The organism is Roseateles depolymerans, assembly GCF_003387155.1.
Taxonomy (GTDB): Bacteria; Pseudomonadota; Gammaproteobacteria; order Burkholderiales; family Burkholderiaceae_C; genus Roseateles; species Roseateles depolymerans.
Map to the genome: position 1 here is coordinate 287,030 of NZ_QUMT01000003.1, position 113,891 is coordinate 400,920.

Consider the following 113,891-nt stretch of genomic DNA (forward strand, 5'->3'; position numbering starts at 1 on the left):
GGGGCACCACCGGGGGAGATTCGTCGATGTCCCCGCTGGATTCCCAGTTCAGCGAAGAGACGGATCACGACATTGCCGGCGTGGTGGTCGACGCGCCGCGTCACATGCGGCGCTAAGCTAGCAGCTTCTGCCCACCGGACCGACGGCGCGAAAGCGCCGTTTTGTTTTGCTGATGACCTCATCCCCGGCCGGTTTCGGCCATCTCACCCCGGAACGCATGCTGGACGCGATGGAGCATGCCGGTCTGCGTCCGGACGGCCGGTTGCTGCAGCTCAATTCCTACGAAAACCGCGTGCTGCAGGCCTATCTGGAGGACGGCAGCGCGGTGGTGGCCAAGTTCTACCGCTCGGGCCGCTGGAGCGACGCGCAGATCCTGGAAGAGCATGCATTCGCCCGCGAGCTGGTCGAGGCGGAAGTGCCGGTGGTGGCCCCGATGATGCTGGAGGTGGACGGCCAGGCCACCACGCTGGCCCATGTGCTGGGGGACCGTTTTGCGGTGTCACCGCGTCAGGGCGGACGCGCCCCTGAACTGGAAGATCCGGAGGTGCTGCGCTGGATCGGTCGCTTCCTGGCCCGGCTCCACGAAGTGGGCCAGCGCCACCCGTTTGAACATCGGGTGTCGTGGAACACCGCCCAGCCCGCGCGGGAGGCCCGCGACTGGCTTCGGGACCATGACATCCTGGCGCCGGACGTTGCCCCGCAATGGCACGACGCGGCCGAGCGCTGCATCACCGCCATCCAGGCGGCCTTCGACCAGCAGCCCCAGCTGCGCAGCCTGCGCCTGCACGGCGACTGCCATCCCGGCAACCTGCTCTGGACACCGGACCGGGGTCCGCATTTCGTGGATCTGGATGATGCGATGCAGGGCCCCGCGGTGCAGGACCTGTGGATGATGCTCTCCGGAGACCCGGAGGCGGCCCGCCGGCAACTGGATGCGCTGCTGGACGGATATGAAAGCGTGCGCGAATTCGACTGGCGCGAATTGCGGCTGATCGAAGCCTTGCGCACCCAGCGCATGATCCATCACAGCGCCTGGCTGGCGCGGCGCTGGGAAGACCCGGCGTTTCCGCTGGCCTTCCCCTGGTTCGGCACGCCCAATTACTGGAGCGACCAGGTCGTCAAGCTGCGCGAGCAACTGGACGCCATGCAGATCGAGGCCGAAAAGGCCTCGGGGCTGCCCAGCTGGGACTGAGCCCCAGCCGGGCGCCTCGCAGATCAGGCCAGCAGCAGCGCGTTGACGCGCTTCACATAGGCCGACGGATCTTCCAGCGTGCCGCCCTCAGCCAGCAGGGCCTGGTCGAACAGCACCAGGGCCAGGTCCTTGAAGCGGGCTTCGTCGCCGTCCTGCTGGCTGATGTCGCCGAGCTTGCGCACCAGCGCATGGTCCGGGTTCACTTCCAGCGTGGGCTGGGACACCGGCGCCGTCTGACCCGCCTGCTTCAGCATGCGCGCCAGGTGACCGCTGATGTCGCCCTCTTCCACCACGATGCAGGCCGGTGAGTCCACCAGGCGGGTGGTCACGCGCACGTCCTTGGCCTTGCCTTCCAGCGCGGCCTTGAGCTTTTCCAGCATCGGCTTGAAGGCCTCGGCGGCTTCCTCGGCCTTCTTCTTCTCTTCCTCGTCCTGCAGCTGGCCCAGGTCCACCGACCCCTTGGCCACCGACTGCAGCGACTTGCCTTCGAACTCGAAGAGGTGAGAGAGCATCCACTCGTCCACACGGTCCACCAGCAGCAGCACCTCGATGCCCTTCTTGCGGAAGACCTCCAGCTGCGGGCTGTTCTTGGCCGCGGCCAGGCTGTCGGCGGTGATGTAGTAGATGGCCTCCTGGCCTTCCTTCATGCGGCTGACGTAGTCCTGGAAGCTCACGCCTTCGTCGGCATGGGTGGACGCGAAACGCAGCAGCTTGACCAGCCGCTCCTGGTTGGCGTGGTCTTCCCCCACCCCTTCCTTGAGCACCTGGCCGAAGTCCTTCCAGAAGCGGGCGTACTTGTCCTTGTCGGACACGTCCTCGCTGTTGGCCAGCGCCTCCAGCATCGACAGCACCCGCTTGGTCGAGCCTTCCCGGATGGCCTTCACATCGCGGCTTTCCTGCAGCAGCTCGCGGCTGACATTCAGCGGCAGGTCGGCCGAGTCGATCACGCCCTTGACGAAGCGCAGGTAGACCGGCATCAGGGCTTCGGCGTCGTCCATGATGAAGACACGCTTCACATAGAGCTTCACGCCGCCGCGCTTGTCGCGGTTCCACAGGTCGAACGGCGCCTTGGCCGGGATGTAGAGCAGCTGGGTGTATTCGCTGCGGCCTTCCACCCGGTTGTGGGTGAAGGCCAGCGGCGCTTCGGTGTCGTAGCTGATCTGCTTGTAGAAGCTGTCGTACTCGTCCTGGGTGATGTCGCTCTTGCTGCGGGTCCACAGGGCCGAGGCCTTGTTGACCGGCTCCCACTCGTCCTTGAGCACCTGCTCGGCCTTGTCGGCATCCCACTCTTCCCGGCGCATGAGAATCGGCAGGGAGATGTGGTCGGAGTACTTGCTGATGACCGACTTCAGACGCCAGGTCTTGAGGAATTCATCTTCGCCCTCCCGCAGATGCAGGATGACGTCGGTGCCGCGGACCGGCTTGGTGATGGTCTCGACCTCGAAGTCCCCGGTGCCCTCGGAGGTCCACCGCACGCCCTGCTCGGCCGGCAGGCCGGCGCGGCGGGACTCGACGGTGATGCGGTCCGCCACGATGAAGCCGGAATAAAAGCCCACCCCGAACTGGCCGATCAGGTTGGCGTCCTTCTTCTGGTCGCCTTCCAGCTTCGCCATGAATTCGCGGGTGCCGCTCTTGGCGATGGTGCCCAGGTGGGCAATGGCCTCTTCCGCCGACAGGCCGATGCCGTTGTCGCTAATGGTGACGGTGCGCGCGGCGGCGTCAAACGACACCCGGATTTCCAGATTGGGCTGGTCCTCGAACAGGGCATTGTTGTCCAGGGCCTCGAAACGCAGCTTGTCGCAGGCGTCGGAGGCATTGCTCACCAGCTCCCGCAGGAAGATTTCCTTGTTGGAGTAGAGCGAGTGGGTCACCAGATGCAGGATCTGCTTGACCTCGGCTTGGAAGGAATGGGTTTGCTTGTCCATCTCTTGTTGAATTGCCGTGCAGGATTGTTGGGAGGACTCGGGCAGGCGTGACCGGCCCGGTTGCGTCCGCATGTGGGGCGCAGCCCGGCGATTTCAAGAGGGGCTTGTGGAGGCTTGTAGCGGCTTGTGGCGGCGTGTAGCGGCTTTTCACGGTGCCCCCCCGGAGAAGCATCCGGGAGGGTTGGGGCGGCGGGCAGCCAGGCCCGCCGAACGCCCCCCGGGCGATGTCAGCGCTGGCGGGCAGCAGCCACTGCCTGGCTCAGCACCTCCAGTGCTTCCAGGGAGTCATCCCACGCCAGGCAGGCGTCGGTGATGCTCTTGCCGTACTCCAGCTGGGACGGATCGTCCTTGCCGGGGCTGAACTTCTGCGCGCCACCCTGCAGATGGCTTTCCACCATGACCCCAAAGATCTGGCGGCTGCCCTCGCGGATCTGGCCGGCGATGTCCCGGGCCACATCCAGCTGGCGCTGATGCTGCTTGCTGCTGTTGGCGTGGGAGCAGTCCACCATCAGGCGTGTGGGCAACTGGGCTGCCGCCAGATCGGCACAGGCCGCGCCGACGCTCTGGGCGTCGTAGTTGGGGGTCTTGCCGCCGCGCAGGATGACATGGCAGTCCGGATTGCCGCCCGTCTCCACAATCGCCACCTGGCCGTTCTTGTGCACCGACAGGAAGTGGTGGGGGCGTGCAGCCGCCTGGATCGCATCGGTAGCGATCTTGATGTTGCCGTCGGTGCCGTTCTTGAAGCCGATTGGCGCCGACAGGCCGGAGGCCAGCTCGCGGTGCACCTGGCTCTCCGTCGTGCGGGCGCCGATGGCGCCCCAGGAGATCAGGTCCCCGATGTACTGGGGCGAGATCACATCCAGGAACTCCGAGCCGGCCGGCATGCCCAGGCGGTTGATGTCCAGCAGCAACTGTCGCGCGATGCGCAGGCCTTCATCGATGCGGTAGCTCTCGTCCAGGTAGGGGTCGTTGATCAGGCCCTTCCAGCCGACGGTGGTGCGCGGCTTCTCGAAGTAGACCCGCATCACGATCTCCAGCGTGTCGGCATAGCGGTCGCGCTGGCCGACGAGGCGGCGGGCATATTCCAGCGCCGCGGCGGGGTCGTGAATGGAGCAGGGGCCGATGATCACCAGCAGCCGGTCATCCTGCCCGTCGATGATGCGCCGGATCCGCTGCCGGGTGCCGACCACCAGTTGCTCCATGGCGGTGCCGCGGATGGGGAAGAAACGGATGAGGTGTTCGGGAGGCGGCAAGGGGGTGATGTCCAGAATGCGTTCGTCGTCGGTTTGGCTCGTCTTGTCCTGCGGCGAATACCAGCGCTCCGCCTCCTGAGCGCTTCCGTAAGGGTGTTGGGACTTGGCATTCATGGGTCAGGGTTCCTGTCTGAGGGATCGGGGGGGGATCGACATCGATCCGCGATGAGCGCAAAAAAAACCGCCGGGTGGTGAGACCCGGCGGTTTTCTGAGGATGCTTGGCGCTTGCTTATGCGTTCGCCTCTCCTCCGCCGGGGCGGTGCGAGAACCAAAAGAAAGCAAAATAAAACTTGCTGACGAAACGCATGAGGTTGATGTTGCCTTGGACGCTCAGGGCCCGTCAAGGCCCTTGAAGACGCTGGCGGACGGACGGTGTGACTGTCGCACCACGCTCAGCACAACGCTGAGCTCCACGTTCAGCACGACGCTCAGGCCGTGCCGCCCACGGTGATGCCGTCGATGCGCAGCGTCGGCTGGCCCACGCCCACGGGCACGCTTTGGCCTTCCTTGCCACAGACGCCCACGCCGGTGTCCAGCTTCATGTCATTGCCGATCATCGACACGCGGTTCATCGCATCCGGACCGTTGCCGATCAGGGTGGCACCCTTGACCGGATACAGCAGCTTGCCCTTTTCCACCCACCAGGCTTCGCTGGCAGAGAACACGAACTTGCCGGATGTGATATCCACCTGACCGCCGCCGAAGTTGGTGGCGTACAAGCCCTTGTCGATGCTGGCGATGATCTCTTCCGGCGTCTTGTCGCCGCCCAGCATGTAGGTGTTGGTCATGCGCGGCATGGGCAGATGGGCGTAGCTTTCCCGACGTCCGTTGCCGGTAGGCGCCACCTTCATCAGGCGCGCATTCATCGCGTCCTGGATGTAGCCCTTGAGAATGCCGTCTTCGATCAGCACATTGCGCTGCGAGGCGCAGCCTTCATCGTCCACGTTCAGCGAGCCGCGGCGGTCGGGCAGCGTGCCGTCGTCCAGCACGGTCACGCCCTTGGCAGCCACCCGCTGGCCGATGCGGCCGGCGAAGGTGCTCGAGCCCTTGCGGTTGAAGTCACCTTCCAGGCCGTGGCCCACGGCTTCGTGCAGCAGCACGCCGGGCCAGCCCGGGCCGAGCACCACCGTCATTTCGCCGGCCGGGGCCGGGCGGGACTCGAGATTCGTCAGGGCAGCGGTGACGGCCTGGTCCACGTACGAGGCGATCATCTCGTCGGTGAAATAAGCCAGGCCGAACCGGCCGCCGCCGCCGCCGGACCCCACTTCCCGGCGACCGTTGCTTTCCGCAATCACCGTCACCGACAGGCGCACCAGCGGGCGCACGTCAGCAGCCAGGGTGCCATCGGCCCGCGCAATCAGCACAACTTCGTGTTCAGCAGCCAGGCCCGCCATGACCTGCGCGATGCGCGGGTCCTTGGCACGGGCCAGGCGCTCGGTGCGCTCGAGCAGGGCCACCTTCTCGGTGCTGTCCAGGCTGGCGATGGGGTCGGCGTCGCCGTAAAGCGCGCGGCTGGGGGCCACGACCGGCTCGGTGGGCACCTTCACCCGCTTGCTCTGGCCGGCGCTGGCAATGGCCCGCACGGTGCGGGCGGCATCCAGCAGCGCGGCTTCGGAAATGTCGTCGGAGTACGCGAATGCGGTTTTCTCACCCGCCACCGCGCGCACGCCCACGCCCTGGTCGATGGAGAAGCTGCCGCTCTTGACGATGCCTTCTTCCAGGCTCCAGCCCTCGGCTCGGGTGGTCTGGAAATAAAGGTCGGCGTCGTCAACGCGATGCTCGGTGATCAGGCGCAGCGCCTGGGACAGCGAGGCATCGGTCAGGCCGAAGGGTTCCAACAACTGGGCACGGGCAGTGACCAGACGGGCCAGGGTGGGTTCGCGCGAAATCATGGGCTGATTGTAGGCAGGCGGGGCGGCCAGCGCATCGCCCCCGCTTCGCCCCTTCTGGGCGGAGGGCGACCCCCATCGGTCGGGCGTGTGCAGCAGGCGCGGGTGCGGTGGCGCTTTAGGTGGCGCTTAAGGTGGCGCGTGTGCAGTGGTGGGTGTTTGGTGGTGCGGCCAACGACGCGGCCTCAGTCGTCGCCGCTGTCGCCATCCCCCTCGTCGCGATCATCGCCATCCGCCTCGGATTTCCACGCCAGTGCCTGCTGATACAGCGCGTTGCGCGGTGAACCGCTCAATTCCGCGGCCAGACTCACCGCCTGCTTGAGCGGCAGCTCCCGCATCAGCACCCGCAATTGCCGCAGCGCGTCCGTGGGCAGGTCTCCGTCCTGCTCCAGGGCCGGTGCGGCATGCAGCACCAGCACGAACTCGCCTCGCTCGCGCTGCGGATCGGCCTGCATCCAGGCCGGCAGGTCAGCGCAGCGGGCGGTATGCACGGTCTCGAACTGCTTGGTGAGTTCACGACACACCGTCAGGGTCTGCGCAGGGGCCAGCTCGGCCAGCAGTTGCAGCAGCTCACGGATGCGATGCGGCGCCTCGAACAGCACGATGCTGTGCGGCTGCCCAACCAGGGTACTGGCCACCGTCCGCCGCTCCGCAGCCTTAGTGGGCAGAAAGCCCGCGAAGCGAAAGCCCTGGGCCTGCGTGTCGCCGGCCACGCTCACGGCCGTCACCGTGCTGCTGGCACCGGGCAGCGGCAGCACGCGGATGCCGGCCTGCCGCGCGGCCGCCACCAGCACCGCACCGGGGTCGGACACGGCAGGCGTGCCGGCATCACTCACGTAGGCAATGCGTTCGCCACTGCGCAGCCGGTCGATCAGGCCCTGGGCGGCGGACTGTTCATTGTGCTGATGCAGGGCCACCAGCGGTTTGTGCAGGCCCATCCAGCGCAGCAGTTGCGCACTCACGCGGGTGTCCTCGCAGGCGACCGCATCAACCAGGGACAGCAGATGGATGGCACGCAGCGTGATGTCGGACAGGTTGCCGATCGGGGTGGCGACCAGGTAGAGCGTCCCCGCCGGGTATTGCTGCTGACCGGCGGCAGCGGCAGCGGCCTCGCTCATCTGGCGGGCCAGGGATGCCGGGGGAGATGACGGGATGTTCAAGAAGCTCTCCACAAAGGCGCGGGGCGACGATGCCGAGACCCGCGCCCTGGAATTTCTGTTGCGCCGCAATCTGCGGCTGGAAGCGCGCAATTATCGAGTGGCGCGCGGTCCCACCGGTCGAGGCGGCGAGATCGACCTCATCATGCGCGCCCCGGACGGCACGCTGGTGTTTGTCGAAGTCCGCACGCGGGCGGCGCAGGCCCATGGCGGCGCTGCGGCCAGCGTCACCCGCACCAAGCAGCGGCGGCTGGTCTACGCCGCCTCCCACTACCTCTCTCGACTGAGAACGGCGCCGCCGTGCCGATTCGATGTGGTGGCCATCGACGGCGATCACATCGAATGGTTACCGGCCGCCTTTGACGCGAGCGGCTGGTGAGCGGGGCCCCGTTATCATCCGCGGCATGTTGGAACAACGCATACAACAACAATTCTTCGAAAGCGCCGACCTGCTCTACCAGGTGGCCGAGAACCTCGCACGGCCCCTGGCCGTGGCGGCGCAGATGATGGTGGATGCCCTCACCGCGGGCGGCCGCGTCTGGTGCGCGGGCCTGGGCCTGTCGGCGGCGGACGCGTCCTATGCCGCCGCGCTGCTGGCTGGCCGCTTCGAGCAGGAACGCCCCGGCCTGGCCGTGATGGCGCTGGATGCGCAGGCGCAAGGCTATCCCGACCCCGCCTCTGCCCTGATGCGCCAGATCCAGACCCTCGGACACCCCGGCGACCTGCTGCTGCTCTTCGAATGCCAGGGCAGCGGCGCCGCCGGTGCGTTGCTGCAGGTGGCTCATTCGCAGGAGATGAGTGTCATCGCCCTGAGCGGCACCCAGGATGACGACTGGAAGTCGACGCTTCTGGATACAGACGTGCAACTGCGCGTGCCGCACAGTCGCTTCGCGCGCGTGGCGGAGGCACACCGCTTGCTGTCGCATTGCCTGGCTGACGCCATCGACGTGCAGTTGCTGGGGGCCGCCGAATAGCCGTCGGCGCCGGCAGCCGGGTAAACCGCCGCATCCCCACTGACGTTGTTTTGTCCAGTCTCTTTTGATCCCAGTGCCTTCGAGCCATTCCCAAGGACCCCGCATGATCACCAAAACCCGCGCCCTGATCCTGGCTGGCGCCGTTGCCGCCAGCCTGCTGCAGACCGCCTGCGTGCCGCTGGTGCTGGCCGGCGCCGCAGGCAGCGCCCTGGTCGTGACCGACCGCCGCACCTCCGGCACCCAGCTGGAAGACCAGGGCATCGAGCTCAAGACCGCCAACCGCATCCGCGAGCAACTGGGCGACCGGGTGCATATCAATGTCAACAGCTACAACCGCATGGTGCTGCTGACCGGCGAGACCCGCAATGACGAGGACCGCGCCGCCGTCGAGGCCATCGCCCGCGGCGTGGAGAACGTCGGCACGGTGCTCAATGAAGTGGGCGTGGGCATGCTCAGCTCGCTGTCCAGCCGGGCCAATGACGTGGCCATCAACACCAAGGTCAAGGCAAGCCTGGTGGATGCGAAGGACCTGGTCTCCAATGCCTTCTATGTCGTGGTGGAGCGCGGCAATGTCTACATCATGGGCCGCGTGACCGAGCGCGAAGCCAGCCGCGCGACCGACATCGCCCGCGGTGTGAATGGCGTGAAGAAGGTGGTCCGCGCGATGGAGATCATCAGCGAGGCGGAGCTGGCCAACCTGCGTCCGTCGGCCCCGAAGCAATAAGGGCCCGACATTCGCGGGACGTTCGCGGCAGGCTCGAAAGAGGTTCGCCAGACCGGGCCCTCCCGGGCCAGGTCCCGCGTTGCGGCGTCTTACTTCAATCGCTTGATCAGGCTGGACGTGTCCATCCGCCCCCCGCCCATCTGCTGCACGTCGGCATAGAACTGGTCCACCAGCGCCGTCAGCGGCAGACGGGCACCGTTGCGGCGGGCCTCGTCCAGCACCAGGCCCAGGTCCTTGCGCATCCAGTCCACCGCGAAGCCGAAGTCGAACTTGTCGGCCACCATGGTCTTGCCGCGGTTGTCCATCTGCCAGCTCTGCGCGGCGCCCTTGCCGATGACGTCCAGCACCAGCTCCATCGGCAGGCCGCTGCGCTGACCGAAAGCGATGGCCTCCGACAGGCCCTGCACGATGCCGGCAATGCAGATCTGGTTGACCATCTTGGCCAGTTGACCAGCGCCAGCCTCACCCACCCGTGTGACGGCCTTGCCCATGTGCAGGGCCAGCGGCTGGATGGCCTCGAAGGGTGCGGCATCGCCGCCGCACATGATGGTCAGGGCGCCATTGACGGCACCCGCCTGACCGCCGGAGACCGGCGCATCCACGAAATGCAGACCGCGCGACAGCGCCTGCGCATGCAGTTCGCGGGCCACTTCGGCCGACGCGGTGGTGTGGTCAACGAAGATGGCGCCGGGCTTCATGCCGGCAAAGGCGCCGTCCTCGCCCAGCACCACCGAGCGAAGGTCGGCGTCATTGCCGACGCAGGCAAACACCACATCGGCCCCTTGCGCCGCTTCACGCGGCGTGGGGGCGCTGGCGCCGCCAAACTCGGCCACCCAGGCCTGGGCCTTGGCGGGTGAGCGGTTATAGACGGTGACCTGCTGCCCCGCCTTGGCCAGATGGCCGGCCATGGGGAAGCCCATGACGCCCAGCCCGAGGAAGGCGACGCGTTGGGAAGACGTGGAGGTGTAGCTGCGCTGACCGATGCTGCTCATGGGTAGGGTCCGTCCTGGCGGGGAAAGAAGGGATCCCCGATTGTGACCCGAGCTTCGGATTCAACGAAAGATCAGACGATCGACAGATGCTCCGTGCCGGAGGACAGGTCGCCGCTGCGCGCCCGTTCGCTGTTGAGCTTGATCTGCAGGCGCAGGTCGTTCACCGAGTCGGCATTGCGCAGGGCGTCCTCGTAGGTCACGCGGCCCCATTCGTACAGGTCGAACAGCGCTTGGTCGAAGGTCTGCATGCCCAGCTCGCGCGAGCGCTTCATGATTTCCTTGATCTCGCCCACCTCGCCCTTGAAGATGAGGTCGGAGATCAGCGGCGTGTTCAGCAGGATCTCCACGGCAGCCACCCGGCCCTTGCCCTCCTGGCGCGGCAGCAGGCGCTGCGACACGATGGCCTTGAGGTTCAGCGACAAGTCCATCAGCAGTTGGGCGCGGCGCTCTTCGGGGAAGAAGTTGATGATCCGGTCCAGCGCCTGGTTGGCACTGTTGGCGTGCAGGGTTGCCATGCACAGGTGACCGGTTTCAGCGAAGGCCACCGCATGTTCCATGGTTTCGCGGTCGCGGATTTCGCCCATCAGGATGACGTCCGGCGCCTGGCGCAGCGTGTTCTTCAGGGCGGATTCCCAGCCCTCGGTGTCCAGGCCGACTTCCCGCTGGCTGATGATGCAGTTCTTGTGCGGGTGCACGAATTCCACCGGGTCTTCAATCGTGATGATGTGGCCGTAGGTGGTTTCGTTGCGATGGTCGATCATCGCGGCCAGCGAGGTGCTCTTGCCCGAGCCGGTGGCGCCCACCAGGATGACCAGGCCGCGCTTGGTCTGCACCACGTCCTTGAGGATGGCGGGCAGCTCCAGCGACTCAATGGTGGGCAACGTAGCCGGAATGGTCCGCAGCACCAGGGCGACCGCGCCCTGCTGGATGTAGGCATTCACCCGGAAGCGACCAATGCCTTGCGGGGAAATGGCGAAGTTGCATTCCTTGGTGCGTTCGAAGTCGGCCGCCTGCTTGTCGTTCATGATCGAACGCGCCAGCTGCAGCGTGTGCTGGGCCGTCAGCGGCTGCGGGGACACCTTGGTCACCTTGCCGTCCACCTTGATGGCGGGCGGGAACTCGGCGGTCAGGAACAGGTCGGAGCCCTTGCGCGACACCATCAGGCGCAGCAGGTCGTTGATGAACTTTGTAGCCTGGTCGCGTTCCATAAAAGCGGTCCTGTCGGCCCCTGGCCGAAGCGAGATGAGTCAGTAAGGATAGGCGCCTGAGGCCTTCCGGTCTATCGAGCCTCGACATTTTCCGTGCTGCGGCGCGCGTTCTTCACGCGCGGGCCGAAGCAACGGTAACGAAGGGTAGGACCGGGCTGGATCAGCCGGGGAAGTTCTCGGGGAACTTGGCCTTGGCGCGGGCCTCGGCCGGCGAGATGACATTGCGGCGCACCAATTCGGTCAGGTTCTGGTCCAGCGTCTGCATGCCCAGGCTGTTGCCGGTCTGGATGGCCGAATACATCTGGGCGACCTTGTTCTCACGGATCAGGTTGCGGATGGCCGAGGTGCCCAGCATGATCTCGTGGGCGGCGACACGGCCGCTGCCGTCCTTGGTCTTGCACAGGGTCTGGGAGATCACCGCCACCAGCGATTCCGACAGCATCGCGCGGACCATGTCTTTTTCTGCGGCGGGGAACACGTCCACGATCCGGTCAACCGTCTTGGCGGCCGAGGAGGTGTGCAGCGTGCCGAACACCAGGTGGCCCGTTTCGGCGGCGGTCAGGGCCAGGCGGATGGTTTCCAGGTCCCGCATTTCACCGACCAGGATCGCGTCCGGGTCTTCGCGCAGCGCAGAGCGCAGGGCGTTGGAGAAGCTCATGGTCTGCGGACCGACTTCCCGCTGGTTGACCAGGCACTTCTTGGATTCATGCACGAATTCGATCGGGTCCTCAATGGTGAGGATGTGGCCGTATTCGTTTTCATTGAGGTGGTTCACCATGCCGGCCAGCGTCGTGCTCTTGCCGGAGCCCGTCGGGCCAGTCACCAGCACCATGCCACGCGGCTTGAGGGCCAGCTCAGCGAACACCTTGGGCGCGTTCAGGTTCTCCAGCGTCAGGATCTTGGACGGAATGGTCCGGAAGACCGCGCCGGCACCGCGGTTCTGGTTGAACGCGTTGACGCGAAAGCGGGCCAGGCCCTGGATCTCGAAGGAGAAGTCGCATTCCAGCGTCTCTTCATAGGCCTTGCGCTGTGCATCGCTCATGATGTCGTACACCATGTCGTGCACCTGACGGTGCTCGAGCGGCTCGACATTGATGCGGCGCACATCTCCATGCACCCGGATCATGGGCGGCAGTCCGGCCGAGAGGTGGAGGTCAGAGGCCTTGTTCTTGACCGAGAATGCCAGCAGTTGAGTGATGTCCATGGAATAAGCAAAAGCCTGGTCGATTATGGCGACGATCTCCGAGAACATACAACAGCTGCGGGCCCGTATGGGGCTTGCATGTGAGCAGGCGTCGCGACCTGTGCACAGCGTCACGCTGCTGGTGGTAACAAAAACTTTTCCGGCCGAAGATGTGCGAGCTGCCTTCCTGGCCGGGGAAACCCGCTTCGGCGAAAACTATGTGCAGGAAGGTCTGGACAAGATCGCCGCGCTGGCGGATCTGCGCTCGCAGATCGAGTGGCACATGATTGGTCCGCTGCAGAGCAACAAGACACGGCCGGTGGCCGAGCAGTTCGACTGGGTGCACAGCGTGGACCGGCTCAAGATCGCGCAGCGGCTGTCCGACCAGCGGCCGGCGCATCTGCCCCCGTTGCAGTTGTGCCTGCAGGTCAACATCAGCGGCGAGTCGACCAAGAGCGGCCTGATGCCCGACGAAGTGCTCGAGGTGGCCCGCGCCGTGGCGGCCCTGCCCCGGGTGCAACTGCGCGGACTGATGGCCATTCCGGAGCCGGCAGAGTCGCTCGCGTCGCAGCGTGAACCCCACCATGCGCTGGCACGACTGCTGCAGCAGTTGCAGGGGCAAGGCCTGGCCCTGGACACGCTGAGCATGGGCATGAGCGGCGACTTGGAAGCCGCCATTTTGGAAGGGTCCACCATCGTGCGGGTGGGGTCGGCCATCTTCGGGCAGCGGCAACGCCCGGCCCCGTCCGCCAGCGGCGACAGCGCGCCCTCCTTGAGCTGAATCAGCCCACCTGAATCAGCGCACCTGAATCAGCAGACCACCGGCGGCGTGCATGCCAGCCCGCGTACGCGGTACGCCTCATCCGGCGTGGCCGGATGTGGGTGTTTCGCATCGAACCGGTGGCAACCCTAATAGGGTGAACCCGATAAGCACGGACACCGCTTTTTCAATCAGTTGCAAGTGACGCGTCAGAATTCACGGCCCTCCCAAAGCGCCATGGCAAGCAGGGTTCAAGCCCGCCGATGATCTCGTCGAAGTCGACGTGCCAGGTGAATACATCAGCTGTCTCCAAGCGGCTTCACCGGACTTCCAGAACTTATTCCATGCGAGGGAATCGATGTCGTTTCTGTCCCGCCTGCGGATCGGGCAACGCCTGACGCTGAGCTACGCCCTGCTCATCCTGCTGCTGATCGTGATTGGTGCCTACGGCGCCCACAACTCAAGCCGCCTCTCTCACGACCTGGACCAGACCGCCAATTCCAGCCTGGTGAAGATTGCCGCCGCCAATGCGCTGGAGGGCAATGTCAACGTCATCGCCCGCGCTGCGCGGGACCTTCTGCTGCTGGACGAAGCCCGCCAGATCAAGAAGCAAAAGGCCGCCATTGCCGAGGCCGTGTCCGACAGCGAAAAGCAGCTGGCCGACCTGGAAAGCAAGGTGTCCGATGCCAAGGACAAGGAACTGGTCGGCCATGTGCACGACAACCAGTCCAAGTTCGCCGCCGCCGTCTCCAAGTTCCTGAAGATCCAGCAGGACGGCAGCCCGGACGAAGCCCGTGAGAGCCTGATCACCGACGTGCGTCCGGCGCAGCAGGCTTATCAGGAGAACATCAAGGGTCTGGTGGACCTGCAGTTCGCCAATGCGCGCACGCTGGCGGAAAACGGCGCCAAGCTGGCCAACCAGTCGATCCTCGTCACCGGCGCCCTCGTGGTGGTGGCCGTGCTGATCGGCGGTGTGGGCGGCCTGACGATTGCCCGCTCCATCGTCGTGCCGGCCCGCAAGGCCAAGGACGCCGCGCAGGCCATCAGCTCGGGCGACCTGTCGCAGAACATCGAAGTGAACGGCAGCGACGAGCTGGCCCAGATGCTGCACGCCATGCGTGACATGCAGCAGGCGCTGTCCGGCGTGGTGGCCAGCGTGAGCGCCGCTGCCACGGAAGTGGCCCAGAACTCCAACGAGATCGCCGGCAACAACGTCGACCTGTCGGACCGCACGGCCCGCTCGGCGGCCAGCCTGCAGAACACCGCGTCGTCGGTGGAGCAGATCGCCTCCAACCTCAATGGCGCCAGCGAACTGACCCGCAAGGCTTCGACCATCGCTTCGAAGGCGCGCCAATCGGCGTCGGCCGGCGGCAATGTGGTGAGCCAGGTCGTCTCGACGATGGAAGAGATCAGCGCCAGCTCGCGCAAGATCGGCGACATCATCGGCGTGATCGACGGCATCGCCTTCCAGACCAACATCCTGGCGCTGAATGCGGCGGTGGAAGCCGCACGTGCCGGCGAACATGGCAAGGGCTTCGCGGTGGTGGCCTCCGAAGTGCGGGCCCTGGCCTCGCGCAGCGCTCAGGCCGCCAAGGAAATCAAGGTGCTGATCCAGGAATCGTCCGTCAAGGTCGAGAACGGAACGGCCCTGGTCAACAACGCGGGCGCCACCATCCGCTCGGTGGTGGACGAGGTGAACAACATGGGCCAGCTGATCGAGGAAATCTCGCACTCGGCCCAGGAACAGGCCGCAGGCGTGGGCGTGGTGAACAACGCCATGAACGAACTGGACCGCACCACGCAGCAGAACACCACGCTGGTGGAGGCCCTGTCCCGCTCGACGGACTCGCTGCGCGACAGCTCGGCCCGTCTGGTGAGCGCGGTCGGTTTCTTCCGCGCCTGACCGAACCCCAATGAACAAGGGGCTTATCTGCCCCATTTGAATCAGCTCCAAGACGTACGAGGTCCCCGATGAGCACATTCCTGAATCCGAAGTCCCTGTCCCGCGGCCTGGTCGGCCTGGCAGCCGCGCTGCTGCTGGCCGCTGGCGCACACGCCACGCCCAAGATCATCAAGAAGGTGCCGCCGGAGTTCCCGGCCGAAGCAGCGCGTCAGTCGATCAGCGCCGGCTCGGTCCGCGCCAAGATGACGATCGATCCGGATGGCAAGGTCTCTGGCGTGGAAATCCTGGAAGCGGAACCCCGCAAGGTCTTCGACAAGGCCGTGACCCGCGCGCTGATGGACTGGCGCTTCGAGCCCAGCGGCGAAAAGCAGACGCATGAAGTGAAGCTGGTCTTCAAGAACGAAGACTGACAACAAAAAAGCCGGTGCATGCACCGGCTTTTTGTTTGGCCCCGCGACACGTGCCTGAGCCTTACGCGATGGGCGGTCGCTGCGGTCTGTAGAGCGGCACGGCCCTTCAGGCGGAGATCGCGGAGATCACCCTCAGCTGTGCAAGCAGCTCTGGCCTGGGCATCGTCAAGACGTCGTCCTGTACCACGCACACCATCGATTTCACGAGATCGGTGGTGTTCATTGCAGTCTGGCGTTCGAGGCTCTGCACCTCCTTGAGCAAGGAGGCGGACACCTTCATCGACAGCCGACGCCGCGCGGTGCCTCGGCGGGTGGGATAACGCTCATCGGCGACCAGGCGCATGCCCCTGAGCCTCTCGACTGCGTTGGTGTCGTGCGCCGCCCGGTGCATGAAGAACGTCAATACGGTCTTGCGAAATTCTGTCGATGCTCGGCTGTCGATTGCAAAGGCTGCGTAGTCGAGGACATCCACAAAGACAGCGGGAAGATTGACCTCGATTGACCCGGTGGACTCTTTGCGGGCTTTGCTGATCGCAGGTGTGGACTGTGCGGGGATGGACACGGTCAATCCGCAGGTGTCGCAGGTCCCCACCAGGATGTTCTTCGCAAGGCCCTTGCCATCGCTGAACGGGACGTCTCGCCGAACGAAAGTCGTTCCCACTGTGTTGGCGCAATGGCTGCAAAACGCCTTGCTCTTGTCACCTTCCTGGAAGATTTTCATAAACACTCACTGGTGAACACTGATGAAGACGGTCATCGGATCCACAAAGTAGAACTTCACGTACCACCCACAGGAACGGATGAGATGGCAATCAAGCTTGCTGTCTTGATGAAGCGGTGAGCAGACATAGTTCACCCCGCTGCTGCGCTTGATGATCTCGATGACATCGTTCGCACTGATGTCGCCAGTTGCCAGCAGATTTTTGACTTCAATGGATCCCCGCGCCTCATGCTGGTATTGACCTGACTCAAGAGCAGCGATGACCGCCAACTTGACCGCCCGGTAACCTTTCAATTGACTCAAACCGCTCACGGCCTTCTCCAAGTATACGAAACCTTTCGTACGAATGGCGCTTCACATCGCGGAAGCTTGAGTCTTCACCGACGCTGGATGCGTTCATGAGGCTGGCGGCTTGAGCGGACTCGGTGATCTACACTTCAACCGTCATGCGACCGCCCCTGTTCTCCGCCTCGCGCCGGCTCCCCTGGAGTCGGTGGCTGGTGCTCGCCTTGATGGCGCTGTGCCTGCCGCTGCAGGGCGCCCTGGCGGTGACCATGCAGATGGGCATGGCGCTCGGCGGGACGGGCGGTGCCGTCGTCCCTGGCGCGCCGGCGGGTGTGCATGGCATGCATTCGATGTCGCTGACACCTGCACCGACGCCGGCGTCTGGCGCAGACATTCACCCCTGCCACCCGGCGTCCACGACGGCCTCCCCCCACGGCGACCACCCGGCTGCGCACGAGCATGACGCTCACGCTCACGCTCATGTGAGTGCTCCCGCGAACGCTCATGGCCAGCCAGGCGACCATGGTGCCCACGCCCACCGCCTCGATGACGGCGCCGCGACCCACTGCGCCGTAACGGTCGATCACCCCACCGACTGCAACGCAGCCGGCGCCTCCCCCACCCCCACCGGCGACACCCACCACGGCTGCAGCTTCTGCGCGCAGTGCTGCATCGGCGTCGCCCTCCTGGCCACGCCGTTGACCGTCGCGTCCTCTCCGTTGGCCGACATGCCTGCTGCGGCCGCTCCTGCTGCGCTGCTGGACCACCAGCCGCAGACGCCAGACCGACCGCCCAAGCCGTCCCTCGCCTGAAGCTGGACACGAGCCGCCCCACACCGGGCGACCGTGACTGTGTTGGCGCGCTCACCATGGCGCGCCCTTGCTGACGAGGACGTCATGTCTCCATCCCGATCCCGTTCCCTTTCCCCAGCGGTCCAGGGGACCTGCTGCGCCGCCGTGCTGCTGGCGCTGGCCGGCTGCGCAAGCCTGCAGCCCGACCAGGCGGTCGCGCCTGTCCAGGCCCTCACCCGCGAACACATGCAGGCCGACCTGCCCTGGCAGCAGACCCAGCAGGCCCGCCAGGCCGCCCAGGCGCGCACCCAGGCGCTGCTGGCGCAGCCGCTGGACGCGCAGGCCTCCGTGCAACTGGCCCTGCTCAATCACCGCGGCCTGCAGGCCACGCTCTACGGCCTGGGCATGGCCGACGCCGACCGCGTCCAGGCCCTGCTCTGGCCCAATCCCGTGCTCAGCCTGGGTCGGCTGGTGCGCGGCGAAGAAACCGAGATCGAGCGCGGTCTCTCGTTCAACCTGACCGCCCTGCTGGCCCGCGGCGCCCGCCAGGCGGCTGCCCAGCAAAGCCTGGAGCGTCTGCAACTGGACGCCGCGCAACAGGTGCTGGCGGTCGCGGGTGACGCCCGCCGGTCGTGGATCCAGGCAGTCGCGTCCCAGGCCCAGCTGCGCCATGCCCAGATCGTGCTGGACGCCGCCGAGGCCGGTGCCGAGCTGGCCCTGCGCATGCACAAGGCCGGCAACATCAGCGCCTACCGGCTGGCGCGCGAACAGGCGGTGCAGGCCGATGCGCGGCTCTGGGTGGACCAGACCCGGCTGCAGGCCGCCCGCGACCGCTCCGCGCTGCTGCGTGCGCTGGGTCTGGACGCCTCCACCGGCGCGGCCCTGCGCTTGCCGGACCAGTTGCCGCCGCTGCCGGATGAACGCCGCAGCCCGGCAGCGCTGGAACAGCAGGCCCTGGACCAGCGCCTGGACATCCAGGCCGCCCGTCGCCAGACCGGCCAGTTGGCCGCGTCGCTCGGACTGACCCGCCAGACCCGTCTCGTCAACGTGCTGCAGCTCGGCTACGAGAACAACCGCAGCAACACCGAGCCCACCCAGCACGGCCCCAGCCTGAGTCTGGAGCTGCCGCTGTTCGACTGGGGCCAGGCCCGCACCGCCCGGGCGCGTCAGGCCTATGAGCAGTCACTCGAGCAGACCGCGCAGGTGGCCCTGGAGGCCCATGCCGAGGTCCGGGATGCCCAGCTGCGTGCCGACCAGGCCTGGCGCACCGCCCGCCGCTACCAGCAGGAGGTGCTGCCACTGGCCCGCCAGATCTCCGACGAGACGCTGCTGCGCTACAACGGCATGCTGCTGGGCGTGAACGACCTGCTGGCCGATGCCCGCGAGCAGGCGCGCCTGATGGCGGCCAGCCTGATGGCCGAGCGCGACTACTGGCTGGCCGAGGCCGACCTGTCCCAGTCCCTGCTGGGGCCGCTGGACAGCGGCGGTCCGTCCCGGTCTTCGACCGCCGCAGCCCCCTCTGCAACGCCCGGCCCGCGCAGCGGCGCCGCCGGCCACTGATGCTCTGGCGAGGACCGCTGCGACGCTGCGCTCCCCGCCGCAAGGAACCTTCATGATCTCAAGACGACATCTGTTTGCCGGCATGGCCGCCGTGAGCGCCACCGGCGTGGCACGAGCCGCCCTGGCCGCACTGCCCGAGCCGGTGATCCGCACGACCGCGGACACGGCCGCCCCGCTGCTGCCGCCGGACGGACGCCCTTACCAACCGGTGGTCACCCTCAACGGCTGGACCCTGCCTTGGCGCATGCGCGGCGGCGTCAAGGAATTCCATCTGGTGGCCGAGCCGGTCGAGCGCGAAATCGCCCCCGACTGCACCGCCCGCCTGTGGGGCTACAACGGCCAGTCCCCGGGCCCCACCATCGAAGTGGTGGAAGGCGACCGCGTCCGCATCTACGTCACCAACCGACTGCCGGAACACACCAGCGTCCACTGGCACGGCCAGCGGCTGCCCAATGGCATGGACGGCGTGTCCGGCCTGACGCAACCGGCCATCAAGCCGGGCGAGACCTTTGTGTACGAATTCGAAGCCCGCCGACCCGGCACCTTCATGTACCACCCGCATGCCGACGAAATGACGCAGATGGCCATGGGCATGATGGGTCTGTGGATCACCCATCCGAAAGGACGTCATCCTCACATCGCGCAGGTGCAGCGGGACTTCTGCTTCCTCCTGGCGAGCTACGACATCGAGCCCGGCAGCTACACGCCGCGCATCATGACGATGACCGACTTCAACCTCTGGACCTGGAACAGCCGGGCCTTCCCCGGGATCGACTCGCTCAACGTCCGGCAAGGCGACCGCGTGCGCATCCGCGTGGGCAACCTGACGATGACCAATCATCCGATCCACATCCATGGACACGAATTCCAGGTGACCGGCACCGATGGCGGACCGGTGCCGCCGTCGGCACGCTGGCCCGAGGTGACCACGGACGTGGCCGTGGGCCAGATGCGCCAGATCGAGTTCATCGCCGATGAACCGGGGGACTGGGCCATTCATTGCCACAAGAGCCACCACACGATGAATGCGATGGGACACAACGTCGACACGCTGATCGGGGTGGACCACCGCGGACTGGCCGCCCGCATCAACCGCATCATTCCCGACTACATGACGATGGGCGACAAGGGCATGGCCGACATGGGGTCCATGGCCATGCCGCTGCCGGAGAACACCGCGCCGATGATGACCGGCACCGGGCCGCACGGGCCGCTGGAAATGGGTGGCATGTTCAGCGTGCTGAAGGTGCGGCCGGACCAGAAGCCCGGGGACTACAGCGATCCGGGCTGGTTCCGGGCGCCGGCCGGGACGGTGGCGCGCCGGGTGTCGATCGCGGAAGCGGCCCAAGTGCCGCAGGCCGCCACAGCGGGCCCAGCCCACGCACCGGTTGGCTCACCCGGCAGCCCGCCATCCGGCAACGCACCGCTTCAAGTGCGCAAGCCGGGCGGACACGGCGGTCATGAGCATTGACCTCGGTGCTCAAGGCTTTCGTGCCTCCCATGTCCTGAACCTTCTCTCCACTGTCCTCTTCATCTTTCGCCCAATCTTTGTCTTGAAGAACGCCACCATGAACAAGCTCACCTACTCTCCCGCCAACGCCGCTAACGTCGCCAACGCCGCTCGACACACCACCTCCCGCGGCGCCGCCACCCTCCTGCTGTGGACCAGCCTCGGTCTGCTGGCCCCGATGCACGCAGCCCTGGCACAGACGACCCGCGCCGCGGGATCCGACGCCACCACCGCAGTGCCGCAGACCTGGGTGGCCGGCGAGGTGCGCCGCGTGGATGTCCCGCAGAGCCGGCTCACGATTCGTCACGGCGACATTCCCCATCTGGACATGGGCGCGATGACGATGGTGTTCCGCCTCAAGCCGGGCCTGCTCAGCGCAGACCAGCTCAAGGCGATGAAGCCCGGTGACCGGGTGGAATTCCAGGCGGAGGCGCCGCAGGGCCAACTGACCATCACGGCGCTGCGCCGTCCGATGGTGCAGCCGATGGACGGCCAGGCGTCGGACGCCAAGCCCGCCGAGACGAAGGCTTCCGAGGGCGCCGCGTCGGCCGCCGGAGAACATCACCACCATTGAGCCTGGCGATGGAGCGCCGCGATCGCGGACAATCGCTCCATGGCTATCCAATGGTTTCCCGGGCACATGCACAAGACCCGGGGCGCAATCCGTGAGCGCATGAAAAGCGGGATCGACGTGGTGATTGAGCTGCTGGACGCCCGCGTGCCGGCCAGCAGCGCCAATCCACTGCTGGCGCAGCTCACCGCGGGCCGCGCGGCCCTCAAGCTGCTGAACAAGCAGGACCTGGCCGACCCCGCCCGCACCGAAGCCTGGCTGGCGCACTACCGCGCCCAGCCGGACACCCGTGCCATTGCCATCCATCAGGGCATGCCCGGCCTGGCGCGGGCGCTGGCGCAGGAGTGCAGAGCGTCGGCGCCGAACCGGGGTGGCATGAACAAGCCGCTTCGGGTGCTGGTGTGCGGCATTCCCAACGTCGGCAAGTCCACGCTCATCAACACGCTGGTGGGCAAGCGCATGGCCAAGACCGGGGACGAGCCCGGCATCACCAAGACCGAGCAGAAGATCGTCCTGGAGAAGGACGTTTATCTGTTCGACACGCCCGGCATGCTCTGGCCGAAGATCGAAGTGCCGCAGGCCGGCATCAACCTGGCGGCCACTGGCGCGGTAGGGCGCAATGCCTTCGAGGAAGAAATCGTGGCGCTGGACCTGCTGGCCTACCTGCGTCGCCACTATCCGCAAGCGCTGCTGGCCCGTTATCAACTGACGGTGCGGGATGAACTGAGCGAGACCGAATTGCTCGAGGCCATCGGCAAGCGCCGTGGTGCGGTGCTGGGGGGCGGCCGGATCAACATGCAGAAGGCGGCCGAAGTGCTGCTGTATGACTTGCGCCAGGGACAGCTCGGTCGCATCACGCTGGAGACGCCGGAAGAATTCGCGGCGTGGACGGCGCAGGCGGAGGCCGCGCTGGAAGCCAAGCGTGCGGAAAAGGAAGCGCAGAAGGCGCTGGAGAAGCGCGGCACGCGGGATGCGGAGCGGGAGCGCGCAGCGCAGTGGGACGAAGAGGAAGAGGAAGAGGAAGAGGAAGAGGAAGACTCAGACGAAGCCGAAAGCGGCGAGCTGGATCCGCAGACGGATGAAGAAAACGGGGACGGGCAGCCTCGTTAAAACGAGTCTGCCACGGATCAAAAACGCCCGAAAACATCCCACTGACCCAAGGTCAGGGCGCCTCGCTCGTTGCGTGCAGCTTGCGCGCGATGATTCTTCTCAACGTTCCGAAGTCATGGGACGCTTCAGCCTCCTGCAAGCCCGCCGGCTCGGTAGCCGCTTGCTGCAACGGCACTGACCGGGCCGGCACGGCCGCCGGCCTCGGGCCCCCTACTGGAGGGCGTTCGGGGATCGCGGGTGCCTGCCTCTTCGGGGCGGAGAATGTGGACAGGAACGGCCTCATGGGCAAGGTCGTCGCGCCGTTTGCAGGCATCTGGCCCGGTGTCGTGGGTTCATCGCGCCGCTGGGCGGAGGACACTTGCCCCCGCTGGAGGATCACCACCTTGGCGGGCTCCTCCGCGATGAATGTGCCGGGAGACGGCGGCGCCACTTCCATTGCTTCGGAGATGGGAAGGGCCGCGGGAAGATCCGCAGGAAGAGCCGCGGGAAGGGACGCGGAAGCGGTCACGGGAACAGACATCGGCTTCGGGCCGGGCGTGGCCTTGCGCGAGAGCAGATGGGGCGCCGTGTCCACTCGATGGTGCGGCGACAGCCCCATGGCCGCTTTGGCCCCGCCACTCCAGGCGAAACTCCTGGCGGATCTGGTACTCGTGGTCGACGCGGTTTCCCAGTCACTGACGCTGCCTTCGGTGTCTGACTCAAAACCCGCGCTGCGCGTCTCGGTGGCATCGCTGCTGTCATCGACAGGAGCCGCCGAGCGGTGAGCCCCCCCACGCAAACTGTGTTGCTCGAACATACTCGTCAGGCTCATCACGGACCCCGACCGACCGCTGGACTTCGAGGCCTGCAGCCCAGGGGCTTTCTCCGTGGGGCTGAGCGGACCGAGTGGGCTGGAAGGGCTGAGCGGACTGGAGCGGCTGCTCGATGGGGACGTGAGAACACGCGGCGGCGGCGCCAAGGGCATGGTGAGGAAGCGGGGGCCAGTGGTCGTATCCAGGTTGGATTGCACCAGGGGCGGCCGACGAGCGGATGCGGATGCGGATGCCGTGTTCACCGTCGAAGCCCTGGGCGGCTGTGACGGACGGGCCGGCTGCTGGCGCGCAGCTTCAGCGGCTGCGTGCAGTGCAGTCTGGGTCAACTTCAGATGCGTCTCCGGCGACCTCGACTGGACCCGGGCGGCGCGGTAAGCATTTGCGCAGCGGTGCATCACCTCGTCGCTTCGCGCAGCGCCGTTCAGGATCGGGATCAGTGCGTCTGCCACCCACTTCTGCCGGTAAGGGGCCATGGTCCGGGCCAGCTTCAATAGCTCGGCAGCGTCCGGTTGGCTGGCCTTGTGCCGGATGGCCATGCGAGTGCCCACCACCATGCCCTCCCAGGCGTCCACCGCAGCGTCCAGCAGCGCCAGCCCGTCGGGCCGGTCGCGACGGATGTACTGCCACCCGTCCCCCTTGCCGGCAGTCCAGGCGTCGGAGAGGGCGTCGGCGCTGGCCCGCTCCGGCAGCAGAATTTCGGCCAGGTTGGGGAGCTCGTCACTGGCGCGTCGCAGCAGATCGCTTGCGTCGACATCCGCGGCGAACGCTCCCTTCCATGGCCGAAGGTCCAGCGTGCGCAGGTTGGCGGGGTGCTGATCGATCACCCAGGCCAGCGTCTTGGCGTCCCCCAGGCGCCAGGTGCGAAGTGGGAGCGCGGCCAGCGAATACTCCAGACGCTGCGTCCTGTCGATGCCGCCGCCCAGGCTCACATGGGCCAGGGTGCTGGCATCCATCAGCGCATGCAGCGTATTCACGTCGGGCAGGTCTGGTGTTTCCGTGTCGCTGCCGAAATGAATGTCGCTGATCAGGCCGCGGGATTGCAACAGAACCTGCCGCCCCACCTCACAACGCTTGGGCAGTTGGGCCACGCTGCCGCTCTGCATCCAGTTCGCCAGCTCACGCAGGACCCTGCGATCCTCGGCTTCAAGCGGCACCCAGTCCCCGCACTCCAGCTTGCTGCTGGTCACGATCGTCTCCTGCAGCAGTCCCGCCAGGGTCTCCAGGTCGGCATGCTGCACCCGCAGGTTCTGGCCCCCACCGAGCCTGGCGCCGCGAATGGCGTCGTTCAGGATTTGCAGCCACGGGTGCAGGCTCTCCCGACGGTCTGGCGGCAACATTGTGAGATCGGCCTGCGCCAGGGCGCGCTGGAGCAGCTCCAGTTCGTCGGCCACCAGGACGAAGTCTGCGCCCTCCTGGAACGTCCCTTGGAGTTGCTGGGACAGGCGCGCCACCTGCGCCAAGCGTTGAGGCAACTCTGCGCCGCGCTCTTCACGGGTGATGGCGTGGGCGCCCAGCGAGTCGATGTCTTCGCAGCGCGCGTCGTGGGACTGCGAGGCGCTGAAGTCGGCCGTGGCCGCTGTGACCGCGGAGGCAGGATCCGACCGCGGAACGAAAGGGGACGAGTACATGGTGAAGTCGCCTCTGAGGGAGGATGGGCACAGAGGACCGACCCCTCGACCCGTTCAGGTCGGCGCGCCGGTCACGAGCCCCTCAGTGGCGTCAGGCAGGCCCAGGTGTTCGACCTTTGGGCCCGCGTCCCTCCAGCGGCACATCGGCGACGCTTCAGGCGGTCACGTTCAGCAGTTGTCCCATGCCACCTCGCTCCACCTGGTTCCACAGGACCGGCCCGAGCGTGACGGTGACGCTGATGTCATGGCCGCTCACCGGCGTGTAGGTGGCGCGGCTGTAGGCGGGCGTGTGGACGGCGGACACCGGCTCGGCCGGCGCGGCAATGGGATGGTCGCCGCTGGTCACCTCGGCCCATTGGCGGGCGGTGTAGTCCTGCTGCGGCGTGCTGCCGGTGTAGGGGCTCAGTCGAAGCACCACCGAGGGGGTGGGGCCGTCCAGCATGGCTTGCTGTTGCTGCGCCTGGTACTGCCGCAGCGGGCTCACATCAAACGGTGACGTCCGCAAGGGCGTGGCGATGATCTCCGTCAGCGTCAATCCAATCCCCGGCGGCGCCCATGCGCCAGCCGTCTCCCTCTCAAGAATCCCGGCCGAATGCCGAAAACGCGATTGTCCGGGGCCGGGTCTTGCCCCCTGGGCAACACGCGCCCAAGTCGGGCGGTTTTCGCCCGGCGCCCGGTCAGATGTCGCAGCGACCGGCGGCAGGGTGTAACGTGGGCCGTTACCTTGGCGCGGCGGATGCGACTCTTGAAATCACCGCCCGTGCCTTGCATGTCTGGAGCAGGCGCCCTGGCCAGTTCCCTTCATGTCGAAGGGACGCCGCCGCGCTGGTCGAGGGCCGAATCATGAGGCGCATGTCATGGGGCTGATGCTGCTGGTGCTGGGAGCGCTGCTGCTGTGCGGCTGGTGGGCCAGCCAGCCCTGGCGGGTGATCTGGCGCCGTTCGCGGATCCGGGCCCGTGCGTTCCCGGCGCCCTGGCGCGCCATCCTGCGCCGCAATGTGCCGCAGGTGGCCCGGCTGCCGACCGACATGCAATTGCGGCTGAAACGGCAGATGCAGGTGTTCCTGGCCGAAAAGCAGTTCATTGGCTGCGCCGGCCAGGCCATCACCGACGAAGTACGCGTGACGATTGCGGCGCTGGCGTGTTTGCCGCTGCTGGGTCGCTCGCGGGGGTACTACCCGAAGCTGCACAGCGTGCTGGTGTATCCGGGTGCGTTCATCGTGGACCGGGTGCGGCAGCAGGGGCCGCTGCAGATGCAGCAGCGGCAGGTGCTCAGTGGCGAGAGCTGGGGCGAGGGGCAGGTGGTGCTGTCCTGGGACCATGTCCAGCGGGAAGCAGCGTCCCCGGAGGCGGGACACAACGTGGTGGTGCATGAGTTCGCCCACCAGCTCGATCAGGACAAGGGATTTGCCAACGGCGCGCCGTGGCTGGGCGACCCGGGACGCCAGGCCCGCTGGGCGCAGGTGATGCAGCAGAGCTTTGCCGTGCTGCGGGCGCGTCTGGAAGCGGGAGAACCGGACCCGCTGGGCGACTATGCCTCCACCGAACCTGCCGAATTCTTCGCCGTGGCGAGCGAGCGCTTTTTCTGCCAACCCGGCGCCCTGGCCCAGGCTCACCCGGCGGTCTACGCCGAGCTGAGCCGCTTCTACCAGCTCGATCCTCTTCTCTGGACCTGAGCGCTGCCTTAGAAGCCCATTTCGGCCAGCAGCGCGTCGACGTCGTCCTGCTGCAAGGCCTTGTCCGGGGTCTGCACGCCGGCCAGTTGCTCTTCCACGGTCGGCTCGGCCGCCTCAAACTGCGCCAGCAGCTCCTGCAGCGGCGCTTCCGCCGGCCGCAGCATGCCCAGCACCTTGTTGATCACCTGGCCGGACAAGTCCTGGAAGTCCTGCGCCATCATGATTTCGGTCTGCAGGCCCTTGACCCGTTCGGCAAACCCGGCCGCGCTGGCGGCGTAGGCCGCGCACAGCCGCATCATGGCGCGCGCCCGCTCCACGCTCAGGTCCGGCGCCACTGCGAGCCGCTGCAGCGACTCCGACAGCTCGCTGCCCTGTCGTCGCACCGCGTCCGCATCGTCCTGCGCGGAATCCACCAGCGTCAGCACCTTGCTGGCGGCCTGGTCGGTCATGCGCTTGACGTAGTCCAGACGCTCGCAGGCATCCGGCAGTTCCTGCGACAGCTTGTGCAGGGCCTGGTGAGCGCCCGCGACTGAAGGGGAAGATTCGGCTTGGGACATGGTGACGCACCAAAGAAATGCGGTTCTGGAGCGGCAAAATCTTAATTCTGCAAGCGGTGTAACCAACGGCAAGCGAGGGGGCGCTCCGTGCATTTTTGGGGATCGACCCCGCATTTAAGTGATTGCCAAGGCCGGTCGCCTAGTAGGCTTGGACAGTTCGTTCGACACCTACCGCGATGCGGATGTCGATCCCGCCCCACCGGCGCGTTCCGACCTCCCGACCGATAGATGAACATGGCTTACAACCGCGCTTCCACCCGCTCTTCTCCCGGTTATTCCCGCTCGCCCACCCGCTCCACGCCCGCCGCCGGAACGGTGGAAGCGGTGAGCTTTGCTTCGGGCCAGCGTTTCTCGCCGACCACGGTCAAGCCGCCGTCGGCGATGCGCGATGTGATGGACATCGTGGGCGGGGTGGTGCTGCTGATGGGCCTGCTGATCGGTCTGGCGAGCCTGGCGCTCTTCACCCGCGACAGCATGGCGGTGGGCAAGGCCCTGTCGGAACAGTCCAGCGCCCAGAGCAGCATGATCTGCAAGGACGGACGCATGGCGCATGGCGATGGCTCGCTGCCCGACATCGTCTTCGAGGATGGCGTCTTCATTTGCACCGACTGGCGCACCCAGCAGGCGCTGGAGCTGGAAGCCGCGCAGAAGTACAACCGGCGTTATTGAGGCCTCGGGGCGCCGATCAGGGCACCGATCAAGGCGCCGATCAAGGCGCCGATCAGGACCACAGGTCCAGCGGCGGCTCGTGCGTCAATGCTCGCAGCAGATCGCTGCGGGAGACAAACGCCAGCGCATGGCCGGTCTCGTCCACCACCGGCAGGCCGGGCAGTCCCAGGTCCATCATCAGTTGCGCCGCTTCCCGCACCGGAGTGTCTTCCTGGGCGGCCGGAACCGGCGTCCACATCACCTCATCCACCGGCTGGTCCAGCCGCAAGGCCACTTCGCCGATCTGGCTCAGGTCGTCCGACAGCCCCCGCAGCAGGTCGGCCCGGGTGATCAGGCCCATCACCGCCCCTTGCGGCCCCAGCACCGGCGCCTGCCCCACGCCCGCGCGGGCCAGCACGCCCCAGGCGCGCCGCAGCGTCACTCCGGACCCCACACTCACCAGCCGGCGGCTCATCAACTGCCGCACCAGGGACAGCGGCTGGCGGGCACTGGCCGGCGCGCCGTAGGCAGCCAGCGCTTCGTGCGCGGCGTAGGTCTGCTGCGGCCGTGGCGGACCGGTGAAGGCCCCGGCACCACCGCCCTGCCCCTGGCCCAGCCGCACCGCCACGGAGGACGGCTCATCCGACTCCTGCTGCGCTACCGGCGCGACGGCCCGCGTGCGGGCCACCGCCTGCACCGGCGCAAGATCCCGCACCTGCTCCAGGGGGCCGGTGTAGATCTTTCCGGAAGTGCCGTAGACGGTGAACATGCGGCGAGCATGACACAGCCTGTGGCCTCGGCCAATGCGGAGTTACGGCCCTGGCCAATGCGGAGTGACGGCCCCGGCCCATGCGGCATCACGGCACCGGCAGCGCGGTTTCGTACTTCACCTCGCGCAACACCACATTGCTGCGCACGCTGTGCACGCCGGCCACCTTGAAGATCTTGGTCTGGAGGAACTGGTCGTAGGCCTTCATGTCGGGCGCCACCACCTTGATCACGTAGTCGGCTTCGCCGGTGATGGCCTGGCACTCCACGATTTCCGGGCTGGCCGCCACCATCGCCTCGAAGGCCTCCACCGCCCCTTCGCTGTGTCGCACCAGGCTCACATTGGCCAGCACGCAGATGGACAGCCCCAGCTGTTCCCGGTCCACCAGCACCACCTGCCGGCGGATCACGCCCCGCTCTTCCAGCTCACGCACCCGGCGCCAGACCGGCGTGGCGGACAGGCCCACCCGGTCCGCCAGCTGCTGGGTGCTCAGGCTGGCATCCTGCTGCAGGGCCTCCAGAATGAGGCGGGTGGCCCGATCGAAGGTCGAATCAGAAGATTCCTTTGCCATTCACGCCACTCTTGAGTTTTTTGTGCTCAAGATCGTAGGCTCCCTGAGTGATCCAGGCAAGTTTGACGCCAACCCGTCATCAAGAATGCCCTTCTCCCCATCAGAGGGCCCCACGGCTCGGAGACAGGCCATGACCACTTCAAAAGACGTCGCCCCGGCGCTGCGGCCCTACAAACTCTCGGACAACCTCGCCGCCACCAGCGGACAGGTGTTCCTGACCGGCACCCAGGCCCTGGTGCGGCTCTTGATCATGCAAAAGCGCATGGACGAGCGGCAGGGTCTGAAGACCGCCGGATTTGTCTCCGGCTACCGCGGCAGCCCGCTGGGCATGGTCGACCAGCAACTCTGGAAGGCCAAGAAATTCCTCGATGAGGCCCGGGTCAACTTCCTGCCCGCGATCAACGAAGACCTGGCCGCCACCGCCTGCCTGGGCGTGCAGCGCGTGGCCCTGGACCCCAAGCGCACCGTCGATGGCGTGTTTGCCATGTGGTACGGCAAAGGCCCGGGCGTGGACCGCTCTGGCGACGCCCTCAAGCACGGCAACGTCTACGGCACCTCGACGCAAGGCGGCGTGCTGGTGGTGTGCGGGGACGACCACGGCTGCGTGTCGTCCAGCACGCCGCATCAGAGCGACCTGGCGCTGCAGGCCTGGTCGATGCCGCTGGTGCATCCGGCCAATGTGGCGGAATACCTGGAGTTCGGCCTCTATGGCTGGGCGCTGTCGCGTTTCTCCGGCGCCTGGGTCGGCTTCAAGGCGATCTCCGAGGTGGTCGAGTCCGGCATGACGGTGGACCTCGATGCCGTGCCGCTGGACTTCCAGCAACCGGTCCCGCATACGCCGCCGACCTCCCTGCACATCCGTCCGGTGGACCTGCCGTCGCTGGAGCTGGAATCCCGCCTGGCCCACAAGCTCGACGCCGTACTGGCCTTTGCCCGCGTCAATTCGATCGACAAGCATGTGGTGGTGAGCCCGCGTGCCACGCTGGGCATCGTCACCGTCGGCAAGGCGCATTACGACTTCATGGAAGTGCTGCGCCGCCTGGACCTGGACCCCAATGCCCTGGCCGCGGCCGGCGTGCGCGTCTACAAGGTGGGTCTGGTCTTCCCGCTGGAGCCGACCCGGCTGCGCGCGTTCGCCCAGGGCCTGACCGACATGCTGGTCATCGAGGAAAAGGCCCCGGTGGTCGAGCGGCAGATCAAGGAACTGCTGTTCCATCTGCCGGACAGCCAGCGCCCGCGCGTGGTGGGCAAAACCGATGAAGAGGGCCGCCCGGTGCTGAGCGCGCTGGGAGAGCTGCGCCCGTCCCGCATCATGCCCACGGTGGCTGACTGGCTGGCCCGGCTGAATCCGGCGCTGGACCGGCGTCACCTGGTGGTGGACTTCCTCACCCCCTGCCTGCTGTCCAACAGCGCCGATGGGGTGCGTCGCCAGCCCTACTTCTGCTCGGGCTGCCCGCACAACACCTCCACCAAGTTGCCGGAGGGCTCACGCGCCCTGGCCGGCATCGGCTGCCACTTCATGGCCAGCTGGATGGAACGCGGCACCTCGGGCCTGATCCAGATGGGCGCCGAAGGCGTGGACTGGGCCGCCCACTCCCGCTTCACCACCGAACGCCACGTCTTCCAGAACCTGGGCGACGGCACCTACTACCACTCCGGTTATCTGGCCATCCGCCAGGCCATCGCGGCGCGGGCCAACATCACCTACAAGATCCTCTACAACGATGCGGTCGCCATGACCGGCGGCCAGCCGGTGGACGGCCAGACCAGCGTGCCGCAGATTGCACGGCAGGTGGAGGCCGAGGGCGTCAAGCGCCTGGTGGTGGTGTCCGACGACATCGGCAAGTACCAGGGCCATGAAGGCCTGTTCCCGGCCGGCACCACCTTCCATGACCGCTCGCAGCTCGACCAGGTGCAGCGCGAGTTGCGTGAGATCGAGGGCGTCACCGTCCTGATCTACGACCAGACCTGCGCAGCCGAGAAGCGCCGCCGCCGCAAGAAGGGTGAGTTCCCCGACCCGCCGCGCCGCATCTTCATCAACGAAGCCGTCTGCGAAGGGTGCGGCGATTGCGGCCAGGCCAGCAACTGCCTGTCGGTGGTGCCGGTGGAGACCGACTGGGGCCGCAAGCGCGCCATCGAGCAGACCAGCTGCAACAAGGACTTCAGCTGCGTCAATGGCTTTTGCCCGAGCTTCGTCTCGGTGCACGGCGCCAAGCTGAAGAAGCGGGCCGGCGCTGGCTTTGGCGCGGAGGATCTCGCCCGCGAAATCGCCGCGCTGCCCGCGCCCGCCCCCTGGCCCTGGACCGGCCCATTCGACATGCTGGTCACCGGCGTGGGAGGCACCGGCGTGGTGACCGTTGGCGCGCTGGTGACGATGGCGGCGCATCTGGAAGGCAAGCAGGGGTCGGTGCTGGACTTCATGGGCTTTGCGCAGAAGGGCGGCGCCGTGCTGTCCTTCGTGCGCGTGGCCCCCACCCAGGACCTGCTCAATCAGGTCCGCATCGACACCCAGCAGGCCGACGTGCTGCTGGCCTGCGACATGGTGGTTGGCGCCAGTGCCGATGCGCTGGCCACGGTCAAGCCGGGCCGCACCGTCATCCTGGCCAACACGCATGAATTGCCGACGGCCGCGTTTGTCCGCCAGCCCGATGCCTCGCTGCAGCCGGACGCGCTGCTGGCCAAGATGCAGCATGCGGTGGGCGGGCAGACCGAGCTCATCAGCAGCATCGATGCGCAGGACATTGCCCAGCGCCTGATGGGCGACACCATGCCCAGCAACATCATCATGCTGGGCGCCTGCTGGCAGCGCGGCCTGGTGCCGCTGAGCCTGGAAGCACTGATGCGCGCCATCGAGCTCAACGGCGTGGCGGTGGAGAACAACAAGACTGCCTTTGCACTGGGCCGCCTGGCCATCGGTGCGCCGCAGGCGCTGGAGCGGCTGGCCGGCAGCACCGCTACCCCGGTGCAGTGGTTCAACTTCGACCAGCTCGACGGCGAAGGCGGTTTGATCGCTCGCCGCAAGGCCTTCCTGACCGACTATCAGGACGCGGCTTACGCGCAGCGCTACGACGCGCTGGTGCAGCGTGTGCGTGCGGCAGAAACCGCCCTCGGCGACGCGGGCAAGGGCCTGCGCCTGACCCGCGCCGTCGCCCGCTATTACGCCAAGCTGCTGGCCATCAAGGACGAATACGAAGTTGCTCGCCTCTACACCGACGGCCGCTTCGAGCAGGCCCTGCGCAACCAGTTCGAGGACTGGGACCAGCTGAGCTTCCACCTGGCCCCGCCGCTGCTGGCCCGCCCGGGTCCGGATGGCCGTGTGAAGAAGGTGACCCTGGGCGGTTGGACCTTCCAGGCGATGAAGGTGCTGGCCCGCTTCAAGGGTCTGCGGGGAACGGCCCTGGATGTGTTTGGCAAGACCGGCGAGCGCCGCATGGAGCGCCAGCTGGTGCGGGACTACGAAGCGCTGGTGGACGACCTGCTCGCCCACCTGAGCGCGGACCGGCTGGACGTCGCGGTGCGCCTGGCGCGACTGCCCGAAGGCATCCGCGGCTACGGCCATGTGAAGCTGGCCAACGTGGCCACGGTGCGGGCGCAATGGAAGGATCTGCTGGACCGTTTCCATGGCCGCGTGGTGGAAGCGCCGGTCGTGGTCATGGCCGCGCCGACGGCTCGCGTGAAGGGGGTGGCGGAGCTCTGAGTCCGCAGGCTGCCGCACGAAGTCACGCGGCAACGACCTGTTGCGAGGTGAATTAACGCAAAGGCCGTGGACAGGCGGCGGGTGGGCGCGGCATGCTGTCGCCATGATGTCAAACCTGACACTCTCCCGCCGCCGCTCCCTGCGGTGGCTCACCGGGCTGACGGGTGCGGCGGCACTGCCGACGGGCACCGGGCTTGGTGCCGGTCTTGGATTGGGCGTCGGTCTGGGAGGCAGCCTGCTGGTCTCCGGCTGCGCCACCGGCCCCGCCTCGCAACCGCTGGACGCGCAGCAGCGCCAGCGCGCTGCCGATCGCATCGGCTGGGGCGCCACCCAGGCCCAGCTCGCCCGCATCGAGCAGACGGGCTGGCCGCGGTATGTGGAGCAGCAGCTCAAGGCCGACCCTGCAGCGCCCTTGCCCGCCCCCTATCAGGCCGGCATCGATGCGCTGCAGATCAGCCGCACCGATCCGCTGCAGCGGGTCCGCGACGCCGAAGCGCTGCGACGCAGCAGCGAGAAATCCGCCGATGAAGCCGAGCGGGTGTCACTGCGCCAGTCCTATCAGGCCCTCCGGCAGCAGACGGTGCGCGAAGCGGGTGAACGTCAGTTGATCCGCCAGCTCTACACCGAGCAGCAACTGCTGGAACAGATGGCCTGGTTCTGGTTCAACCACTTCAACGTGCATCAGGGCAAGCGCGAAGTCGCGCTGCTGCTGCCCGACTATGAGGACCGGGCGCTGCGTCCACAGACGCTGGGGTCCTTCCGCCGCATGCTGGGCGCGGTCGCACGCCACCCGGCCATGCTGCGCTACCTGGACAACGACCAGAACGCCGCCCGCGCCATCAACGAAAACTACGCCCGTGAGCTGATGGAGCTGCACACCCTGGGCGTGAACGGCGGCTATTCGCAGCGGGACGTGCAGGAGCTGGCGCGGGTGCTCACCGGCTTCGGGGTGCGGCTGGAGGAAGACGCCCCGCGGATGAATCCGAAGCTCGCGCCGCTGTACAAGCGGGACGGCTTCTACGAGTTCCATCCGGGCCGCCACGACTTCGGTGACAAGGTCGTGCTGGGCCGCACCATCAAGGGCCGCGGCGCCGAGGAACTGGACGAGGTGCTGGACCTGCTGGTGGCCCATCCCTCCACGGCGCAGCACATCAGCCGCAAGCTGGCGGTGTTCTTCCTCAGCGACCAGCCGCCGCCGGGGCTGGTGGAAGACATGGCCCGCGCCTTCCAGCGCACCCGCGGCGACATTCCCGCCACCTTGCGGCCGCTGCTGCTGTCCCCCGCCTTCACCGCTGCCGGCACGCCGCCGAAGTTCAAGGACCCGCAGCACTACCTGCTCTCCAGCCTGCGCGCCGGCTTCGAGTCGCGGCAGGTGGTCAACAGCCAGCCGCTGCAGAACTGGCTCAAGCGGCTGGGCCAGGGGCTCTACGACAAGCAGACGCCGGACGGTTACCCGCTGACCGATGACGCCTGGAACAGCCCAGGCCAGATGACCACACGCTTCGAGCTGGCACGCCAGATCGGCGGCGGCGCTGCGCCGCTGTTCCGGCCGGACGGCAGCAACACACCGGTGCCCATGCCCGACCTGTCCGCGCTGCGGAGCCGGACACAAAACCTGCTGGCCCCCAACACCCGGGAGGCGCTGGCCCAGGCTGGCTCGCCGCAGCAGTGGCTGAGCCTGTTCCTGTCCAGCCCCGACTTCATGTACCGATGATCCGCAGGAGCTGTTCATGAGCGTCATGCATCGCCGTCAACTGCTGCAGACCGTTGCGGCTGGCGCCCTCGGGCTGTCCGGTGGACGGCTCTTCGCCGCCGGGCAGGACCGGCCCCGCTTCCTGCTGGTGTTCCTGCGCGGCGGCTACGACGCCACCCACCTGCTGGTGCCGGTCTCCAGCAGCTTCTACTACGAGCAGCGCCCGCGCATCGCCATTGCGCGGCCAGGCCCGGGCCCGGACACCGCGCTGCCGGTGAATGCCGACTGGGGCCTGCATCCGGCCTTGCGCAACAGCATTTATCCGCTGATGCAGGCCGGCCAGGCCCGCTTCATTCCCTTCGCCGGGACCGACGACCTCACCCGCAGCCATTTCGAGACGCAGGACAGCATCGAGATGGGCCAGCCCCTGACCGGCTCGCGCGACTACAACTCCGGCTTCCTCAACCGCCTGGCCGCTGAACTCGATGCCCAGCAGGCGCTGTCCTTCACCGACCAATTGCCCATCGCCTTCCGCGGACCGGCCCGCATTGCCAATGCCGCCCTGCGCAACACCGCCAAGCCGGCGGTGGACCCGCGCAGCCGCGACCTGATCAGCCGCATGTACCAGGGCCAGGCGTTATCGGGCAATGTGGAAGAGGGCCTGACGCTGCGCGAGGAACTGGCGCGCGACCTCAGCCCCGAGCGGCTGAAGCAGGAGATGGACGCGGCCGGGCGCAATGCCATTCCGGCCAAGGGGTTCGAGCTGGAAGCACGGCGAATTGCCACGCTGATGCGGGGGCGCTTCAGCCTCGGGTTCATCGATGTGGGCGGCTGGGACACCCACGTGAACCAGGGCGGCGCCACCGGCGCACTGGCCACCCGCTTCGAGGAACTCGGACGCGGGCTGGCGGCGATCGCCGATGAACTGGGCCCGACCCTGTGGCGTCAGACCACCGTGATGGTGATCAGCGAATTCGGCCGCACCTTCCGCGAAAACGGCAACCGCGGCACCGACCATGGCCACGGCAGTGTCTACTGGCTGCTGGGCGGTGGGCTGGCCCAGGGCGGCCCGATGGCGGGGGAGCAGATCGCCCTGACCGCCACCACGCTGTTCCAGAACCGGGACTATCCGGTGCTCAACGACTACCGCGCCGTGCTGGGCGGGCTGTGGCAGCGCCAGTTCGGCTTGTCCAACGCGGCCCTCGCCCGCGTCTTCCCCGGCGCGGCCCCGCGGGATCTGGCATTGATCTGAACGGACAGCGCACGGCTCCCGCGCCCAGGGTATGCCCCCGTGTGCAGGCGCGCCGCCTGCCCAGCAAGGGGGCAGCCCCACCCGGCGGTGCTTCCCGCTGCCAGCGTCCCGCCAGCTTCCTGTCCGTTTTTGCCACCGGTGGTCCGGGGCTGCAGTCGCAGGAGTCGCCATGTCGTCGATGCCCGTCCCCGCCACGCCACTCTTCCGTTCGGGAGGGTTCCCGACCCGTCCTCGGGCGGATGACCCGCACGGCAATACCGCCGACCATCCCGGTGTGGAGTGCCTGCGCTGGCTGGGACTGAAGATCGCCTGCGGCCTGACCCCGGACGATCCGGTCCTGCTGCGGCAGCATCAGCTGGCCACCGAGCAGTTGATCGGCTGCGGCGTGCTGGCCGCAGTCCCGGCGCAGGAACAGGCCTTGTGCCTGCTGTGGAGCGCCGCCCACAACCCGCTCCTCCCCTGGCACTGGCGCATGGCCTGCCTCGACCAGCTCCAGCGGCCCCTGGCCGCGCTGGCGACGCTGGCCCGCACCGATGACGCACTGGCAGCCCGTGTGCAGCGCTTCCAGTGGTGCCTCAGTCAAAGTCCCTTGAAGGAACCCTGATGAAGTCCGCCACCCGCATCGAACGTGACAGCATGGGCGAGATCGACGTGCCCGTGGACGCCCTGTATGGCGCCCAGACACAGCGAGCGGTCAACAATTTCGCCATCAGCCGCCAGCCGATGCCCGAGCGCTTCGTGCGCGCCCTGCTGCAGCAAAAGGCCGCCGCGGCCCGGGCCAACCTGAGCCTGGGGCAGTTGCCCGAAGACATCGCGCATGCCATCGACCGGGCGAGCGCGCAGTTGCTGCAGGCGCCCGACCTGATGAGCCACTTCCCGGTGGAAGTGTTCCAGACCGGCTCGGGCACCAGCAGCAACATGAATGCCAACGAGGTGCTGGCCACCCTGGCGACCCGCCTGCTGGGCAACAACACGACCGTCAGCCCCAATGACCATGTGAATGCGGGCCAGAGCAGCAACGACAGCATCCCTACGGTGCTGCACATCAGCGCGGCGCAGACCCTGCAAGGCGAGCTGCTGCCCGCGCTGGACCATCTGGTGCAAGTGCTCAAGGACAAGATCGCCAGCGACGGCCACCATGTGAAGACCGGCCGCACCCACCTGATGGATGCGATGCCGCTGCGCCTGGGCCAGGAGCTGGGCGGCTGGATGGCGCAGGTCGACGCGCGCCGCACCCAGTTGCGCGCCCTGCTGCCCACGGTCTGTGAGCTGGCCCAGGGCGGCACCGCGGTGGGCACCGGCATCAATGCCCATCCCGAATTCGCGCAGCGCTTCTGCGAGGAACTGTCCGGACTGACCGGCCTGACCTTCCGCCCAGCGCCGGACTTCTTCGCCGCACTGTCGGCGCAGGACACGGCCGTGGCGCTGTCGGGTGCGCTCAAGGGCGTGGCGGTGACGCTGATGAAGATCGCCAACGACCTGCGCTGGATGAATTCGGGTCCGCTGGCGGGCCTCGCGGAAATCGAGCTGCATGCGCTGCAACCCGGCTCCAGCATCATGCCGGGCAAGGTCAACCCGGTGATCCCGGAGGCCGTGACCATGGTGTGCGCCCAGGTCATGGGCCACGACGCGGCCATCACCGTGGCGGGGCAGTCGGGCAACTTCCAGCTGAATGTGATGCTGCCGCTGATTGCCCACAACCTGCTGGACAGCCTGGCCTTGCTGGCCACTGCGTCGCGGGCGCTGGCGGATCAGGCCATCCAGGATTTCCGGGTGAACACCAGCCGCCTGCAGGAGGCACTGTCGCGCAACCCGATCCTGGTGACGGCGCTGAACCGGGAGATCGGTTACCTGAAGGCGGCGGCCATTGCCAAGCGCGCCTATGCCGAGAACCGTCCGATCCTGGACGTGGCAGCGGAGATGACCGAGATCGACCGCAGCACACTTCAGCAGATGCTGGATCCTTCCAAGCTCACCGATGGCGGACTCTGACCGCATTGCACCGTCCGCGACCGGCCTGACCTGGCGCGGCCTGGACAGGCCTGAAGCGTTCAGGCCGACAAGTGCGCCAGGTCCACGATGTGGCCCGTTGCCATCGAGCATCGCGCCTGTGACGGGATGCACACTTCGTCGCAGGGATGCGATCGATGCCCGACTCAGGCGCGTGATGCACTTCGTCGCGGCGCGGATCACTTCACAGTGCGGCCCGCCTTGTCGCACTCGCCGGTGTGCACAGTCGCGTCTCGCGCTTCACCATCAAGGCTCGCACCACGCAATCAGGTCGAGCCGCGATGAAGACTGTCCATCTCCCCACGCTCAAGACTGCCCGGGGGCAGCCCTCCAGAACGCAGCCCCTGCGGCGACGTGCCGGCGCCCTGGCCGCCGTGGCCCTGCAGGGGCTGCTGGTGGCCGGCGCACTGTGGTGGTCCGCCTCGAGCCACGCCGCGGACCTGACGCCGCTGGAGCAGCGATGGGTGGACGGCATGAGTCCCGTCATCCGCGAGGCACGCAGCAGCGGCCTGCCTCTGGATGTGGCGGTGCGGCCGCAAGCCTCACCCGACGATTCCCCCGTGGCACTCGGCTTCGTGAAGGGCCGGTGCAAGCTGGTGCTGAGCCTGCGCGGCAATCCCGAAGGCCAGGCCGTGCTGGACCGCATGCCGCAAGGACTGGAGCAGCCGGCGCTGGAGCTGATGGCGGCCCATGAGCTGGGCCATTGCCGTCGATATCTGGACGGCGCCTGGTTTGGCCTGCCGGCCGGCTTCAGTCCGGGTCAGATGCCGGATGGTCTCAGTCCCGAGTTGCAGGAAGCCTACCGCTCGATGAAATCGACGCGGCGGGAAGAAGGCTATGGCGATCTCGTGGCACTGGCCTGGATCCGTCAGCAGCATGGCGAGCGGTATGCGCAGTTGCATGCATGGCTGGTGTCGGAGCGTCGCCGCGACTATGTGCCCGGGGATCATCACGACACCTTGGCCTGGCTGCAATTGGCGCGGGACCCTGCCGCGCTCGGACAGGGGTCGATCTTTGAAGCAGCTCGGCCGATCTGGGAGCGGGCGCTGCAATCGGACGAGTGAAGCGCCGCGCGATGGCGTCAGTGCGGTCGCGCTAACGTTCCAGAGGGCAAGTCTTCAGGGCGTACATTCAAGAACGCTTGGCGCGTGCCTGCAACACCCCCGCACCCGCGTCGCGATGCAGACGACGGAACTGCAGGACGGCCAGTGCATTGAATACCGCGACGACGAGGAAGGCTGCCGAGAAGTCCGCCACTGCCGGATGCTCACGCCCCTGCAGATGCGCGCTGACGGCCAGCACCAGCGCCCCCACCGCCACGCCCATGGCGCCCGCCACCTGGCTGGAGATGGCGGCCAGCGTCGAACTGGCCCCCAGCTGATGCTGCGGCAGCTCCGCCACCGCCAGCGTGTTGATGGCCGTCATCGACATGGACCGTGACGCGCCACTGACGATCAGCAGCGCGATGAGAAGGACCCACGGCGTCTGCGCATCCACCCACGCAAACGCGGCAATGCTCACGGCACTGATCAAGCCAGCGCCCAACAGCACCGGCCGAAAACCAAAGCGCTGCAGGATGGGCGTGGTGACTGTCTTCATGCCGAGATTGGCGGCGAAATACGGCAGCAGCATCGCGCCCGCACTCACGGCATCCCGGCCCATGCCCAGCTGGAACAGCAGCGGCAGCAGGAAGGGCGTGGACTGGATGGCCGTGGAGGCCAAGGTGCCGCCGGTGGTGGCCACCGCAAAGCTGGCGTGCTGGAACGGGCTCAGGCTGACCACGGGATGCTTCGCCCGGCCCAGGTGACGCACGGTCCAGGCCAGCAGGGCCAGCCCCGCCGCCACGCACATGAAGGGCTGCAAGCGCCCCTGCGCAGCGCCCATGTCGTGGGACACCCACTCCACCCCGCCGATGAACAGCGTCAGGCCGCCAGCGGCGCCGAGCAAGCCCGGCACATCCAGGGGTCGCGGCGTCCCTGCGTCGTCCCTTGGGACCCAGCGGGCCAGCAGCGTCATGGCCATCAGGCCGACGGGCACGTTCAGCAGGAAGTTCCATCGCCACGAGGCATAGGTGCTGAGCAGCCCGCCCAGGGGCGGGCCCAGCACCGGCCCGAACAGCGCCGGCCAGACGAGCAGCGCCTGGATGCCGACGATGTCCTCCTTGCGGGCGCCGCGCAGCGCGATGGTCCGGCCGATGGGCAACAGCAGGCCGCCGCCGATCCCTTGCACCACCCGCATCAGCACGAGCTGCCCCGGCGTCTGGGCCAGCCCGCACAACAAGGAGGCGAGCGTGAACACCCCCACACCCGTCAGGAACATGCGTCGCATGCCGTAGCGCTCTCCCAGCCAGGCGGACAGGGGCAAAACCGCGGAGGCGGCCAGCAGATAGGCCGTCACTACCGCACTGAGCGCCAGTGCGGGCACGCCCTGCGACGCCGCGATCGCGGGCAGCGAGGTGTTCAGGATGGAGCCGTCGAGCACCAGCATGAACATCACCGCCGCGATGGCGAGGGTCACACGGCGGCTTTGGGGGGCAAGCGACATGAAGGAAGGTGTCCGTCTGCGCGGTGGGCGCTGGCACGTCCGCAGGCGCGGGTCCAGCCGCGGCGTGGCAGGCGTCAGGGGCTCAACAATGAGGCCACCAGCTTACGGGCACACCGTTGACAATGTCAATCAATTGACGACCATGCCATGTCGCGGATCGCCCCTATGAGACACACGGTGGTCAATGCCTTGCCCCCTTCATCAAGCCCTTCACCGCCGCTTGGCCACTCTTCAGCCGTTCCCTTGGCTACCTCCCCGGCTACTGCCCTGGCCACTTCCCTGGCGCGTCTGCCGGGCCGGCGTGGCCTGCAGAATGTTGCAGAACAGGGCGCCCTGCTCGATGGCGTCGTCCAGGGCCACATGGGTGTGGGGCAACCGGTCGAACCAGCTCTTGGGCATGTGGCGTTTGGTGGTGGCGCGGTAGTCCGTGCCCAGCACCGCCATGGCGTAGCTCTTGATGTCCAGCGCGGAAAAGCTGAACGGGCTGCTGCCGACGAATCGGATGAGGTACCAGTAGACGAACAGGAAATCGAAGCCAGCGGGGTAGCCGACGAAGACCGGCTTGCCCGGCAACGTGCCGATCCAGTCCACATAGCGGCGCATGGCGGCTTCGGGCTTCTCAAGATTCGTGCGGCAGGCCAGCCATGCTTCGGGCTGGGTGGCCCACCACGCCGCAGTCTCCGGATGCGGCGTCGCTCCGGGCAGCGTCTCCAGATTGGCGGAGAAGGTGGCGATCAGCCGTTTGTCCGCCGTGTAGGCGGCCGTTCCGAAGCTGAGCATCGAATGCGGGCCGGGAATCGGCCCGTCGGTTTCGATGTCCGTGCTGAGATAGATCTCGTTCATCGCAGAAGTATCGGCGCGCATCACCCCTGCAGCCTGAATTGCGCCACCACCTGTTTAAGACTGCCCGCCTGTTCCCGCAAAGACTCGGACGCAGCGCTGGACTCTTCGACCAATGCGGCGTTCTGCTGCGTCACCTCATCCAGCCGCTGCACCGCCTGTCCGACCTCGACCAGGCTGGTGCTCTGTTCCTGCGTGGCGCTGGAGATCTCCTGGATGATGTCGGTGACCCGCTGGACGGCGGTCACGATTTCGCGCATGGTCTCGCCGGCATCGGCCACCAGCCGCGCCCCGGTTTCCACCCGGTCCACCGACGTGCCGATCAGCCCCTTGATCTCCCGCGCCGCCTCGGCGCTGCGCTGCGCGAGCGACCGCACTTCCCCGGCGACCACGGCAAAGCCCCGGCCCTGCTCCCCGGCTCTCGCGGCCTCCACCGCCGCATTCAGCGCCAGGATGTTGGTCTGGAAGGCAATGCCGTCGATGGTGCCGATGATGTCCGAAATGCGGCGGGACGAGGCATTGATCTCCTCCATGGTGTTGACCACCTGTGACACCACCGCGCCGCCGCGTCCTGCCACCTCGCTGGCACTGAGCGCCAGCTGGCTGGCCTGGCGGGTGGCCTCCGCGTTCTGGCGCACGGTGTCGGTCAAGGCCTGCATGGTGGCGGAGGTTTCCTCCAGGCTGGACGCCATCTGCTCGGTGCGGGCGGACAGGTCGCTGCTGCCCGCGGCCACCTCGCCACTGGACATGGCAATGCTCTCCGCGCTGGTGCGCACGGTGCTGAGGGACTGGTTCAGCGAGTCCCGCATCTCGGCCAGCGCCTTGGCCAGCTGACCCAGTTCATCCCGGCGCGACACGTCCACCTGCACAGCGAGGTTGCCTTCCGCCACCCGCTGCGCCACCGACACCATCTGGTTGAGCGGTTGCACCGTGCTGCGGGTGAGATACCAGGACAGCAGGGCACCAGCGGCCAGGGCCAGCACGATCAGCACCACCATGGTCGTAAGGACGGTGGAGTACACCCGTTGCGACGACAGATAGCTCTCCTGCGCCCCCTGGGTGTTGATGTCCACCAGCTTCTGGACGTTGTCGGCCACCGCCCTGAAGCCTTCGAGCGAGGGCCCCATGGCCAGCGCCACCGCGGCGGACCGGTCCCCGGACTTGCGGGCGGCAATCAGCCGGTCCTGCTGGGCAAGAAAGGACGCGAGCTTGGCCTTGGTGTCGTCCCAGACCGCCTGCTCCTGCGGCACGGAAATCAGCGCCTCGTATTTCTTGGCCAGGTCGGGCAGCGTGGTCTCCCGCAGCGTGCGGATGCGGGTGAGTTCCTGCTCCAGGCCGCTGTCGCTTTCCTGCAGGACGGCGGCCATCTCGGCGCGTCGCAGGTCATTCGCCTTGACCAGATAGGCGTTGATGGCGTTGATGGAGGGGATCCAGTCATTGGCCATGTCGGAGACATTGGACTGGATCAATTGCAGACGCGTGATGGCCACAATGCCGATCACCAGGGTGGCCAGCAGCACGGCGGCAAACCCCAAGGTGATGCGCAGACCCACGCGAAGATCCGAGAACCGCATACGACGTCCTTGTGTCTGGTGTGAGCGGGTCCATGCTATGCCACTTCGTGCATCTTGTGGACAGGTCTCACCCCTCGGCACCCGTGCGGGGGACGGAGCTTCTCTCGCAAGGGGGTCGCGCCCCCTCGCCGCGCTGGCGTCAATCGGCGGCCGTGCGCCGCAGGCGGAACTCGGCCGCCTGCGCATGAGCCTGCAAACCTTCCCCGTACGCGAGCGTCGCCGCGATCGGACCGAGCACCTGCGCCCCCGCTTCGCTGACCTCGATCAGGCTGGAGCGCTTCTGGAAGTCGTACACCCCCAGCGGCGACGAGAACCGGGCCGTACCGGAGGTCGGCAACACATGGTTGGGCCCCGCGCAGTAGTCGCCCAGCGATTCACTGGTGAAGGCTCCCAGGAAAATGGCGCCGGCGTGACGCAGCAAGGGCTCCCAGCGATGCGGATCGCGGCTGGACACTTCCAGGTGTTCCGGCGCGATGCGGTTGCTGATCTCGCAGGCCTCTTCCATCGAGCGGGTGTGGATCAGCGCGCCACGGCCTTCCAGCGACGCACGGATCACCGCCTGGCGCGGCATGCCCGGCAGCAGCCGTTCGATGGCCTCGCGCACCTTCCCGATGTAGTCCAGGTCCGGGCACAGCAGGATGCTCTGGGCCAGCTCGTCGTGTTCCGCCTGGCTGAACAGGTCCATCGCCACCCAGTCGGGCGGCGTGGTGCCGTCGGCCAGCACCAGGATCTCGCTGGGGCCGGCAATCATGTCGATGCCGACCTGGCCGAACACATGCTTCTTGGCACTGGCCACATAGGCATTGCCCGGTCCGGTGATCTTGTCCACGCGGGGGATGGTGTCCGTGCCGTAGGCCAGGGCCGCCACCGCCTGCGCGCCGCCGATGGTGAAAGCGCGATGCACGCCCGCGACATAGGCCGCGGCCAGCACCAGCGGATTCTTCTCGCCGCGCGGCGTCGGCACCACCATGATGATTTCCGGGACGCCCGCCACCTGCGCGGGAATCGCGTTCATCAGCACGCTGGAGGGATAGGCCGCCTTGCCGCCGGGCACGTAGATGCCCACCCGGTCCAGCGGCGTGACCTTCTGGCCCAGCAGCGTGCCGTCCTCGTCGCGGTAGCTCCAGCTTTCGCCGCAGGCCTTCTTCTGCCGCTCGTGGTAGCTGCGCACCCGGGCCGCGGCCTGGTTCAAGGCCTGTGCCTGTTCCGGCGGCAGGCCGTCGAAGGCGGCCTTGAGTTCGTCGCGGGTCAGCTCGAGCGCGGCCACCGAGGCCACCTGCAGGTGATCAAAGCGCGCGGTGAATTCCAGCACCGCAGCGTCGCCGCGTTGACGCACCGCAGCCAGGATGTCGGCCACCCGGCCTTCGATCTCGGCATCGGTGTCGGCCGACCAGTGCAGCACCTGACGGAAGGCGGTTTCGAAGTCGCTGTCGGTGGTGTGCAGGGTGCGAAGGTTCAGCATGGCGGGCTCTCCGGAACTCAGGCGGTACGGGCGGTGGGTTGGCCGACGGCCGCGGCGATGGCGTCGATCAGGGGCTTCAAGGCTTCGCGCTTGAGCTTGAGCGCGGCCTGGTTCACCACCAGGCGCGACGAGATGTCCATGATGCGCTCCACTTCCACCAGCCGGTTGGCCTTGAGGGTGCTGCCGGTGGAGACCAGGTCGACGATGGCATCCGCAAGCCCGGTCAGCGGGGCCAGCTCCATGGAGCCATACAGCTTGATGAGGTCAACGTGCACGCCCTTCTCGGCGAAATGCTGCCGGGCGATGCTGGTGTATTTGGTGGCCACGCGAAGGCGCGAGCCTTGCTGCACCACGCCCTGGTAGTCGAAGTCGTCGCGCACGGCCACGCTCATGCGGCAGCGGGCGATCTGCAGGTCCAGGGGTTGATAGAGGCCCGCGCCGCCATGCTCGATCAGCACGTCACGCCCGGCCACGCCGATGTCGGCGCCGCCATAGGCGACATAGGTGGGCACGTCGGTGGCGCGCACCAGCACCACGCGCACGTCGGGCTGGTTGGTCGGCAGGATGAGCTTGCGAGAGCTCTCGGGATCCTCGAGCACCTCGATGCCGGCGGCCGCCAGCAGCGGCAGGGTCTCTTCGAAGATGCGGCCCTTGGAAAGCGCCAGGGTGATCATGCTGTGTCCTCGTTGAACGTTCGGTTCAGCGGGACGGCAGCGGGATCACCGGACGGCGCCACACCGCCACCCGCTGTTCAAAGCTGGGTGGCTGTCAGGGATGATGATGCAGGGCGGTGCCCTGCTGGGCCCACTCGGCGGGCGTGAGGGTCTTCATGGACAGGGCGTGGATCTGCTCGCGCATGCGGTCGCCCAGCGCCTGATACACCCGCTGATGGCGGCGCACCCGGCTCAGACCTTCGAACTCGGCCGACACGATGGTGGCAAAGAAATGGCGCCCATCGCCTTCCACCTGCAGTTCGGTGCAGGGAAGGCCCTGGGCGATATAGCTTTGCACTTCGGTGGGGGTCGGATCAGCCATGGCGCGAGTTTACCCTCAGCCGCGAATCTTGTAGCCGCGGCGCAGCAGCTCCAGCGCCGTGCCGGCCACCACGCAGAAGCTCAGGCCGACCACGGCCAGGCTGGTCCAGGGGGACACGTCGCTGACGCCGAAGAAGCCGTGGCGGAATCCGTCGATCATGTAGAAGAACGGATTCAGATGGCTCACGCCCTGCCAGAACGGCGGCAGCGAATGCACCGAATAGAACACGCCGGAGAGGAAGGTCATCGGCATGATGATGAAGTTCTGGAAGGCGGCCATCTGGTCGAATTTTTCCGCCCAGAGCCCGGCGATGAGACCCAGCGACCCCAACATGCCGGCGCCCAGCACCGCAAACACCAGGATCCACACCGGCTGCGCCAGCCCCGGCGGCGCGAACCAGCAGGTGACCAGGAACACGCCCAGGCCCACCATCAGGCCCCGCACCACCGACGCGCCCGCATAGGCCAGGTACCAGGCCCAGTGGGACAGCGGCGTCACCAGCAGGAACACCAGGTTGCCGGTGATCTTGCTCTGGATGAGCGAAGACGAGCTGTTGGCAAAGGCGTTCTGCAGCACGCTCATCATCACCAGGCCCGGAATCAGGAAGCTGGTGTAGCCCACCGTGCCGTACACCTTCACATGGTCTTCCAGCACATGGCCGAAGATCAGCAGGTAGAGCACGGCCGTCAGGACCGGGGCGCCGACGGTCTGGAAACCGACCTTCCAGAAACGCAGCACTTCCTTGTAGAACAGGGTGCGGGCGCCGGACAGGCGCATGCCGCTGAAGAGACCGCCGCTCATGCGTGTGCTCCTTGCATGATTTCGAGGAACACGTCTTCCAGGTCGGCGCGGCCGATCTCCAGATCTTCCACCGGGCAGGCCGCTTCGCGCAGCGTGGCCAGGATGTGCTCCACCTCGGTCGCGTCGTGGGCCTTGATCTGCACGATCCGGCCAGTGATGCGGGACTGGTCCCGCAGCGACACCGGCAGGGCCGCGTCGGTCTTGAACTGAAGCATGGTCGAGGCACGTCCGGCCAGCAGCTCGGAGGTGCGGTCCAGCGCCACGATGCGGCCCTGCTTGAGCATGGCGATGCGGTGGCACAGGGCCTCCGCTTCTTCCAGGTAGTGGGTGGTCAGCAGCACGGTGTGACCTTCGCGGTTCAGCCGGGCAATGAACTGCCACAGCGTCTGACGCAGCTCCACGTCCACACCGGCGGTGGGCTCGTCCAGCACGATGACCGGCGGCCGGTGCACCAGCGCCTGGGCCACCAGCACCCGGCGCTTCATGCCGCCGGAGAGCTGGCGCATGTTGAAGTGGGCCTTGTCCGCCAGGCCCAGGTTCAGCAGCAGCTCGTCGATCCAGTCGTCGTTGTTGCGAACCCCGAAATAGCCGCTCTGGATGCGCAGCGTCTCGCGCACGCTGAAGAAGGGGTCGAACACCAGCTCCTGCGGGACGATGCCCAGCCGCTTGCGGGCCTCGGCGTAATCGTCCACCACGTCATGGCCCAGCACCGACACCGACCCGCCGCTGGCGCGGGACAACCCGGCCAGGATGCTGATCAGGCTGGTCTTGCCGGCCCCGTTGGGACCGAGCAGGCCGAAGAATTCGCCGGGCTGGATGTCGAAGCTGACCTGGTCCAGGGCCTTGACCTGGCCGGAACGGTAGGTTTTGCTGACAGTGTCGAAACGCAGGGCGGGCGGACCGCCGGCCGGCGGCGACAGCGGCGCCGGCGTGGGAGGGGAGCTAACGGGCATGGGCGTGGATTGTAGGGAGGCGGCCAGGAACCCGCTGATTTGGGGAATTGCCCCACGAAGTAGGGCCTGCGTAGCGCACGGACCCGTCAGCTTGATGACAGAATCGCCGCAAATCCGTATGTATCCCCCATGGCCACCAAGAAGCCGCGCCGCACCGCCGAACGCATCCTCGAAGTCACGCTGGACCTGTTCAACCGCTTCGGGGAACCGAATGTGTCGACCACGCTGATCTCGGCGGAGCTCGGCATTTCACCGGGCAACCTCTACTACCACTATCCGGCCAAGGACGAGCTCATCAATGCCTTGTTTGGCAAGTATGAGCGGGCCCTGTCGGAGCTGCTGACCGCCACCGAGACCGTGCGCAATGTGGAGGACGCCTGGCTGTTCTTCCACATGCTGTTCGAGCTGATCTGGCAGCACCGGTTTTTGTACCGGGACCTGAACGACCTGCTGTCCAAGAACCGCAAGCTGGAGACGCATTTCCAGAATGTACTGAGCCAGAAGAACCAGGCCATGGTCAGCATCCTGACCGGCTTGCAGCAGGGCGGCGCGCTGAGCATGCAGGTGCGCGAGGCCGTGCCGACGGCCAATGCCATGGTGGTGCTGCTGAGCTACTGGCTGAGCTATGAATATGTGCGGGACCCGCGCAATGCGCTGGAGCCGGAGCGGGCGGGCGAGGCGCTGATGCGGGGCGCCTTCCATGTGCTGGGGCTGCTGCTGCCGTATCTGGAGCCGGCCTCGCGGGAGCATCTGTTCCAGTTGGCGGGGCAGTATCAGTCCACGCCGGGCGCTGCGTCCGGTGGGGGGCGGCCGTCGTCGGGCTCCACCTCGGGCGCTGCTTCGGGCGAGTCGGGCGGCCAGGGTTAACGCACGGCGTATCGCAGACATCCCAAGCGCTGTATCCCATGCGATGCATCGCACGCGTTGCATCGCGAGCAGTTCACGGGCGCGTTGCCTGACGCACGCTCGAAGGCGCTAGCAGCACGTGGCGGTCGATTCCTCGGAAAAAACCCTGAATCAGGGAGCGCCCACACCCCCTGGATATGGTTGGCGCCGAAAAAAGCAACCCTATAAGCTAGGGATACGTTGCACTGCTTCCTCTGCCGGTCACGCTGCGCGTCAGTGTGCTGGTTCACCGAGTGATGCAGCGGCCATCCTGACATCCGACTGATTCCCTGGAGTGCATTCCATGAACCGCCTGCTGACCACCGCCGCCGTTCTGTCCCTGAGCCTGGCCTCGATGGCCCAAGCCGCCACGGCCGAGTCGGCCGAAGCCAAGTCCCTGCGCGCGGAATGCGCTGCCCAGAAGCAGGTCAAGTTCGACGCGCCCGCTGCCGACAACGAATTCCGCTTCGTCTACAGCAAGGGCCAATACCGCGGCGAAGCCAAGGACGGCCAACCGCTGGACTGCGCGGCCAAGCAATACAGCCAGTTCCTGGCCAGTGCCGACCCGGTGCGGGTGATGGAGGCCTATCCGACCGCCGCCGGCCGAGCCAAGGTGGGTGCCAAGGCAGCGAGCAAATAAGCGCGAGGACGGTCTTTCGCCTCCCTACACAGAAACAAAGCCCAGCAAGGCTGGGCGCTCGGTGCCTTCGAGACTGAGGGGGCTGCTCAAAGACCGGCTTGGCGCTCGGTCATCTCGGCGACATGGCCGTGCAGCACCCGCTGCCGACGCTCTTCCTCCGTTAAACGAGCGGAGAGCTGCATCTCGTCAAGATTCACGATGCGCTGCGAGCGACCTGGAGTGCACACCCGGGCTGCAGCCGAGTCGCGCCGGGCTGCTTGGAAAATTTCACGGATGAATGAAAGGGCGGTCATCGCAAAAGCTTCCTCTGTCTGAGGTAAGTGGAAAGAGTATGCCACGAGCGACTTCCAGGCTTGAGGTCGAACACCATGGGTCCACCAGCTCCATGATGTTTCCACCAGTCGGCGCTCCATTCAATGAGATCAAGTAAGCGCGTAGCTGTTTGATCAAAGGAAGTCTCCTTCAGACGCTCGCGCGTGGATGGCGTGATCTCGGCATCAAAACCGAAGCGGGGCCAAGAGTAGTACCCGTTGTACTCCCTCCACCATCCTCCTTCGATACCCATTTTGTAGCCTGCCCCTCCTACTGCATCCAGCACTACTCGCGTCAGGCCCATCGCCTTTGCCGCTTGCGCGGCCCGAAAAAAGGCAACTGCCCCAAACCCGGCTGGAGCGTCTTCGGCTAACAGCACTGAGTCATAGTGCAGGAAGAAGCCCTCTTCGTCTCGCTTGATGAAGCTCCGAACTGACTGATTCCGTTCGATGAATCTGGAGCGTCTGACTTCCAGACCAAACTGCTGTTCGTCCTCGTCAAACCAGGTCTCCAAGGCGCCATCGGACGGCGCCATGGCGATCGATTGAAGCTGGAAGTCATCGACCAACCGATTGTTCAGCACGGGTCTAGCGAAGACCTGCATCACCGGCAGTTTCATCAACTCACAGTCGTACCTACAACGGTTGCCGGGCAGTCGCCAAGCCAGTTCCCTGCGCATCTGGCTTTTGAAGCCATGCAGCTTGCTTGTCACCAGTTCAATCATCACGCACGGATGCCTGACTGGGCTGGGGGAATCTGGCGCACGATGTGGCGCAGCCGAAGGCAAGCCAGTCGGCAGCAAGGGGACATTCGCCGGTGTTCGCAGGTCATGGCACGCAGTGTCCCGTGCCTCTGCGCTGTCCTCAATTGCCTAGATGCGTTAACTGCGACCTGTCGCAGTCCCACCTGCTTGGGTAGTTCGCGACTCGCTTGCCGGTCACCCCTCGCGGAAAAACTTCAGCGGTGCCAGGTCCGGGAACACCGCAGGGCGTTTGGCCTGCGCCGCGGCAAACGCCTCCATCAGGTTGGCGTTCTGCCAGATGGCCGCCTGCAGCCAGCCCATCTGCTGCAGGCTGTCCTTCACGCCATGGTCGCGGGCGTAATGCATCGCCTGCTTGCTGCCCCACACTGCCACCGGCGGCTTCTGCGCAATTTCCCGCGCGCAGGCCAGCGCCGCTTCCACGCAGGCCGCTTGCGTGTCCAGCACCTCGTTGACCAGCCCCACTGCCAGTGCGCGCGATGCCGGCATGCGACGTCCGGTGTACGCCAGCTCCTTGACCACGCCCAGCGGCATCAACTTGGGCAGCCGCTGCAGCGTGCCCAGGTCCGCCGTCATGCCGATGTTGATCTCCTGGATGCAGAAGAAGGCGTCGCTGCTGGCCAGGCGGATGTCGCAGGCGGCCACCAGGTCCACCGCGCCGCCAATGCAGCCGCCGTGGATGGCCGCCACCGTCGGCACGCGCAGGTCGTCCAGCCGGTTGAAGGCCTGCTGCATGTCGGCCAGCAGGTCCACGATGGACGCTCGGCCTTCGGCCGTCCTGTCGTCCAGTTGCACCCCGCCGTTCTTGAAGACGTCCAGCGACATGCCCGCACTGAAATGCCGGCCGGTGGAGGAGATCACCAGCGCCCGCACCGTGGTACTGCGGTGCATCTGATCCAGCAGCGTCTCCAGCTCCCGCCACATCTGCGGCGACATGGTGTTCATCTCGGCCGGCCGGTTCATCACCAGATGGGCAACGCCCGCGTCTTCCGTGAGGCTGAAACAGTCCATGCGCGTCTCCATGAGTGAGGTCTGAGAGCGCCTGATCCTAGCCAAAGCCCGCGCAGGTCCACGTCCGGTTGGCGACGCCTGCACAATGGGCACCCGACCTTTCATCGCCCCAGACGCTGGAGCCCTGCATGACCGACCAATGGGATTTTTATGTCCTTCACCTGGACGACGCGCCCGCTTCCCTTTTCGTGGACTTTGGCATCGAGGACGAAGCGCCCAGGCTCGACCTTCCCCACCTGGCGATGCTGCGCTTGACGATGAACCAGCCGCGTGACGACGGGCTCTCCAGCGCCGAAGAATTCGACCGGCTCTGCGCGCTGGAAGATGAACTCAACGCCGAGGTGGCGTCCGCAGACATCGGCTTCGTGGGCCGCATCACCACGCGCGGCTATCGCGACTTCCATTACTACGTGGCCGACCCCGCAGCCTGGGAGGCGCGGGTGGCACAGGTGATGGCCCGCCACCCCGACTATCGCTACAAGTTCGGCACCCACGAAGACCCGCAGTGGACGACCTACTTCAACGACCTGCTGCCCGGCCCCGAAGACCGGCAGCGCCTGGAAAACCGCCAGGTGTGCAGCCGGCTCGAGGCCTTGGGCGATGCCTTGACCGAGCCGCGTCTGCTGGATCACTTCGCTTACTTTGCCGACGAAGCTTCGGCACAGGCCTACATCACGGAAGCCGTGCAGCAGGGCTTCACCTGTGTCGAAGGGCCGGTGAGGACGTCGGATGAAGATCCCTTCAGCGTCCAGCTGGCGCGCATCGACATTCCCGCCTTCGACACCATCGACGACCTCACGCTGCCGCTGTGGGAAGCCGCCCGCCGTCACGGCGGCGAATACGACGGCTGGGGCTGTGAGGTCCAGGAGTCTGAGCAGAACGCCTGAGCGCAAGGACCGCCCGGAGGACCGGGCCAGCGGCCCGAGCATGCGGCCTCCGAGGCCTGCCCCGCTGCCCGCCTGCCCGCCCACCTCGGGCCAGGCCATAAAAAACGCCGCATCACCCGGGAAGGCGATGCGGCGGTCAAACACGAACTCAGAGACTCAGTCACTGAACCGGCCGAAGCCGGGTTGCAGGCGCCCCGCCGCGAGGGGGAGCGGGACGCGCATGCCGGGTGATCAGGCCTTGAAGAAGGCCAGCAGGTCCGGGTTGATCACTTCCGGATGGGTGGAGCACATGCCGTGCGGCAGGCCCGGATAGACCTTCAGCGTCGAGCCCTTGACCAGCTTGGCCGACAGCAGCGCCGAGTTGGCGATCGGCACGATCTGGTCGTCATCCCCGTGCAGGATCAGCGTGGGCACGTCGATCTTCTTCAGGTCTTCGGTGAAGTCGGTTTCGGAGAAGGCCTTCACGCCTTCGTAATGCGCCACGATGGAGCCGGCCATGCCCTGCAGCCACCAGTGGTCACGGATGGCTTCGGAGACCTTGGCGCCCGGACGGTTGTAGCCGTAGAAGGGAATGGTCAGGTCCTTGTAGAACTGCGAGCGGTTGGCCGCGATGCCGGCGCGAATGCCGTCGAACACGTCCTTCGGCAGGCCGCCGGGGTAGGCCGCGGTCTTGAGCATGATGGGGGGCACGGCGCCGATCAGCACAGCCTTGGCCACGCGCTTGCTGCCATGACGGGCGATGTAGTGCGTCACTTCGCCGCCGCCGGTGGAGTGGCCCACGTGGATGGCGCGCTTGAGGTCCAGGTGCTCGGTCACGGCGGCCAGGTCGTCGGCGTAGTGGTCCATGTCGTGGCCGGTGGCCACCTGGCTGGAGCGGCCATGACCGCGGCGGTCATGGGCGATGACGCGGTAGCCTTTCTGGAGGAAGTACAGCATCTGGGTGTCCCAGTCGTCCGAGCTCAGCGGCCAGCCGTGGGAGAAGACCACCGGCTGGGCCGACTTGTCGCCCCAGTCCTTGTAGTAGATCTGGACGCCGTCCTTGGTGGTGACGAAGCTGCTGCTCATGGATTGCTCTCCTTGCGGATGATGGGATGGGGAGGATGGGGACGCGGCGGCAAGTGCTGCGCCCGGCAACGCCAGGGACGCCGCCAGGCCTGCGCCACTCAACAAAAGGTCGCGACGCGAAAGCTCCGCGGCGCTCAACGGGGAAGGTGTGGACACCTGAGGACTCCTTGAGTTGCCTGTTTGTCGGAAATACCGGCCAACCTCGGGGGGTAGGCGGTTCAAGGATTATTCGAAGACAGCCGGCCTTGCGCGTCCCGCGCTCGCCAGTCGGGCCCCTACTCCTTAAGGGCCATGGGCGCTTGCCCTATTTGCGCTTCAGGCCCCGGCTTCCCAGGGCAGCATCAGGGCCAGGGTCAGCAGTTGCTGGAACTCCGGCTCGAAGGCATCCACGATGGCTTGCGGGTCCGGGCACAGGCCCGCATCGGTGAGCAGGCCGAACTGCACCTGACCGGCGTAGGTCAGCAGGCTCACGCCGACACCGACATCGCCGGACTGCGGCACCCAGAACATCACCCGCTCCACCTGCGCGCCGCAGAACTGCAGCGGGGCCGACGGTCCCGGCACATTGGTCATCACCGCGGTGGCCTTGCGCTGGAAGTCGTTGAGCAGGCGCTGCTGCTCGGGCCGCAGCAAACCGGCCGCAGCCATCAGGCCGAAGGCCAGCACCGGCTGCAGACTGGACTTGAGGGCCTTCATGCGGCTGTGCACCGCATACAGCCGCTGCACCGGATTGCTCAGGCCGATGGGCAGCACCAGCGGCACCACGCCGAAGCGATTGCCGAGCTGCCAGGCGTCCTCCATCGGGCGCAGGTTGACCGGCACCATGGCGCGGATCTCCTGGCCGCGGGTGTCGTCGCCGTGCGCCCGCAGATAGGCACCGATGGCGCCGGCCACACAACTCATCAGCACATCATTGACCGACACGCCGAGCGACTTGCCCACCGCCTGCACGGCGTCCAGCGGCACGCCGTGGCCCCAGGCCACGCGTTTGGTCCGCCCAGGGCGGCCTTTGAGGCGGGTGGGGGAGTCGTCTTCGACGATGGCCAGCGCAGCGATGTCGCTGGCCATCTGCGCGCTCAGAAACTCGGCGGCGGCTGCGGACCCGTCATCCCCGGCCGGCGGGGCGCCTTTGCTGCCCTTGCTGGCTTTGCCGTCTTTGCTGGCTTTGCCGTCTTTGCTGCCTTTGCCACCCTGCGGCTGGCCGGCCCTGGACGCCCGGTCCTGCAACGCGCGCACCGTCCAGTCACTGATCGGCTTGAGAAATGCATCCGTCCAGCCCTCGCCTTCAGCGCCGCCCGGAGGGACGCGCGCCGCCGACACGGGCAAGGCGCCGCCATCCGTGATCGAGAGGATGACCGCAATCAGCGCCAGTCCGTCGGCGATGCAGTGATGCACCCGCACGATCAGCGCGCTGCCCCCGTCATACGCTTCCACCAGATGCATGGCCCACAGCGGATGGGCCGGATCCAGCGGCTCGGCGGCCAGGTCCGCCACCCGGGCCTTCAGCGCCGCCTCCAGGCTCTGCGCCCGCCGGCGCGGCAAGGTCTCCGCCTGCACATGACGGCCCAGGTCGAAGGCCGGATCTTCTTCCCAGCGCGGGCCCGGTGCCTCGTCCACCACCCTCTGCCGGAACCGGTCATGGCGCAGCAGCCGCGCCTCCACCTGCGCCCGCAGCGCCGCCAGCGTGATGGACGGCCTGAGCATCAGCAGGCTCACGATCACCATCCGGCTCGTGGGCGTGTCCAGGCGCAGCCAGGCGGCGTCCATGGCGGCCATCGGCTCACCGGGAGGCAGCGGCGGGGGCGGCAGCAGTGGCGGCACCGGCGGATCGGCGATGTCGGGAGCCCGGCGGTTCTTCATGAAGTAGAGAGCACGCCCCAGTCGGGGACAGGGGGCGGGGTGGTTAACATTGACTTCAGGCGCCTCATTGTCTTGAATGGGGCGATCCTCCATATTCTGGGAGACACCATGAGCCTGAAAGACCAGTTCGACGCTGCCGTGGCGGCGTCCAAGCAGTTGCCGGAACGCCCGGACAACATGACGCTGCTGAAGATGTATGCCCTCTTCAAGCAGGCCAGCGCCGGCGATGTCGAAGGCGACCGCCCCGGCTTCACCGACATGGTCAACCGCGCCAAGTACGACGCCTGGAAGGGCCTGGAAGGCACCAGCCAGGAAGAGGCCATGCAGCAATACATCGACCTGGTCGAGAGCCTGCAGTAAGCCGGGCCATGGCTGACATTCATGTCCACCGCGCCCACGCCTTCGGGCTGACCCGCGCCCGCGCCATCGCCCTGTCGTGGGCCGAGGAACTGGAAGAGCGGTATGCGATGGACTGCACCATCCACGAAGGCGACGACAGCGACACCGTCACCTTCGTGCGCGACGGCGTGAATGGCAGCCTGGAAGTCCGCGGCGACAGCTTCGAGCTGCAGGCCCGGCTCGGTTTTCTGCTCAGCGCTTTCCGCAAGCAGATCGAGAACGAGGTGGGACGGGTGCTGGACGCCCTGCTGGCCAAGGAGGCCGGCGTCGCCACCAAGTCCAAGGTCAAGACCACCAGCAAGCTGGAAGCGCTGGCGGGCAAGTCCCTCAAGACGGGCAAGGCGGGCAAGGCAGGCAAGACCGGCAAACCTGCCAAGCGCTAGGAAAGCCATCACCCCCGTCATCCGCCTGCCGCGAGCTGCACCCGCCGTTCATCCTTGGGCAGCCGCGCCAGCCGCTTCACTTCCGCATAGAAGCGGTGCCAGTCCCGTCCCTGGCGGTCAAACAGCCGCAGGAAGTCGGGCACCAGGTCGGTGTAGCTGCCCTGAATGGCCAGCGCCGGTGTGTTGAGCGACAGGAACCAGCGGTCAAACCGGTCGTCGCCGTTCCACTGATCGCGCTTGAGCGCTTCATAGTCCTGCCGCATGCGGGCGAAGATCTCGGCCTTGCCCGCCCGCTTGTCGTCGTCGCTCACAGCGCTCTGGAACAGCGTGCGCAGCCGGTCGCGGCCGGCACGCAGCAGGGCCTGCACCTGGTCCTGCCGCTGACGCGAGACTTCGTCCGCCTTGAGCGCCTCCGGTCGCGCCTGCATCCAGCGTGACACGCCCAGTTGCTCCACGGCCGTGGCGAAGCTTTCGTTGAAGGCGGTGTCGTCGTCGGCATAGGCCACCTGATGGGCCAGCTCATGGAAGATCATCCGGGCCAGCTGACCCTCCGGATACTGGATGAAGGTGTTGAGCAGCGGGTCGCCCCCGATCCAGTTGCTCCAGCCCAGCGACGAATACGCCGGCACACCGTAGACATACGGCTCCAGGCCTTCGGCCTTGAGCTGGGCCGCCTGCGCCAGGGCATCGTCCCGCTTGAAATACCCGCGATAGCCCGCGCAGCCCATGATGGGATAACACCAGGTCTTGAGCTGCAGGCTCAGCGGCGGCGTGGCCACCACGTTCCAGACGGCCGATCCGCGATGCAGGTCCGCATAACGCCGGTAGCTGCTGTTGTCGGGCAGGTGCAGTTCGGTGATGGCGTAGTCCCGCAGGGTCTGGGAGAGCACCAGTTGCTGGCGCAGCGTCGGGTCCAGGCCTGGCTCGGCCAGGACCTCGGGGACCGGTCTGGCCGCCCGCACGAGCGACAGATGGCCCGAGATCGACTGGCTGTAATAGCCCCATTGGGCGCAGCCCCCCAGCAGCGCGAGCGTGCCGCCCACCAGCCCGGCGCCGAGCAGCGGCAACAGCCGGCGCAGCCCCAGACCTCGACGCGGCCGCGGGTGTGGTTCCTCAAAGCCTGCACGCAAGGCGGTGGCCTCCACGGCATCCGGGGGGTTCGACGACTTGCGGGAGCGGTCAGAGTCGGTCACGCGGCACTCACCTCCACCAGGCAGTCATAGAAACAGGGCGCGGCGCCCAGGTCGGTGAGCTGCTGATGCGTCACTTCATTCACATTGCGTCCGTCCAGGCCCAGCTTGCGCCACCAGATGCCCAGGCCGTGCACGACGCCGGGCCGGGCGCGATGCGAGACCTGCAGCCGGCATTGATAGCTGCCCCGATCGTTGAACACCCGCACCGTCTGCCCGTCGGACAAGCCGCGGCTGTGGGCATCGCTGTCATGCATTTCCAGCAGTTGCTCGCCTTCGATGTCCCGCAGGCTGGTCACATTGACGAAGCTGCTGTTGAGGAAGTTGCGGGCCGGCGGCGAGATCATCGCCAGCGGATAACGCGCTGCCAGGGCCGGTGCGCTGCGACGGCTTTCATAGTTGGGCAGATAGTCCGCGCCCACCGCGCTGGCACGTCCGCTGGCCGTGGGGAAACCGCCCTGGGCAAACGGCGCCTCCGGCAGCGGCAGCGAGACCCAGCCCTGGGATCGCAGCGCCTGAAGGTCCACCGCCGGACCAAAGGCCTGGCGCAGCAGCGTCTCGTCGTTTTCCTGCAGGGCCGGATCGTCCAGGCCCATGGCGGCGGCGAGGTCCCGGAAGATCTGCGTGTTGGGCCGCGCCTCGCCCAGCGGCGGCACCGCGGGTTCATTGATCAGCACATCGGTGTGGCCGTAGCTGGTGTGGATGTCCAGATGTTCCAGCTGCGTGGTGGCGGGCAGCACATAGTCGGCCAGGTCGGCCGTGTCGGTCATGAAGTGTTCCAGCACCACCGTCAGCAGGTCGCTGCGCTGGAAGCCGGCCACCACCTTGGGCGACTCCGGCGCCACCGCCACCGGGTTGCTGTTGTAGACGATCAGCGCCTCGATGCGCGGGCCGAAGTCCGGCGATGCCGGCCGCAGCAGGTCGTCGCCGATGGTGCTCATGTTGATGACGCGGCTGGGTCGTCCGCCCCGCAGGTCGGCCCGCTCCAGCGTCGGGTTGCGCAGCGGCGCATACCAGCCGGAGGACGACAGCAGCAAGCCGCCCGCGCGGTGCCGCCACGCCCCGGTCAGGCACGGCAGCAGGGCGATCAGTCGCACCGCATTGCCGCCGCCGCGCACCCGCTGCATGCCGTAGTTCAGGCGAATGGCGGCGGGGGACGTGGTGGCGTAGTCGCGCGCCAGGCCCCGCACCTCGTCCGCCGTCAGCCCGCATTCCTCGGCGGTGCGCTCCGGCGTCCAGGCCAGGGCCCGCGCGCGCAGCTCGTCCCAGCCGTCCACGTGGCGGGTGATGTAGTCGTGGTCCAGCCAGTCGTGGGCGATCAGCTCATGGATCAGCCCCAGCGCCAGCGCCCCGTCCGTGCCCGGCAGCAGCGCCAGATGCTGATGGCACTTGTCGGCGGTTTCGGTCTTGCGCGGGTCGATGCAGACCAGCTTGGCGCCCTGCCGTTTGGCCTGGTTGGCAAAGGTCCAGAAATGCAGGTTGGACGCGATGGAATTGGTGCCCCACAGCAGGATCAGCCGCGACTCCGCGAAAAATCGCAGATGCATGCCGACCTTGTGGCCATAGGTGGCGGCCAGACCGGCGCCGCCGGCCGATGCGCAGATGGTGCGGTCCAGCCGGGAGGCGCCCAGTCGGTGAAAGAAGCGCGCGGCCATGCCCTCCCCCTGCAGCAGGCCCATGGTGCCGGCATAGCTGTAGGGCAGGATGGCCTGCGGGTTGCGCGCGGCAATGGCCTGCAGGCGACCGCCGATCTCGGACAGCGCCTGTTGCCAGCTGATTCGCTCGAAACGGGGTGTGTCGCCCTTGGCACTCACCCGCTTGAGCGGATGCAGCACCCGGTCCGCATGGTAGGTGCGTTCCGGATAGCGGGACACCTTGGTGCACAAGGCCCCGTGGGTGCTGGCATGGTCCGGCTGGCCCTGGACTTTCACGACCCGGCCGTTGTCAACCGTTACCCGAAGGGCACAGGTGTCCGGACAGTCATGCGGACAGGCTCCTTTCACCACCCGCTGGGCGGCCGACTGCGCGGGGTCTGTGCTGGCGTGAGGCTCCGGGGCAGGAGCTGTTGGGTGTCGCGTGGCTTGCACGGAATTCTCTGGAACGACGGCGCTCATGCGCCAACTATTGCACAGGCGCCACCCGCTTGCGTTTTCTTACCGAACGCGGTCTTCACAAGCAGCTAAGCTCGTGCCAATTAAGGCCTTCTTTGTCAGCCTCTTTTCCGGACAATACCGTCGACTGCACAAGTCGGCCCTGTCGCCCGGTCTGCTGTTTCGCCTGACAGGTCTGCCAAAGCCAATCAGGGAGTCCCTCTTGCAACGTCGCCAAGTCATTGCCTCGATCAGCGCCCTCGGCGCGCTGGCCACCGTTCCCTTCAGCGCGCCTGTGCTGGCCCAGGACCGCAAGCGTCTGGTGCTGGGTCAGTCCGCACCGCTGAGTGGTCCGGCCGCCCAGCTGGGTCTGCAGATGCAGGCGGGCGCACGACTGTTCTTCGACGCCCAGAACGCCGCCGGCGGCATCAACGGCACCACCATCGAACTGCGCTCACTGGACGACGGCTATGAGCCCGAGCGCTGCAAGGCCAACACTGAAAAGCTGATCGCGGACGACGTCTTTGCCCTGTTCGGCTACGTCGGCACCCCGACCTCGCTGGCCGCCCTTCCGCTGGTCAACCAGGCCAAGATTCCGTTCTTCGCCCCCCTGACCGGCGCCGAATCGCTGCGTGACCCGGCCAGCCCCTGGGTGTTCCACATCCGCGCGTCCTACTACGACGAGACCGCGCTGATCGTCAAGCAGCTGACCCATCTGGGCCTGATGCGCATCTCCGTGTTCCACCAGAACGACGCGTACGGCAAGGCCGGTCTGGACGGCGTGAACCGTGCCATGAAGCCGCTGGGCATCCAGCCGGTGGGCATCTCCACGGTGGAGCGCAACAGCGTGGACGTGGCCAAGGCGGTCAAGGAGCTGGTGCAGACCGGCTCGCCGCCGGAAGCGATCGTGATGATCGGCGCCTACAAGGCCTGCGCGGCCTTCATCCGTGCGGCCCGCAAGGCCGGTTATGGCGGTGTGTTCTACAACGTGTCCTTCGTGGGCACGCAGGCCCTGCTGGACGAACTGGGCCCCGAAGCCATGGGCGTGGTGGTCAGCCAGGTCATGCCCTACCCCTTCGGCAGCGGCATCGGCGTGGTGGGCGAATACCAGGCCGCCGCCACCAAGGCCGGCCAGAAGTTCAACTACACGGCGATGGAAGGCTACATCGCCGCCAAGGTGATCAGCGAAGCCATCCGCCGCATGGCCCGCCCGACCCGCGAAGGTCTGGTCGCGGCCCTGGAAAGCATGACGGCGTACAACACCGGCGGCTTCAACGTCGGTTTCCGTCCCAACAAGCATGTGGGCTCCGGCTTTGTGGAGCTGTCCATGCTGACGTCGGACGGCCGCGTCAAGCGCTGACCTGCGCGGGCGGCAGTACACTGGCTTGAAGCAGGCGCTGCACTCCAGCGGCGCCTGGTTCTGCCCGGAGTGCCGCTATGAAGCTGATCGAACCCATCCTGGCCGACGCACCGGCCATTGCCGCCCTGCGGCGCGACCTCCATGCCCATCCGGAACTGTGCTTTCATGAAGACCGCACATCCGACTTGATCGCCCAGACGCTGACCGACTGGGGCATCCCCGTGCACCGGGGCCTTGGCAAAACCGGCGTCGTGGGCATTCTCAAGGGCCGCGACGGGCCGCGCACCCTCGGCCTGCGCGCCGACATCGACGCGCTGCCCATCACCGAGCACAACAACTTCCCCCACGCCAGCAAGCATCCCGGGAAGATGCACGCCTGCGGCCATGACGGCCACACCGCCATGCTGCTGTCGGCGGCCAAGCATCTGTCGAAGCACCGGGACTTCGAAGGCACGCTGTATCTGGTCTTCCAGCCGGCCGAGGAAGGCGGCGGCGGCGCCCGCGAAATGATCAAGGACGGCCTGTTCGAGAAGTTCCCGATGGAGGCCATGTTCGGCGTCCACAACTGGCCCGGCATGGCCGCCGGACAGTTCGCACTGAAGACCGGCCCGGTGTTTGCGTCCAGCAACGAATTCAAGATCACCATCAAGGGCAAGGGCGCCCACGGGGCCATGCCGCATCTGGGCAACGACCCGGTCATCGTGGCCACCCATCTGGTGCAGGCCTTCCAGACCATCATCACCCGAAACAAGCGTCCGATCGATGCCGGCGTGATCTCGGTGACCATGATCCATGCCGGGGAAGCCACCAACGTGATCCCCGAAAGCTGCGAGATGCAGGGCACCGTGCGCACCTTCACGCTGGAGACGCTGGACCTGATCGAGCAGCGCATGCGCACCATCACCGAGGCCACCGGCCAGGCCTTCGAGGTGAGCTGCGATTTCCACTTCCACCGCAACTATCCCCCCACCATCAACCACGCCCGCGAAACCGAATTCGCCCGTCAGGTGGTGACGGACATGGTGGGCGCCGCCAACGTGCAGGACTTCGAGCCGACCATGGGCGCCGAAGATTTCAGCTACTACCTGCAGAAGGTGCCGGGCTGCTATTTCCTGATCGGCAACGGCGACGGCAGCCACCGCGAGGGCGGCCACGGCCTGGGCCCCTGCATGCTGCACAACCCCAGCTACGACTTCAATGACGACCTGATCCCGCTGGGCGGCTCCATGTGGGTGCGCCTGGTGGAGTCCTGGTTCAAGCAAGACCGATGACCGATCTCCAGGAAACCACCGTCCGTGACGACACACACCGCTGGGTGCAGCGGGCCGTCATCGGGCTGAATCTGTGCCCCTTTGCCAAGAGCGTGGAGGTGAACCAGCGCCTGCGCATCGTGGTGAGTGCAGCTGAGACGCCCGAGGCCCTGCTGCAGGACCTGGCGCGGGAACTGCTGGCCCTGCGCCGTGCCGACCCGGAGCAGACCGAGACCACGCTGCTGGTCCACCCGCTGGTGTTGAACGACTTCCTCGACTTCAACGACTTCCTGGGCGCCGCCGATGCGCTGGTGGACGACCTGGAACTCGACGGCATCCTGCAGGTCGCCAGCTTCCACCCGGACTACCAGTTCGAGGGCACCGAGCCGGACGACGTCGACAACTACAGCAACCGCTCGCCCTACCCGACGCTGCACCTGCTGCGTGAAGACAGCATCGAGAAGGCGATGGACAGCATGCCGGACACCGACGCCATCTACGAGGCCAACATCGACACGCTGCGCCGCATCGGCCGCAAGGGCTGGGAGGCGCTGGATGTCGGCCCGCATGCGCCGGAGCTGAGCGGCCCGCGGGACTGAAGATCCGTCCTTCCCGCTGAGGCCACTCAGGCAGGGGTGCCGTACCACATCCGGTATTAATCCGCGTCAAGCGGGGTTCACTTACTTCTGTTAACTTGCGCGCCCACAACGAACAAGGAGCGGGTTTTGAGCGATTGGTTGCAGCGATGGAAGGCCCTGGATCCGGCACGCCTGGCGGGAATGCGCCGCGGTGTCGAGAAGGAAAGCCTGCGCGCGCTGCCTGGCGTGGGCAGCCTGGCGCTCACCCCCCATCCCGCGGCCCTGGGCTCTGCCCTGACCCATGAAACGGTGACCACCGACTTCAGCGAGTCGCAGCTGGAGCTGATCACCGGCGTGCATGCCAGCGCGCAGGACTGCGTGCAGCAGCTCACCGAGATCCATCAGGCCGTCTACCGCAACCTGGGCGACGAGCTGATGTGGGCCTCCAGCATGCCCTGTCTGCTGCCCGCGGACGAGACCATTCCGCTGGGTCGCTACGGCTCATCCAACATCGGCCGTGCCAAGAGCGTCTACCGCATGGGGCTGGGCCACCGGTATGGCCGGCGCATGCAGACCATCTCCGGCATCCACTACAACTGGTCGCTGCCGGGCCTGGGCAATGACGATTACTTCGGCCTGATCCGCAATTTCCGTCGCCACTCCTTTCTGCTGTTGACGCTGTTCGGCGCCTCACCCGCGCTGTGCGGCAGCTTCGTGGCCGGGCGCGACCACGGCCTGCAGCCGATGATGGGCCCGCAGGGCGAGGGCGCCCTGCACCTGCCTTATGCCACCTCGCTGCGCATGGGCCGGCTCGGCTACCAGAGCGACGCGCAGTCCACGCTGTCCGTCAGCTACAACGGCCTGGACGGGTATGCCGCGTCGCTGCAGGAAGCCCTGACCCGTCCCTACCCCGCCTACGAGAAGATCGGCATCCTGAATCCGGGCGGCGAGTACAACCAGCTCTCCACCACGCTGCTGCAGATCGAAAACGAGTTCTACGGCACCATCCGTCCCAAGCGCACCATCCGCTCCGGCGAGCGGCCGCTGCATGCGCTGCGCGAGCGCGGCGTCGAATATGTCGAGGTCCGCTGCATGGACCTGGACCCCTTCGAGCCGGTCGGCATTGCCGCCAGCACGATGCGCTTCCTGGACATCTTCCTGCTGCACTGCTGGCTGACCGACAGCCCGGGCGACTCGCCCGCGGAACTCGCGGCACTGGCACGCAACCAGCAACGCACGGCCTCGGCCGGCCGGGAGCCTGGCCTGCAACTGGAACGCGGAGACACCACCGTGTCGCTGCGGGACTGGGGCCGGGAACTGCTGGAGGCCTTTGGCCCGATCGCGCAGCGCCTCGACGGCGAGCTGGGCGGCAGCCTCTACGGGGAAGCGCTGGAGCAGGCCCGGGCGCGCTGGGCTGATTTCGACCAGCTGCCGTCCGCCCGCGTGCTGGCGGCGATGCAGACGCAGCATGAGTCGTCCCACCTGGGCTTCATCGGCCGCCAGTCGGCCTGGGCCCGGCAGCATGTGCTGGACCAACCGGCGCCGGCCGGCCTGATGGAGCGCTTCGACGCCTCCGCGCGCCAGTCGCTGCAAAAGCAAGCCGAGATCGAAGCGGCCGACACCATGGACTTCGAGACCTTCCGGCAGCAGTACCTGGATCCGGCGAATCTGCGCTGAGGGGCGCTGCGGTGAGCAGCGCGGTGCCCGGGGAAGGATGACCTCAGGGGTTCATGGGCTCTGGGGCTCTGGGGCTCTGGGGCCCATCGACTTCTAGCGCTGATAGGCCCGGCCGCGCGGCATCGCGGGCACCGAGCCTTTGGCGGCGAACGCTCAGAGCACCGAGCTGCGTAGCTGGTCCTGGCGCTGCTGCAGCTCCATCCGCAGCTTCTTGCGTTCCTTGGCCGCCTCGAAGCGGCGCTTTTCATCGACGGTGCCCGGCTGCAGCGGCGGCACGGCGACCGGACGCCCTTCGTCATCGACCGCGACCATGGTGAAAAAGCAGCTGTTGGCATGCCGCACCGCCTGCTCGCGGATGTTCTCGGTCACCACCTTGATGCCGATTTCCATCGACGACGTGCCGGTGTAGTTCACCGAGGCCAGGAAGCTCACCAGTTCCCCCACGTGAATGGGCTGGCGGAACATGACCTGGTCCACCGACAGCGTCACCACGTAGCGCCCGGCATACCGGCTGGCGCAGGCATAAGCCGCCTGGTCCAGCAGCTTGAGAATGGTGCCGCCATGCACGTTGCCCGAGAAATTGGCCATGTCGGGCGTCATCAGCACGGTCATGGTGAGCTGGTGGGAAGGCAGATCCATTCAAAACTCCTGGGTGGAAACAAGACGGCGTCGTCATCCTGCCAGAGTTCACCCCTTCTGACGCCAGGGAGAGACAGCCACCGTGCGAGGCCCCACCCGTTCAGGGTCTGGCGGGCGATGCAGGCCGCACTACCTCCAACGGCGCTTGCTGTCGCTTCCCAGCTCGGTTAGGGTGCAGGCAGGAGGTATTGATGGCTCAGCCCAATCATTTGGACAACCGGCGCGACCAGATGTTCCCCACGCTGGGCATGGTGGACATGGCGCGTGTGGCCCGTTTTGGCCAGTTGCGGCGCTATTCGGCCGGCGAGTGGGTCGTGCGCACCGGTGACGAAGGCATGGGCATGCTGCTGGTGCTCAGCGGCGAGGTGGCCATCAGCCATCACGACAGCATGGGCCACACCACGCCCATCGTCACTCACGGGGCCGGTCAGTTCATGGGCGAGGTGGGCCAGCTCAGCGGCCGGCCGGCGCTGGTGGATGCGCAGGCGCTGAGCGACGTGGAGGCCATCGAGGTCTCCCCGCCCCAATTGCGGGCGCTGCTGATCGCGGAAGCCGACCTTGGCGAGCGGCTCACCCGGGCCTTCATCCTGCGCCGGGTCGGCCTGATCGAAAGCGGCGCCGGCGGCGCCACGCTGATCGGGCGTCCAGGGAGCGCGTCGGTGATGCGCCTGCGCAGCTTCCTGGAGCGCAACGGCTTCCCCTACAAGTTCCTGGACCCCAAGGACAACGACGACGCCCGTACCGCCGCCCAGCAATACATGACGGACGGCGCGGAGCTGCTGGTGCTGTGCCCGGACGGCACCGTGGCGATCGATCCTTCCGACGACGAGGTGGCCCGCTGCTTCGGCATGGTGGATTCGCGGGAGCGGCCCGACCTGTTCGATGTGGTGATCATCGGCGCGGGGCCCGGCGGGCTCTCCGCGGCCGTGTATGCGGCCTCCGAAGGCCTGTCGGTGCTGGTGGTGGACTGCAGGGCCTACGGTGGTCAGGCGGGAGCCAGTTCCCGCATCGAGAACTACCTGGGCTTCCCCACCGGCATCACCGGCCAGGCTCTGGCGGGCCGCGCCTATGTCCAGGCCCAGAAGTTCGGGGCCGACATGCTGATTCCGTCGCGGGTCACTCACATGAGCTGCCACCGTGAGAACGACCAGCGCGAACTCCGTCTGACGCTGGAAGACGGCCGCATCCTGCGCGCCCGCACCGCGGTCATCGCCACCGGCGCCCGGTATCGGCGGCCGGACATCGAGGAATTGCCGCGTTACGAAGGGCGTGGGGTCTTCTATTGGGCCTCCCCCATCGAGGCCCGGGTGTGCAGCCGCAAGACGGTGGTGCTGGTGGGCGGGGGCAATTCGGCCGGACAGGCCGCTGTGTTCCTGGCCAACCATGCGGCCAAGGTCATCATCCTGGTTCGCGGCCCCGGTCTGGCGGCGACCATGTCCCGCTACCTGATCGATCGCATCAAGAGCACGCCCAACATCGAACTGATCCCCCACCAGGAGGTCTGCCGGCTGGAAGGCGGCGACACCCTGGAAGCCGTCACCTGGCGCGACCGCCGGGATGGCCGGGAACGCCGGCTGGCGACGCAGCATCTTTTCCTCTTCATCGGCGCCGAGCCGGAAACCGGCTGCGTGGTCGATTGCGGGCTGGAACTGGACAAGTCCGGCTTCATCGTCACCGGCAAGGCGTGCGAGTGTTCGCTGCCGGGGTATGAGCGGTCCTTGCTGGAATCCAGCGTGCCTGGGGTGTTTGCAGTGGGGGATGTCCGCTCCGGGTCGGTGAAACGGGTGGGCGGCGCCATCGGGGAAGGTGCACAGGTGGTGGCCAGCATCCATCAGTACCTCGCGCGGGAAGCGCAGACGGCCTGACGTCGTTGGGCCATTGACCCGTTAAGATGAGAACAACTTTCATTTGAGAAAGCTTCGCAAATGTTCTCGTCGGAATTCCGCCGGCTCTGGGGCTGGCCGCTGCTGCTGGGTCTGCTGACAGCCAGCGGGCTGTTCACCGCGCTGGTGTCGGACCACTGGGGCGACGTCTGGTCCTGGGTCGCGCTGGGGATTCCGGTCGGCGTGATGGGCTGGTTCGGGTGGCGCCGGACGCCAGCTGACAGCGACGGGAGTCCGTCTGGTTCAGCCACTGGTTCAGCCACTGGTTCTGCCACTGCCACCGCCACAATCGAAACCGCCCCGGCGACCTCGGCGCTCGCTTCATTCGCAGCGGCGTCGCCAGTACAGCCGCACGCCAGGGGAACGGCAGCCGCAGTGGAGCCCCGCGCATGATGAGCGCCCCCGCCATCCGCGCCTGGACCTGGGTGCACAAGTGGACCAGCCTGATCTGCACGCTGTTCATGCTGCTGCTGTGCCTGACCGGCCTGCCGCTGATCTTCCATCATGAAATCAGCCACTGGCTGGGCGACGATATCCAGGCCCCGACACTGACCGGTGAGCAGGCCGCGTTGGCACAGCGCGCGCCGGTCAGCCTGGACGTGATGGCCGCCGCCGCCAAGGCGCGGTATCCGGACCGGGTCATTCAGTTCGCTGGCCCGAACGAGGACGATGACCGGCTGTGGTGGTTCACCCTGACGCCGACCCCCGCCCCCACCAATGACTACAAGTCGCTCGCGGTGGACACCCGCACCGGGCAGGTGGTGGGCGACTACAAGGTGGGCGAAGGCTTCATGGACCTGATGCTGCGCCTGCATGTGGACCTGTTCGCCGGCCTGCCGGGCAAGCTGTTCCTCGGCTTCATGGGGCTGCTGCTGCTGGTGGCGCTGGTCAGCGGCGTGGTGCTGTATGCCCCCTTCATGCGCAAGCTGGACTTCGGGGCCGTGCGCCGGGACCGGTCCCCCCGCATCCGCTGGCTGGACCTGCACAACCTGCTGGGCATCGTCACGCTGGTCTGGTGTTTTGTGGTGGGCGCCACCGGCATGATCAACACCTGGGCCGACCTGCTGGTGAAGTATTGGCAGTACGACCAGCTCACGACAGTGTTGGCACCCTACAAGGACGAGCCGGTCACGCCCATGGATCAGCGAGGCTCCTTGCAGCAGGCGCTGGACAACGCCGTGAGCCATGCGTCCGGGATGAAGGTGTCGTTCATCGCCTTCCCGGGGACGTCCTATTCCAGCCCGCACCACAACACGGTGTTCCTCAAGGGCGCCACGCCGCTGAAGTCCAAGCTGCTGACGCCCTTGCTGATGGACGCGCGGACCGGTGTGCTGACCGCAGCGCCGGAACTGCCCTGGTACCTCACCGCGCTGCTGGTGTCCCAGCCGCTGCATTTCGGGGACTACGGCGGCATGCCGATGAAGGTGCTGTGGGCGCTGCTGGATCTCGCCACGATCGTGGTGCTGGGGTCTGGCGTGTACCTGTGGTTGCGCAAGCCGCAGGGGGCGCGGCGGCAGGCGGCGAGCACGGCGGCTGGGCGCGAATTGATGCAGGAAGACCTGGACGCGGCAGCGGGGTGATCCCTGCGTGCAACAGCCGTTGACTACTGTATGCCCATCCAGTACATTGGATCCATCGCGGACGGTGGCAACGAGGGAGTTCGAAGCCACCCCCACCCCAACGCAATTGATCGGCTGAGCGGTTCTTCACTCGCTGCCCACTGAGCAATTGCATTCTGGCAACGGGAGATGGCAATGCAAGTGCTCAAGCAACGAGTCTGGTCTTCGCTGAACAACGCGGATGCGTGGGTTCTCGGCATTGGCGTCTTGTCGTGTCTGGGTCTGGTGACCGGGGTGCTGGGCTGAATACAGCCCCCGCGATACGACATTTCAGTTCAAACCCCCTTGGTCCGCCCTGATGGAGCGGTTGGCGTCGGTGCCCGAACCGTCGGCAGCCCTCCCCGGCGGATATTTTTTTGCGCAGTCCGAGTATGCAGGGCGTCGCCGTTCAACCGCCGGCTCAGATCGGCGTCTGCAGCGGCTGACCGTTTTTCCAGCGTTCCGCGTTGAGCAGGAACAAATCCACCGTCGCCTGCACCGATTCCGGGGACCAGCCCGCAATATGCGGCGTGAGGATCACGTTGGGGAAGTCCAGCAGCTCGCGCGGCGGATGGGGCTCGGACTCATACACGTCCAGGGCCGCGCCGCCCAGTTGACCGTCGGCCAGCACCTTGGCCAGCGCAGCGGTGTCCACCAGGCTGCCACGAGCAATGTTGACCAGATGCCCTTGTGGGCCCAAGGCCTGCAGCACCTGCGCATTGACGATATGGCGGGTGCCGGGTCCGCCCGGCGCCGCGACCACCAGGAAATCGGCCCAGGTGGCCAGTGACAGGACGGAATCGAAGTAGGCGTAGGCGCCGGCATCCGGACGGATACGACGGTTGTGATAACCGACCTCCATGTCAAACGCCGCCGCACGGCGCGCAATGCGCATGCCGATGGTGCCCAGACCCAGGATGCCCAAGCGGCGGCCGTTGACGCTGGGCCGCAGCGGCAGCGCATCGCGCCAGACCCCCGCACGCAGGGCCTGCTCCTGCTGCGGCAGCGCCCGCACGCTGGCCAGCAGCAAGGCCATCGCATGGTCGGCCACGCAGGCGTCGTTGGTGCCGGCGCCATTGGCCAGGGCGATGCCTCGCGCCTTTGCCGCCGCCACATCGATGTTCTCGTAGCCTGCACCGAGCGCGGACACAAACCCGAGGCGCGGCATGGCGGCGATCTCCTCGGCACGCAGACCCACGGCGCCGATGGTCAGCACCACTTCGATGTCCGCACCATGGGCCGCCACGGCCTCCGCGCGCAACGCGGCAGTGGGGGCGTCAATCACCTCAAACCGCTCTCGCAGCTGCGCCTGATGCTCCTGCGCCATCGGCATGAGCAGCAGCAGCTTGGGTCGTGAACCGGAGGTGGGCGGGTGGGTGTCGTTCACAAAGGTCCCCAGGGACAAGTTACATGGAGGCGGATGATAGGTCGCAGGGGGACGGGCCTCGGAGTGCCGGGCGTGATTCGCACCATGAGCCGCGGAGGATGGGCAGGGCGTGGCGGGCTTGGACAGAGGCCAGGCGTCAATTGGTGGCGTGGCGGCACGACGCGCCTGTCGATCCAGCGCATGACTTTGGACAGTTGTTGTTCTTGAACGACGTCCATAGAGTGAGCGCTCTGTTGAATCCTCGCGCCATGGCCTCTCCATATCGCCTCAAGACCGTATTGCCTGACGACGTACTGCGCGTGCATTCCTGCACTTCGCGTGAGGGCCTGAGCGACGTTGGAGTCACCACACTGACGCTGCTCAGCGAGCGCAAGGACATCTTGGCCACCGAGTTGCTGGGCAAGCTGGCCACTCTGACGATTGCATTGCGCGAGGACGCTCCTCGCCACCTGAGTGGCTACGTCACCCGCTTCGCACAGCGGGGCTTTGAAGGCAAGCACTGCGTTTATGAAATGCAGCTCAAGCCCTGGCTGTGGCTGCTGTCACGCACATCCGACTGCCGGATCTTCCAGGCAATGTCAGTTCCGGAAATCGTCAATCAGGTGTTCGAGGACCATCCGGTCGCCCGTTACGAATTCAGGTTGATGCGCCCCTACCGGACCTGGAACTACTGCGTGCAGTACCGCGAGACCGACTTCAACTTCATTGCGCGGCTGCTGGAGCATGAGGGCATTTACTGGTATGTCGAGCATGACGAGAGCGGGCACAAGGTCGTTCTGTGCGACTCCACCACCGGGCACGACGCGAAGCCCGGATGTGAATCGTTGCCGTTCTACGGGTCGGAGTCGCAGGGCGCGCCGCAGTTGGAATACGTGCAGAGCTGGAGCGGGGCGCAGTGCGTCCAGCCCGGTAAGGTAGTCATCACCGATTACGACTTCGAGAAGCCCTCGAGCGCGCTGGAGACCAGTCGGTCTGTCAAGCGCGATTACGACCTCTCGGAGGGCGAGATCTTCGATTACCCAGGCGGCTACACCAAGGCCGGGGACGGATCGCAGTACGTAGAGGATCGGCTCGACGAATTGCAGAGCAGCCAAGAGATGTACGACGGCACGACCAACGCGCAGGGCGTGCAGACAGGCCACCTGCTTTCGCTGACGCGGCATCCGCGTGACAGCGAAAACGCGCAGTACCTGGTGACCAGCACGCACCTGAGCCTGCATCAGGCAGCGAACGAATCCGGCTCAGGCGCGACCTCCCTGCGCTGCAGCTTTACCTGCATTCCAGCGCAGCAGCAGTTTCGGCCCGCGCGCCGAACGCCCAAGCCGGTGGTGTCGGGGCCGCAGACGGCGATCGTGACGGGGCCGGCTGGCGAGGAGATCCATACCGACAAGTTCGGCCGGGTGAAGGTGCAGTTCCATTGGGATCGCCGAGGCAAACGCGACGAGCGCAGTTCATGCTGGGTGAGCGTGGCGCATCCATGGGCGGGATCGAACTTCGGCGGCATCCACATTCCGCGCATCGGGCAGGAGGTGATCGTCGGCTTCATCGAAGGCGATCCGGACGCGCCGATCATCATCGGCCGCACCTACAACGGCGAGAACCTGCCGCCCTGGGACCTGCCGGCCAATGCGACGCAAAGTGGATTCCTGACGCGCTCAACCAAGGGCGGGAGCTATGGCAATGCCAACGCGATCCGCTTCGAGGACAAGCAGGGCGCCGAGCAACTGTGGATCCACGCGGAGAAGAACCAGGACATTGAGGTCGAGAACGACGAAACTCATTGGGTCGGACGTGACCGGACCAAGACGATCGATAGGCACGAGACGACGCTTGTCAAAGGCGACCGCACGGAGACGGTGAATCTGGATGAGACGATCACGATCCATCAGAATCGCACTGAGCGGGTCGATCTCGACGAGAAGATCTCGATCGGGATGAACCGGACCGAGGACGTAGGCGTCAACGAGACGATCAACATCGGGTCGAACCGGTCGGTGACGATCGGGGGCAACAAGACCGAGACGGTCTCGATGGCCAAGGCCGAGACAATCGGGCTTGCAAAGGCGCTGACGATCGGGCTGGGGTATCAGACCTCCGTGGGCGCAGCGATGAACACGACTGTTGGCGGCCTGCAGACAGAGCAGGTCGGCCTCTTCAAGCAGGTGTCCGTGCTGGGTGGTGATTACACCGTGAGCGTGAGTTCCGGCGGCTACGCGCTGACTGCTGCCAAGGAAATCAATATCACAGTCGGCAAAGCCAGCCTTGTGATGAAGGCAGATGGTGCCATCACGATCAACGGGCACACTTTCAGTGTTGGTACCAGCGACGCTCAGAACTTCAATGCCGACGGTGACATCACCGTCAAAGGCAAGACCATTTACGACAACTGATCATGAAGCATCGCGTCTCCGAGTACGACCCCGCCTCAGTGCTTTTGCCTGAAGAGGACCCTGGTCTCCTGCAGCAGATGCTGGAGCGCCCGGTCACTCCCAGCCCGGCCAGGGTTGACGGGATTGCGATTGGGGAGCTGGCAGGCCAGACCGCCGATGGCGATACCTTGGTGCGTGTGCTCCTCCTGGGCGCAGAACCTCTTGTCGCGCGCGTTGCGACCGTTGTGGATGTAAAGCGCGTCGGGCAGGCCGTTGCGGTGGCCTTCGAAGGCGGGGATCCAAAGAAGCCGATCATTCTTGGCGTTATGCAGTCGTCCGGGATTCCACCACAGCCGGTCACGCAGCCATGGCGCGCCATGGAGGCATCGGTGGACGGACAGCGGCGGGTGGTCATTCAGGCAGATCAGGAGATTGAACTGAGATGCGGTGAGGCGGCCATCCTCATGACCGCCGATGGCCGCATTCATCTGCGCGGCCAAAACATCACCAGTGAAGCGGACATGTCGCAGCGCATCCTTGGCGCATCGGTGAGCGTGAACTGAAGCCGGGACGTCATGAAAATCGTCGCCGCGTCTCGGCAATTAGCTACCAGCGCCACGGTCAGCGTGGACAGCACGGGGCGGGAGCATCTGACGGTAGTCAGCAAGGCCACCTGGAGCTTGCCGGAGCCGGGTCAACGACCCCGTCCGCTGCCGCCGCAGGCGCTCGCGTTCACCGATCAATATCACGGCGAGCCTGGAGCCAGTGCGATGCGCTATGGCGACGACTTTGCCCGCCACAAGGCGCGCTGTGACGTACTGTTCGATGCCCAAGCACATTCACCCAATGGCCAACCGTTCAAGCACCTGGACGTCCAATGGCAAGTGGGGGCCTTGAGCAAGCGGTTGCTGGCTTTTGGTCACCGTGAATGGCGGCTCAGCAATGGACGGGCGTTCATGACGGAGGCCATCCCGATCCAATCCGTTCCGCTCCACTATGGATTTGCCTGGGGAGGCTCCCAGCTGCCGCTGGCAGATGCGGGCCAAACGCCAGTGCCTCATCCATTGAACCCTGCGGGACTTGGCTGGTTCGATGCGGAGCGGCTGTCACTGATTGACGGACAGCCTTTGCCGTCGTTGGAATTACCCGGCCAGCCAATCCAGCATCCGGGGCAGAAAATGGAGCCCGTCGCGTTCTCCGCAGTCCCGCGCGACAGCGAATGGCGCCGCCGCTATGCAGGCACCTATGACGCCGCGTGGCAGCGAGACCAGTTCCCGTTGCCACCCCATGACTTCGACGAGCGCTTCCACCAATGCGCGCCGGAGGATCAGCAGATGACCTATCCAGAAGGGGGCGAAGAGGTCATGCTCCAAAACATGGTCCGAGGTCGTCCGCAGGTGCGCTTCAAACTGCCCCGTCTGAACCTTCACAAGGTCCACGTGCTACGCACCGACTACAGCGTTGAATCGCCGCAAGCGGTGGTGGATACCTTGTTTTTTGAACCGGACGAGGGCCGCTTCTCGGTCGTCTGGCGCGCGAGCGTTCCCATCCGCCGCCGAATTCAGGAATTTGACACGATTGCAGTTGGCGCTGTCGATCCGGCTTGGTGGCTGGACTTGATGGAAGGCCGCTGCATCAACTGCGGGGAGGCCGCTTGATGTCCCTGGTGGTGGAATCGGCAGGACTGTGCTGCTCAGTGGGCGCTTCGCTGGCAAGCGCAGCTTATGCGATCCGAGCACGGGTCGATCACTTCCAGCGCAGCGAGTTCCGCGACGAGACCGGGCAGCCATTGGTGGTTGCGCGGTTAAAGGTGAGTAACGATCTCTGGGGCGCCAGTAGGCTGGCTCAGTGGATCCGCGCGTCGGTGGAAGACTGCCTGAGAGGCGCAGTGGAACGACATCAACCCTCGCAATTGCCACTGTTCTGGCTGGCCCCCGAGCCGGAGAGGCGTGGTGCCAATCCTGGTTGGTATCGCACGGCCTATCACCAAGCCCTCGCCCTCATGGGCGGGAGTTTCCATCCGGAATCGAAGCTCTTCGCGCTCGGCCGGGCAGGACTACCTGCGGTGCTCGATCACGCAAACCAATGGCTGGCTGCCAACCCGGGACGGTCAGTGCTGGTGCTGGGCGCGGACACACTGCTTGAGGCCGCGGATATTAGTGAGCACCTGCGAGCCAAGAGGCTGCTCGTGGGAGACAACTCGGACGGCTTCATTCCGGGGGAAGCCGCTGCGGCGCTGTTGCTTCGTCACGATCTCTCCCCGCCGGCCGGACAGACGCATCTACATGTCCTTGGCTGGGCCCAGGGGCAGGAACCAGGTCGCTGTGACGGAAGCGTGCCGACGCGCAGCCAGGGCCTGACCGATGCCATGCGGGGCGCGCTCAATGGCTCAGGCTTGTCCCACGAGCAACTGGGGTTCCGATTCAGCGACCAGAACGGCGAGGCTTGGTTCGCGAAGGAGGCTTCGAGCGCTTTGGCCCGCGTCACGCCGGTGGGCGGCCACAAACTGCCCGTCCAGACCTTGAGCGATTGCATCGGTGAGGTGGGCGCTGCGACCGCTCCCACCATGCTGGCCTATCTGCACGCACTGCGGCCAACGGCGGGCCGTCCTCCCTATGCGCCGGGTATTGCCGGTCTTTTGCATTGCGCGAGCGACGCCGACCTTCGCTGCGCGGCTGTCGTTGCATACCGCGCCAGCTGATGCCGACATGGCCTCGACACCACTTTCAGAACATCCATGGGCACTAACGTATTCATCAACTCGCGTGAGGCCTGCTCCAAGGCGGCTGATGGCTTCACTGCTCCGGCCTTTCCCGATCCGTGCTGGAGTCCTCCGCCGCCACCGGCCGGTCCTGTGGTGCTGCCGTACCCAAATTCCGCCTTCGCCAGTGAACTGACCAATGGCACCAAGACGGTCTTCATCAAACGCAAGCCGGTGGCAGTGAAGGACGTGTCGTTCCTGGCCAATAGTGTCGGCAATGAGCCGGCAACCCAGGCTTTCCAGAAGGGCGTGGCCACACAGGTCATCAAGGGCAAGAGCTACTTCGTGGATTGGTCGCCCAACGTCAAGTTCGAGGGCCTGAACGTCTGCCGTCATCTTGATCCCACCACGCACAACCATCGCTAAGGCTGAGCCATGACAAGAACCGCTCTCCCTGGTGGACGCCGTGGCAGCACACAGCGCAACCGCGCAGGAGACACCTCCTCGCATGGTCAGCACCCCCGGCAGGCGCCCAAGAAGCAGGCGGCGTCCGGCACGAACACGGCCACTTTTCCCTACCTCGACAAGCTGAATCTGCCGCCGGCATGCAAAGCTGACAGTGATCGCATCCATGAGAAGTGCGATAAGGACGAAGGTATTCAGGAAGGCAAGGACTCATTCGGCAAGGCTCGGACGAATGAGGCGCAACACAAGCCAGGATCGCTGGTGCACCGCATGCAAGGCACTTTCCGAGGCGCTTTGCGGGCCATCGACGGGGTGGGGCGTAGGGCCAGCGGCTACAAGCAGAACAGCAAGAACCAGTGGATGGACAACCATTGCACCGGGCTGTGGAACAAGCCTGGGGGTGGCGAGGGCGGTAGCAACATCAAGAGGTTCGAGGATCAGATCGCCGATGCGATGAAGAACGAGAAGGACATCGTCGAGAAGGCCAAGGCCGAGGCGATGGACAAGTTGCAGAACTTCGCGAAGGACTACTACAAGGAACACTTGAACGACACGCTCGGTGCTGCGGCAGAGAAGGCGGCGAAGCGGGCAGCGATGTCGCGGTTTCCCACCCTGATGGCAGTCGTGGGCCGTGTCAGCGCCTACGAGGGGCTGGGCAAACTGATGGGCAACGTCGCGGGGGCGATTGCCACCGACGACATGGCCAGGCGCTTCGATGCGTTGGAGAAGACACTGACCGCGGCGCAGGAGAAGCTCAACGAGGTACTGACTTTTTCCAAAGGCAAGGTCGAGGACGCAATGGCGTCGACACAGGCAGGCATCGCCTATGCGAACCCTTGCATCAAGGCGCGAAAATGCATGTTGCTGCCTTACAAGGACACGGACAAGACTGCGCAAGGCAATGGCTGCTGCCCGGGCCAGACTGGCCACCACGTGTTACCGGACGCGATGTTTTACAACTATGCACCGGCGACCCATCCCAAGACCGGCCAGGTGAGCATGAAGAAGGCCGGGCAACGTGATTGCTGGAAGAAGTACAAGCACGGCGATGCGCCGACGATGTGTTTGGAAGGTACGACGAATCGGGCAACGAATGGCAGCCATGGATTGGCGCATGCCGCAACCAACGAATTTATCGAGGATCTTCGTAGTTCGCAGGATATCAGTTATGAAACGGCATCCTCGGAGATCGCTCAGCGGCTGGGGAAGCCATTTGGTTGTAACCCGGCATGTATCAAGGCCCAGTTAGATGCATATTACAAGAAGGTTCACGGCTGCGGTGATTTGACGGGGGCGCAGGTCACGCCGCACTCGGGTGAGCCAGGCGGTGGACCAAGCATCGGGAGTGGTGATTTGGAGTGATTCAATGAAGATTTTTTCGAAAGAAACTTTCAAGGCGAATGTCGAGGGTTACACCATTTTCGACTGCGCTTTCAATACGGTTGATAGGTTCTGCTTTCTCCTGGTCGAGGAGAAGGAATCTCGAGATATCCTGCCTAGGACGAGATTCCTCGTTCTAGGTCTTGATGGCCCAAAAGCTCCACGAATTGGGTACTACGACACAGGCGAGATGTCGTTTTCAACGATCGCCCGTGGATTTGACCCTGAAGAATATGTTGCTGTGGATACGGTGAGCAAGGTTTATTCGTCAGATTCAAAGCGGCGCGGTGAAGAGATCCCTATCGAAAATCTCATCAGTCTTAAAACTCCGGTCGGGACTATGGTCACGATCCGTCGGGTGGTGCGGGTTGCAGGCAAGGTGTACGCCGTGGGTAGCAATCGGCGGCTGTATCGGCGCGAAGGCATTGACCAATGGGTGGATCTTCACAGCGAGGGGCTCGGCGCACCAATGCCGGCGGACTATCACGATCCCAAGCTGAGCGGCTCCTGGAGCCGCGTGATGGGCTTCAGAGATCTCAGCGCGTTCAACGAGAAGGACTTTTACGCAGCGGGTGGCGAAGGCGACCTCTGGCGCTTCGACGGCAAGGCTTGGTACCAATGCCCACTGCCCACCAACGCGCAGTTGGAAACCGTCTGCTGCGCTGGCGACGGAAAGGTCTACGTGAGCGACCTGCATGGCAACGTCTGGGCGGGCAGAGAAGATCAATGGGCCCAAGTCGCCCGCAGCGAGTTGAGCTGGGGCTCTCAGCCCGTTGACGCCTTCTGGTTCAAGGGCCGCATGTACTTCGGCGCACAGGAAGGTCTGTACGCGATCAATGACGACAAGGAACTGGTGCCGCTGGGCGATCTCGACGACGGCGTGCCCAGTTCGATGGTGACGGGCCGCATCGACATCAGTCCCGACGGCAATCACCTGCTCACGGCTGGCCCCTACGGCGCTTGCCTCTTCGATGGCCAGACGTGGACCCGGCTCTTCAGCGCCTACGATTTCCGTTGAGATGACGCCTGAGCCTACCGTCGTACCGCGCTTCGACCAAGTGCTGCGCCGCCATGTGCAGGACGCAGCCTTCTATTGGCGGCAGCAGGACAGCTCCTTGCAGTCTGTGCAACTCACGCCCGACCGCCTGGACGAGTTCAGCCTCCAGATGCATGCGCACCTGGATGGGCTGCTTCAAGCAAAACGCGAGGGCTGGGATTGCGCGCTTGAGGCCTTCGAGCGTTGGCGTCAGGCCGGCGAGACCTTCGTCATTACCTGGCTGGCGGCCCAGATCGACCATGGATCTCTATGGGAAAAGGTATGGCCGGTTGTGCAGGCGAATCCGGATGGCTTGATCCGTGGCGCTGTTTCCGCCTTGGCATGGCTTCCTACGGAGCGAGCCACGCTCCTGATGCGGCGGTGGTGCGCTGAGGCGGAATCACCGATTCGCACGGTTATCGCGCTTCGTGCTGCGGCGCTGACGGACGTGCCTGTACAGGCGCTCAGCGACCAGCCGCTCGCGGCTTGGCTGGGGCATGTCGATCCCCATGTGCGGGCTTCCGCTTGCCGATGGGCTGCCATTGCCGGGCATCACCCTGAGCCCGTGGAGGGCGCACTCCACCAGTGCCTGAATTCCGACGACCGGCGCGTACGTGCGGAAGCCGCCATCACCTTGGCGTTACGGGGGGAAGGCAGTGATGTAGCCCTCAGCGCGCTCTGGCGAAGCGTGACTGAACAACTAAATGATCTCCAGACGGCCACTGGCTGGCATCAAAAACAGGGATGGCGGCGTCTTAATCGCTGGCTGGCGCATCTTGGACATGCGGCGCCGCGCGGACACCGCGGCATCGCTGTCCTGCTTCGCCAACTCCCGTCGCGAGCCGCTCTGCGCGTGGCGCTTCACCATGGCGATCCCGCCTGCCTGGATTACGTGCTTGGGCAACTGGATGAACCGGAAAACCAACGCCTCGCCGGGTGGATATGGCAGACCTTGACGGGTTGGGACCTGGAGCTCAACGGCCTGACCGCTTTGGACTCGGAGGATGAGACATCGCGCGGCCTTGAGGTGCCCACCGGTCAGTCGGCGTTTGACGTCGGCCTGCCGACGCCTGACGTGGCTGCCATCCGGAGACTGCATGCCGAACTGGCCATCGAGATTCCGGACGACGCTCGGCTGCTTCAGGGGGAGGCCGTGTCATTGGCACTAGTCGCGGAAATACTGGCCGATGCACCTCAGGCGGTACGGCATGTGGCAGCGCTGGCGTTGGATTACGGGGCGCCAGAGCATCCATTTCATGTCCGCGCGCCGATGTGGAAGCAACGGCATGTGATTCGGTCTCTAAGACAGGCTGCCGAAACATGAGTCCGCTCGATCCTTGGGCGGATGCTCAGGTTATTGCCCAGCGTCTTTGCCAGGGTGAGACCGAGCTGCTGGTGGTGATCGGTGCGGAGCGTTGGTGCGGAAAGTGCCAGCGGCTCCGGCCAGCTTTCGACCAGTTGGCGGCGCGATTGCCCAATCATGTCCTGCCCATGTGGCTGGACCTTGAAGACCACGCAGAGTTTCTCGGCGGCTTCATTCCTCCTGACCTGCCGCTGCTTCTTCGATGGCGACAAGGCGTTTGCGTTCAGGCGGCCGTGATCGACGACATCGCTCTGGATGCGTCCCAGGACGAGCGCGCGAAGCTCCATCCCCTGGTGATCGAGGGGATACGAGTGCGCGAACCGCATGAGGGCGATTTGATCGAGCTCCCCAGGCTATGGACGGAATTCACGACTGCGACCTGGGCCGAAGCGGGAATGGAAAGCTGAGGACCGCGCACTCGTCAGCGCGCGGGCGACAGGGATGAACTCAGGGCGCCCTCGCCCGCCCTTCCACTCCGCAGATCGGCAGGTCCCGCTCGGAAGCCGGCACCGGCACACCGGGTCGCGGCATGCGGCAGTCCGCGGCCCCTTTGCGTCCGCCTCCATTCGAGGCCCCAGCGGCCACCGACGGATCCAATTGCCGACGCAGCTCCATGACGCGGCGCTGCTCCGCCATCAACTGCTCCTGGATCTGCCGCTGCTGTTGCTGGAGCGCCGAGACATCCGCGCGGCTCTGGTTCTCCTGAGCCTGGATCATGGCGCGATACCGCCGGTCCGCTTCCAGTTCCTCGGCCATCTGTCGTGCCTGGGCCTGGGCCTGTCGCAGCTCACGCTCAGCAGCGTCGGTCTGCGCCTTCAGTTCCAGCCGGCGCAGTTCATCGCCCGCCAGGGCCGCGGATTGACCTGCGAGTTCTTCATAGGTTCGCAATGCCTGGGCGCTGTCCTGCGCCTGCACGACGCGCCACAGGTCCTTGTCATGCGCCAGCACCACGAAGTAGCGGGCCGTGCCAACGTGGAAGAACAGCTGGGCATTGAAGCTGCCGTTGTCGGCGCGGCGCATGGACGTCAGTTGGCCGGCGGATTGCAGGCGCAGCACCTCGTCCATCAAGGGCGACCGCGGAGGCGCCAGGGTCGGTGCGGGTGCGGGGACCGCTGCGGGCGCAGGTGCGGCTGCGGCGGTCAGTGGCGCTGCAGTGGCGGCGGTGTGTGCCGATGTAGCGGCTGCGCCTCCCGCGCCAGCACCGGCCCCGGTGTTCGTGGCACCCACTGTTGGCGCAGCGAGTGCGGCAGGCGGTGTCGATGCGGACATCTGAGCACGCAGCGGAGCCGGCGCTCGTGCGAGTGTGGAAGGCTGTGCCTGTGCCTGTGGCTGCGCTGCAGCTTGCGGCGCCGCGAGAGGTGTTGCCTGAGCCTGACCCTGAGCCTGAGCTTGTTGCGGTTGCTGCGGCTGTTGCTGGCCCTGGACCGGCACCCGACTCCGCACCGACGTCGTTGTCGCGCCCGGATCTCTCGCCTCGGTCTGCGGCTGCGGCTGCGGCTGCGCAGCCCCTCCCGCCCCTGCTTCCGCCAGCGTTTCCCCCAGCAATGCAGGACGCCCGGCCTCCCCCTGCCCCGCCAGTCGGCGGAAGCTGTCGAAGCCCAGCTGGGCAGCCCGTTCATTGTCGGCCCGCACCACTCGCCGGACTTGTCCGGTTCGCGAGGTCACGGCAATGTAGTAGCGGTTGCTGCGCGGATGCAGCAGCAGCTCGATCGTGCCTTGGTCTGTCTTGAGCTTGCGCAGCGACACCAGCGCCTGCTGCGACTGCAGCACCTGGAGCTCCATCACAACGGCCGCTTCCTGCGGCGTGGCCGTGACCGGCTGCGCCAGCGTGCTGGCATGCCAGAGCGCGACCATCAGCAACGGCAGCACCGCCAGCAAAGGACGCAGCAGCGCGTCCATCATGCGTCGCAGTGCGGACCGCCAGCCCTGTGCACCCGTCTGCGCTTCGTCAAACGTCGGCAGTGGCGGGCGCAGGCTCACGGAGCCCGCATCGGACGCAGCTCGCGGCGCCGGCAAGCCCCGCCGAAGACCCCGAAGACCCCGAACACGCCGCACATGCAGCACACGCTGCAGCGCCAGGTCCGTCGTGGACCCGATCGCAGTCCGCAGCAAGGGGCGCACCGCGGCATCAGGCCAGAGGGCAGAAAGTAAGGCGGCATGAAGCCGCATGGCTGGGCGCTGCGTCATGTCAGAGAGTCCGAGGCGGTGGAAGGAAGCGCATTGTTGGAAGCTCTTCGCAACGGGTCTGTCGAATTGGTCAACATCCCGGCGGCCCCACAAACACTGGCCAGTCGGCCACTCCTCGTTCAAGTCAGGCGACCACAAACTTTCATAAGCGGCCTGCAACATCAGGTCATGTGAAGAAGCCACACAGCCCGGTGATCGCCTTCAAACCCACCAGGCTCCGACAGGTTTCTGAAGGGCACTTGATGCATGCTGCGCACCTGACTGTCGCCCTCCGGCGGACACCTCACAAGAAAGACAACCCATGAACCGCCGCGAATTCTTTCCGCGGCAGGTCGTCGATGCGGGCGCAAACCGCTGGGACTGGGCGCTGCTGCCCCTGGTCCTGGCCGCACTGGTCCTGCTGGCCTACGGCGCAGCACAGATGACCCGTCCGTTCGAGCTTGGCGACCCGCTGCCGCTGTCGCTGGACCCGACCCTGCTGCCTTATTACCTGCTGCGCACCAACCTGCGGATGCTGGCCGCCATGGTGCTGGCCCTGCTCTTCAGCGCGGTCTTCGGCGTGCTGGCGGCCAAGGTGCGCGCGGCCGAAAAGGTGCTGGTGCCGATGCTGGACATCCTGCAGTCCATTCCCATCCTCGGGTTCCTGTCGATCACGGTGACCGGCTTCATCGCCCTGTTCCCCGGCAACCTGCTGGGGGTGGAATGCGCCGCCATCTTTGCCATCTTCACCTCGCAGGCCTGGAACATGGCCTTCAGCCTCTACCAGTCGCTGCGCACCGTGCCGGCCGAGCTGCAGGAGGCAGCAGAGGTCTTCCAGCTGTCCCACTGGCAACGCTTCTGGCGGCTGGAGCTGCCCTACGCCATGCCGGCACTGCTGTGGAACATGATGATGTCCATGTCCGGCGGCTGGTTCTTTGTGGTGCAGTCCGAGGCCATCTCGGTCTCCAACCAGAACATCAAGCTGCCGGGCGTGGGCTCGTACATCGCACTGGCCATCGAGTCCCGCAACATGTCGGCCATCCTGTGGGCCATCCTGTGCATGCTGGTGGGCATCCTGCTGTATGACCAGCTGGTGTTCCGTCCGCTGGTGGCCTGGGCCGACAAGTTCCGCTTCGAGGACAGCGGTACGGAGAACGTGCCTGAATCGTGGATGCTGAACTGGCTGCGCCGCACCCGCGCGACGCGCCGCCTGGGCACCTGGTTCGTGAACCGTCTGGAGCACAGCCTGATCTGGTTCCGCCGCTCGCACGACGGCACGTCCATCCTCGCCCGCCAGCGCCAGGGCACCCCCACCCTGCAGCGCCTGTGGGACGCGGTGCTGGCCGCGGCGGTGATGCTGGCCGTGTGGCGGCTCATCGAGTTCGTGCACACCGAAGTCGGCTGGTCCGAAGCGGGTCATGTCTTCATGCTGGGCGGCATCACGCTGCTGCGGGTGATGGTGCTGATTGCGCTGGCCGCGATGGTGTGGGTGCCGGTGGGCATCTGGATTGGCCTGAATCCACGCTGGAGCGGACGGCTGCAGGCCGTGGCGCAGTTCCTGGCCGCGTTCCCCGCCAACCTGCTCTATCCGGTGGCCGTGATCGCGGTGGTGCATTGGAAGCTCAATGCCGATGTGTGGCTGTCGCCCCTGATGATCTTCGGCACGCAGTGGTATGTACTGTTCAACGTCATCGCCGGTGCATCGACCATTCCGGCCGAACTGCGTCATGCGGCCGGCAACCTGGGCCTGACCGGCTGGCTGAAGTGGCGTCGTTACCTGCTGCCCGCCGTATTCCCCAGCTTCGTCACCGGCGCCATCACCGCCAGCGGCGGCTCATGGAATGCCAGCATCGTGGCGGAATACGTCAGCTGGGGCGACACCACCGTGCAGGCCCACGGCCTGGGCGCCTACATCGCGCAGATGACGGCCCAGGGGGACTTTCCCCGCATCGCCCTGGGCATCGGCGTGATGTGCATCTTCGTGATGGGCCTGAATCATTTTGTCTGGCGCCGCCTCTATCGGCTGGCCGAGGACCGCATGCATCTTTGAATCGGTGTCGAAGGAGTCTTCATGTCCGCCACCATCCTCGAACTGACCGGCGTCGGCAAGACGTTCCGCTCCGCCGACGGACACCTGCGCCCGGTGCTGCAGGACGTCGATTTCCATCTGCGTGACGGCGAGATCGTCGCGCTGCTGGGCCAGTCCGGCTCCGGCAAGAGCACGCTGCTGCGCATCATGGCCGGCCTGGTCAAGGCGGACCATGGCCAGGTGCGTTACCGCGGTCAGCCGCTGTTTGGCCCGGCCCGGGGCATCAGCATGGTGTTCCAGTCCTTTGCGCTGTTCCCGTGGCTGACGGTGCAGCAGAACGTCGAGCTGGGGCTGGAGGCCCGTGGCATGCCCAAGGCCGAACGCGAAAAGCGGGCCGAGGCGGCCATTGCACTGATCGGGCTGGCGGGTTTTGAAGGGGCCCTGCCGCGGGAGCTGTCCGGCGGCATGCGCCAGCGAGTGGGTATCGCCCGGGCGCTGGTGACCGAGCCGGATGTGCTGCTGATGGACGAGGCCTTTTCCGCGCTGGACGTGCTCACCGGCGAGCGACTGCGGGAGGACATCCTGGAGTTGTGGCAGGACGGCGGCATGCCGACCAAGGCGATGCTCGTGGTCTCCCACAACATTGAGGAAGCGGTGCTGATGGCGGACCGGGTGCTGATCTTCGCCAGCGACCCCGGCCGCATCCGTTGCCAGCTGTCCGTGCAGTTGCCGCGCCCGCGCAATCCGGAAAGCGCCGATGTGCGCGCGCTCATCGATGAGGTCTATGCCCTGATGACGGCGGGTGCGTCCCGCCCGGGTCGCGGCCATGGCGCCGTGGAGACCGGTGCTGCGGCGCCGCCGCTGGTCGAGCGCCTGCCGTCGGCCGATGTGGCCCGCATGGACGCCCTGCTGGAGCTGCTGGCCGAGCCGCCCTTCAACGGCCGGGCCGACCTGCCCCCGCTGAGCGAGGAGTCCGGCCTGTCCGACGCCGAATTGCTGCCGGTGGCCCATGCGCTGGCGCTGCTGGGCCTGGCGCAACTGGACAGCGGCGACCTGCAGATCACCCCGCTGGGCCGTCGTTATGTGGAGGGTCCGAATGAGCTGCGGCGCGGCCTGTTTGGCCAGCAGCTGATGACCCATGTGCCGCTGATCGGACACATCCGCCACAGCCTGGAGCAGGAGGCGACCGGCCAGTTGATGGACACCCCGGTGCGGCGTCTGCTCTCCGAGCATCTGAACGACGAGGAAGCCGATGCGGTGATGAAGACCGCCGTCTCCTGGGCCCGCCACGGCGAGGTGTTCGAATACGACTACAACACGGGCAAGCTCAGCGTGCCCGATGGCGATGCGCTGACCTGAGAGGGTCACGCATCCACAAACGCCGCTGCGATCATGGCGCCGACATTGACCGGCGCCTCCTCCTCGCGCGGGCAGTAGACGATGTCCCCCACCTGGATCGCGCTGCCGCTCAGCACGCAGGTGCCGGTGCGCTTGGCCGGCACCATGTCCCAGATCTGATAGCCGTAATGGCAGACGCCGGGGTCGGACCAGGAAATGGCCGCCGTGCGCGGCGTGGGCCGGTCCAGCACATGGATGCGTGCCGGCGGGCGCGGCGGCCCGTCATTCACCGTCCGGCGGACCGCCGCACGGCCCACGGCCAGCCCACCCGGCATCCGCTCGTTCGCCTCACGCGCCCCCAGCCAGGCGATCGTGCGCAACCAACCCTCCTGGGGCATTTGCTTGTGCTCGCTGTGCATGCCTGCCACACCTTTCCGAAAATGGTCTGCCGGGAAGCGTTCCCGCCAATGTCGTTGTCAGAGACTTCTGAAATAATTCAACGAGTGATGAATATAGCAAAGAAGGCCATCCGATGAGTGCGTCCCCCCGCTCTCCCTGCAGCGAGGCGCGTGTGGCACGCAGCCGCGGGCGTCCCTGCAGCCAGACGGTGCAGGGCGCGGACGCGCTGCTTCGCACGGCGCGGGGCATCTTTGCCCGGCGCGGGTATGAGGCCACCAGCGTGCGGGACATCGCCCGCCAGGCGGGGGTGGACGCCGCCCTGATCGCCCATCATTTCGGCTCCAAGGAAGCGCTGTGGCGTGCGGTGGTGGAGCAGATCGCCTGCACCATCGATCCGATGCTGGTGCGGGTGGCGGACCTGCGCAGCCGCGCAGAGCTCTCCCCCCGCCAGCGGGTGGAACAGGCGCTGGAGCACTTCATGGACAGGGTGTTCGAGGACCCGGACATCGGCATGTTCTTCTCCACCGCCGCCACCGAGGAAGGGGAGCGGCTCAATCTGCTGGTGGATCGAATGGTGAAGCCCTTTCATGCGGTCTTCCTCCCCCTGATGGAAGACGCGATTCAGGCCCAGGAGATACGGGCCTGCGATCCGGCCCTGATGTTTTCGATGCTCACCCACGGCATCAGCAAGACGGTGGCATATGCGCATGTGATGCGCGCGGTGTCGCCACTGCCGGAGGATCCGGTCCGGTTCAAGTCGGAACTGCGCCGGGTGGTGGCTGCGCTGCTGGCCTGATCAGGATCGCCCCCCGTGGACAACTTTCAGCGCACGCTGCGGCTGTTCATAGGTTCTGTGGACAAGCCTGTTGGAAGCCCGGGCAGGGATGCTGCAAGTGCTTGTCAGCATTGGAAGAAGCCTGCAGTGCCTCACTTTGAGGCAGTCACCGCGCAGCCCTCTGCGGACCCAAAGACGCGTGCGGCAAGCGACCCGGAGTCGCCGCCAAAGCCCGCATTCGAGTTGACAGCCCGCGCCTGGGGACAACTTTTCCGGCGCGGGCTCGCGGGGACTTCACTGTTCACCCGTTCTGTGGACAAGTCTGTTGGAAGACCGGGCAGCAGTTGCACAACTCGTTGATTTCAAAGGGGATCACTTCCACTGCCTCATTTTGAAGCAGTATCCACAGGGGCTGCCGGCGCGGGGGTGCGGCGGGGGACAAGTCCGCGCTGCCCGGCGTCTCGCCCTCTCCGACCGCGCTTTCTGATTGCGCCCGCTCAAACGATGCGCAGGCCCAGGTTGGGCAACCCGTCGATATGGCAGTCGAGGACGTCGCCCTTGACCACCGGCCCGACGTTTTCCGGCGTGCCGCTGTAGATGATGTCCCCGGGGAGCAGCTCGAACGCCTTGGACAGATTGGAGATCTGCTCGGCCACGCTCCAGATCATCATGCTCAGGTCGGCGCTCTGGCGGGTCTCGCCATTGACCTTCAGCCAGATGGCGCCTTGCTTGGGATGTCCCACCAGACTCACCGGATGAATGGGACCAATCGGCGCCGCATGGTCAAAGCTCTTGCCGATCTCCCAAGGCTTCTTTTCGTTGCCCATGGCGCGCTGCAGGTCCCGCCGGGTCATGTCCAGCCCGATGGCATAGCCATAGACCAGGTCCAGGGCCTGCTCGACCGGCACGTCGCGCCCGCCCTTGTGCAGCGCGGCCACCAGTTCCACCTCGTAGTGATAGTTCTTCGTCAGCGTCGGATAGGGATGGTCTGCCACGGTCCCGGGGGCCACGTTTTGAATGGCATCGGTGGGTTTCTGGAAAAAAAACGGCGGCTCGCGCGTCGGGTCGCTGCCCATCTCCCGTGCATGCGCCGCGTAATTGCGGCCAATGCAATAGATGCGACGGACCGGGAACTGCAGGGTGCTGCCGGCAATGGGAATGGTGGTGGGCGTGACCTCGAACGGCGTCTTGGGAGCAGTCTGCGCTTGTCCCGGCAGCGCACAGCCGGCGACGGCCCCCGCTGCCATGGCCGCTGAGGTGCTGAGCAACGAGCGGCGCGCGAGGCCCCGGGGCCGGAGCCCGGAGAACGAATCGGTCATGGAAGTCTCCTGAGGGTGTGATGGAACCCGTGAGACTGAGACTAGCCCCGCGCCTCGGCCAGGGCCTATCCGCGTTTGCCACGAAAGGCTGCACGGGGATGCGATTAGCGATCCATCAGGACGAGCCTTCCACGCCAGCGGCGACGCCCATGTCCTTGGCCGCCTGCCCTCAAGCCTGCCAGACGCCGAACCCCGCCTCCCGCAGGCCGATGGCCAGCTCCACCTCCATCTCGCACGCGGCCTCATACGGCATCGGGTTGTAGACCTCATAGAGCTGCGGCAGCAACCGCAGCCCGTAGTCGAAGACAAACCGGTTGGCCTGGATGCCGGCCTTGTGCTTGTCAAAGCGCAGGTCCGGGTCCAGGCCCGTCATGCCCACATAGACGAACGGTTTGCCCAGTTGATAGTCCGGATTGGCGCGGCGAAAGCGCGGCTCGTTCCAGACCCGGTCCGACAGTTCAACGACGTAGACGTGATGGTGATGGCGGCGGGACATGAGGACGGCCAGGCGCTCGAAAGGCGGCGCAGAAGGCGGAGCAGAAGACAGCGCAGAGTCCGATTGTGCAGGCGCTCCACCCCCGCACGCTCGCCCGGTCGTGATGAGATCCGCACATCGCGTGGTCCGATGGCAACGGCAATGACACCGTTACCAGCGAGTTTTAGAGGCATCTGTCCATAAAGCACGAAAAGGCCGGTGAACCGACCGCACCACCCTTTGTGGAAACCGGGTGCCGGTGACTACATTGAAGAGCTCCGCAGAGACTCAGGACAAGGGACAAGTCATGAAACTGAACAACATGAGGCTGGCCTCCAGACTCGCCATGGGATTTGGCGTGGTGCTGGTGCTGCTGGCCGCGATCGTGCTGATCGCCGGCATGAGCCTGGGCCGCACGGCCGAGTCCACCCGCAACATGATGGCCGTGCCCCTGCAGAAGGAGCGGCTGGTGAGCGAGTGGTACATGCTCACGCTGGTGGGCGTGAAGCGCTACACCGCCATCGCCAAGAGCACCGACGCCTCCCTGGCCGACTACTTCGCCAACGATGTGAAGATCTCCACCGCACGCGGCAACGAGATCATCAAGGCGCTGGACGGCCTGCCCAAGAGCGACGAAGAAAAGAAGGTCGTGGACCGGCTGATCGAGGCACGCAAGGTCTACACCGGCACCCGCGACCGCATCGGCGCCGCCAAGAAGGCGGGCAATGCCGACGAAGCGATCCGCATCCTGGAGCAGGAGTTCCGCCCGCAGGCCGACACCTTCCTCGGCAACATGGTGGACTACCTCAAGTTCCAGCAAAAGACGCTGGATGAAATGGCCAAGGAGGTGGATGCCGCCACCACCTCGGCGCAATGGCGCATCGGCCTGATCGGCGCGCTGGCTCTGGTCGTCGGCGCCGTGTTTGCCTGGGTGCTGACCCGCTCGGTGACGGTGCCGCTCATCCGCGCCCAGCAGATGGTGCAGGCCGTCGCCAGTGGCGACCTGACCCGCTCGGTCAAGGCCGAAGGCCGCGACGAGATCGCCCAGATGATGACGCAGCTCGACGCCATGCGGGTGAGCCTGCAGACCGCCATCTCCACCGTGCGGGATTCGTCGGAGAACATCCAGAATGCCTGCCAGGAAGTCTCCGCCGGCAATCAGGACCTGAGCCAGCGCACGGAACAGACCGCCGGCAATGTGCAGCAGGCCGCCAGCGCGATGGAGCAGCTCAATGGGACGGTCGGCCAGACGGCGCAGTCCTCCCGGGAAGCCAACCAATTGGCCACCAATGCGGTGGAAGTCGCCACACGTGGCGGTCAGGTGGTGGCCGAGGTGGTGTCGCGCATGCAGGGCATCCATGGCAGCTCCCGCAAGATTGCCGACATCATCGGCGTGATCGACGGCATCGCGTTCCAGACCAACATCCTGGCGCTGAATGCGGCTGTGGAAGCGGCCCGGGCCGGTGAACAGGGCCGCGGCTTTGCCGTGGTGGCCACCGAGGTGCGCAACCTGGCGGGGCGCTCGGCCGCTGCGGCCAAGGAAATCAAGTCGCTCATCGAAGCGAGCGTGGAGCAGGTGGAAGCCGGCACCACGTTGGTCAACCGCGCGGGGGACACCATGAATGAAGTGGTCACTGCCATCCAGCGCGTGACCGGCATCGTCGGCGAGATCAGCGTCGCCAGCGCCGAGCAGGCCGACGGCGTGTCGCAGGTCTCGGGCGCCGTCACCCAGATGGACGCCGCCACGCAGCAGAACGCCGCCATGGTGGAAGAAATCGCCGCCGCGGCCTCGAGCCTGCGTGGCCAGGCGCAGAGCCTGGTGGACGCGGTGCGCGTGTTCCGGCTGTAAAGCCTGCGGGGTGGCGCGGACCTTCCTAGTTCCTATACTCGCAGGCATCCACTGTCTGCGAGTTCATCATGTCCGCTGCATCGGCGTCGCCGAAGTTCTCCGCCTCCCCCAGCCAGTTGCTGATCGTTGATCCGCAGAACGACTTCTGCGACATCGACGGCGCGGCCCTGCCCGTGCAGGGCGCCAACGCGGACCTGCAGCGACTCGCGCATTTCATCCGGACGGCCGGGGCGCAGCTGAGCGACATCGTCGTCACGCTGGACTCCCACGCCGCCTATGCCATCGAGCGGCCGTCCTTCTGGCAGACCGCTGAGGGCGGTCCGGTCGCCCCCTTCACCCAGATCACCTCGCAGCAGGTGCGCGAAGGCCACTACGCGCCACGCGACCGGCATCTGGCCGAACATGTGCGCTTCTATCTGGACGCGCTGGAATCCAGCCCGCACCAGTACCGACTGATGGTCTGGCCGGCGCACTGCATCACCGGCAGTTGGGGCCACAACATCCACCAGGACGTCGCGCAGGCGCTGGCCGACTGGGAACAGCAATCCCTGCGGGTCGTGGACAAGGTGCTCAAGGGCCGCAACCCGCTCACCGAGCAGTACAGCGCGGTCAAGGCCGAGGTGCCCCTGCCGGACGACCCCTCCACCGGCATCAACCATGTGCTGGTGGACCGCATCGTGTCCTTCAAGGGCCTGACCTTCATCGCGGGCGAAGCCAGCAGCCACTGCGTCGCCGCCACGACCGAAGACCTGCTGGACGCGATGACGCCCGAGCGCCGCAGCCGCGTGGTGCTGCTGCGCGACTGCATGAGCCCGGTGGGCGGCTTTGAAGCGGGCGAAGCGGGGTTTGTGGAACGCGCACAGGCCCAGGGCGTGCGTGTGATGACGGCGGCGCAGGCGCTGGCGCTGGTCACGCCCGCTGCGGCCGGCACTCAGGCTTCGTAGACTTCCAGCGGCAGACCGTCGGGGTCTGCGAAGAAGGTGAAGGCGCGGCCGGTGTATTCATCTATGCGCACCGGTTCCACGGCGACGCCCAAGGACTCGAGATGCGCCTTGCAGGCCGTCACGTCGTCCACGGCGAACGCCAGGTGCCGCAGGCCCTGCGCTTCTGGATAGGACGGTCGCGGCGGCGCATCCGGGAAGGAAAACAGCTCGATCTGCGAGCCGTCCGGCAACGCGAGGTCCAGCTTGTAGGACCGGCGCGCTTCCCGGTAGTGCTCGGCCAGGACCTTGAGCCCCAGCACCTCGGTGTAGAAGTGGCGGGAGCGGGGGTAGTCACTGCAGATGATGGCAGCGTGATGCAGGCGTTTCAGCATGGCGCGGGCGGGAATTCAACAGACGCCATTAAGCCACGGCGGCGGCGTGGAAGGTCTGACCGGCCAGCGCGTCAGTCAGCGCGTCATCTCCGCAGACGCCACCGCAGGCAGTGCCGAGGCCTGAACACTGGCCGTGAAGTAGCGGTAGGCGGCGCTGTCCGCCGCGCCGTTCACCGACGGGGCCGCCTGCGCCGACGGGCTGGCTGCACCGCTGAGCGCATAGCTGTGCACATGCACCACATCCCCGCCATGCTCGAACTGGCAGTGACCCGCATGCGCGGTGCCCTTGGCGGCGCGGCGGTCGATGTCGTCCTGATCGTCGTCCACATCGACGTTCACCCAGACGTATTCCAGCCCGCTCTGGCCCCGCTCGGCGGAGGTGGACCGCACCGGTGCCCCTTGCCAGGTCGAACGTAGCAGGGACACGCAGCGCTCATGCTGCTGCCGCTCGAAGGCGGACAGTTCCGGGCCGTCGTAGGCGGGCAGGCGGTCGCAGGCGCTCAGCCCCAGCGTCGCGGCGGCCAGGGCCAGGGACGACACCAGGCCGGAGACACAATGGCGGGCAGACAGCAGACGGGACGACACGGGCAGCTCCAGACAGATCAGGGTTAGCCCGTAGCCTACGTGGAACAGGCTTCTCGCTCATGAAGCCAAGCTGAAGACCGCACGCCAATGCGGGCATGATGCGCCCAAAGCAGCCATCATTCGCCCCCGAGTCACTTTTACGTCCGGCTAGTGAACCTGACGCTTCTGGCGTGCCACCACGGTCATCAGCACCGCCGCCACCACGGTGGAGCTCACCACCACATAGCCCACCAGCGGAAAGTCCTTCACCTGCCCGTCCGCGCCGATGTAGACCAGATGCCCGGCGATCAGCGAGGCCACGCCGCCCGCCAACTGCTGCAACGCGCTGTTGATGGCACTGAAGGCGCCGCGCTGCTCGGGCGACGGGATGCCGCTGACCATGGCCTGCCAGGGAATCAGCCGGGAGAAGATGCCGGCGAACAGCACCACGTTCACCACGATCAGCAGCGCCAGCGACGACGGTCCCAGGTGGGTATAGAGAATCACCATGACCACGGTGATCACGCAGCCCGTATAGAACACCGGCATCGGCCCGAAGCGGTCCGACATGCGCCCGATGAAGGGCGACACCACCAGCGTGAAGAGCCCGGTGACCAGATAGACCGCCGGCAGATGGTCCAGCGAGACCCCGACGTTGTGCACCACGAAGGCACTGGCGAAGGGCATCAGCATGAAGCCGCCGGTGGTGAGCAAGGCAGTGACGGCAAAGGCGATCCAGTGCAGCGGCTTGGACAGCACGTGGCGCAGATGCCGCGCCACGCCGTCCGACCGTCCGGCCGCCAGATGCGCATTCACCGGCTTCATGAAGACGGCGATCAGCACCCCGGCCACCACCCCCAGGGCCACCAGCGCCAGAAACGGCGCATGCCAGCTCCAGCGGGAGGCGAGGAACAGGCCGAAGGGCAGACCCAGCACCTGGCTGGCTGCAAAGCCGCCCTGCAGCAGGCCCATCACCCGGCCCCGCTGGGCCGGCGGAAAGAGGTCCGCAGTGATAGCCATCACGATGGAGCCGATCACGCCGCCAAACAGACCGGTCACCACCCGCGCGATCAGCAGCATCTCGTAGCTGGTGGCCAGCCCGCACCACAGGGTGCCCAGCAGGAACCCGGTGTAGAAGAACAGCAGCAGCCGCTTGCGGTCGTAGCGGTCGGCGAATCCGGCGGTCATCAGCCCCGACAGGCCCGCGCTGAAGGCATAGGCCGACACCACCATGCCGAACTGCTGTGCCGACATGGACATGGCCGGCATGATCATCGCGCCCAGGGGCGACATGATCATGAAGTCCAGGATCACGGCGAACTGCAGCAGCGTCAGCATGCCGGTGGCAAAACGCTGGTAGGGCGTGAACGGCAGCGGCGCGCCCGGAGGCGCGCCAGGAGTCATCGGAGTGGCGGACATGCGAAACCCAGTTGCCCCGGATCGGGGGAAGGCCGGTTTGTAGCAGGCTTTGCCATTCCGATGGTTTCAGCGGATCACCAGACCCGGATCGGCTTGGGCGCCACCATGGCATCCCCTGCCTTGCAGCTGAAGGCCTGGGCAAATTCCGGCATGTTGGACATGGTCGCCACGACGCGGTACTTGCCCGGCGAATGCGGGTCGGTGCGCAGCTGGTTCAGCAGGGCCGCTTCCCGGGTCTTGTTGCGCCACACCAGCGCGTTGGACAGGAAGAAGCGCTGCTCCGGCGTGAAGCCGTCCACCTTGTCCCGCTGCCCGGTGCGCTTGAGCGCGTTCTGCAGCGCGTCGAAGGCGATGGGCATGCCGGCCATGTCGGAGATGTTCTCGCCCAGCGTCAGCCGGCCGTTGATGTGCGTGCCCGGCACCGGCTCATAGCTCTCGTACAGCGCCACGACGCGGTCCGCGTTGGCCTTGTAGGCCTCGGCATCCGCGGGGGTCCACCAGTCGTTGAGGCTGCCGCCGCTGTCGAACTGCCGGCCGCGGTCATCGAAGTGGTGGGTGATCTCGTGGCCGATCACCATGCCGATGCCGCCATAGTTGACCGCATCGTCCGCCTTCGCATCGAAGAACGGCGGCTGCAGGATGCCGGCCGGGAAGGTGATTTCATTCAGGCCACCCGCCTGTGCATTCACGATGTAGGGCGACATCGTCCAGCGGGTCCGGTCACTGGGGCGATCCAGGTCCTTGAGCTGTTCCTGGAAGGCCCAGGCGGACGCCTTGAGCTGGTTGCCGGCAAAGTCCTTCGGATCAAGGCGCAGGCCCTCGTACTGCGGCCAGGTGGTCGGCGCGCCGATCTTGGGCTGCATCGCGGCCAGCTTCTCCAGGGCACGCACCTTGGTCTGCTCGCTCATCCAGGCCACGTTCTGGATCTTCTCGCGCATGGCCGCCTTCACATCGTCGATCAGCAGCGTGGCGCGGCGCTGAGCTTCCGGCGAGAAGGCGCGGGCCACGAACAGCTCACCCAGCGCCAGGCCCAGCGGCGCCCCACCGGTGCGGCCGCCGATCATCATGATCACTTCCTGCTCGCGCGGCTTGTGCTGCTCCAGGCCGGTGATGGTCTTGTCGTAGTAGTCGAACGCCGCATCGGCATAGACGGCGGGCAGGCGGGCGGCGCTGTTGTCCAGCACCCGCATCCGCAGATAGGTCTTCCAGGTGGACACCGGCGTGCTGGCGGCGAGCTCAGCCACTCGCTTGAGGAAGGCCGGCTGGCCGACGATGACACGGTCCACGCCGTCAGTCCGCTTGCCGTTCAGCGTCAGGGCCTTGAGCCAGGCCTGCCAGTCCAGGCCCGGCGCCTTCTCGGCCAGCTCGGCCGGGGACATCGGGTTGTAGACCGCCAGCGGATCGCGCATGGCTGCGCGGGGCATGGTGGCGTCCGCCAGCCGCGCCTCGAAAGCCATCAGGGCATCCAGCGTGTCGGACGAGGCATCGGCGCCGGAGGCCTTCAGCAGCCGCTCCGCATACTGGCGGTACGCCGCGCGCAGCCGCTTGGCCAGGTCGGTGTCCTTGAAGTAGTCGTCCCGGTCCGGCAGGCCCAGGCCGGACTGGGTCAGGTTCAGCACCTGCACGGTGGTGTTCTTGGGGTCGGGGCGGACGTAGGTCCCGACCGGGGCGGCAATCTGCACCCGGCCCAGCTCGGCGAGCACCGCAGGCAGGTCGTCGGTGGTCTTCAGGGACGCGACCCGGTCCAGCAGGGGCTTCACCGGCTTGAGCCCGCCCGCTTCGATGGCGGCGCGGTCCATGCCGCTGGCGAAATAGGCGGCCACCTGACGCAGACCGGGGCTGGTCTGCAGGTCCGGCTTCTTCACCAGTTCGGCCAGGGCATTGGCCAGCAGGCGGTCATTGGCGACACGCAGCGCGTCAAAGCTGCCGATGCGGGTCTGGTCCGCCGGCAGCTGGGTGCTGGCGAGCCACGGGCCGTTCACGTAGTCATAGAAGTCCGCGCAGGGCGACACCTCCTTGGAGAAGCTCTGGACATCCAGGGCCCGCGCCGGAGCGGCGGTCAGGGCAGCGGCTGCGGCGGCGGCAATCAGGGCAATGCGGAACATGGCGGTGGCCCCGGGTGGCGGGGCGGGTCTGCATGAGAAGGGCGCAAGGCTACCGCCGCTCGAATCGTCCGGCCATCCGCCATTGCCCAGGCGTGGCTTTTGGCACCCGAGCGCATGGCGGTTTTTGAGCCGCAGGGGCGAGGAGCGGATGGCGGCGGCGACACCCGCGCAGGACTGTGGCCTCGTGGGGACAGTCGCGCGGCGGTGCTACGGCGTGGAAGACGGCCTTGAGGCTTTGATGCGCTCAGTCCTCGACCGAGCGATCCAGCAGTCGCCGCAGCGCGTCCGGCGTGCCCTCCGGCAGGTGCCGGCCGTCCAGGCGCAGGCCCCCGGTCAGCAGATGCAGCGACACCTCGTCCAGGGACCAGCATTCGCCCTGCCCCATCGCCTGCAGCCGCGTCCCCGGCCCACCACCGGCCACCACCGTCACCTTGCCGCTGCCCACCACTTCCATCAGGTCATCGGGATGCAGGAACACGGCGGTGTCTTCATCCAGGCCCAGGCCCACATGGCCGGGCGAGACCCCGAGGAACTGGACCAGGCGCGACAGCCGCTTGCGCTCGGAGAAATGCTGGTCCACCACCACCCGTGGCCACAGGCCCAGGCCTGGCGGCAAAGGTCCCGGCGGGCCGCCCGCGATCTGCGAGCCCTCATCCCCACGCGGCATCCGCGCGCCCAGTGCGGACGCCCCGGCGCTGGTACCGGCCACGGCCAGACCTTCGGTGGCGTGACGCCGCACGATCAGGTCCATCGCAGGCGTGTCCCCCAGCGTGTCCAGCAGCCGATGCTGGTCACCACCGGTCAGGAAGATCAGATCGACCGCGGCCAGACGGGCCATGGCCGGCGCCGTGTCCAGCTCCTCCGGGTCCCGCGCATCCAGCCAGAACGGCTCGGCGCCCAGCGTCTCAAACGCGGCGCGGTAGTGCTGCCACAACTCGGCCGGTGCGCCACTGGCGGCGGTCAGCACCAGCACACGGGGCCGCTGCATCGGCAACGCGCGCAGCAGCGCCGCGAGAACGGCGCGATCACCGTCCCGGTCTTCATTGCCGCCGATCACGGCCAGCAGTCCGCGGCCCTCACCGGCAGCGCGGTCTTTCGTCACCATCTCTGTGGATCTCCAACGTCAGCCCGAATCGTCTCATGAGCCGGACCGCCCCTGCCATTGGGAACACGCCTTGCTCGACCACGGCTCAGGAGACCGCCCCGGCCTGAACGGGGCTCGCCAAAGGACGCGACATGAACACGATTTCCGCATCGACCCGCCCCCAGGGGCCGACAGATGCCGATGCCATCGAGGCTGGCGGCGACATCACCCAGAGGAACGGTCCATCCGGACTGCCGGTGGAAGTGCCGGTGCAACTGCGGGTCAACGGCCAGACCGTGCTGCTCCAGTTGGCGCCCTGGGTCACCCTGCTGGACCTGCTGCGCGAACAACTGTTGCTCACAGGCAGCAAGAAGGGCTGTGACCAGGGCCAGTGCGGCGCCTGCACCGTGCTGGTGGACGGCGTCCGCATGAACAGCTGCCTGCTGCTGGCGGTCAGCCTGGACGGGCGCGACATCACCACGGTGGAAGGCCTGGCCGCGCTGGCAGGGGCCGACGCCTGCGGCCCCAACGCCCTGCATCCGCTGCAGCAGGCCTTTATCGACTGCGACGCGCTGCAATGCGGCTACTGCACACCCGGGCAGCTGTGCTCGGCCGCCGGCCTGCTGAACGAACATCCGCCGGCCCATGCCCACGAGATCCGCGAACGCATGAGCGGCAATATCTGCCGATGCGGCGCCTATCCGCAGATCGTGGAAGCCGTGTCACGGGTGGCGCTGGTGCCGCGCGCCGCGGCCGCATCGAAGGCTGAGGAAGCCGCCCCTGCCGTGGTCATGGACGAAGCCGGGAGGGCCGCCGCATGAACCCCTTCGACTACGCCCGCGCCCACACGGTCGATGAAGCCTTGCTGCAACTGCAGCGCGGCGCCGCCCGCATGCGCTTGACCGACCGTCCCGGGGCGACGGTCAATGAACGCCCGCGCTTTCTGGCCGGCGGGACCAATCTCGTGGACCTGATGAAGGAAGACGTGATGCAGCCAGGCCGGCTGGTGGACGTGACCGGGCTGCCGCTCACCACCATCGAAGGCACGCGGGACGGCGGCCTGTGGCTGGGCGCCCTGGCCAGCAATGCCGCCACGGCCCAGCATCCGCTGGTGCTGGAGCGCGCGCCGCTGCTGCGCACGGCCATCCTGGCCGGCGCCTCGCCGCAGATCCGCAACCGCGCCACCAATGGCGGCAACCTGCTGCAGCGCACCCGCTGCCACTACTTCTACGACGCGGCCGTGCCCTGCAACAAACGGGCGCCCGGCACCGGATGCCCGGCGGCCACCGGCATCGCCCGCCAGCATGCGATTCTGGGCGCCAGCGAGCAGTGCGTGGCCACCCATCCCTCCGACATGTGCGTGGCGCTGGCCGCGCTGGATGCGACCGTCCATGTGCAGTCGCCCCGCGGCACCCGGGAGATTCCCTTCCTCGAATTCCACCGCCTGCCCGGTGACGAGCCCGAGCGCGACCACACGCTGGAGGCCGACGAGCTGATCACCCACCTCACGCTGCCGCCCTCGGCCTTTGCGGATCACAGCTGCTATTTGAAGCTGCGCGAGCGCTCGTCCTATGCCTTCGCTCTGGTGTCCGTGGCTGCGGCGCTGGTGCTGGACGAGCAGGGGCGCATCCATGCGGCACGCCTGGCGCTGGGCGGCGTGGCTCACAAACCCTGGCGGGACCTGTCGGCGGAAGCGCTGCTGATCGGCCAGACGCCGTCGCCGCAGGTCTTCGAAGCTGCCGCCCAGCATCTGCTGCGCCCGGCGCGGGCCTGGGGCGGTCCGGCGCTGCCGGAGAGCCTGCCCGGCAATGCCTTCAAGATTCCGCTGGCCCGTCGCGCCATCGTGCGTGCGCTCACCATGGCCCTGGCGGGCGTGCCCACCAATACCGGCGAAGACTTTTTCCGCCTCGAAGGAGATGCAGCATGAATGACCGATCGCCCCTGTCCGCGCCGAGGCATCCCTCCCCCACCGACGATCCGCTGGCGGACCTGCACACCACCGACCTGTCCGATCTCGCCATCGAGGCCGACCAGCAGCCGCGCGCCGATGTCGGCACCGGCACGGTCCAGATCGGCACCGGGCTGTCCCGCATCGATGCCCTGGCCAAGGTCACCGGCCGGGCCCGGTATGCGGCGGAGCATCCGGCGGACGATCTGCTGTACGGCTGGGTGGTCAACACCGCCGCCGCCCGTGGGCGCATCACCTCGATCGATGCCAGCCGCGCCCTGGCACTGACCGGCGTGGTGGACGTGCTGACGCATGAGAACCGGCCCAAGATGCGTTCCCTGGACCTGTTCTACAAAGACATGACCGCACCAGCCGGATCGCCCTTCAAGCCGCTGCATGACGATGAGGTCCATTACAGCGGACAGCCGGTGGCCCTGGTGGTGGCCAGGTCGCTGGAGCTGGCGCGGCATGCGGCGCGGCTGGTGCAGGTGCGGGTCGAGACGCAGCCGCATGAGACCTCGATGCTGGCCCACCGCGACCGCAGTCATGAACCCAAGTCGCTCAAGGCGGGGTATTCGCCGCCGCCCAAGCCGCGCGGCGCCGCCGATGCGCATTGGGAGGACGCCTCCATTCGCGTGGACACCGAAAGCTATGCCGGCGTAGAGCATCACAACCCGATGGAGATGCATGCCAGCACCGTGATCGTCGGCAAGGACGGTCATCTGACGGTCTATGACAAGACCCAGGGCTCGCAGAACTCGCGCTGGGTGATCTCGCGGGTGTTTGGGCTGCCGGCCCGCAAGGTGACGGTGCGCAATCCCTTCGTCGGCGGGGCCTTCGGCTCGGGCCTGCGGCCGCAATACCAGTTGCTGCTGGCCACGATGGCGGCGCTGCATCTGAAGCAGTCGGTGCGGGTGATGCTGACCCGCCAGCAGATGTTCACCTTCGGCCATCGGCCCGAGACCTGGCAGCGGGTGCGACTGGCCTCGGACGGCGAGGGCCGGCTGACGTCGGTCATCCACGAGGCGCTGGCCGAGACCTCCCGCAAGGAGGACTATGTGGAGGTGGTGGTGAATTGGTCCGGCCAGCTCTACCACTGCGAAAACGTGCGGCTGGACTACCGGCTGGTGGCCCTGGACCAGTACAGCCCCATCGACATGCGGGCGCCCGGTGCCGCGCACGGCGTGCATGCGCTGGAAGTGGCGATGGACGAGCTGTCGTATGCCGCCGGCCTGGACCCGCTGGAGCTGCGGCTGCGCAACTATGCCGACCGCGATTCCGCGCAGGACCTGCCCTTCTCCACCAAGGCCCTGCGTGAGTGTTATGCGCAGGGGGCGGAACGCTTTGGCTGGTCGCGGCGACCGCGGCAGCCCCGGTCACGGCGCGAGGGCGATGAATGGGTGGGCTGGGGCATGGCGACCGGCACCTGGGACGCGATGCAGATGTTCGCCCGCGCCCGCGCCGTGCTGCACGCCAACGGCCAGCTGGTGGTGGAAAGCGCCGCCACCGACATTGGCACCGGCACCTACACCGTCATGACGCAGATCGCGGCGGCTGCGCTGGGCCTGCCGATGGAGCAGGTCACCTTCCGGCTGGGGGACAGCACCTTGCCGGTCGCACCGATCGAAGGCGGCTCGTCGCATGTGACGACCGTCGGATCGGCGGTGGAAGGCGCCTGCGAGAAGATCCAGCGCGAGCTCTGGAAGCGCGCGCGCCACCACGTGGACGGCTTTGCGAAGGTCAAGTTCGAAGACGTTGAATTCTCGAATGGCCATCTGAATGCCCGCACGGGTGGGCTGAGCGTGCCGCTGGAGCAGCTGGTGCGTCTGAAGGGAGAGGACCAGATCGAGGCAAAGTACCTGCTCCTGCCCAACCTGCTCAAGCAGAAGAAGTACGTGCGCGCGGTGCACTCGGCCGTGTTCTGCGAGGTGCGGGTGGATGAAGAGCTCGGCACCGTCCGCGTGACCCGCGTGGTCAGCGCGGTGGCGGCCGGACGCATCATCAACCCGGTCACCGCCCGCAGCCAGGTGATCGGCGGGGTGGTGTGGGGCATCAGCCAGGCCTTGCTGGAAGAGACCTTGTCCGACCATGCCCTGGGGCGCTTCATGAATCACAACCTGGGCGAATACCACGTGGCTGTCAACGCCGATGTGGGAGAGATCGACGTGCTCTTTGTGGAGGAAGACGACCGCATCGTCAGCCGGCTAGGCGCCAAGGGCGTGGGCGAGATCGGCATCGTCGGGGTGGCGGCGGCCATCAGCAATGCCATCTTCCATGCCACCGGTCGGCGGCTGCGCAGCACCCCCATGACGCCCGACAAGGTCATGCGCAGAGATTGACGGATTTCACGGTTTGGACGCGAGCGCTTCGTTTTTTCATCATGTTGCGCTAGCGTTACCGCGTCCCAGGTGCCAGCATCGCCCCTCGTACGGCAGCCCCTGCTGCCTGGGAGACTGATATGGCAACAATTATTTCGAGCCGATCGATCGGCCGACGTTTTGGATGGGTTCAGACCCTGGTGCTGGTGATTGCACTCGTGGGGTCCGGACTGGGGTATTGGGGACTGCACAAGGTCGCGCAGGACACCGAGTCGATTTACACCGACGCGCTGGCCACGGAGCGGGTGGCGTCCGACTGGTACCGCAATGTGTTCAACGGCATCACCCGCACGACGGCGATTGCGGTGAGCACCGACACCAATCTGCCGGGCTTTTTCGCCCAGGCCGCCGCAGAATCCAGCAAGAAGTCCACGGAGCTGCAGCAGCAACTGGACAAGCTGCTGACGACGCCGCAGGAGCGTGCGTCCTTCGAGAAGATCTCGGATCTGCGCAAGACGTATCTGTCCACGCGCGATGCCATCGCTGCCGCGAAAAAGGCCGGAGAGACCGATCGCGCCAAGGAACTGTTCGACAAGTTCTCGGCTTCGTCCGCTGTCTACCTGGACAGCATCCAGGCGGTGGTGCAGGCCCAGCGTGAGCAGCTCGACAACGCCATCGTCGATCTGCGCGAGAGCAACCGCCGCGCACGGATAGCCCTGGTGCTGTTCAGCATCGTGGCGCTGGTGACAGCGGGCGTGCTGTCCTGGCGGCTGACGCGATCGATCACCGGTCCGCTGCAGCAGGCTGCCGAAGTGGCCGATGCCATCGCGCATTTCGACCTGACCCGTCCCATCCACATCCAGACCAACGATGAGACCGGCCGCCTGCTCGCCTCGCTGCGTACCATGCAGACGGCCCTGACCGGCCTGATCGGCGATGTGCGCAGCTCCACCGACAGCATCAACACCGCCAGTGCCGAGATCGCCACCGGCAACATGGACCTGTCCAGCCGCACCGAGCAAACCGCGTCCAACCTGCAGCAGGCGGCGGCCTCGCTCACCCAGCTCACCGGCACGGTGCGCCAGACGGCGGACGCCGCCACCACGGCCAATCAGCTGGCCAGCCATGCCACCAGCACCGCACAGCGCGGCGGCACGGTGATGGGCCAGGTGGTCTCCACCATGAGCGAGATCAGCGACAGCTCGCGCCGCATCGGCGACATCATCGGCGTGATCGACGGCATCGCCTTCCAGACCAACATCCTCGCGCTCAATGCCGCGGTGGAAGCGGCCCGGGCGGGTGAGCAGGGCCGGGGATTCGCCGTGGTGGCCAGCGAGGTGCGGTCCCTGGCGCAGCGCAGTGCGGAAGCGGCCAAGGAGATCAAGACGCTGATCGCCACCAGCGTGGAGCGGGTGGAGTCCGGCTCGCGGTTGGTGAGCGATGCCGGCACCACCATGAATGACATCGTGCAGAGCGTGCAGCGCGTCACCGACATCATTGCCGAGATCAGCGCCGCCACCCATGAACAGAGCGACGGCATCCAGCAGGTCAATGCCGCTGTCGGCCACCTGGACCAGATGACGCAGCAAAACGCCGCGCTGGTGGAAGAGGCCGCCTCCGCCGCCGAGAGCCTGAAGGACCAGTCCCACAAGCTCTCGGGCGCCGTGTCGGTGTTCCGGCTGGGCCACTGAGGCCCCCGACGGGTTCCGCAGGCGCCGGTCCGCCCGGGGCCTGCAGTGAGCCTCTGCCCGGCAGCGCCGTGGCCCCAGGAGCAGGGACACACTCGGACTTGGCCGCGGGCATCATCAAATCTTCATGAGCCACCCCCTACCCTCGCGATTCACAATCAAGAGGAGAGCTGCTTTGAAGATGCTTCGTCTGATCCTGTCCGCCGCCCTCGCGGCCGCGACCCTGGGCGCTGCGATGCTGCCTGCCACCGCGGGCGCGCATGGCCGCCCCGGCTCGGCCGCGGCGTCGCCGCTGCTCATCGCCCACCGCGGCGCCTCCGGGTATGTGCCGGAACACACCCTGGCGGCCTACTGGCTGGCCATCGAACAAGGCGCCGACTTTGTCGAACCGGACCTGGTCATTACCAAGGACGGCGTGCTGGTGGCCCGCCACGAAAACGCCATTGCCATCCTCAATGCCGATGGCACGGTGCGTGAAGCCACCACCGACGTGGCCGACCATCCGGAATTTGCCAGCCGCAAGACCACCAAGATCATTGACGGTGTGAGCATCACCGGCTGGTTCACCGAAGACTTCACCCTGGCCGAGCTCAAGACCTTGCGCGCCCGCGAGCGCATTCCGGCCCTGCGTCCGGGCAACACCCGCTTCAACGACATGTTCGAGGTGCCGACCTTCGAGGAGGTGCTGCAGTTGGTCCAGCAGGCCAACGAGCGTCGCCGCGAGGAAGCCCACGCGGATCGTGACGACCGCCGCGGCCGTCCGCATCGGGGCTTCCGCCCGATCGGCGTGTATCCGGAGACCAAGCATCCCAGCTACTTCGCCGGCCTGGGCCAGCCGCTGGAAGAGCCGCTGGTGCGTCTGCTCCACAAGTATGGCTATCGCGACGCGGACGCCCCGGTGTTCATCCAGTCCTTCGAAGTGGGCAATCTGCGCAAGCTCAAGCGCATGACGCGCCTGCCGCTGGTCCAGCTGATGGACGCGTCCGGCCGGCCCTATGACTTCGTGCTGAGCGGCGACACCCGCACCTATGCCGACCTGGCCAAGCCCGCCGGTCTGGCCGAGGTGGCTTCCTATGCCCGCGGCGTCGGCGTCAACACCGCCGTGATGATTCCCCTGGTCGGCGGCCGCCTGGGCACGCCCACCAGCTTCGTCAAGGACGCGCATGCGGCCGGACTGATCGTGCACGGCTGGACCTTCCGCGCGGAGAACTATTTCCTGCCCAACGACTTCGACAGCAGCAGCGACCCCACCGCCCTGGGGGACCTGTCTGGCCAGATCCGCACCTTCCTGAACCTGGGCATGGACGGTTTCTTCAGTGACCAGTCGTTCCTGGCCCGCAAGGCGATCGACGCCTGGAAGGCGGCGCAGTGAAACAGTGAGTGCAAGGGGGCGGGCAGCCCCCTTGCGCAGGGTGACCGAAGCATCCGAATCGGTCACTTTTGGCAATTCCCGCAGTTACCTCCGGACACGTTTGATACGGTCTTGTCCGACGCATGCGCGAACAGCGACCTCATCAAAAAAGTTGCTGGATGCCGCCTGTGAATTTGTTGGCGAGCAATAGAAAAAAACACCACTCGCACAGCTTAGGGCTATCCCCAGGGCGACAGGTTCACGCAAGATAACGGCCCACGCTGTCACGGACTGTCCATGAAACGCCGCCAACTTCTGACCCAGCTCTCCGCCCTCGTCGGTGCAAGCGCCCTGCCGGTGCTCCCGGCCTTTGCCGACAACTCCAAGATCGTTCTGGGTCAGTCCGCGCCGCTGAGCGGTCCGGCCAAGGAGTTGGGGGAGCAGTTCCGCGATGGCGCGCTGCTGGCCTTTGACCACATCAATCAGCGTGGCGGCGTCAATGGTCGCCGCATCGAACTGCGCAGCCTGGACGACGGCTACGAGCCCGAGCGCTGCGCCGCCAACACCCGCAAGCTGCTGGACGAAGGCGTGACTGCCCTGTTCGGCTACATCGGCACCCCGACCTCGCTGGCCGCCCTGCCGCTGGCCACCAATGCCAAGGTGCCCTTCTTCGCCCCGTTCACCGGCGCCGAAGCGCTGCGCACGCCCTTCAACCGTTATGCCTTCCATGTGCGCGCGTCCTACAACGACGAGTGCGAGGAAATCGTCCAGCAGCTGCAGTCGGTGGGCATCAAGAAGGTGGCGGTCTTCTATCAGAACGACGCCTACGGGCAGGCCGGTCTGAGCGGCATTCAAGCGGCCCTGAAAAAGCATGGCCTGGCCCCGGTCGCCACGGCGACAGTGGAGCGCAATTCGGTGGAAGTGGCCGCTGCGGTCAAGACCATCCTGGCCGCCCAGCCGGAAGCCATCGTGCAGGTCAGCGCCTACACCTCCTGCGCGGCTTTCATCCGCCAGGCCCGTCATGCAATGTTCCTGGGCAACTTCTACAACCTGTCCTTCGTCGGCGCGCAGGCGCTGGCGACGGAGCTGGGCAAAGACTCCCGCGGCGTGGTGGTGTCGCAGGTGGTGCCCTTCCCCTTCAGTGGTACCAATCCGCTGGCGCAGGAATATGGCCAGCGGGCGAAGGCGGCCAACCGGGAACTGAGCTACACCGGCATGGAAGGCTTCGTGGCGGCCAAGGTGCTGATCGAAGGCCTGCGCCGCGCCGGCAACAACCTGTCGTCCGAGTCGCTGGTGACCGCGCTGGAAGGCCTGAAGGACTTCGATGCCGGGGGCTTCTTCATCAACTTCAGCGCCCAGAAACACACCGGGTCCAAGTATGTGGACATGACCATCCTGACTGCGGACGGCAAGGTCCGTCGCTGAGCGTGCAGGTCTGCGGCTGAACGCAGGCGCCCATTGAGGCGCCGTCGCTCAGCACAGGGGCCCTCAGTGGCACGCGGTGGATCCGAACAGGCGCCCAGTGGGCGCCTGTGCTTTTTCAGGCGGCCGCCGCCCAATCCCGGGCGTCCGCCTCGGTCGCCGCCCGCAATTGCGCCGGCTGGGCCACCTGGATTCGGCCCTTGCCGCGCCGCTTCGCCTCGTACATCACCTCGTCCGCCGCCCGCAGCAGGTCGCGTCCCAGGTCCGCCCCGCTGCCGATCACCGCGCCAATGCTGGCATTGACCGACACCGACTCGCCGGTGTCGAGCTGGATGCGCCGCTGGATCGAGAACAGCACCCGCTGCAGCAACTGCTCCGCATCCGCCGCTCGTGCCAGACCCGGCAGCAGGATGGCGAATTCATCCCCGCCCATGCGTGCCACCACGTCCTTGTTGCGCACCAGCTCCTGCAGCCGCTGCGCCACCTGCCGCAGCACCTCGTCCCCGGCCTCATGGCCATGGCGGTCGTTGACCGGCTTGAACCCGTCCAGGTCCAGATAACAGAGCGTGAACCCTTCGCCGCTGCGGCGTGCGTTCAACAGCGTCTCCGCCAGCCGCTCCTCCAGCATGCGCCGGTTCGGCAGCTCGGTCAGCGCATCACGCGTTGCCTGCTGCTGGGCGCTTTCCTCGCTGCGCTTGAGCTTGTCGATGTCCACCAGCATCCACAGAGACTCCGTCTCCGACATCACCATGCCGCTCACGTCCACCCAGAAGGCGCTGCCGTCCTTGCGACGCATCGGCAGCTGCACACGGTAGGACGCTCCCGCCCGGATGGCCGCCGACCCCACGCTGGCCACCCGCAGGTGGTCTTCATCCGTCAGGAAGAGCAGGCGCGACGCGTGGTCCTGCAGCTCGCCGCTGTCATAACCGAACATGCGCTCCAGCGCCGGGTTGCACCACACGGCGCGGCCTTGCTGCAGGCGCACCATGCCGATCAGGTCGTTCTGCAGCATCATCTGCTGCTGCCGGGCCACGCTGGCCAGCGCCGCCTGATGGACCTGCACCGTGCGTTGATGACGGTGGATCAGCCAGGACGCTCCCGCGACTGCCAGGGCCACCAGCGCCGCCAGCAGGGACTGCTGCCATACCTGCCGCCACCAGGGCGCCAGATAGTCCTGGCTGCTCACGCCGGTGAACACGATGACCGGATAACGGGCCACACGGCGGTAGGCGGTGATGCGCTCCACGTTGTCCAGCGCCACGTACGAGCGGTAGATGCCGTGGTCGGGATGGGCGGCCAGGCTGTGCAGCATGGCCGTGGAGAGATTGCGCGCGCCAAAGCCGCGGGTGGTGCCCGGTTCGCTGGCGGAGTGGCGCGCAATCAGGTTGAGGCTGTCGGTGCGCAGGCTCACCGCGCCGGAGGTGCCCAGGGCCAGCGCACTGAACCGGTCCACGAAATGCTGGGCGGACATCACCGCGAAGGTGATGCCTGCGAACTGCCCGTCATGATTGATCAGCCGCCGCGCCAGCACGATGCACCACTGCCCGTCATAACGGCTTTGCAGCGGCTCGGACACCACCATGTCCGGGCTCATCATCGCCTGGGCGAAGTAGGGGCGGTCAAAGACGTTGATCGGTTTTTCGCCGGCGCCGTCGCCCGCAATCACATGGCCGTAGATGTCGGTGATGCTCAGGGACGCCACCTGCGGCAGCAGGCTTTCCTGCTCGCTCAGGATGCGCATCAGCGAATCCTCATGCTCGCGGGACAGGCGCGCGCTGCGAAACCGCAGGGCAATCGTCGACAGGGCATTGTCGGCATTGCGCAGCTCGGCACCGACCTCGATGCTCAGGCTCTGGGCCAGGTTGTCGGTGGTCTCGCTGGCGCGGGTCTCTTCCGTCTGCCATTGCGAGCGCAGGCTCAGGACGGTCATCGCCGCCAGGGCCGCGATCACCAGCACATTGCCCAGCACCAGCCATGCCGTCATGCGGCCAGGCCGTTGTCGGAACAGAAGGGGGAACTTGGGCATCACGCTCTCCTGAATCGGTTCAGCCGCTGACCGCTGCGCAGGACCCCGCGTCCTGGAACATCTTGCCCAGGTGCGTGGCCGTCCGGTGAGCCAGATCCCGCAGGTCCACCAGCAGTTGTTCGAAATCAAAGGCCTTGTCGTAGAACGCGTTCGCGCCCAGCGCCGCACAGCGGGCGGCCATCGCGCCCCGGTCGGTGGCGCTCAGCACGAACACCTCGCCGGCAAACTGCAGACGGCGCAGCCGGCTGAGCACCGACAAGCCGCAGCCGGGCGCCAGATGCAGGTCCAGCAGCACCACCTGGGGCGCAGTGGCCAGCACGGCTTCCACGGCCTCGTCCTCGCCGGAAGCCTGGGCGACGACCGTCACGCCGGCTTCATGCTCGGCCCGTTTCACCAGCAGACGGCGCACGGGCAGGGAATCCTCGATCACGGCAATTTTCATGACCGGAATCGTCGCGCGTGGCGGCCTGGACGACCATGCGACACGCGCCGTTTCCGATGAGGTCGAGTTGCCGCAGCCTGGCGTAGGTCAATGGCCGACAGGCTTTCGAACAGCGTCGGCGGAGGATCCCCCCAAGGGAGGAACCGTACAGGGGACGGTCCAACATGAAACAAGGGCCCCGTGCGTAAACACGGGGCCCTTGTGGAGGTGGCTGAGATGCCTGGGCAGGCGCCGACGATCGCCAGCGCCTGCGTGGCAGGGCTTACCAGCCCAGGTCCTTCAGCAGCGGGAAGGTCAGGTCCTTGGGCGGGACCAGCACGGTGGTGAGGTCGGCATTGATGTTGGGTTCCATCAGCAGGTTGGGCACCGCCGACACATCCCAGTGCGACACCGACGAGCCGGAGGCCAGCACCGACGGCGTGTACAGCAGCGGACGACCGCGCGCATCCGCACCGGCGCGGCGCGTCGGGTCGGTGGTCAGCGAGGTGGACACCAGACCAGGCGCGCGACGGGTGCCGTAAGGCACGGCAGCCGCCACGGCCGCCTTCAGGGTGGCACCGTCGGTCTGGGACACGCTGATGGCCGGGATGACCACCGTCGGATCCGAGCCGCCCAGGCCAGGCGCTGCGCCACCGGTGTTGTTGGCGATGATCACGCCAATGGCACCCGCGTTCTGCGCGTTCTTCGTCTTCACCGCGAAGCCGCAGGTGCCGCGGTCGATGATGGCGACCTTGCCGGCCACGGCCGCCGAGGTGGTGGCATCGAACGGCAGGCAGCCCGCTCCGTTGACCGGGTCGGCCGGCACCACCGCCAGCGCACCCAGGTTCAGGCCGGTGGATACGGCAGGCCCGAAGGACGCGGTGTTGTAGGCGTAGAAACCGGAGTAGCCAGGGGCGGACGTCGCCGTCTTGAGCACCGGCAGCGGCGTCAGCGTGGTGGCGGCACCGGCCACGGCCTGCGGGCCGATCCAGGCCAGGCCCAGCGCATTGGTGGTGGACACCTTGCGCTCGGCGCTGGTCATGTCCAGCCAGGTCTTGCCGGCCGTGTTGTCATACATGTACTGTTCCCAGATGCTGGGCAGTCCGCCATTGGCCTGGTAGGCCGTGCCGTCGGCATTGAGCCGGTAGCCCACGGCACTCGACACGCTGCCGGTGTAGACGGTCAGCACCGAGAAGCCCAGGCCGTGGCCCAGCTCATGCAGCAGGGTTTCGACGAAGTTGACCGCGTCGCCCGCATTGCCGTCCACGCCCAGGTAGAACGGGCTGCCTTCCAGGCAACCGGTGGTGCCGAGGTTGACGTTGAACTGGGTCTTGATGTCGACGTTGCCGTAGCCGCTGCCGTCATCGGGCACGCCCTCGGTCAGGTTGGCGCCATACAGCTTGTTGGCCAGGGCCTGGGGATACCAGGTGCCCGGCTTCCCGTTGGGGAAGTCGTGCCAGATGTTCCAGGCGCCGGCGCTGCCCAGCGTGGCGCTGGTGGCCGTGCAGGTCAGGGCTTCCCAGCCGGCATTGACCGTGATGGTCACATTGCTGGTGAGCTGCTTTTCCCAGATGTCCGCCACATAGCGGTAGACATACATGCGCTGCTCACCCAGCGTGGTGCCGGGGTTGCCGCCGACCGGGGCAACCGGCGTCGGATCGTTGAAACCGACCCCGGCCGGGTCGCGGCTCTGGATGACGATGGTGGCCGCCTGGCTGACACCGGCGGCGCACAGGGCGGCCAGCAGCGTGGCACGCACAGCGAAAGTCTTGATGCTCATGTCCATGGTGCTCACTTGGTGGGGAGTTCGGCCTTGGCGACAAAGCCCTTGGCAACGGCGGCGTCGGCTTCCTGCTTGCTCGGGAAGCACAGCTCCTCCAGCTTGCCGTCGGGACGACGCACCACCACGGAGTGGCTGAACATGTCGTCGGTCAGACGCACGCCGGTGGCGCCGGAGACCGCATGGCGCTTGGCCTGCGGCGTGGCGGCCACGGCGCTCAGCGCGAAGGCGCGCTTGGTGGCACGCAGCGATTGCAGCGCGGCGCGTTCCTCGTTGGTGGCGGCGCGCAGCTTGCCGGTTTCGGCGTCACGCACCACCACCAGCGTGTCCTGCGCGGCTTCGGTGACCGGCAGGCGGTCATCCGTCGCCGGAGCGGCCTGAGCAGCCTGAGCAGCGCCTGCGGCGCTTGCGTCCGCCACTGGCGCGGTCTCGGCGGCCGAGGCGGCCAGGGGCAGCATCGCGGCGGCGCACACCGCGGCGGTCAGGGAGAAGGTTCGATTCAGCATCTGGAACTCCTTGGTCAAAGCACGCTCAGCGAGCCTTTTGGCGACGGCGGACGGCGATCAGGCCAACCAGACCCAGGCTGGCCAGGGCCAGGCTGGCGGGTTCCGGCACGGCGGTCACGCTCAGGTTGTCCACACCGACGTAGTTGGCCAGGTCGGCACTGCCCACGTATTCGATGGCGAAGCGGCCGCTGGTGCCGGCGCCCTGGCTGCCCAGGTTCAGGCTGTACTGGGCCCATTGGCCAGTGACGGTCACGGTGGTGTCCAGCACCAGGCTGGTGGGGTTGCCAGCAGCGTCCAGCAAACCAAAGGTCAGCTGGTCGAAGTAGCCGTCACCCAGGAGGTCGGCCTTGGCCCAGAAGGTCACCACCGTGCTGGTCGCGGTGGAGAACACCGGGGTGATCAGCCAGCTGGCCAGATTGCCGCCCGCGCCTGCGTTGTTGAAGTTGCTGGAGATGTAGGAGTTGCTGGCACCGCTGAGGGCGCCAAAGATCGTCTGATCCCCTTGCACCCACGGCGAGGTCAGGCCGGTGGGGGTGCTGAGGTTGAGGATCGTCCATCCGGAGGACGGCAGATTGGCGACGTCATCGAATCCCTCGCTGATGAGGGTGGCGTCGGCGTGCGCGGATGCCATTGCACCCACCAGCGCCAATGCCGCGCAGGCTTGCTTGAACATTGCAGGTCCTTCTGGAGAAAGCGGTGGGATGTCCACCCCGGCTGTTGGAGACACGCTTGCCGTCATGCGGTTTGCGTCAAGAGTCCGTGGGGCGGTCTGACTGCCCCGCCCATGGGCTGGCTGATTGTGTGACGGGCTTCACGAATGAGCAGCCACGGGAAACGCCAGTTCCCCCCTGGTCGGAGGGGTAGTTGTTTCCCTAGTCGTCATCAGGCGTGCACGCAGGGTGGCTTGGAATCGGGGGGTGGCCCCGTCCTCACCGGGCGGTGACGCGGCATCGACCCGTCACGACCCGTGGCGCTGTGGCGCCCTTGGTGAAAGTCCGGATGGCAAGCACTGGCCCTGCATCTGCACCCCGGCGCATCGGCCTTCCAGACGCAAGACCCTGTGCCGGCCAGGGGCACCGGCAGGCCGACAGCTGTGAGCAAAGCGCCTACATCGGCTGATGCCATCCCCGCACGGCCGCTTGGGCAGGCGCCGTCTGTTGCCGACACGGCCGCCCCGGGAAGATGCGAACCATCCAAACAGGGAGCCCGTCATGTCAAACGTTCGCACCGCCACTCGCCGTTCAACGCTTGCCACCCGCCTGATGCAAGGGTCGGTGCTGTTGGTCGGCCTGGGCCTGTTCTGCCTGTCCCAGTACGCCGGTGCGGCCACCCCGGTGACCTCGACCTTCCCGGTCACGGCCACCATCACCAGCGCCTGCACGGTGTCGGGCTCGTCGCTGAATTTCGGCAGTGCGATCGACCCGCTGTCGGTGTCCACGCCGCTGGATGCCACCTCGACGCTGACGGTGACCTGCTCCAACACTACGCCCTACACCGTCTCGCTCAGCGCCGGCGCGAACGCGGGCGGCGCCACCAACTTCGCCAACCGGACGATGAAAAGCGGTGCGGACACCCTGGCCTATCAGCTCTATCTGGATTCGGGCCGGTCCACGGTCTGGGGCGACGGGACCGCCGCCAGCAGCGCCAAGAACGGCACCGGCACCGGCAGCGTCCAGAGCCATACGGTGTATGGCCGCCTGCCGTCGCTGGCCAACGTGGTGCCTGGGTCCTACACCGACACGGTGACGGTGACGATCAGCTATTGAGCCCGCTCGCCGGGCACGGGCGTGCAATGACGCTCAAAGCGCCCGGCCGATCAGGATCTTCTGGACCTCGGAGGTCCCTTCGTAGATCTGCGTGACCCGCACGTCGCGGTAGATGCGCTCCACCGGGAAGTCGCTCACATAGCCGTAGCCCCCATGCACCTGGATGGCGGCCGAGCAGACCTTCTCCGCCATCTCGCTGGCAAAGAGCTTGGCCATGGCCGCTTCCTTGAGACAGGGCTGGCCCGCATCCTTCAGGCTGGCGGCATGCCAGATCAGCTGACGGGCGGCCTCGATCTGGGTGGCCATGTCGGCCAGCTTGTGCTGGATGACCTGGTGCTCGAAGATCGGCACGCCAAAGGCGACCCGCTCGCGGCTGTACTTCAGCGCCGCGTCGAAAGCCGCGCGCGCCATGCCGACCGACTGGGAGGCGATGCCGATGCGTCCCCCCTCCAGGCCGGACAAGGCGATCTTCAGTCCCTGCCCCTCTTCGCCCAGCCGGTTGGCGGCCGGCACGCGGCAATTCTCGAACAGGATCTGGGCGGTGTCGCTGGCATGCTGGCCCATCTTGTCCTCCACCCGCGCCACGACGTAGCCGGGCGTGCGCGTCGGCACCAGGAAGGCGCTGATGCCCTTCTTGCCGGCGGCCTTGTCGGTGACCGCCATCACGATGGCCACGTCCCCGTTCTTGCCGCTGGTGATGAACTGCTTCACCCCGTTCAGCACGTAGTCGTCCCCGTCCCGCACCGCGGTGGTCCGCAGGCCGCCGGCCTCGGAGCCCACATGCGGCTCGGTCAGGCAGAAGGCGCCCAGCATGTCGCCGCGGGCCAATGGCTTGAGAAAACGCTCCTTCTGGTCCTCGTTGCCGAAGGCCATCAGAATGCTGCACACCGGGCAGTTGTTGACGCTCACCACGGTGGAGGTGGCGCCGTCCCCGGCAGCGATCTCTTCCAGGATCACGGCCAGTGCCAGGTAGTCCAGGCCAGCGCCGTCGTACTCCGTGGGCACGGCCACGCCATAGCAGCCCAGGGCGGCCAGGCCCTTGAGCGCTTCGGCCGGGAACTGGTGGGACTTGTCCCACTCCGCCGCAAACGGCGTGATCTGGTCCTCTACAAAGGCGCGGACGGCGTCCTGCACGGCGCGATGGTCTTCAGAAAGCAGCATGGGTCAGGGTCCTCACCAGGGCAGCGGCTGGCCGTCGTAATTGAAGAAAGCGCCGTTGTCGCCTGCCGTCAGGCCGTCCAGCACCTTGCGCAGGCTGGCGGCGCTGGTGGCCACGTCGATGTCGGCTTCCTGCCCGCCCATGTCGGTCTTCACCCAGCCCGGATGCAGGCTGACGCACAGGGCCCGGCCGTCCAGCGCCAGGGCCATGTCCTTCATCACCGAATTCACCGCCGCCTTGGAGGCCCGGTAGACCCAGCCCGCGGAATTGGCCCGCAGCGTGAGCGAGCCCATGCGGGACGACAGGATGCCAATGCGGGCATCCGGCGCCAGCGCGTCCAGCAATTGCGGCAGCACCCGCATCGGGCCCAGCACGTTGGTGTGCATGACCGCGTCGAAGTCGGCCTGGCTGGGCGGCTGCAGGCCGATGGTGCGCGGGCCGTAGAGTCCGGCCACGTACATCACGCGGTTGAACTGGAAGCCGTCCAGCTGCCAGGCCAGCCCGGCAATGCTGACCACGTCCGACACGTCCAGCTTGATCGCCGTGGCGCCCAGGGCGCGCAGGCGTTGCAGGCTTTCCTCGTCCCGGGCCGTGGCCACCACCTGGTCGCCGGACTCGCGGTGCTGGCGCACCAGCTCCAGGCCGATGCCGCGCGAGGCCCCAATGATCAGCACCTGGGTCATCAGATCAGCTCCACGCCGACGGCCGTGGCTTCACCCCCGCCGATGCACAGCGCGGCCACGCCTCGCTTGAGCTGGCGATGCTTCAGCGCCCCCAGCAGGGTCACCAGGATGCGGGCGCCGGAAGCGCCGATCGGATGGCCCAGGGCCACCGCACCGCCGTTCACGTTGACGATCTCATGCGGCAGCTTGAACTCGGCCATGGCGGCCATGGTCACAGCGGCGAAGGCCTCGTTCACTTCCCACAGGTCCACGCTCTTGGCGTCCCACTGGTTCTTGGCCAGCAGCTTCTGGATGGCGCCGACCGGGGCGGTGGTGAACCATTCCGGCGCATTGGCGTGCACGGCGGTTCCGACGATGCGGGCCACCGGCGTCAGGCCGCGGGCGCGGGCGGTGGATTCACGCATCAGCACCAGCGCTGCGGCGCCGTCGCTGATGGACGAGGACGTGGCGGCGGTGATGCTGCCGTCCTTCTTGAACGCCGGCTTGAGCGTGGGGATCTTGTCCAGCTTGGCCTTGAAGGGCTGCTCGTCGCGAGAGATGACGGTGTCGCCGCCCTTGCCGGCCAGCGTCACCGGCGCGATTTCCCAGGCGAAGCTGCCGTCCTCATTGGCCCGCTTGCTGCGCTCGGTGGAGGCGATGGCGAACTGGTCCTGCGCTTCGCGGGTGAAGGCGTACTTGTCCACGCACTGCTCGGCAAACACGCCCATGGCCTTGCCGCGCTCGTAGGCGTCTTCCAGGCCGTCCAGGGCCATGTGGTCATACATCTGCGTGGCGCCGTACTTCACGCCCTTGCGCGCGAACATCAGGTGCGGGGCATTGGTCATGGACTCCATGCCGCCGGCGATCAGCACATCGGCGCTTTCCGCCTTGAGCGTGTCGTGGGCGAACATGACGGCCCGCATGCCGGCGCCGCACATCTTGGACAGCGTGACCGCGCCCACCGATTGCGGCAGGCCGGCCTTGAGCACGGCCTGGCGCGCCGGGGCCTGGCCCTGGCCGGCCATCAGGCAGTTGCCGATGAAGGCTTCGTTGATGGCGTCGCCGGGCACGCCGGCGCGCTCGACCGCGGCCTTGATCGCAACGGCGCCCAGCTCCCAGGCGGACAGCCCGGCGAAATCACCCAGCAGGCCGCCGATGGGCGTGCGTGCGGCAGACACGATGACGATGGGATCGGACATGAAAGTCTCCTTGGTTCAGCTTGTGGATCGAAGGCACCGGCGCGGTCACTGGATGGGCAGTTCGCGATGCTCCGGCTCGGGCGCCTGCGGGGTCGGCTCGGCCGCCTGCACCCGGAAGCGCTTGTGGGAATCGTAGGGAAACACGTCGTGCACATGGCCCGCCAGAATGCGCTGCTTGTGCGTCTGCCAGAAGGCCGGCTCCAGCAGGTCCGCATGGTGGGCCATGAAGGCCTCCCGCACCTCGCCGTGGCCGAGCAGGAAAGGGCCGAAGGTCTCCGGGAAGACGTCGTGCTTGCCAACCGGATACCAGACCTCGCCGGACATTTCGTCCTCTTCATTGCGCGGGGCGGGCACCTCCCGGAAATTGCAGTCGGTCAGGTATTCGATTTCGTCATAGTCATAGAACACCACCTTGCCGTGGCGGGTCACGCCGAAGTTCTTCCACAGCATGTCGCCGGGAAAGATGTTGGCGGCCACCAGGTCCTTGATCGCATTGCCGTACTCCACCACTGCATGCTGCAACTGGGCCGGCGAGGCTTCCTGCAGGTAGATGTTGAGCGGCACCATGCGGCGCTCGATGTAGAGGTGGTGGATGATCAGGTCGTCGCCGTTTTCCTCGACCAGGCTGGGGCAGAAATGCTTGAGCTCGGCCACCAGCTCTTCCTCGAAACGGTGGCGCGGGAACGCGACGCGGGTGTATTCCAGCGTGTCGGCCATGCGGCCCACCCGGTCGTGCTGCTTCACCAGCAGGTACTTGCGCTGGATCTGTTCGCGGGTGGTGTCCTTCTGCGGCGGGTAGAAGTCCTTGATCACCTTGAATACGAAGGGATAGGAGGGCAGGTCGAACACCAGCATCACCATGCCCTTGATGCCGGGCGCGATGCGGAATTTGTCCGAGCTGTGGCGCAGATGGTTGAGGAAGTCCCGGTAGAACAGGTTCTTGCCCTGCTTCTGCAGGCCCAGCGCGGAATAGATCTCCGAGCGCGGCTTGCGCGGCAT

The 113,891-nt window shown here is 66.6% G+C and carries 102 protein-coding genes (2 of these 102 running past the window's edge); 53 read left to right on the forward strand and 49 right to left on the reverse strand.

Features of this window, described 5'->3' with window-relative positions; translation table 11 throughout:
* A protein-coding gene (locus DES44_RS15080) for a DUF2726 domain-containing protein (protein WP_170156682.1) crosses the window boundary here: on the forward strand, window positions 1–116 show its final stretch. The gene continues 724 nt to the left of window position 1, outside the view; the window shows 116 of its 840 coding nt (coding positions 725–840); its start codon lies beyond the left edge, outside the window; it ends in the stop codon at window positions 114–116.
* A 56-nt stretch (window positions 117–172) separates the two neighbouring features.
* Window positions 173–1,192, forward strand: a complete 1,020-nt coding sequence (locus DES44_RS15085; protein ID WP_058937198.1) for a serine/threonine protein kinase — start codon at window positions 173–175, stop codon at window positions 1,190–1,192.
* A gap of 23 nt (window positions 1,193–1,215) precedes the next feature.
* Here DES44_RS15085 and htpG read toward each other — a convergent pair whose 3' ends face one another.
* The 4 genes from htpG to rsmI form a co-directional block, all read right to left on the reverse strand.
* A complete protein-coding gene (gene htpG / locus DES44_RS15090) occupies window positions 1,216–3,117 on the reverse strand; it encodes a molecular chaperone HtpG (RefSeq protein WP_058933895.1) in 1,902 nt (633 codons plus the stop codon).
* A gap of 227 nt (window positions 3,118–3,344) precedes the next feature.
* Window positions 3,345–4,484, reverse strand: a complete 1,140-nt coding sequence (locus tag DES44_RS15095; protein WP_058933894.1) for a 3-deoxy-7-phosphoheptulonate synthase — start codon at window positions 4,482–4,484, stop codon at window positions 3,345–3,347.
* Between the two features lie 315 nt (window positions 4,485–4,799).
* Entirely contained in the window at window positions 4,800–6,263 is a 1,464-nt protein-coding gene (tldD, locus tag DES44_RS15100) for a metalloprotease TldD (RefSeq protein ID WP_058933893.1), read from the reverse strand.
* 182 nt (window positions 6,264–6,445) lie between these two features.
* Window positions 6,446–7,414, reverse strand: a complete 969-nt coding sequence (rsmI, locus tag DES44_RS15105) for a 16S rRNA (cytidine(1402)-2'-O)-methyltransferase (RefSeq protein WP_058937197.1) — start codon at window positions 7,412–7,414, stop codon at window positions 6,446–6,448.
* On the opposite strand from rsmI, the gene DES44_RS15110 reads away from it, so the two are divergent.
* The 3 genes from DES44_RS15110 to DES44_RS15120 all read left to right on the forward strand — a co-directional run bounded on the left by DES44_RS15110 (window position 7,413) and on the right by DES44_RS15120 (window position 9,115).
* Window positions 7,413–7,796: a YraN family protein gene (locus tag DES44_RS15110; protein WP_058937196.1), complete on the forward strand. Its 384-nt coding sequence runs from the start codon at window positions 7,413–7,415 to the stop codon at window positions 7,794–7,796. The two genes, rsmI and DES44_RS15110, sit on opposite strands and share 2 nt — an antisense overlap.
* Before the next feature lie 25 nt (window positions 7,797–7,821).
* Window positions 7,822–8,391 carry an SIS domain-containing protein gene (locus DES44_RS15115; protein ID WP_058933892.1) on the forward strand — a complete coding sequence of 190 codons (570 nt, stop codon included), beginning with the start codon at window positions 7,822–7,824 and terminating at the stop codon, window positions 8,389–8,391.
* 103 nt (window positions 8,392–8,494) lie between these two features.
* A complete protein-coding gene (locus tag DES44_RS15120) occupies window positions 8,495–9,115 on the forward strand; it encodes a BON domain-containing protein (protein WP_058933891.1) in 621 nt (206 codons plus the stop codon).
* Between the two features lie 89 nt (window positions 9,116–9,204).
* Here the strand turns inward: DES44_RS15120 and DES44_RS15125 are convergent, their stop codons facing one another.
* The 3 genes from DES44_RS15125 to DES44_RS15135 form a co-directional block, all read right to left on the reverse strand.
* A complete protein-coding gene (locus DES44_RS15125) occupies window positions 9,205–10,107 on the reverse strand; it encodes an NAD(P)-dependent oxidoreductase (RefSeq protein WP_058933890.1) in 903 nt (300 codons plus the stop codon).
* A 71-nt stretch (window positions 10,108–10,178) separates the two neighbouring features.
* Entirely contained in the window at window positions 10,179–11,315 is a 1,137-nt protein-coding gene (locus DES44_RS15130) for a PilT/PilU family type 4a pilus ATPase (RefSeq protein ID WP_058933889.1), read from the reverse strand.
* A gap of 160 nt (window positions 11,316–11,475) precedes the next feature.
* Entirely contained in the window at window positions 11,476–12,519 is a 1,044-nt protein-coding gene (locus DES44_RS15135; protein WP_058933888.1) for a type IV pilus twitching motility protein PilT, read from the reverse strand.
* 25 nt (window positions 12,520–12,544) lie between these two features.
* On the opposite strand from DES44_RS15135, the gene DES44_RS15140 reads away from it, so the two are divergent.
* The 3 genes from DES44_RS15140 to DES44_RS15150 all read left to right on the forward strand — a co-directional run bounded on the left by DES44_RS15140 (window position 12,545) and on the right by DES44_RS15150 (window position 15,571).
* Window positions 12,545–13,279: a YggS family pyridoxal phosphate-dependent enzyme gene (locus tag DES44_RS15140; protein ID WP_058933887.1), complete on the forward strand. Its 735-nt coding sequence runs from the start codon at window positions 12,545–12,547 to the stop codon at window positions 13,277–13,279.
* A gap of 337 nt (window positions 13,280–13,616) precedes the next feature.
* Window positions 13,617–15,161, forward strand: a complete 1,545-nt coding sequence (locus tag DES44_RS15145) for a methyl-accepting chemotaxis protein (RefSeq protein ID WP_058933886.1) — start codon at window positions 13,617–13,619, stop codon at window positions 15,159–15,161.
* Window positions 15,162–15,229: 68 nt separating this feature from the next.
* A complete protein-coding gene (locus tag DES44_RS15150) occupies window positions 15,230–15,571 on the forward strand; it encodes an energy transducer TonB (protein WP_058933885.1) in 342 nt (113 codons plus the stop codon).
* Window positions 15,572–15,677: 106 nt separating this feature from the next.
* Here DES44_RS15150 and DES44_RS15155 read toward each other — a convergent pair whose 3' ends face one another.
* The gene (locus DES44_RS15155; RefSeq protein ID WP_147307102.1) at window positions 15,678–16,292 is read right to left on the reverse strand and encodes a hypothetical protein; all 615 of its coding nucleotides are present in this window, start codon (window positions 16,290–16,292) and stop codon (window positions 15,678–15,680) included.
* A gap of 6 nt (window positions 16,293–16,298) precedes the next feature.
* Window positions 16,299–16,604: a hypothetical protein gene (locus tag DES44_RS15160; RefSeq protein WP_232309925.1), complete on the reverse strand. Its 306-nt coding sequence runs from the start codon at window positions 16,602–16,604 to the stop codon at window positions 16,299–16,301.
* A 134-nt stretch (window positions 16,605–16,738) separates the two neighbouring features.
* Here DES44_RS15160 and DES44_RS15165 point away from each other — a divergent pair, with 134 nt between their 5' ends.
* The 5 genes from DES44_RS15165 to ylqF all read left to right on the forward strand — a co-directional run bounded on the left by DES44_RS15165 (window position 16,739) and on the right by ylqF (window position 22,119).
* Window positions 16,739–17,389, forward strand: coding sequence for a hypothetical protein (locus DES44_RS15165; RefSeq protein WP_058933882.1), 651 nt, complete (start codon window positions 16,739–16,741; stop codon window positions 17,387–17,389).
* A gap of 84 nt (window positions 17,390–17,473) precedes the next feature.
* Window positions 17,474–18,928, forward strand: coding sequence for a TolC family protein (locus DES44_RS15170; RefSeq protein ID WP_083525335.1), 1,455 nt, complete (start codon window positions 17,474–17,476; stop codon window positions 18,926–18,928).
* A gap of 52 nt (window positions 18,929–18,980) precedes the next feature.
* Window positions 18,981–20,399, forward strand: a complete 1,419-nt coding sequence (locus tag DES44_RS15175) for a multicopper oxidase family protein (RefSeq protein ID WP_058933880.1) — start codon at window positions 18,981–18,983, stop codon at window positions 20,397–20,399.
* Window positions 20,400–20,496: 97 nt separating this feature from the next.
* Window positions 20,497–21,012 (forward strand): copper-binding protein, encoded by a 516-nt coding sequence (locus DES44_RS15180; protein ID WP_232309924.1) that lies wholly within the window; start codon window positions 20,497–20,499, stop codon window positions 21,010–21,012.
* A 39-nt stretch (window positions 21,013–21,051) separates the two neighbouring features.
* On the forward strand, window positions 21,052–22,119 hold the full coding sequence (gene ylqF, locus DES44_RS15185) for a ribosome biogenesis GTPase YlqF (RefSeq protein WP_083525334.1): 1,068 nt from the start codon (window positions 21,052–21,054) through the stop codon (window positions 22,117–22,119).
* A gap of 52 nt (window positions 22,120–22,171) precedes the next feature.
* Here the strand turns inward: ylqF and DES44_RS15190 are convergent, their stop codons facing one another.
* Entirely contained in the window at window positions 22,172–24,559 is a 2,388-nt protein-coding gene (locus DES44_RS15190) for a YggN family protein (RefSeq protein WP_058933879.1), read from the reverse strand.
* A 154-nt stretch (window positions 24,560–24,713) separates the two neighbouring features.
* The gene (locus tag DES44_RS15195; RefSeq protein ID WP_058933878.1) at window positions 24,714–25,094 is read right to left on the reverse strand and encodes a hypothetical protein; all 381 of its coding nucleotides are present in this window, start codon (window positions 25,092–25,094) and stop codon (window positions 24,714–24,716) included.
* Between the two features lie 322 nt (window positions 25,095–25,416).
* Between DES44_RS15195 and DES44_RS15200 the strand changes: the two genes are divergently transcribed.
* Window positions 25,417–26,235, forward strand: coding sequence for a M90 family metallopeptidase (locus DES44_RS15200; RefSeq protein WP_058933877.1), 819 nt, complete (start codon window positions 25,417–25,419; stop codon window positions 26,233–26,235).
* Between the two features lie 8 nt (window positions 26,236–26,243).
* Here the strand turns inward: DES44_RS15200 and DES44_RS15205 are convergent, their stop codons facing one another.
* Window positions 26,244–26,792, reverse strand: a complete 549-nt coding sequence (locus DES44_RS15205) for a protein phosphatase CheZ (protein ID WP_058933876.1) — start codon at window positions 26,790–26,792, stop codon at window positions 26,244–26,246.
* A gap of 234 nt (window positions 26,793–27,026) precedes the next feature.
* Between DES44_RS15205 and DES44_RS15210 the strand changes: the two genes are divergently transcribed.
* Window positions 27,027–27,461, forward strand: a complete 435-nt coding sequence (locus DES44_RS15210) for a hypothetical protein (RefSeq protein ID WP_058933875.1) — start codon at window positions 27,027–27,029, stop codon at window positions 27,459–27,461.
* 52 nt (window positions 27,462–27,513) lie between these two features.
* On the opposite strand, the gene DES44_RS15215 is transcribed toward DES44_RS15210, so the two are convergent.
* Window positions 27,514–28,209, reverse strand: a complete 696-nt coding sequence (locus tag DES44_RS15215) for a CBS domain-containing protein (RefSeq protein ID WP_058933874.1) — start codon at window positions 28,207–28,209, stop codon at window positions 27,514–27,516.
* 88 nt (window positions 28,210–28,297) lie between these two features.
* Entirely contained in the window at window positions 28,298–28,780 is a 483-nt protein-coding gene (locus DES44_RS15220) for an Lrp/AsnC family transcriptional regulator (RefSeq protein ID WP_058933873.1), read from the reverse strand.
* A gap of 130 nt (window positions 28,781–28,910) precedes the next feature.
* Here DES44_RS15220 and DES44_RS15225 point away from each other — a divergent pair, with 130 nt between their 5' ends.
* The 6 genes from DES44_RS15225 (at window position 28,911) to DES44_RS15250 (ending at window position 38,496) form a co-directional block, all read left to right on the forward strand.
* On the forward strand, window positions 28,911–32,477 hold the full coding sequence (locus DES44_RS15225; protein WP_058933872.1) for an indolepyruvate ferredoxin oxidoreductase family protein: 3,567 nt from the start codon (window positions 28,911–28,913) through the stop codon (window positions 32,475–32,477).
* A gap of 103 nt (window positions 32,478–32,580) precedes the next feature.
* Entirely contained in the window at window positions 32,581–34,191 is a 1,611-nt protein-coding gene (locus tag DES44_RS15230; protein ID WP_058933871.1) for a DUF1800 domain-containing protein, read from the forward strand.
* Window positions 34,192–34,216: 25 nt separating this feature from the next.
* Complete coding sequence (locus DES44_RS15235; RefSeq protein WP_058937195.1) at window positions 34,217–35,422, forward strand: DUF1501 domain-containing protein; 1,206 nt, start codon at window positions 34,217–34,219, stop codon at window positions 35,420–35,422.
* A 169-nt stretch (window positions 35,423–35,591) separates the two neighbouring features.
* A complete protein-coding gene (locus DES44_RS15240) occupies window positions 35,592–36,026 on the forward strand; it encodes a hypothetical protein (RefSeq protein ID WP_147307103.1) in 435 nt (144 codons plus the stop codon).
* On the forward strand, window positions 36,026–37,414 hold the full coding sequence (locus tag DES44_RS15245; RefSeq protein WP_058933869.1) for a class II fumarate hydratase: 1,389 nt from the start codon (window positions 36,026–36,028) through the stop codon (window positions 37,412–37,414). Before DES44_RS15240 ends, DES44_RS15245 begins: the two co-directional genes overlap by 1 nt.
* A gap of 299 nt (window positions 37,415–37,713) precedes the next feature.
* Window positions 37,714–38,496 carry a hypothetical protein gene (locus DES44_RS15250; protein ID WP_058933868.1) on the forward strand — a complete coding sequence of 261 codons (783 nt, stop codon included), beginning with the start codon at window positions 37,714–37,716 and terminating at the stop codon, window positions 38,494–38,496.
* A gap of 67 nt (window positions 38,497–38,563) precedes the next feature.
* Here the strand turns inward: DES44_RS15250 and DES44_RS15255 are convergent, their stop codons facing one another.
* The 8 genes from DES44_RS15255 to DES44_RS15290 form a co-directional block, all read right to left on the reverse strand.
* A complete protein-coding gene (locus DES44_RS15255) occupies window positions 38,564–39,976 on the reverse strand; it encodes an MFS transporter (protein WP_083525332.1) in 1,413 nt (470 codons plus the stop codon).
* 231 nt (window positions 39,977–40,207) lie between these two features.
* A complete protein-coding gene (locus DES44_RS15260; RefSeq protein ID WP_058933866.1) occupies window positions 40,208–40,819 on the reverse strand; it encodes a 3'-5' exonuclease family protein in 612 nt (203 codons plus the stop codon).
* A gap of 20 nt (window positions 40,820–40,839) precedes the next feature.
* Entirely contained in the window at window positions 40,840–42,390 is a 1,551-nt protein-coding gene (locus tag DES44_RS25985; protein ID WP_058933865.1) for a methyl-accepting chemotaxis protein, read from the reverse strand.
* A gap of 139 nt (window positions 42,391–42,529) precedes the next feature.
* The gene (hisD, locus tag DES44_RS15270) at window positions 42,530–43,852 is read right to left on the reverse strand and encodes a histidinol dehydrogenase (RefSeq protein WP_083525330.1); all 1,323 of its coding nucleotides are present in this window, start codon (window positions 43,850–43,852) and stop codon (window positions 42,530–42,532) included.
* 17 nt (window positions 43,853–43,869) lie between these two features.
* Complete coding sequence (gene hisG / locus DES44_RS15275; protein WP_058933864.1) at window positions 43,870–44,526, reverse strand: ATP phosphoribosyltransferase; 657 nt, start codon at window positions 44,524–44,526, stop codon at window positions 43,870–43,872.
* A gap of 94 nt (window positions 44,527–44,620) precedes the next feature.
* Window positions 44,621–44,887 carry a BolA family protein gene (locus tag DES44_RS15280; RefSeq protein ID WP_058933863.1) on the reverse strand — a complete coding sequence of 89 codons (267 nt, stop codon included), beginning with the start codon at window positions 44,885–44,887 and terminating at the stop codon, window positions 44,621–44,623.
* A 15-nt stretch (window positions 44,888–44,902) separates the two neighbouring features.
* The gene (locus tag DES44_RS15285; RefSeq protein ID WP_232309923.1) at window positions 44,903–45,688 is read right to left on the reverse strand and encodes an ABC transporter permease; all 786 of its coding nucleotides are present in this window, start codon (window positions 45,686–45,688) and stop codon (window positions 44,903–44,905) included.
* Window positions 45,685–46,641, reverse strand: a complete 957-nt coding sequence (locus tag DES44_RS15290) for an ABC transporter ATP-binding protein (RefSeq protein ID WP_058933862.1) — start codon at window positions 46,639–46,641, stop codon at window positions 45,685–45,687. Before DES44_RS15290 ends, DES44_RS15285 begins: the two co-directional genes overlap by 4 nt.
* Window positions 46,642–46,770: 129 nt before the next feature.
* Between DES44_RS15290 and DES44_RS15295 the strand changes: the two genes are divergently transcribed.
* Together DES44_RS15295 and DES44_RS15300 are read left to right on the forward strand one after the other, a co-directional pair.
* A complete protein-coding gene (locus tag DES44_RS15295) occupies window positions 46,771–47,508 on the forward strand; it encodes a TetR/AcrR family transcriptional regulator (protein WP_083525329.1) in 738 nt (245 codons plus the stop codon).
* 322 nt (window positions 47,509–47,830) lie between these two features.
* Entirely contained in the window at window positions 47,831–48,166 is a 336-nt protein-coding gene (locus tag DES44_RS15300) for a hypothetical protein (protein WP_058933861.1), read from the forward strand.
* 86 nt (window positions 48,167–48,252) lie between these two features.
* On the opposite strand, the gene DES44_RS15305 is transcribed toward DES44_RS15300, so the two are convergent.
* The 3 genes from DES44_RS15305 to DES44_RS15315 form a co-directional block, all read right to left on the reverse strand.
* Entirely contained in the window at window positions 48,253–48,459 is a 207-nt protein-coding gene (locus tag DES44_RS15305; protein WP_058933860.1) for a hypothetical protein, read from the reverse strand.
* Complete coding sequence (locus tag DES44_RS15310) at window positions 48,456–49,205, reverse strand: hypothetical protein (protein ID WP_147307104.1); 750 nt, start codon at window positions 49,203–49,205, stop codon at window positions 48,456–48,458. Before DES44_RS15310 ends, DES44_RS15305 begins: the two co-directional genes overlap by 4 nt.
* 210 nt (window positions 49,206–49,415) lie before the next feature.
* Window positions 49,416–50,249, reverse strand: coding sequence for an enoyl-CoA hydratase-related protein (locus tag DES44_RS15315; protein WP_232309922.1), 834 nt, complete (start codon window positions 50,247–50,249; stop codon window positions 49,416–49,418).
* A 128-nt stretch (window positions 50,250–50,377) separates the two neighbouring features.
* On the opposite strand from DES44_RS15315, the gene DES44_RS15320 reads away from it, so the two are divergent.
* Complete coding sequence (locus tag DES44_RS15320; RefSeq protein ID WP_058933857.1) at window positions 50,378–51,136, forward strand: DUF695 domain-containing protein; 759 nt, start codon at window positions 50,378–50,380, stop codon at window positions 51,134–51,136.
* A 231-nt stretch (window positions 51,137–51,367) separates the two neighbouring features.
* On the opposite strand, the gene DES44_RS15325 is transcribed toward DES44_RS15320, so the two are convergent.
* A complete protein-coding gene (locus tag DES44_RS15325; protein ID WP_058933856.1) occupies window positions 51,368–52,201 on the reverse strand; it encodes an alpha/beta fold hydrolase in 834 nt (277 codons plus the stop codon).
* A gap of 315 nt (window positions 52,202–52,516) precedes the next feature.
* Entirely contained in the window at window positions 52,517–54,061 is a 1,545-nt protein-coding gene (locus DES44_RS15330) for a wax ester/triacylglycerol synthase family O-acyltransferase (protein WP_310732368.1), read from the reverse strand.
* Between the two features lie 108 nt (window positions 54,062–54,169).
* Between DES44_RS15330 and DES44_RS15335 the strand changes: the two genes are divergently transcribed.
* Window positions 54,170–54,421, forward strand: coding sequence for an acyl-CoA-binding protein (locus DES44_RS15335; RefSeq protein WP_058933855.1), 252 nt, complete (start codon window positions 54,170–54,172; stop codon window positions 54,419–54,421).
* Between the two features lie 8 nt (window positions 54,422–54,429).
* Window positions 54,430–54,843, forward strand: coding sequence for a polyhydroxyalkanoic acid system family protein (locus DES44_RS15340; RefSeq protein ID WP_083525327.1), 414 nt, complete (start codon window positions 54,430–54,432; stop codon window positions 54,841–54,843).
* A 17-nt stretch (window positions 54,844–54,860) separates the two neighbouring features.
* On the opposite strand, the gene DES44_RS15345 is transcribed toward DES44_RS15340, so the two are convergent.
* Window positions 54,861–56,036, reverse strand: a complete 1,176-nt coding sequence (locus DES44_RS15345; RefSeq protein WP_232309921.1) for an aminopeptidase — start codon at window positions 56,034–56,036, stop codon at window positions 54,861–54,863.
* Window positions 56,033–58,147, reverse strand: a complete 2,115-nt coding sequence (locus tag DES44_RS15350) for a molybdopterin-containing oxidoreductase family protein (RefSeq protein ID WP_083525326.1) — start codon at window positions 58,145–58,147, stop codon at window positions 56,033–56,035. Before DES44_RS15350 ends, DES44_RS15345 begins: the two co-directional genes overlap by 4 nt.
* A 199-nt stretch (window positions 58,148–58,346) precedes the next feature.
* On the opposite strand from DES44_RS15350, the gene DES44_RS15355 reads away from it, so the two are divergent.
* The 4 genes from DES44_RS15355 to gshA all read left to right on the forward strand — a co-directional run bounded on the left by DES44_RS15355 (window position 58,347) and on the right by gshA (window position 62,988).
* The gene (locus tag DES44_RS15355; RefSeq protein ID WP_058933853.1) at window positions 58,347–59,483 is read left to right on the forward strand and encodes an ABC transporter substrate-binding protein; all 1,137 of its coding nucleotides are present in this window, start codon (window positions 58,347–58,349) and stop codon (window positions 59,481–59,483) included.
* A gap of 77 nt (window positions 59,484–59,560) precedes the next feature.
* Window positions 59,561–60,754 (forward strand): M20 aminoacylase family protein, encoded by a 1,194-nt coding sequence (locus DES44_RS15360; protein ID WP_058933852.1) that lies wholly within the window; start codon window positions 59,561–59,563, stop codon window positions 60,752–60,754.
* On the forward strand, window positions 60,751–61,332 hold the full coding sequence (locus tag DES44_RS15365; RefSeq protein ID WP_058933851.1) for a DUF1415 domain-containing protein: 582 nt from the start codon (window positions 60,751–60,753) through the stop codon (window positions 61,330–61,332). The genes DES44_RS15360 and DES44_RS15365 overlap by 4 nt, the downstream gene beginning before the upstream one ends.
* 126 nt (window positions 61,333–61,458) lie before the next feature.
* Window positions 61,459–62,988: a glutamate--cysteine ligase gene (gene gshA / locus DES44_RS15370; protein WP_058933850.1), complete on the forward strand. Its 1,530-nt coding sequence runs from the start codon at window positions 61,459–61,461 to the stop codon at window positions 62,986–62,988.
* Between the two features lie 153 nt (window positions 62,989–63,141).
* On the opposite strand, the gene DES44_RS15375 is transcribed toward gshA, so the two are convergent.
* Window positions 63,142–63,627 carry an acyl-CoA thioesterase gene (locus tag DES44_RS15375; protein WP_058933849.1) on the reverse strand — a complete coding sequence of 162 codons (486 nt, stop codon included), beginning with the start codon at window positions 63,625–63,627 and terminating at the stop codon, window positions 63,142–63,144.
* Window positions 63,628–63,818: 191 nt separating this feature from the next.
* Here DES44_RS15375 and DES44_RS15380 point away from each other — a divergent pair, with 191 nt between their 5' ends.
* Both DES44_RS15380 and DES44_RS15390 read left to right on the forward strand, forming a co-directional pair.
* Window positions 63,819–65,492 carry an FAD-dependent oxidoreductase gene (locus DES44_RS15380; RefSeq protein ID WP_058933848.1) on the forward strand — a complete coding sequence of 558 codons (1,674 nt, stop codon included), beginning with the start codon at window positions 63,819–63,821 and terminating at the stop codon, window positions 65,490–65,492.
* 410 nt (window positions 65,493–65,902) lie between these two features.
* Window positions 65,903–67,090 (forward strand): PepSY-associated TM helix domain-containing protein, encoded by a 1,188-nt coding sequence (locus tag DES44_RS15390; protein WP_058937190.1) that lies wholly within the window; start codon window positions 65,903–65,905, stop codon window positions 67,088–67,090.
* Between the two features lie 439 nt (window positions 67,091–67,529).
* Here DES44_RS15390 and DES44_RS15395 read toward each other — a convergent pair whose 3' ends face one another.
* A complete protein-coding gene (locus DES44_RS15395; protein ID WP_058937189.1) occupies window positions 67,530–68,441 on the reverse strand; it encodes a 2-hydroxyacid dehydrogenase in 912 nt (303 codons plus the stop codon).
* A gap of 302 nt (window positions 68,442–68,743) precedes the next feature.
* On the opposite strand from DES44_RS15395, the gene DES44_RS15400 reads away from it, so the two are divergent.
* From DES44_RS15400 to DES44_RS15440, 9 genes are read left to right on the forward strand one after another with little or no spacing between them, the layout of a single operon-like run.
* Window positions 68,744–70,885 (forward strand): type VI secretion system Vgr family protein, encoded by a 2,142-nt coding sequence (locus DES44_RS15400; protein ID WP_083525323.1) that lies wholly within the window; start codon window positions 68,744–68,746, stop codon window positions 70,883–70,885.
* Between the two features lie 2 nt (window positions 70,886–70,887).
* On the forward strand, window positions 70,888–71,427 hold the full coding sequence (locus tag DES44_RS15405) for a DUF6484 domain-containing protein (RefSeq protein WP_058933846.1): 540 nt from the start codon (window positions 70,888–70,890) through the stop codon (window positions 71,425–71,427).
* Between the two features lie 12 nt (window positions 71,428–71,439).
* Window positions 71,440–72,522 carry a DUF2169 family type VI secretion system accessory protein gene (locus DES44_RS15410; RefSeq protein WP_058933845.1) on the forward strand — a complete coding sequence of 361 codons (1,083 nt, stop codon included), beginning with the start codon at window positions 71,440–71,442 and terminating at the stop codon, window positions 72,520–72,522.
* Window positions 72,522–73,565, forward strand: coding sequence for a hypothetical protein (locus DES44_RS15415; RefSeq protein ID WP_058933844.1), 1,044 nt, complete (start codon window positions 72,522–72,524; stop codon window positions 73,563–73,565). Before DES44_RS15410 ends, DES44_RS15415 begins: the two co-directional genes overlap by 1 nt.
* 36 nt (window positions 73,566–73,601) lie before the next feature.
* The gene (locus tag DES44_RS15420) at window positions 73,602–73,991 is read left to right on the forward strand and encodes a DUF4150 domain-containing protein (RefSeq protein WP_058933843.1); all 390 of its coding nucleotides are present in this window, start codon (window positions 73,602–73,604) and stop codon (window positions 73,989–73,991) included.
* 9 nt (window positions 73,992–74,000) lie between these two features.
* Entirely contained in the window at window positions 74,001–75,392 is a 1,392-nt protein-coding gene (locus DES44_RS15425; protein WP_083525322.1) for a hypothetical protein, read from the forward strand.
* A gap of 4 nt (window positions 75,393–75,396) precedes the next feature.
* Window positions 75,397–76,428: a hypothetical protein gene (locus DES44_RS15430; RefSeq protein ID WP_147307105.1), complete on the forward strand. Its 1,032-nt coding sequence runs from the start codon at window positions 75,397–75,399 to the stop codon at window positions 76,426–76,428.
* A 1-nt stretch (window position 76,429) separates the two neighbouring features.
* Window positions 76,430–77,770, forward strand: a complete 1,341-nt coding sequence (locus DES44_RS15435; RefSeq protein ID WP_058933840.1) for a HEAT repeat domain-containing protein — start codon at window positions 76,430–76,432, stop codon at window positions 77,768–77,770.
* On the forward strand, window positions 77,767–78,216 hold the full coding sequence (locus tag DES44_RS15440; RefSeq protein ID WP_058933839.1) for a thioredoxin domain-containing protein: 450 nt from the start codon (window positions 77,767–77,769) through the stop codon (window positions 78,214–78,216). Before DES44_RS15435 ends, DES44_RS15440 begins: the two co-directional genes overlap by 4 nt.
* A gap of 40 nt (window positions 78,217–78,256) precedes the next feature.
* Here DES44_RS15440 and DES44_RS15445 read toward each other — a convergent pair whose 3' ends face one another.
* The gene (locus DES44_RS15445) at window positions 78,257–79,789 is read right to left on the reverse strand and encodes a DUF2968 domain-containing protein (RefSeq protein WP_058933838.1); all 1,533 of its coding nucleotides are present in this window, start codon (window positions 79,787–79,789) and stop codon (window positions 78,257–78,259) included.
* A gap of 508 nt (window positions 79,790–80,297) precedes the next feature.
* On the opposite strand from DES44_RS15445, the gene DES44_RS15450 reads away from it, so the two are divergent.
* Together DES44_RS15450 and DES44_RS15455 are read left to right on the forward strand one after the other, a co-directional pair.
* On the forward strand, window positions 80,298–82,025 hold the full coding sequence (locus DES44_RS15450) for an ABC transporter permease (protein WP_058933837.1): 1,728 nt from the start codon (window positions 80,298–80,300) through the stop codon (window positions 82,023–82,025).
* A gap of 21 nt (window positions 82,026–82,046) precedes the next feature.
* Complete coding sequence (locus DES44_RS15455; RefSeq protein WP_058933836.1) at window positions 82,047–83,363, forward strand: ABC transporter ATP-binding protein; 1,317 nt, start codon at window positions 82,047–82,049, stop codon at window positions 83,361–83,363.
* Window positions 83,364–83,368: 5 nt separating this feature from the next.
* Here DES44_RS15455 and DES44_RS15460 read toward each other — a convergent pair whose 3' ends face one another.
* On the reverse strand, window positions 83,369–83,722 hold the full coding sequence (locus DES44_RS15460; RefSeq protein ID WP_170156683.1) for a DUF3331 domain-containing protein: 354 nt from the start codon (window positions 83,720–83,722) through the stop codon (window positions 83,369–83,371).
* Between the two features lie 152 nt (window positions 83,723–83,874).
* On the opposite strand from DES44_RS15460, the gene DES44_RS15465 reads away from it, so the two are divergent.
* A complete protein-coding gene (locus DES44_RS15465) occupies window positions 83,875–84,537 on the forward strand; it encodes a TetR/AcrR family transcriptional regulator (RefSeq protein WP_058933834.1) in 663 nt (220 codons plus the stop codon).
* A 476-nt stretch (window positions 84,538–85,013) separates the two neighbouring features.
* Here the strand turns inward: DES44_RS15465 and DES44_RS15470 are convergent, their stop codons facing one another.
* Entirely contained in the window at window positions 85,014–85,835 is an 822-nt protein-coding gene (locus tag DES44_RS15470; protein ID WP_058933833.1) for a fumarylacetoacetate hydrolase family protein, read from the reverse strand.
* Window positions 85,836–86,004: 169 nt separating this feature from the next.
* Window positions 86,005–86,331, reverse strand: coding sequence for a hypothetical protein (locus DES44_RS15475; RefSeq protein WP_058933832.1), 327 nt, complete (start codon window positions 86,329–86,331; stop codon window positions 86,005–86,007).
* A gap of 286 nt (window positions 86,332–86,617) precedes the next feature.
* On the opposite strand from DES44_RS15475, the gene DES44_RS15480 reads away from it, so the two are divergent.
* Both DES44_RS15480 and DES44_RS15485 read left to right on the forward strand, forming a co-directional pair.
* Window positions 86,618–88,159: a methyl-accepting chemotaxis protein gene (locus DES44_RS15480; protein ID WP_058933831.1), complete on the forward strand. Its 1,542-nt coding sequence runs from the start codon at window positions 86,618–86,620 to the stop codon at window positions 88,157–88,159.
* A gap of 68 nt (window positions 88,160–88,227) precedes the next feature.
* On the forward strand, window positions 88,228–89,103 hold the full coding sequence (locus DES44_RS15485) for a cysteine hydrolase family protein (protein WP_058933830.1): 876 nt from the start codon (window positions 88,228–88,230) through the stop codon (window positions 89,101–89,103).
* Here DES44_RS15485 and gloA2 read toward each other — a convergent pair.
* The 5 genes from gloA2 to DES44_RS15510 all read right to left on the reverse strand — a co-directional run bounded on the left by gloA2 (window position 89,091) and on the right by DES44_RS15510 (window position 94,667).
* Window positions 89,091–89,474 (reverse strand): SMU1112c/YaeR family gloxylase I-like metalloprotein, encoded by a 384-nt coding sequence (gene gloA2 / locus DES44_RS15490; protein ID WP_058933829.1) that lies wholly within the window; start codon window positions 89,472–89,474, stop codon window positions 89,091–89,093. The genes DES44_RS15485 and gloA2 overlap by 13 nt on opposite strands.
* A 75-nt stretch (window positions 89,475–89,549) precedes the next feature.
* Window positions 89,550–90,059 (reverse strand): hypothetical protein, encoded by a 510-nt coding sequence (locus DES44_RS15495; RefSeq protein ID WP_058933828.1) that lies wholly within the window; start codon window positions 90,057–90,059, stop codon window positions 89,550–89,552.
* 147 nt (window positions 90,060–90,206) lie between these two features.
* On the reverse strand, window positions 90,207–91,457 hold the full coding sequence (locus DES44_RS15500) for an MFS transporter (protein ID WP_058933827.1): 1,251 nt from the start codon (window positions 91,455–91,457) through the stop codon (window positions 90,207–90,209).
* Between the two features lie 74 nt (window positions 91,458–91,531).
* On the reverse strand, window positions 91,532–93,562 hold the full coding sequence (locus DES44_RS15505) for a M13 family metallopeptidase (protein ID WP_058933826.1): 2,031 nt from the start codon (window positions 93,560–93,562) through the stop codon (window positions 91,532–91,534).
* A 244-nt stretch (window positions 93,563–93,806) separates the two neighbouring features.
* Window positions 93,807–94,667: a cyanophycinase gene (locus DES44_RS15510; RefSeq protein ID WP_058933825.1), complete on the reverse strand. Its 861-nt coding sequence runs from the start codon at window positions 94,665–94,667 to the stop codon at window positions 93,807–93,809.
* 131 nt (window positions 94,668–94,798) lie between these two features.
* Between DES44_RS15510 and DES44_RS15515 the strand changes: the two genes are divergently transcribed.
* The 6 genes from DES44_RS15515 to DES44_RS15540 all read left to right on the forward strand — a co-directional run bounded on the left by DES44_RS15515 (window position 94,799) and on the right by DES44_RS15540 (window position 103,376).
* Entirely contained in the window at window positions 94,799–95,467 is a 669-nt protein-coding gene (locus DES44_RS15515) for a (2Fe-2S)-binding protein (protein ID WP_083525320.1), read from the forward strand.
* Window positions 95,464–96,573 (forward strand): FAD binding domain-containing protein, encoded by a 1,110-nt coding sequence (locus tag DES44_RS15520; protein WP_058933824.1) that lies wholly within the window; start codon window positions 95,464–95,466, stop codon window positions 96,571–96,573. The genes DES44_RS15515 and DES44_RS15520 overlap by 4 nt, the downstream gene beginning before the upstream one ends.
* Entirely contained in the window at window positions 96,570–98,933 is a 2,364-nt protein-coding gene (locus tag DES44_RS15525) for a xanthine dehydrogenase family protein molybdopterin-binding subunit (RefSeq protein ID WP_083525319.1), read from the forward strand. The genes DES44_RS15520 and DES44_RS15525 overlap by 4 nt, the downstream gene beginning before the upstream one ends.
* Window positions 98,934–99,052: 119 nt before the next feature.
* On the forward strand, window positions 99,053–100,603 hold the full coding sequence (locus tag DES44_RS15530) for a methyl-accepting chemotaxis protein (protein ID WP_058933823.1): 1,551 nt from the start codon (window positions 99,053–99,055) through the stop codon (window positions 100,601–100,603).
* Window positions 100,604–100,781: 178 nt separating this feature from the next.
* Entirely contained in the window at window positions 100,782–101,972 is a 1,191-nt protein-coding gene (locus DES44_RS15535) for a glycerophosphodiester phosphodiesterase (RefSeq protein ID WP_058937187.1), read from the forward strand.
* A 276-nt stretch (window positions 101,973–102,248) separates the two neighbouring features.
* Window positions 102,249–103,376 (forward strand): ABC transporter substrate-binding protein, encoded by a 1,128-nt coding sequence (locus DES44_RS15540; protein ID WP_058933822.1) that lies wholly within the window; start codon window positions 102,249–102,251, stop codon window positions 103,374–103,376.
* Window positions 103,377–103,491: 115 nt separating this feature from the next.
* Here the strand turns inward: DES44_RS15540 and DES44_RS25990 are convergent, their stop codons facing one another.
* The 5 genes from DES44_RS25990 to DES44_RS15565 all read right to left on the reverse strand — a co-directional run bounded on the left by DES44_RS25990 (window position 103,492) and on the right by DES44_RS15565 (window position 108,779).
* Window positions 103,492–105,399, reverse strand: coding sequence for a sensor domain-containing diguanylate cyclase (locus DES44_RS25990; RefSeq protein WP_058933821.1), 1,908 nt, complete (start codon window positions 105,397–105,399; stop codon window positions 103,492–103,494).
* Window positions 105,400–105,418: 19 nt separating this feature from the next.
* Window positions 105,419–105,841, reverse strand: a complete 423-nt coding sequence (locus DES44_RS15550; protein ID WP_083525318.1) for a response regulator — start codon at window positions 105,839–105,841, stop codon at window positions 105,419–105,421.
* A 262-nt stretch (window positions 105,842–106,103) separates the two neighbouring features.
* Complete coding sequence (locus tag DES44_RS25995) at window positions 106,104–107,600, reverse strand: PA domain-containing protein (protein ID WP_147307107.1); 1,497 nt, start codon at window positions 107,598–107,600, stop codon at window positions 106,104–106,106.
* Window positions 107,601–107,611: 11 nt separating this feature from the next.
* Window positions 107,612–108,106, reverse strand: a complete 495-nt coding sequence (locus DES44_RS15560) for a post-PEP-CTERM-1 domain-containing protein (RefSeq protein ID WP_147307108.1) — start codon at window positions 108,104–108,106, stop codon at window positions 107,612–107,614.
* A gap of 25 nt (window positions 108,107–108,131) precedes the next feature.
* Complete coding sequence (locus tag DES44_RS15565; protein WP_058933817.1) at window positions 108,132–108,779, reverse strand: choice-of-anchor J family PEP-CTERM protein; 648 nt, start codon at window positions 108,777–108,779, stop codon at window positions 108,132–108,134.
* A 538-nt stretch (window positions 108,780–109,317) separates the two neighbouring features.
* Here DES44_RS15565 and DES44_RS15570 point away from each other — a divergent pair.
* Window positions 109,318–109,872 (forward strand): Csu type fimbrial protein, encoded by a 555-nt coding sequence (locus DES44_RS15570; RefSeq protein WP_198164894.1) that lies wholly within the window; start codon window positions 109,318–109,320, stop codon window positions 109,870–109,872.
* A 33-nt stretch (window positions 109,873–109,905) separates the two neighbouring features.
* Here DES44_RS15570 and DES44_RS15575 read toward each other — a convergent pair whose 3' ends face one another.
* The 4 genes in view from DES44_RS15575 to aceK are tightly spaced (at most 45 nt apart) and all read right to left on the reverse strand, a layout consistent with a single transcriptional unit that may run on beyond the window.
* Window positions 109,906–111,033: an acyl-CoA dehydrogenase family protein gene (locus DES44_RS15575; RefSeq protein ID WP_058933815.1), complete on the reverse strand. Its 1,128-nt coding sequence runs from the start codon at window positions 111,031–111,033 to the stop codon at window positions 109,906–109,908.
* Between the two features lie 12 nt (window positions 111,034–111,045).
* Window positions 111,046–111,714, reverse strand: a complete 669-nt coding sequence (locus DES44_RS15580; RefSeq protein ID WP_058933814.1) for an SDR family oxidoreductase — start codon at window positions 111,712–111,714, stop codon at window positions 111,046–111,048.
* On the reverse strand, window positions 111,714–112,892 hold the full coding sequence (locus tag DES44_RS15585) for an acetyl-CoA C-acyltransferase (RefSeq protein ID WP_058933813.1): 1,179 nt from the start codon (window positions 112,890–112,892) through the stop codon (window positions 111,714–111,716). Before DES44_RS15585 ends, DES44_RS15580 begins: the two co-directional genes overlap by 1 nt.
* A gap of 45 nt (window positions 112,893–112,937) precedes the next feature.
* Window positions 112,938–113,891, reverse strand: partial view of a bifunctional isocitrate dehydrogenase kinase/phosphatase gene (gene aceK / locus DES44_RS15590; RefSeq protein ID WP_058933812.1) — the end only. 954 nt of this gene lie beyond the right edge of the window; 954 of the gene's 1,908 nt are visible here — the last part of the coding sequence; the start codon falls outside the window, past its right edge; the stop codon is at window positions 112,938–112,940.

Excerpts from the sequence above, each read along its gene's own strand:
- DES44_RS15085 (WP_058937198.1), top strand. The coding sequence starts at position 173 with ATGACCTCATCCCCGGCCGGTTTCGGCCATCTCACCCCGGAACGCATG.
- htpG (WP_058933895.1), bottom strand. The coding sequence starts at position 3,117 with ATGGACAAGCAAACCCATTCCTTCCAAGCCGAGGTCAAGCAGATCCTG.
- DES44_RS15095 (WP_058933894.1), bottom strand. The coding sequence starts at position 4,484 with ATGAATGCCAAGTCCCAACACCCTTACGGAAGCGCTCAGGAGGCGGAG.
- tldD (WP_058933893.1), bottom strand. The coding sequence starts at position 6,263 with ATGATTTCGCGCGAACCCACCCTGGCCCGTCTGGTCACTGCCCGTGCC.
- DES44_RS15110 (WP_058937196.1), top strand. The coding sequence starts at position 7,413 with ATGTTCAAGAAGCTCTCCACAAAGGCGCGGGGCGACGATGCCGAGACC.
- DES44_RS15115 (WP_058933892.1), top strand. The coding sequence starts at position 7,822 with ATGTTGGAACAACGCATACAACAACAATTCTTCGAAAGCGCCGACCTG.
- DES44_RS15120 (WP_058933891.1), top strand. The coding sequence starts at position 8,495 with ATGATCACCAAAACCCGCGCCCTGATCCTGGCTGGCGCCGTTGCCGCC.
- DES44_RS15125 (WP_058933890.1), bottom strand. The coding sequence starts at position 10,107 with ATGAGCAGCATCGGTCAGCGCAGCTACACCTCCACGTCTTCCCAACGC.
- DES44_RS15130 (WP_058933889.1), bottom strand. The coding sequence starts at position 11,315 with ATGGAACGCGACCAGGCTACAAAGTTCATCAACGACCTGCTGCGCCTG.
- DES44_RS15135 (WP_058933888.1), bottom strand. The coding sequence starts at position 12,519 with ATGGACATCACTCAACTGCTGGCATTCTCGGTCAAGAACAAGGCCTCT.
- DES44_RS15140 (WP_058933887.1), top strand. The coding sequence starts at position 12,545 with ATGGCGACGATCTCCGAGAACATACAACAGCTGCGGGCCCGTATGGGG.
- DES44_RS15145 (WP_058933886.1), top strand. The coding sequence starts at position 13,617 with ATGTCGTTTCTGTCCCGCCTGCGGATCGGGCAACGCCTGACGCTGAGC.
- DES44_RS15150 (WP_058933885.1), top strand. The coding sequence starts at position 15,230 with ATGAGCACATTCCTGAATCCGAAGTCCCTGTCCCGCGGCCTGGTCGGC.
- DES44_RS15155 (WP_147307102.1), bottom strand. The coding sequence starts at position 16,292 with ATGAAAATCTTCCAGGAAGGTGACAAGAGCAAGGCGTTTTGCAGCCAT.
- DES44_RS15165 (WP_058933882.1), top strand. The coding sequence starts at position 16,739 with ATGCGACCGCCCCTGTTCTCCGCCTCGCGCCGGCTCCCCTGGAGTCGG.
- DES44_RS15170 (WP_083525335.1), top strand. The coding sequence starts at position 17,474 with ATGTCTCCATCCCGATCCCGTTCCCTTTCCCCAGCGGTCCAGGGGACC.
- DES44_RS15175 (WP_058933880.1), top strand. The coding sequence starts at position 18,981 with ATGATCTCAAGACGACATCTGTTTGCCGGCATGGCCGCCGTGAGCGCC.
- DES44_RS15180 (WP_232309924.1), top strand. The coding sequence starts at position 20,497 with ATGAACAAGCTCACCTACTCTCCCGCCAACGCCGCTAACGTCGCCAAC.
- ylqF (WP_083525334.1), top strand. The coding sequence starts at position 21,052 with ATGGCTATCCAATGGTTTCCCGGGCACATGCACAAGACCCGGGGCGCA.
- DES44_RS15190 (WP_058933879.1), bottom strand. The coding sequence starts at position 24,559 with ATGTACTCGTCCCCTTTCGTTCCGCGGTCGGATCCTGCCTCCGCGGTC.
- DES44_RS15200 (WP_058933877.1), top strand. The coding sequence starts at position 25,417 with ATGGGGCTGATGCTGCTGGTGCTGGGAGCGCTGCTGCTGTGCGGCTGG.
- DES44_RS15205 (WP_058933876.1), bottom strand. The coding sequence starts at position 26,792 with ATGTCCCAAGCCGAATCTTCCCCTTCAGTCGCGGGCGCTCACCAGGCC.
- DES44_RS15210 (WP_058933875.1), top strand. The coding sequence starts at position 27,027 with ATGGCTTACAACCGCGCTTCCACCCGCTCTTCTCCCGGTTATTCCCGC.
- DES44_RS15215 (WP_058933874.1), bottom strand. The coding sequence starts at position 28,209 with ATGTTCACCGTCTACGGCACTTCCGGAAAGATCTACACCGGCCCCCTG.
- DES44_RS15220 (WP_058933873.1), bottom strand. The coding sequence starts at position 28,780 with ATGGCAAAGGAATCTTCTGATTCGACCTTCGATCGGGCCACCCGCCTC.
- DES44_RS15225 (WP_058933872.1), top strand. The coding sequence starts at position 28,911 with ATGACCACTTCAAAAGACGTCGCCCCGGCGCTGCGGCCCTACAAACTC.
- DES44_RS15230 (WP_058933871.1), top strand. The coding sequence starts at position 32,581 with ATGATGTCAAACCTGACACTCTCCCGCCGCCGCTCCCTGCGGTGGCTC.
- DES44_RS15235 (WP_058937195.1), top strand. The coding sequence starts at position 34,217 with ATGCATCGCCGTCAACTGCTGCAGACCGTTGCGGCTGGCGCCCTCGGG.
- DES44_RS15240 (WP_147307103.1), top strand. The coding sequence starts at position 35,592 with ATGTCGTCGATGCCCGTCCCCGCCACGCCACTCTTCCGTTCGGGAGGG.
- DES44_RS15245 (WP_058933869.1), top strand. The coding sequence starts at position 36,026 with ATGAAGTCCGCCACCCGCATCGAACGTGACAGCATGGGCGAGATCGAC.
- DES44_RS15250 (WP_058933868.1), top strand. The coding sequence starts at position 37,714 with ATGAAGACTGTCCATCTCCCCACGCTCAAGACTGCCCGGGGGCAGCCC.
- DES44_RS15255 (WP_083525332.1), bottom strand. The coding sequence starts at position 39,976 with ATGTCGCTTGCCCCCCAAAGCCGCCGTGTGACCCTCGCCATCGCGGCG.
- DES44_RS15260 (WP_058933866.1), bottom strand. The coding sequence starts at position 40,819 with ATGAACGAGATCTATCTCAGCACGGACATCGAAACCGACGGGCCGATT.
- DES44_RS25985 (WP_058933865.1), bottom strand. The coding sequence starts at position 42,390 with ATGCGGTTCTCGGATCTTCGCGTGGGTCTGCGCATCACCTTGGGGTTT.
- hisD (WP_083525330.1), bottom strand. The coding sequence starts at position 43,852 with ATGCTGAACCTTCGCACCCTGCACACCACCGACAGCGACTTCGAAACC.
- hisG (WP_058933864.1), bottom strand. The coding sequence starts at position 44,526 with ATGATCACCCTGGCGCTTTCCAAGGGCCGCATCTTCGAAGAGACCCTG.
- DES44_RS15280 (WP_058933863.1), bottom strand. The coding sequence starts at position 44,887 with ATGGCTGATCCGACCCCCACCGAAGTGCAAAGCTATATCGCCCAGGGC.
- DES44_RS15285 (WP_232309923.1), bottom strand. The coding sequence starts at position 45,688 with ATGAGCGGCGGTCTCTTCAGCGGCATGCGCCTGTCCGGCGCCCGCACC.
- DES44_RS15290 (WP_058933862.1), bottom strand. The coding sequence starts at position 46,641 with ATGCCCGTTAGCTCCCCTCCCACGCCGGCGCCGCTGTCGCCGCCGGCC.
- DES44_RS15295 (WP_083525329.1), top strand. The coding sequence starts at position 46,771 with ATGGCCACCAAGAAGCCGCGCCGCACCGCCGAACGCATCCTCGAAGTC.
- DES44_RS15300 (WP_058933861.1), top strand. The coding sequence starts at position 47,831 with ATGAACCGCCTGCTGACCACCGCCGCCGTTCTGTCCCTGAGCCTGGCC.
- DES44_RS15305 (WP_058933860.1), bottom strand. The coding sequence starts at position 48,459 with ATGACCGCCCTTTCATTCATCCGTGAAATTTTCCAAGCAGCCCGGCGC.
- DES44_RS15315 (WP_232309922.1), bottom strand. The coding sequence starts at position 50,249 with ATGGACTGTTTCAGCCTCACGGAAGACGCGGGCGTTGCCCATCTGGTG.
- DES44_RS15320 (WP_058933857.1), top strand. The coding sequence starts at position 50,378 with ATGACCGACCAATGGGATTTTTATGTCCTTCACCTGGACGACGCGCCC.
- DES44_RS15325 (WP_058933856.1), bottom strand. The coding sequence starts at position 52,201 with ATGAGCAGCAGCTTCGTCACCACCAAGGACGGCGTCCAGATCTACTAC.
- DES44_RS15330 (WP_310732368.1), bottom strand. The coding sequence starts at position 54,061 with ATGAAGAACCGCCGGGCTCCCGACATCGCCGATCCGCCGGTGCCGCCA.
- DES44_RS15335 (WP_058933855.1), top strand. The coding sequence starts at position 54,170 with ATGAGCCTGAAAGACCAGTTCGACGCTGCCGTGGCGGCGTCCAAGCAG.
- DES44_RS15340 (WP_083525327.1), top strand. The coding sequence starts at position 54,430 with ATGGCTGACATTCATGTCCACCGCGCCCACGCCTTCGGGCTGACCCGC.
- DES44_RS15350 (WP_083525326.1), bottom strand. The coding sequence starts at position 58,147 with ATGAGCGCCGTCGTTCCAGAGAATTCCGTGCAAGCCACGCGACACCCA.
- DES44_RS15360 (WP_058933852.1), top strand. The coding sequence starts at position 59,561 with ATGAAGCTGATCGAACCCATCCTGGCCGACGCACCGGCCATTGCCGCC.
- DES44_RS15365 (WP_058933851.1), top strand. The coding sequence starts at position 60,751 with ATGACCGATCTCCAGGAAACCACCGTCCGTGACGACACACACCGCTGG.
- DES44_RS15375 (WP_058933849.1), bottom strand. The coding sequence starts at position 63,627 with ATGGATCTGCCTTCCCACCAGCTCACCATGACCGTGCTGATGACGCCC.
- DES44_RS15380 (WP_058933848.1), top strand. The coding sequence starts at position 63,819 with ATGGCTCAGCCCAATCATTTGGACAACCGGCGCGACCAGATGTTCCCC.
- DES44_RS15390 (WP_058937190.1), top strand. The coding sequence starts at position 65,903 with ATGAGCGCCCCCGCCATCCGCGCCTGGACCTGGGTGCACAAGTGGACC.
- DES44_RS15395 (WP_058937189.1), bottom strand. The coding sequence starts at position 68,441 with ATGCCGATGGCGCAGGAGCATCAGGCGCAGCTGCGAGAGCGGTTTGAG.
- DES44_RS15400 (WP_083525323.1), top strand. The coding sequence starts at position 68,744 with ATGGCCTCTCCATATCGCCTCAAGACCGTATTGCCTGACGACGTACTG.
- DES44_RS15405 (WP_058933846.1), top strand. The coding sequence starts at position 70,888 with ATGAAGCATCGCGTCTCCGAGTACGACCCCGCCTCAGTGCTTTTGCCT.
- DES44_RS15410 (WP_058933845.1), top strand. The coding sequence starts at position 71,440 with ATGAAAATCGTCGCCGCGTCTCGGCAATTAGCTACCAGCGCCACGGTC.
- DES44_RS15415 (WP_058933844.1), top strand. The coding sequence starts at position 72,522 with ATGTCCCTGGTGGTGGAATCGGCAGGACTGTGCTGCTCAGTGGGCGCT.
- DES44_RS15420 (WP_058933843.1), top strand. The coding sequence starts at position 73,602 with ATGGGCACTAACGTATTCATCAACTCGCGTGAGGCCTGCTCCAAGGCG.
- DES44_RS15425 (WP_083525322.1), top strand. The coding sequence starts at position 74,001 with ATGACAAGAACCGCTCTCCCTGGTGGACGCCGTGGCAGCACACAGCGC.
- DES44_RS15430 (WP_147307105.1), top strand. The coding sequence starts at position 75,397 with ATGAAGATTTTTTCGAAAGAAACTTTCAAGGCGAATGTCGAGGGTTAC.
- DES44_RS15435 (WP_058933840.1), top strand. The coding sequence starts at position 76,430 with ATGACGCCTGAGCCTACCGTCGTACCGCGCTTCGACCAAGTGCTGCGC.
- DES44_RS15440 (WP_058933839.1), top strand. The coding sequence starts at position 77,767 with ATGAGTCCGCTCGATCCTTGGGCGGATGCTCAGGTTATTGCCCAGCGT.
- DES44_RS15450 (WP_058933837.1), top strand. The coding sequence starts at position 80,298 with ATGAACCGCCGCGAATTCTTTCCGCGGCAGGTCGTCGATGCGGGCGCA.
- DES44_RS15455 (WP_058933836.1), top strand. The coding sequence starts at position 82,047 with ATGTCCGCCACCATCCTCGAACTGACCGGCGTCGGCAAGACGTTCCGC.
- DES44_RS15465 (WP_058933834.1), top strand. The coding sequence starts at position 83,875 with ATGAGTGCGTCCCCCCGCTCTCCCTGCAGCGAGGCGCGTGTGGCACGC.
- DES44_RS15470 (WP_058933833.1), bottom strand. The coding sequence starts at position 85,835 with ATGACCGATTCGTTCTCCGGGCTCCGGCCCCGGGGCCTCGCGCGCCGC.
- DES44_RS15475 (WP_058933832.1), bottom strand. The coding sequence starts at position 86,331 with ATGTCCCGCCGCCATCACCATCACGTCTACGTCGTTGAACTGTCGGAC.
- DES44_RS15480 (WP_058933831.1), top strand. The coding sequence starts at position 86,618 with ATGAAACTGAACAACATGAGGCTGGCCTCCAGACTCGCCATGGGATTT.
- DES44_RS15485 (WP_058933830.1), top strand. The coding sequence starts at position 88,228 with ATGTCCGCTGCATCGGCGTCGCCGAAGTTCTCCGCCTCCCCCAGCCAG.
- gloA2 (WP_058933829.1), bottom strand. The coding sequence starts at position 89,474 with ATGCTGAAACGCCTGCATCACGCTGCCATCATCTGCAGTGACTACCCC.
- DES44_RS15500 (WP_058933827.1), bottom strand. The coding sequence starts at position 91,457 with ATGTCCGCCACTCCGATGACTCCTGGCGCGCCTCCGGGCGCGCCGCTG.
- DES44_RS15505 (WP_058933826.1), bottom strand. The coding sequence starts at position 93,562 with ATGTTCCGCATTGCCCTGATTGCCGCCGCCGCAGCCGCTGCCCTGACC.
- DES44_RS15510 (WP_058933825.1), bottom strand. The coding sequence starts at position 94,667 with ATGGTGACGAAAGACCGCGCTGCCGGTGAGGGCCGCGGACTGCTGGCC.
- DES44_RS15515 (WP_083525320.1), top strand. The coding sequence starts at position 94,799 with ATGAACACGATTTCCGCATCGACCCGCCCCCAGGGGCCGACAGATGCC.
- DES44_RS15520 (WP_058933824.1), top strand. The coding sequence starts at position 95,464 with ATGAACCCCTTCGACTACGCCCGCGCCCACACGGTCGATGAAGCCTTG.
- DES44_RS15525 (WP_083525319.1), top strand. The coding sequence starts at position 96,570 with ATGAATGACCGATCGCCCCTGTCCGCGCCGAGGCATCCCTCCCCCACC.
- DES44_RS15530 (WP_058933823.1), top strand. The coding sequence starts at position 99,053 with ATGGCAACAATTATTTCGAGCCGATCGATCGGCCGACGTTTTGGATGG.
- DES44_RS15535 (WP_058937187.1), top strand. The coding sequence starts at position 100,782 with ATGCTTCGTCTGATCCTGTCCGCCGCCCTCGCGGCCGCGACCCTGGGC.
- DES44_RS15540 (WP_058933822.1), top strand. The coding sequence starts at position 102,249 with ATGAAACGCCGCCAACTTCTGACCCAGCTCTCCGCCCTCGTCGGTGCA.
- DES44_RS25990 (WP_058933821.1), bottom strand. The coding sequence starts at position 105,399 with ATGCCCAAGTTCCCCCTTCTGTTCCGACAACGGCCTGGCCGCATGACG.
- DES44_RS15550 (WP_083525318.1), bottom strand. The coding sequence starts at position 105,841 with ATGAAAATTGCCGTGATCGAGGATTCCCTGCCCGTGCGCCGTCTGCTG.
- DES44_RS25995 (WP_147307107.1), bottom strand. The coding sequence starts at position 107,600 with ATGAGCATCAAGACTTTCGCTGTGCGTGCCACGCTGCTGGCCGCCCTG.
- DES44_RS15560 (WP_147307108.1), bottom strand. The coding sequence starts at position 108,106 with ATGCTGAATCGAACCTTCTCCCTGACCGCCGCGGTGTGCGCCGCCGCG.
- DES44_RS15565 (WP_058933817.1), bottom strand. The coding sequence starts at position 108,779 with ATGTTCAAGCAAGCCTGCGCGGCATTGGCGCTGGTGGGTGCAATGGCA.
- DES44_RS15570 (WP_198164894.1), top strand. The coding sequence starts at position 109,318 with ATGTCAAACGTTCGCACCGCCACTCGCCGTTCAACGCTTGCCACCCGC.
- DES44_RS15575 (WP_058933815.1), bottom strand. The coding sequence starts at position 111,033 with ATGCTGCTTTCTGAAGACCATCGCGCCGTGCAGGACGCCGTCCGCGCC.
- DES44_RS15580 (WP_058933814.1), bottom strand. The coding sequence starts at position 111,714 with ATGACCCAGGTGCTGATCATTGGGGCCTCGCGCGGCATCGGCCTGGAG.
- DES44_RS15585 (WP_058933813.1), bottom strand. The coding sequence starts at position 112,892 with ATGTCCGATCCCATCGTCATCGTGTCTGCCGCACGCACGCCCATCGGC.